The sequence below is a fragment of the Bartonella quintana genome, from assembly GCF_009936175.1.
In the GTDB taxonomy this organism is placed as follows: domain Bacteria; phylum Pseudomonadota; class Alphaproteobacteria; order Rhizobiales; family Rhizobiaceae; genus Bartonella; species Bartonella quintana.
In genome coordinates this window covers 403,700-519,042 of sequence record NZ_AP019773.1, presented here as the reverse complement: position 1 = coordinate 519,042, position 115,343 = coordinate 403,700, and the positions used below count along the sequence as shown (strand labels likewise).

Annotated in this window: 78 protein-coding genes, 1 tRNA gene, 2 other RNA genes and 9 pseudogenes (1 of these 90 cut by a window edge); 38 read left to right on the top strand and 52 right to left on the bottom strand. The window is 38.5% G+C overall.

What is annotated here, in order from left to right; genetic code table 11:
- From hflC to MF1_RS01995, 4 genes are all read right to left on the bottom strand, one after another.
- Positions 1-148, bottom strand: the 5' end (the start) of a protein-coding gene (gene hflC / locus MF1_RS02010; protein ID WP_161510351.1) for a protease modulator HflC. Its footprint begins 800 nt before the window's first position; only the first 148 of its 948 coding nucleotides appear in the window; it begins with the start codon at positions 146-148; its stop codon lies beyond the left edge, outside the window.
- 2 nt (positions 149-150) lie between these two features.
- Positions 151-1,296, bottom strand: coding sequence for an FtsH protease activity modulator HflK (hflK, locus tag MF1_RS02005; protein WP_042995411.1), 1,146 nt, complete (start codon positions 1,294-1,296; stop codon positions 151-153).
- Between the two features lie 109 nt (positions 1,297-1,405).
- Positions 1,406-1,927: a dihydrofolate reductase gene (locus tag MF1_RS02000; protein ID WP_161510350.1), complete on the bottom strand. Its 522-nt coding sequence runs from the start codon at positions 1,925-1,927 to the stop codon at positions 1,406-1,408.
- On the bottom strand, positions 1,924-2,718 hold the full coding sequence (locus MF1_RS01995; protein WP_014924260.1) for a thymidylate synthase: 795 nt from the start codon (positions 2,716-2,718) through the stop codon (positions 1,924-1,926). Before MF1_RS01995 ends, MF1_RS02000 begins: the two co-directional genes overlap by 4 nt.
- A gap of 209 nt (positions 2,719-2,927) precedes the next feature.
- Here MF1_RS01995 and MF1_RS01990 point away from each other — a divergent pair, with 209 nt between their 5' ends.
- Both MF1_RS01990 and MF1_RS01985 read left to right on the top strand, forming a co-directional pair.
- Positions 2,928-4,235 (top strand): MFS family transporter, encoded by a 1,308-nt coding sequence (locus tag MF1_RS01990; RefSeq protein WP_161510349.1) that lies wholly within the window; start codon positions 2,928-2,930, stop codon positions 4,233-4,235.
- A 1,225-nt stretch (positions 4,236-5,460) separates the two neighbouring features.
- Positions 5,461-6,723: pseudogene (locus MF1_RS01985) on the top strand (alpha-ketoglutarate permease).
- Positions 6,724-6,802: 79 nt separating this feature from the next.
- Here the strand turns inward: MF1_RS01985 and MF1_RS01980 are convergent.
- Positions 6,803-7,108 carry a DUF2853 family protein gene (locus MF1_RS01980; RefSeq protein ID WP_161510348.1) on the bottom strand — a complete coding sequence of 102 codons (306 nt, stop codon included), beginning with the start codon at positions 7,106-7,108 and terminating at the stop codon, positions 6,803-6,805.
- 95 nt (positions 7,109-7,203) lie between these two features.
- Here MF1_RS01980 and ssrA point away from each other — a divergent pair.
- From ssrA to MF1_RS01940, 8 genes and pseudogenes are all read left to right on the top strand, one after another.
- Positions 7,204-7,556, top strand: a transfer-messenger RNA (tmRNA) gene (gene ssrA, locus MF1_RS01975).
- A 168-nt stretch (positions 7,557-7,724) separates the two neighbouring features.
- Entirely contained in the window at positions 7,725-8,270 is a 546-nt protein-coding gene (locus MF1_RS01970; protein WP_161510753.1) for an SspB family protein, read from the top strand.
- Between the two features lie 12 nt (positions 8,271-8,282).
- Entirely contained in the window at positions 8,283-8,465 is a 183-nt protein-coding gene (locus MF1_RS01965) for a DUF4169 family protein (protein ID WP_151244747.1), read from the top strand.
- 10 nt (positions 8,466-8,475) lie between these two features.
- Positions 8,476-8,727 (top strand): annotated as a pseudogene (locus MF1_RS01960) (ribbon-helix-helix domain-containing protein).
- A 127-nt stretch (positions 8,728-8,854) separates the two neighbouring features.
- Positions 8,855-11,188 carry an ATP-dependent helicase gene (locus tag MF1_RS01955; RefSeq protein ID WP_161510347.1) on the top strand — a complete coding sequence of 778 codons (2,334 nt, stop codon included), beginning with the start codon at positions 8,855-8,857 and terminating at the stop codon, positions 11,186-11,188.
- A 763-nt stretch (positions 11,189-11,951) separates the two neighbouring features.
- Positions 11,952-12,533, top strand: a complete 582-nt coding sequence (locus MF1_RS01950) for an SCO family protein (RefSeq protein ID WP_161510346.1) — start codon at positions 11,952-11,954, stop codon at positions 12,531-12,533.
- A gap of 31 nt (positions 12,534-12,564) precedes the next feature.
- Positions 12,565-13,434: a 50S ribosomal protein L11 methyltransferase gene (locus MF1_RS01945; protein ID WP_014924266.1), complete on the top strand. Its 870-nt coding sequence runs from the start codon at positions 12,565-12,567 to the stop codon at positions 13,432-13,434.
- Positions 13,435-13,451: 17 nt separating this feature from the next.
- Positions 13,452-15,278, top strand: coding sequence for an aminopeptidase P family protein (locus MF1_RS01940; protein WP_014924267.1), 1,827 nt, complete (start codon positions 13,452-13,454; stop codon positions 15,276-15,278).
- A gap of 544 nt (positions 15,279-15,822) precedes the next feature.
- Here MF1_RS01940 and ligA read toward each other — a convergent pair.
- The 25 genes from ligA to ettA all read right to left on the bottom strand — a co-directional run bounded on the left by ligA (position 15,823) and on the right by ettA (position 47,735).
- Complete coding sequence (ligA, locus tag MF1_RS01935; RefSeq protein WP_161510345.1) at positions 15,823-17,982, bottom strand: NAD-dependent DNA ligase LigA; 2,160 nt, start codon at positions 17,980-17,982, stop codon at positions 15,823-15,825.
- A gap of 131 nt (positions 17,983-18,113) precedes the next feature.
- On the bottom strand, positions 18,114-19,775 hold the full coding sequence (gene recN, locus MF1_RS01930; RefSeq protein ID WP_161510344.1) for a DNA repair protein RecN: 1,662 nt from the start codon (positions 19,773-19,775) through the stop codon (positions 18,114-18,116).
- A 6-nt stretch (positions 19,776-19,781) separates the two neighbouring features.
- Complete coding sequence (locus tag MF1_RS01925; RefSeq protein WP_161510343.1) at positions 19,782-20,675, bottom strand: outer membrane protein assembly factor BamD; 894 nt, start codon at positions 20,673-20,675, stop codon at positions 19,782-19,784.
- Positions 20,676-20,845: 170 nt separating this feature from the next.
- Positions 20,846-21,718, bottom strand: coding sequence for a UDP-3-O-acyl-N-acetylglucosamine deacetylase (gene lpxC, locus MF1_RS01920; protein ID WP_161510342.1), 873 nt, complete (start codon positions 21,716-21,718; stop codon positions 20,846-20,848).
- Positions 21,719-21,934: 216 nt separating this feature from the next.
- Positions 21,935-23,704: a cell division protein FtsZ gene (gene ftsZ, locus MF1_RS01915; RefSeq protein WP_161510341.1), complete on the bottom strand. Its 1,770-nt coding sequence runs from the start codon at positions 23,702-23,704 to the stop codon at positions 21,935-21,937.
- A 71-nt stretch (positions 23,705-23,775) separates the two neighbouring features.
- Positions 23,776-25,077, bottom strand: coding sequence for a cell division protein FtsA (gene ftsA / locus MF1_RS01910; RefSeq protein WP_014924273.1), 1,302 nt, complete (start codon positions 25,075-25,077; stop codon positions 23,776-23,778).
- Positions 25,074-25,982, bottom strand: coding sequence for a cell division protein FtsQ/DivIB (locus MF1_RS01905; protein WP_161510340.1), 909 nt, complete (start codon positions 25,980-25,982; stop codon positions 25,074-25,076). Before MF1_RS01905 ends, ftsA begins: the two co-directional genes overlap by 4 nt.
- Positions 25,970-26,890 carry a D-alanine--D-alanine ligase gene (locus tag MF1_RS01900; RefSeq protein ID WP_161510339.1) on the bottom strand — a complete coding sequence of 307 codons (921 nt, stop codon included), beginning with the start codon at positions 26,888-26,890 and terminating at the stop codon, positions 25,970-25,972. The genes MF1_RS01905 and MF1_RS01900 overlap by 13 nt, the downstream gene beginning before the upstream one ends.
- 250 nt (positions 26,891-27,140) lie before the next feature.
- Complete coding sequence (murB, locus tag MF1_RS01895) at positions 27,141-28,109, bottom strand: UDP-N-acetylmuramate dehydrogenase (RefSeq protein ID WP_034449436.1); 969 nt, start codon at positions 28,107-28,109, stop codon at positions 27,141-27,143.
- Positions 28,087-29,514: a UDP-N-acetylmuramate--L-alanine ligase gene (gene murC / locus MF1_RS01890; RefSeq protein WP_161510338.1), complete on the bottom strand. Its 1,428-nt coding sequence runs from the start codon at positions 29,512-29,514 to the stop codon at positions 28,087-28,089. The genes murB and murC overlap by 23 nt, the downstream gene beginning before the upstream one ends.
- The gene (locus MF1_RS01885; protein ID WP_161510337.1) at positions 29,498-30,634 is read right to left on the bottom strand and encodes a UDP-N-acetylglucosamine--N-acetylmuramyl-(pentapeptide) pyrophosphoryl-undecaprenol N-acetylglucosamine transferase; all 1,137 of its coding nucleotides are present in this window, start codon (positions 30,632-30,634) and stop codon (positions 29,498-29,500) included. The genes murC and MF1_RS01885 overlap by 17 nt, the downstream gene beginning before the upstream one ends.
- Positions 30,624-31,781: an FtsW/RodA/SpoVE family cell cycle protein gene (locus MF1_RS01880; protein WP_042995591.1), complete on the bottom strand. Its 1,158-nt coding sequence runs from the start codon at positions 31,779-31,781 to the stop codon at positions 30,624-30,626. Before MF1_RS01880 ends, MF1_RS01885 begins: the two co-directional genes overlap by 11 nt.
- 130 nt (positions 31,782-31,911) lie before the next feature.
- Positions 31,912-33,312, bottom strand: a complete 1,401-nt coding sequence (gene murD / locus MF1_RS01875) for a UDP-N-acetylmuramoyl-L-alanine--D-glutamate ligase (protein WP_161510336.1) — start codon at positions 33,310-33,312, stop codon at positions 31,912-31,914.
- 4 nt (positions 33,313-33,316) lie between these two features.
- Entirely contained in the window at positions 33,317-34,387 is a 1,071-nt protein-coding gene (mraY, locus tag MF1_RS01870) for a phospho-N-acetylmuramoyl-pentapeptide-transferase (protein WP_011179606.1), read from the bottom strand.
- Between the two features lie 22 nt (positions 34,388-34,409).
- Positions 34,410-35,831, bottom strand: a complete 1,422-nt coding sequence (locus MF1_RS01865) for a UDP-N-acetylmuramoyl-tripeptide--D-alanyl-D-alanine ligase (protein WP_161510335.1) — start codon at positions 35,829-35,831, stop codon at positions 34,410-34,412.
- Positions 35,828-37,279: a UDP-N-acetylmuramoyl-L-alanyl-D-glutamate--2,6-diaminopimelate ligase gene (locus MF1_RS01860; RefSeq protein WP_161510334.1), complete on the bottom strand. Its 1,452-nt coding sequence runs from the start codon at positions 37,277-37,279 to the stop codon at positions 35,828-35,830. Before MF1_RS01860 ends, MF1_RS01865 begins: the two co-directional genes overlap by 4 nt.
- 23 nt (positions 37,280-37,302) lie before the next feature.
- Positions 37,303-39,045 (bottom strand): peptidoglycan D,D-transpeptidase FtsI family protein, encoded by a 1,743-nt coding sequence (locus tag MF1_RS01855; protein ID WP_161510752.1) that lies wholly within the window; start codon positions 39,043-39,045, stop codon positions 37,303-37,305.
- Positions 39,045-39,449: a cell division protein FtsL gene (gene ftsL / locus MF1_RS01850; protein WP_011179610.1), complete on the bottom strand. Its 405-nt coding sequence runs from the start codon at positions 39,447-39,449 to the stop codon at positions 39,045-39,047. Before ftsL ends, MF1_RS01855 begins: the two co-directional genes overlap by 1 nt.
- Positions 39,446-40,444, bottom strand: coding sequence for a 16S rRNA (cytosine(1402)-N(4))-methyltransferase RsmH (gene rsmH / locus MF1_RS01845; RefSeq protein ID WP_014924286.1), 999 nt, complete (start codon positions 40,442-40,444; stop codon positions 39,446-39,448). The genes ftsL and rsmH overlap by 4 nt, the downstream gene beginning before the upstream one ends.
- Before the next feature lie 293 nt (positions 40,445-40,737).
- Positions 40,738-41,129: RNase P RNA component class A (rnpB, locus tag MF1_RS01840), an RNA gene on the bottom strand.
- Between the two features lie 95 nt (positions 41,130-41,224).
- Entirely contained in the window at positions 41,225-41,734 is a 510-nt protein-coding gene (locus MF1_RS01835) for a lytic transglycosylase domain-containing protein (protein WP_161510333.1), read from the bottom strand.
- A gap of 933 nt (positions 41,735-42,667) precedes the next feature.
- Entirely contained in the window at positions 42,668-43,048 is a 381-nt protein-coding gene (locus tag MF1_RS01830) for a hypothetical protein (RefSeq protein WP_014924288.1), read from the bottom strand.
- 2,024 nt (positions 43,049-45,072) lie between these two features.
- Complete coding sequence (locus MF1_RS06770; RefSeq protein ID WP_244614193.1) at positions 45,073-45,219, bottom strand: hypothetical protein; 147 nt, start codon at positions 45,217-45,219, stop codon at positions 45,073-45,075.
- Positions 45,220-45,425: 206 nt separating this feature from the next.
- On the bottom strand, positions 45,426-45,644 hold the full coding sequence (locus MF1_RS06765) for a hypothetical protein (RefSeq protein WP_244614192.1): 219 nt from the start codon (positions 45,642-45,644) through the stop codon (positions 45,426-45,428).
- A gap of 441 nt (positions 45,645-46,085) precedes the next feature.
- Positions 46,086-47,735 (bottom strand): energy-dependent translational throttle protein EttA, encoded by a 1,650-nt coding sequence (ettA, locus tag MF1_RS01820; RefSeq protein WP_014924290.1) that lies wholly within the window; start codon positions 47,733-47,735, stop codon positions 46,086-46,088.
- Positions 47,736-47,897: 162 nt separating this feature from the next.
- On the opposite strand from ettA, the pseudogene MF1_RS01815 reads away from it, so the two are divergent.
- Positions 47,898-48,433 (top strand): annotated as a pseudogene (locus tag MF1_RS01815) (hypothetical protein).
- 47 nt (positions 48,434-48,480) lie between these two features.
- Positions 48,481-49,089 carry a bifunctional nicotinamidase/pyrazinamidase gene (pncA, locus tag MF1_RS01810; protein ID WP_011179616.1) on the top strand — a complete coding sequence of 203 codons (609 nt, stop codon included), beginning with the start codon at positions 48,481-48,483 and terminating at the stop codon, positions 49,087-49,089.
- 47 nt (positions 49,090-49,136) lie between these two features.
- Here pncA and MF1_RS01805 read toward each other — a convergent pair whose 3' ends face one another.
- On the bottom strand, positions 49,137-50,189 hold the full coding sequence (locus MF1_RS01805) for a DUF475 domain-containing protein (protein ID WP_014924293.1): 1,053 nt from the start codon (positions 50,187-50,189) through the stop codon (positions 49,137-49,139).
- Positions 50,190-50,535: 346 nt separating this feature from the next.
- Between MF1_RS01805 and MF1_RS01800 the strand changes: the two genes are divergently transcribed.
- The 3 genes from MF1_RS01800 (at position 50,536) to MF1_RS07190 (ending at position 52,347) form a co-directional block, all read left to right on the top strand.
- The gene (locus MF1_RS01800; protein ID WP_014924294.1) at positions 50,536-51,075 is read left to right on the top strand and encodes a helix-turn-helix domain-containing protein; all 540 of its coding nucleotides are present in this window, start codon (positions 50,536-50,538) and stop codon (positions 51,073-51,075) included.
- 421 nt (positions 51,076-51,496) lie between these two features.
- The gene (locus tag MF1_RS01795; RefSeq protein WP_011179619.1) at positions 51,497-51,676 is read left to right on the top strand and encodes a YegP family protein; all 180 of its coding nucleotides are present in this window, start codon (positions 51,497-51,499) and stop codon (positions 51,674-51,676) included.
- A 356-nt stretch (positions 51,677-52,032) separates the two neighbouring features.
- A complete protein-coding gene (locus MF1_RS07190) occupies positions 52,033-52,347 on the top strand; it encodes a transposase (protein ID WP_350339264.1) in 315 nt (104 codons plus the stop codon).
- Positions 52,348-54,533: 2,186 nt separating this feature from the next.
- On the opposite strand, the gene MF1_RS01790 is transcribed toward MF1_RS07190, so the two are convergent.
- Positions 54,534-54,848, bottom strand: coding sequence for a hypothetical protein (locus MF1_RS01790; protein ID WP_011179620.1), 315 nt, complete (start codon positions 54,846-54,848; stop codon positions 54,534-54,536).
- A 1,256-nt stretch (positions 54,849-56,104) separates the two neighbouring features.
- Here MF1_RS01790 and MF1_RS01785 point away from each other — a divergent pair.
- Positions 56,105-56,419 carry a helix-turn-helix domain-containing protein gene (locus MF1_RS01785; RefSeq protein ID WP_011179621.1) on the top strand — a complete coding sequence of 105 codons (315 nt, stop codon included), beginning with the start codon at positions 56,105-56,107 and terminating at the stop codon, positions 56,417-56,419.
- Here MF1_RS01785 and MF1_RS06760 read toward each other — a convergent pair.
- Together MF1_RS06760 and MF1_RS01775 are read right to left on the bottom strand one after the other, a co-directional pair.
- Positions 56,343-56,525 carry a hypothetical protein gene (locus MF1_RS06760; protein WP_082246546.1) on the bottom strand — a complete coding sequence of 61 codons (183 nt, stop codon included), beginning with the start codon at positions 56,523-56,525 and terminating at the stop codon, positions 56,343-56,345. The genes MF1_RS01785 and MF1_RS06760 overlap by 77 nt on opposite strands.
- A gap of 2,385 nt (positions 56,526-58,910) precedes the next feature.
- Positions 58,911-58,987, bottom strand: a tRNA-Ile gene (locus MF1_RS01775).
- Between the two features lie 185 nt (positions 58,988-59,172).
- On the opposite strand from MF1_RS01775, the gene MF1_RS01770 reads away from it, so the two are divergent.
- Positions 59,173-59,910 (top strand): SIMPL domain-containing protein, encoded by a 738-nt coding sequence (locus tag MF1_RS01770; protein ID WP_161510332.1) that lies wholly within the window; start codon positions 59,173-59,175, stop codon positions 59,908-59,910.
- A 46-nt stretch (positions 59,911-59,956) separates the two neighbouring features.
- On the opposite strand, the pseudogene MF1_RS01765 reads toward MF1_RS01770, so the two are convergent.
- From MF1_RS01765 to dnaG, 3 genes and pseudogenes are all read right to left on the bottom strand, one after another.
- Positions 59,957-60,418, bottom strand: a pseudogene (locus MF1_RS01765) (YcgN family cysteine cluster protein).
- 1,547 nt (positions 60,419-61,965) lie between these two features.
- Entirely contained in the window at positions 61,966-63,978 is a 2,013-nt protein-coding gene (gene rpoD / locus MF1_RS01760; RefSeq protein ID WP_161510331.1) for an RNA polymerase sigma factor RpoD, read from the bottom strand.
- Between the two features lie 352 nt (positions 63,979-64,330).
- Positions 64,331-66,259, bottom strand: coding sequence for a DNA primase (gene dnaG / locus MF1_RS01755; RefSeq protein ID WP_014924299.1), 1,929 nt, complete (start codon positions 66,257-66,259; stop codon positions 64,331-64,333).
- 135 nt (positions 66,260-66,394) lie between these two features.
- Here dnaG and MF1_RS01750 point away from each other — a divergent pair, with 135 nt between their 5' ends.
- The 5 genes and pseudogenes from MF1_RS01750 to carA all read left to right on the top strand — a co-directional run bounded on the left by MF1_RS01750 (position 66,395) and on the right by carA (position 74,364).
- Positions 66,395-67,612, top strand: a complete 1,218-nt coding sequence (locus MF1_RS01750) for a mechanosensitive ion channel family protein (protein WP_161510330.1) — start codon at positions 66,395-66,397, stop codon at positions 67,610-67,612.
- A 70-nt stretch (positions 67,613-67,682) separates the two neighbouring features.
- Positions 67,683-69,329 (top strand): annotated as a pseudogene (locus MF1_RS01745) (Na/Pi cotransporter family protein).
- A 645-nt stretch (positions 69,330-69,974) separates the two neighbouring features.
- Complete coding sequence (locus MF1_RS01740) at positions 69,975-70,226, top strand: GlsB/YeaQ/YmgE family stress response membrane protein (protein WP_161510329.1); 252 nt, start codon at positions 69,975-69,977, stop codon at positions 70,224-70,226.
- Positions 70,227-71,479: 1,253 nt separating this feature from the next.
- A complete protein-coding gene (gene ubiC, locus MF1_RS01735; RefSeq protein WP_042995424.1) occupies positions 71,480-71,998 on the top strand; it encodes a chorismate lyase in 519 nt (172 codons plus the stop codon).
- Positions 71,999-73,167: 1,169 nt separating this feature from the next.
- Positions 73,168-74,364, top strand: a complete 1,197-nt coding sequence (gene carA, locus MF1_RS01730) for a glutamine-hydrolyzing carbamoyl-phosphate synthase small subunit (RefSeq protein WP_161510328.1) — start codon at positions 73,168-73,170, stop codon at positions 74,362-74,364.
- A gap of 166 nt (positions 74,365-74,530) precedes the next feature.
- Here carA and MF1_RS01725 read toward each other — a convergent pair whose 3' ends face one another.
- On the bottom strand, positions 74,531-75,751 hold the full coding sequence (locus MF1_RS01725) for a tetracycline resistance MFS efflux pump (protein ID WP_014924305.1): 1,221 nt from the start codon (positions 75,749-75,751) through the stop codon (positions 74,531-74,533).
- Between the two features lie 1,359 nt (positions 75,752-77,110).
- Here MF1_RS01725 and carB point away from each other — a divergent pair.
- The 3 genes from carB to MF1_RS01710 all read left to right on the top strand — a co-directional run bounded on the left by carB (position 77,111) and on the right by MF1_RS01710 (position 82,598).
- Positions 77,111-80,596: a carbamoyl-phosphate synthase large subunit gene (gene carB, locus MF1_RS01720; protein ID WP_161510327.1), complete on the top strand. Its 3,486-nt coding sequence runs from the start codon at positions 77,111-77,113 to the stop codon at positions 80,594-80,596.
- Positions 80,597-80,849: 253 nt separating this feature from the next.
- Positions 80,850-81,059, top strand: coding sequence for a cold-shock protein (locus MF1_RS01715; protein WP_011179631.1), 210 nt, complete (start codon positions 80,850-80,852; stop codon positions 81,057-81,059).
- A 336-nt stretch (positions 81,060-81,395) separates the two neighbouring features.
- Complete coding sequence (locus tag MF1_RS01710) at positions 81,396-82,598, top strand: pyridoxal phosphate-dependent aminotransferase (RefSeq protein WP_011179632.1); 1,203 nt, start codon at positions 81,396-81,398, stop codon at positions 82,596-82,598.
- 814 nt (positions 82,599-83,412) lie between these two features.
- Here MF1_RS01710 and MF1_RS01705 read toward each other — a convergent pair.
- On the bottom strand, positions 83,413-84,318 hold the full coding sequence (locus tag MF1_RS01705) for a LysR family transcriptional regulator (RefSeq protein ID WP_161510326.1): 906 nt from the start codon (positions 84,316-84,318) through the stop codon (positions 83,413-83,415).
- Positions 84,319-84,374: 56 nt separating this feature from the next.
- Positions 84,375-85,328: a thioredoxin-disulfide reductase gene (trxB, locus tag MF1_RS01700; protein WP_014924308.1), complete on the bottom strand. Its 954-nt coding sequence runs from the start codon at positions 85,326-85,328 to the stop codon at positions 84,375-84,377.
- 310 nt (positions 85,329-85,638) lie between these two features.
- On the opposite strand from trxB, the gene MF1_RS01695 reads away from it, so the two are divergent.
- Positions 85,639-87,033, top strand: coding sequence for a TrkH family potassium uptake protein (locus tag MF1_RS01695; RefSeq protein ID WP_161510325.1), 1,395 nt, complete (start codon positions 85,639-85,641; stop codon positions 87,031-87,033).
- Between the two features lie 1,159 nt (positions 87,034-88,192).
- On the opposite strand, the gene MF1_RS01690 is transcribed toward MF1_RS01695, so the two are convergent.
- Both MF1_RS01690 and greA read right to left on the bottom strand, forming a co-directional pair.
- Positions 88,193-89,251: a glycosyltransferase family 4 protein gene (locus tag MF1_RS01690; RefSeq protein ID WP_014924310.1), complete on the bottom strand. Its 1,059-nt coding sequence runs from the start codon at positions 89,249-89,251 to the stop codon at positions 88,193-88,195.
- A 6-nt stretch (positions 89,252-89,257) separates the two neighbouring features.
- The gene (greA, locus tag MF1_RS01685; RefSeq protein WP_011179637.1) at positions 89,258-89,731 is read right to left on the bottom strand and encodes a transcription elongation factor GreA; all 474 of its coding nucleotides are present in this window, start codon (positions 89,729-89,731) and stop codon (positions 89,258-89,260) included.
- 284 nt (positions 89,732-90,015) lie between these two features.
- On the opposite strand from greA, the gene MF1_RS01680 reads away from it, so the two are divergent.
- From MF1_RS01680 to MF1_RS01670, 3 genes are all read left to right on the top strand, one after another.
- A complete protein-coding gene (locus MF1_RS01680) occupies positions 90,016-90,396 on the top strand; it encodes an SH3 domain-containing protein (protein ID WP_042995426.1) in 381 nt (126 codons plus the stop codon).
- A gap of 250 nt (positions 90,397-90,646) precedes the next feature.
- Positions 90,647-92,920, top strand: a complete 2,274-nt coding sequence (gene uvrB, locus MF1_RS01675; protein ID WP_014924311.1) for an excinuclease ABC subunit UvrB — start codon at positions 90,647-90,649, stop codon at positions 92,918-92,920.
- Positions 92,921-94,606: 1,686 nt separating this feature from the next.
- A complete protein-coding gene (locus tag MF1_RS01670) occupies positions 94,607-95,320 on the top strand; it encodes a BA14K family protein (protein ID WP_161510324.1) in 714 nt (237 codons plus the stop codon).
- A 74-nt stretch (positions 95,321-95,394) separates the two neighbouring features.
- Here MF1_RS01670 and MF1_RS01665 read toward each other — a convergent pair whose 3' ends face one another.
- Positions 95,395-96,048 carry an MBL fold metallo-hydrolase gene (locus MF1_RS01665; protein ID WP_161510323.1) on the bottom strand — a complete coding sequence of 218 codons (654 nt, stop codon included), beginning with the start codon at positions 96,046-96,048 and terminating at the stop codon, positions 95,395-95,397.
- Between the two features lie 152 nt (positions 96,049-96,200).
- Here MF1_RS01665 and MF1_RS01660 point away from each other — a divergent pair, with 152 nt between their 5' ends.
- Both MF1_RS01660 and MF1_RS01655 read left to right on the top strand, forming a co-directional pair.
- Complete coding sequence (locus tag MF1_RS01660; RefSeq protein WP_014923850.1) at positions 96,201-96,905, top strand: response regulator; 705 nt, start codon at positions 96,201-96,203, stop codon at positions 96,903-96,905.
- Positions 96,906-96,912: 7 nt separating this feature from the next.
- The gene (locus tag MF1_RS01655; protein ID WP_011179132.1) at positions 96,913-98,253 is read left to right on the top strand and encodes an ATP-binding protein; all 1,341 of its coding nucleotides are present in this window, start codon (positions 96,913-96,915) and stop codon (positions 98,251-98,253) included.
- 54 nt (positions 98,254-98,307) lie between these two features.
- Here the strand turns inward: MF1_RS01655 and MF1_RS01650 are convergent, their stop codons facing one another.
- From MF1_RS01650 to MF1_RS01640, 3 genes are all read right to left on the bottom strand, one after another.
- The gene (locus tag MF1_RS01650) at positions 98,308-98,808 is read right to left on the bottom strand and encodes a type III secretion system chaperone family protein (protein ID WP_011179131.1); all 501 of its coding nucleotides are present in this window, start codon (positions 98,806-98,808) and stop codon (positions 98,308-98,310) included.
- A gap of 18 nt (positions 98,809-98,826) precedes the next feature.
- A complete protein-coding gene (locus MF1_RS01645; RefSeq protein ID WP_244614191.1) occupies positions 98,827-98,994 on the bottom strand; it encodes a hypothetical protein in 168 nt (55 codons plus the stop codon).
- 199 nt (positions 98,995-99,193) lie between these two features.
- Positions 99,194-99,451 (bottom strand): accessory factor UbiK family protein, encoded by a 258-nt coding sequence (locus tag MF1_RS01640; RefSeq protein ID WP_014923847.1) that lies wholly within the window; start codon positions 99,449-99,451, stop codon positions 99,194-99,196.
- A gap of 262 nt (positions 99,452-99,713) precedes the next feature.
- On the opposite strand from MF1_RS01640, the gene lgt reads away from it, so the two are divergent.
- The 4 genes from lgt (at position 99,714) to MF1_RS01620 (ending at position 104,330) form a co-directional block, all read left to right on the top strand.
- The gene (gene lgt, locus MF1_RS01635) at positions 99,714-100,592 is read left to right on the top strand and encodes a prolipoprotein diacylglyceryl transferase (protein WP_161510322.1); all 879 of its coding nucleotides are present in this window, start codon (positions 99,714-99,716) and stop codon (positions 100,590-100,592) included.
- Positions 100,567-101,658 carry a class I SAM-dependent methyltransferase gene (locus MF1_RS01630; RefSeq protein WP_161510321.1) on the top strand — a complete coding sequence of 364 codons (1,092 nt, stop codon included), beginning with the start codon at positions 100,567-100,569 and terminating at the stop codon, positions 101,656-101,658. Before lgt ends, MF1_RS01630 begins: the two co-directional genes overlap by 26 nt.
- Positions 101,659-101,725: 67 nt before the next feature.
- Positions 101,726-102,517, top strand: a complete 792-nt coding sequence (pgeF, locus tag MF1_RS01625; protein ID WP_161510320.1) for a peptidoglycan editing factor PgeF — start codon at positions 101,726-101,728, stop codon at positions 102,515-102,517.
- Positions 102,518-103,397: 880 nt separating this feature from the next.
- Positions 103,398-104,330 carry a ribose-phosphate pyrophosphokinase gene (locus MF1_RS01620; protein WP_011179125.1) on the top strand — a complete coding sequence of 311 codons (933 nt, stop codon included), beginning with the start codon at positions 103,398-103,400 and terminating at the stop codon, positions 104,328-104,330.
- On the opposite strand, the pseudogene MF1_RS01615 reads toward MF1_RS01620, so the two are convergent.
- A pseudogene (locus tag MF1_RS01615) lies at positions 104,327-105,639 on the bottom strand (helicase HerA domain-containing protein). The gene MF1_RS01620 and the pseudogene MF1_RS01615 overlap by 4 nt on opposite strands.
- A 286-nt stretch (positions 105,640-105,925) precedes the next feature.
- On the opposite strand from MF1_RS01615, the gene MF1_RS01610 reads away from it, so the two are divergent.
- Both MF1_RS01610 and pth read left to right on the top strand, forming a co-directional pair.
- Positions 105,926-106,552: a 50S ribosomal protein L25/general stress protein Ctc gene (locus MF1_RS01610; RefSeq protein WP_014923841.1), complete on the top strand. Its 627-nt coding sequence runs from the start codon at positions 105,926-105,928 to the stop codon at positions 106,550-106,552.
- A gap of 81 nt (positions 106,553-106,633) precedes the next feature.
- Complete coding sequence (gene pth / locus MF1_RS01605) at positions 106,634-107,215, top strand: aminoacyl-tRNA hydrolase (protein ID WP_161510319.1); 582 nt, start codon at positions 106,634-106,636, stop codon at positions 107,213-107,215.
- 1,379 nt (positions 107,216-108,594) lie between these two features.
- On the opposite strand, the gene MF1_RS01600 is transcribed toward pth, so the two are convergent.
- Positions 108,595-109,338, bottom strand: a complete 744-nt coding sequence (locus MF1_RS01600; RefSeq protein WP_014923838.1) for a L,D-transpeptidase — start codon at positions 109,336-109,338, stop codon at positions 108,595-108,597.
- Between the two features lie 266 nt (positions 109,339-109,604).
- On the opposite strand from MF1_RS01600, the gene ychF reads away from it, so the two are divergent.
- Positions 109,605-110,708, top strand: a complete 1,104-nt coding sequence (gene ychF / locus MF1_RS01595; protein ID WP_014923837.1) for a redox-regulated ATPase YchF — start codon at positions 109,605-109,607, stop codon at positions 110,706-110,708.
- 669 nt (positions 110,709-111,377) lie between these two features.
- Here ychF and MF1_RS01590 read toward each other — a convergent pair.
- From MF1_RS01590 to petA, 4 genes and pseudogenes are all read right to left on the bottom strand, one after another.
- A complete protein-coding gene (locus MF1_RS01590) occupies positions 111,378-111,818 on the bottom strand; it encodes a PRC-barrel domain-containing protein (protein ID WP_161510318.1) in 441 nt (146 codons plus the stop codon).
- 82 nt (positions 111,819-111,900) lie between these two features.
- A pseudogene (locus MF1_RS01585) lies at positions 111,901-112,746 on the bottom strand (cytochrome c1).
- A gap of 22 nt (positions 112,747-112,768) precedes the next feature.
- Positions 112,769-113,870 (bottom strand): annotated as a pseudogene (locus MF1_RS06630) (cytochrome b).
- A 4-nt stretch (positions 113,871-113,874) separates the two neighbouring features.
- Positions 113,875-114,420 (bottom strand): annotated as a pseudogene (petA, locus tag MF1_RS01570) (ubiquinol-cytochrome c reductase iron-sulfur subunit).
- Positions 114,421-115,343: the final 923 nt, after the last annotated feature.

Here is a 115,343-nt window from a genome sequence, read left to right as displayed (position 1 = left end):
TCCCGGGATCAGATTCTACTTTAACAATTTGCCCAAAGCGTTTAATTGCTACTTGTTGACGAGGATAGACAATAAAAATAGATACCCAAAAAACCATCAAAACAAACACGATGGCACTAAACATAAACAAAAAACGAGACTGCTGCATAATTAGTGTCCTCCAGAAATGTGAGAATCCAATAGCGATGTAGACTGTGCGGATGTTTTTTTCGCTTTTTCCGATGAAGTACTACGCAACAATTCGTTCAGAGGTAAATAGGGCACCGCTGGAGAATTTTCTTGATTAAGAATCAATTTATTTGGAGAAGAAAGAATACGCCCTATCGTCTCCATATAAAGACGATAACGAGCAGCCTCTGGTGAAATTGCAGCCTCACGAGCTATCGCCCGAAAACGTTCAGCACGCCCTGTTGCCTCTTCAATCATTTGTGCCTTTTCACCTTTTGCGATTTCGCGTGTGCGTGAAGCTTCACCATTTGCTAAACCAATCTTATTAAAACGCACACGATTACCCTCTTCAATCATTCGCCCACGTTCCTGCTCTGCCTGCTGAACAGAATTAAACGCAGCAGCAACCTTGGTAGGAGGAGCAGCTTCACTGATCGACACACGGCTTATTTCAACACCAAGTTGATATTTATCCACAGTCAATTGGATAATCTTTCTGACATCATTAGCAACTTCTTCTTTTTTGTCACGTAAAACATCATCAACTGGCCTTGAACCAATAACTTCACGCATTGCACTCTCAGCAACCTGACGAACTGTCCCTTCTTGATCGTTCACATTGAATAAAAATTGGCCGGGATGTGAAATCCGATAGTAAACAGAAAAATTGATATTAACAATATTCTGATCACTCGAAAGCATCAAACCTTCACTTTGTTGCCTCTGACCAGACTGACCACCAATCGCGATCGTTTTTTCTGTTAAAGGCACTTTCATATAGGTCTCAATTGGCCAAAAGTGAAAATGCAAACCATCACCGATAATTCCTGTTTTAGGTACACCAAAACGCAACTCTACCGCTTGTTCATTTTGCTGAACAATATAAAAAGACTGGTACAGCCAAAAAAACACAGCAAGCAGAAGGAACAAAACAAAAAGCCCATTCCTGCCAAATTGTTTGAACTGATCCTGCCCTTTACGCAAAATATCATCAATATTGGGACTATTGTCACCGCCACTATTGCCACCAGAACCGAAAAGATTCTTAGCTGTTTTTTTTCTGTCACCACCAACTTTATTTTTATCACCGATCCACGGGCCACCACCATTTTGATTTGTCCAGGGCATCATCACCTCTTCAACTGACTACCATCACTCAAATACCAAATTATACACTTGATCTTATAGGGTGCTTCTTATCTCATTACAATGCAACTGACAGACTCTTTCCACTGAATTACAAATGATTATTATTTCGCTCATAAACAACAAAACGTGTCCTATGGCTGTCTTTATCCCCTTCTGGAATATATTGTGTTTGCACAATAGTCCACATCTCTCTATCAAAAACAGGAAAAAAGCTGTCACCTTCAATTGAAGCTAAGACTTCTGTCAGGAATATTTTATCAGCAATATTGAATCCTTGTTGAAAAATTTCACCACCACCAATAATAAAAACTGCATCTGCACCATTTTGAGAAGCCACTCTTTTTGCGATAAAACAAGCCTCAGACAAAGAGTGAGCAATAACAGCGCCTTCAGCCATAAATGCATAATTGCGCGTAATGACAATATTTGTACGCCCCGGTAAAGCACGTCCAAGAGAATCCCAAGTTTTTCTCCCCATAATGATAGGCTTACCGAAAGTCAAAGCCTTAAAACGTTGCAAATCTGTCGATAAATGCCAAGGCATTGCACCTTCACAACCGATAACGCCATTTTCTGCAACAGCTGCAATTAAACAAACTGGAAAAGTCATACTGCTACCGGTGCCTTTATATGTGGTTGCGCTTCATAATTAAGCAATTCAAAATCCTCGAATTTAAACGAAAAAAGATCTGTTACCGATGGATTTATAAGCATCGATGGCAAAGCATTTGGTGTACGAGATAATTGGTATCGAGCCTGTTCAAAATGATTAGAATAAAGATGGGCATCGCCGAGAGTATGAATGAAATCACCGGCTTTAAGGCCACTCACTTGCGCAATCATCATCGTTAACAACGCATAAGAAGCAATATTGAACGGAACACCTAAAAAAATATCCGCCGAACGCTGATAAAGCTGGCAAGACAACTTATCGTCGGCAACATAAAATTGAAAAAAGCAATGACAAGGTGGCAAAGCCATTTCTTCTATCAATGCAGGATTCCACGCAGAGACAATCAAGCGACGAGAATCAGGTACTTTTTTAATCATCGTTAAAAGACGACTGATTTGATCAATATAGCGTCCATCAGAAGCTGGCCAAGAACGCCATTGATAACCATAAATAGGACCAAGATTGCCTTTTTCATCAGCCCACTCATCCCAAATTGATACACCATGTTCTTTTAACCATGCGACATTTGTATCACCTCTAAGAAACCACAAAAGTTCATAAATGATCGAGCGTAAATGCAATTTCTTCGTTGTTAACAATGGAAATCCGATCTGTAAATCAAACCGCATCTGATAGCCAAAAACCGATCGCGTCCCAACACCGGTTCGGTCTGTACGATCAATGCCCTTATTTAAAACATGAGATAAAAGATCGAGGTAGGTTTTCATAAAAGCATTATGGCCGATTCTACTGATTATAGAAAATAAAAATTGCAAAAGATAAAATACAATGCAAATCTCTTCCCGAAAACATCTTGCACAAAAAATCGTTATGATACAATTAAATTTTGGTGACGCAAAAGACAAAATGCTTTAAATAGCCTCAAATGAAGTAAAAAATTTAAGGAAAATAGGCACATAATAAAAGGGATATTCTTATGGAGAAGGAAGCAGTTTTAGCACCATATGATACAAAGAAACGTGTTCTCTCTATCATATCTAGTGCATCAGGTAATCTGGTAGAATGGTATGATTTTTATGTTTACTCTTTTACATCCATCTATTTTGCATCACAGTTTTTTCCCTCCGATGGAGATGTTGTTACCGAACTTTTAAAGTCTTCCGTTGTCTTTTTTATTGGCTTTCTTATGCGCCCTATTGGCGGCTGGCTGTTTGGATTTATTGCCGATCGTTATGGACGTAAACGCTCTTTACTTATTTCTGTTTTTATGATGTGCGGTGGTTCGTTCCTCATTGCCCTTCTTCCCACCTATGAAACTATTGGAGCAACAGCAGCAGTTCTGCTCATTTTACTCCGTATGGTTCAAGGGCTCTCAGTCGGCGGTGAATATGGCACAACAGCAACTTATATGAGTGAAATTGCTCTCAAAAATCATCGTGCTTTCTTTAGCTCTTTCCAATATGCCACACTCATTGGTGGTCAACTTCTTGCCAGTCTGGTTATGTTTATTCTAGCACTTTACCTCACTGAAGATCAGTTAAAAGCATGGGGCTGGCGTATTCCTTTTGCGATTGGTGGACTAGGAGCAATTGTTGCAATTTACCTCCGTCGTTCGCTTCATGAAACAACCACAAAAGAAAGCCGTTCCCAACAACAAGCAGGGAGTCTTATAGGATTGCTGCGAAATCACAAAAAAGCCTTTTTTCTGGTTATTGGCTTTACAGCTGGAGGATCCCTCACATTTTACACATACACTACTTATATGCAAAAATATCTGATCACGACGTCCGGATTTGATAAACACACTGCAACAACGATAATGACTGCTGCACTCTTTGTTTTTATGTTACTTCAACCCCTATTTGGTTCTCTGGCCGATAGAATTGGACCAAAAGCTTCATTGCTTATTTGGAGTGTCTTATCCATCCTTTTTACAATTCCTGGTCTTAGACTAATTGGTAACACTTCTAATACCTGGAGTGCACTATTAATCGTTATTGGAATGCTCTGTATTATGAGTTTTTATACGTCCGTCTCTGGTATCGTAAAAGCAGAAATGTTTCCTGCTTCAATACGCGCAATGGGAGTTGGGCTCTCTTATGCTATCGCAAATGCATTATTTGGTGGTTCTGCTGAAACTGTAGCACTCGAATTTAAAAAAATCGGGTATGAATCTGTCTTCCATTTTTACATAGTTGGTATGATGGTCATTGCATTCATTGCAATTCTTCTTATGCCAAATGCTCGAAAAAAGGGATACCTGCAAGGGGATGATATTTATTAATTTTTTTATGTTAAACAAAAAAGCTCAGTATTCTGAGCTTTTTTGTGCATGTCATATAAAAATGAAATTGGGTGTTTACAACCTTTTATATCCCACCGTCGAGTATCATAAAGAAACAATATTCCCCCTCCAATATTCAGCTCTAAAAAGTAAATAACTTCAGATTATCACAAAGTGTCATTTGTTTTTTCCAATGAATTCAACACACTTAAGATCAAAAAATCAAACATCCATTCTTTTTTACCAAAATTGAAGAAAAACTGTTACCTTTCACAAAGAAGTTTTATCAAGAATCAGCTTTTGTTAAAAACTGCCTATTCCTTAAAAAAAATCCTACCTATCCCATTTTGAAAACCTTCCTTTTTTGCAAAATTGCAAACTCAAGAAAGAATAAAAGTAACAGCGCTTTCAGCTGTAAATGCACAATTGCCAATTATCATAACACCTAATATGTATTCAGAGTAACATGCACCCAAAAAACGCGAATTTTCGTTTTACAATAATGCATTCAACATAAATCACTACTTTAAAATATTGTAAACTTGTCTATAAATGTCATAGTCTATTGCACAAACGCGACCAATAAAGTCATTTTATACAACAACAGAAATTACATAAATTAGAAAGTGTCACATTTCTACACATGCTTTGTTGTGTAGCTAAATTAATTACAAAGCAACAAAGAACGGTTTTTTTTAATTTTAACCATATTCAAAAGAGTACTCTTTAATCAATAGAGCATCTCTCAAAAACTGTTCAAGAACATCATTGATAGCTCCAAACAAAATTCCCTCACTATTAAACCACTCATCTTCAATGGGACAAGCTCATTCTTTTAACCATATAAACTTTGTATCAATTTTAAGAAATCACAAAAGCATATAAATAATTGAGCACAAATACAGTTTCCTTATTGCTTAACAATGAAAATTAAACTGCGTCTGCTATCAGCAAGCCAATCCTATCTCAACGCCTTTTCGATTTGAGCGATCAATATCATTATTAAACATGCAATAAAAAGTAAAACACACCTTTTCCTATAAACATTAGGACCGCTTCGGCCCTACTACTACAAAAATAGAAACTGCAAAGCGCACAAAAATATAACTCAACTAAGTCGTTTCAAACAGCTTTCATAAAGAATTATTATTATACAATTGAATTTTGATAATACAAATCTTAAACAACCTTAGCACCACATGATACAAAGGGAACGTATTTTGCCATCATATCCAGTGCATCAGGAAATCTCGTAGAATAGTATGATTCTTATTTGACTCCTTTGTATTGATTTATTTCGCATCACAATTCTTTCCTTTCGATGGAGCTGTTGTTACAGAACTTTTAAAGTCTTCTATTGTCTTTTTTATTGGCTTTTTTATACGCCCCTATTGGAGCATAACTATTTGTTTTCATTGCTAATCTTTATGGACGCAAACACTCCATGCTCATTTCTATCTATATGATGTGTGATGACACTTTCCTCATTGCCGTACTTCATACCTATGAAACTATTGGAATAATAACAGAAATCTTTCTGCTTTTTTAGCCCAAATCTGGTGCAAAGACCTTCAACGAGCGGTGAAAATGGTACAGAAGAAACTGACATGAACGAAGTTGACCTTAAAAATCATCGTGGGCTCTTTGCTTCTTCCAATCTGCCAAACTTATTACGGACCAACTTCTGTTCAGTTTTATTATCTTTATTTAGCACTTTACCTCACTGAAAATCAGTTAAAAGCACGGGGTTAGCGTATTCCTTTTGCGATTGGTGAATTCAGAACAGTGGTTGTGATTTACATGCATCGTTCGTTCCATGAAACAATCACAAAAGAAAGCCGTTCTAAACAACAAATTGGGGAGACTTAAGGAACTTCCCACCAAACACACAAAAGCCTTCTTGGTAATTGCTTGTTCTGCATCGAGAGGATCTCTCACATTTTACACCTGTACCACTTACTTGTATGCAGAAATATCTGATCACAAACACCAGCTTTGATAAACATACCGCCCTAACGATAATAACCGCTGCACTCTTTGTTTTCATACTTCTCTAGCCCATAGCTGGTATCATAGCCGATAAAACTGGAACAAAAACTTTACTCATCATTTGGAATATACTCTCTGTTATCTTTACATTTCCTGGGCTTAGTATAATCGGCAACCCGTATAGTGCATGAGTTGCCTTATTGGTTATTCTTGCAATGCTTTGCTCTGTATTATGAACATGTATACATCGATCTCTGGTGTTGTAAAATCAGCAATGTTTCCTTCTTCAGTATGCACACTGGGAGTTAGTCTCACTCATGCCATTGGCAATGAATTATTTGGTGCTCCTGCTGAATACATAGCCCTTAAATTAAAAAAAATTGGACATGAACTTATCTTTTATTTTTACATAACAGACGTGATAATTATTGCACTCATTACACTGCTCTTTGTACCGGATATGAATAAGGAGGATATCCAAGACGATAAACCCCTTTAATTTCACTCCATGAAACGAAAAAGCCCAATTACTTGGGCTTTTTTATCATTATTGCATCAAAATTCAGTTTTAATAGCGTTTAAATCTTATGAAGTGTATTTAATTGTTTTGCTACCAAATAATAAAAAGTCATCCGACTTTTTCTGCGATCTCCAGACATCATCTCTGCAACTTTTGCAACAGCTTTTTTAGTACTGCTCTCATCAGCACCCAATACATCTTGAACCCATTTTTCAACACGTTCTAACTCTTTTGGATCCGATGTAGCAACGAGCGATGCATCCTGCTTTTTCATCACCAAAGCTAAACGATGGCTAAGCCGTTCTATTGCAGCTTCATCGGGATTTGGGTCATATAATTTAATATCTTCTAGATCATTTGTCATTCTGCGCCATCTCCTCTCCAAGAATTAGCGGCTGTACTTTAAAACCGCATCATATAGCTTCATAAATAATTAGAGAATTTAAAATATTAACAACCCCCCTTTTCCAAAGACTGTTCTTCATCTATATTTAAAGAGCTGGCTTACCAGCTATGGTAATAAATGGACAATGAAATAAACTCATTGGACCCGGGGGCGGTACCCGGCGCCTCCACCAAAATATAATTTTTGTTATATTTTGGTGGGGGCGAAATAGGATCGACAAGAGTGTAAAGATTGCTCTTTTACTCGGCATAGTACCACCGTTATCGGACTAAATGAGTAGTTGCAAATGACAACTATGCGGAAGCACGTCTCGCTGCTTAATGTAGTGTGAATGTTTCAAACTAAGCCTTAAATCGTCGCAGATTTAAGCGGGGTTCGAAGGCACCTGGCAACAGAAGCCTTCACTTTGTACGTATTATTAATTGATTTTTCAGACACTATTTGTCATAAATTTCGTGTTTTTCTCGATTAATGAAATGCATTGTAAATAAAATATTTCTAGCTTAAAGAAACATTGCATTGCACGATATCATTTATGCTCAGCTGCTGTATAAAATAAAAGGAATAAACTTTGATGGTCCAAGATCAAATCCGTTACGATATTCTCGTTCAGGATGCGCTACGTGGAGTTATCCGTAAGGTTTTATTAGAAGTTGCCAAAGCAGGACTTCCAGGAAATCACCATTTTTTTATTACTTTTTTGACAAATGCACCGGGAATAAAAATTTCTACCCGGCTTAAAAGCCGATATCCAGAACAGATGACAATCGTACTACAACATCAATTTAGAGATTTAAGTGTGTCGGAAATTGCTTTCGAAGTAACGCTTTCTTTTAAAGAAATCGCCGAAAAATTGGTAATTCCTTTTAATGCTATCCAGGTATTTTATGATCCTGTAGCAGCATTTGAAGCAGCATTTGACTTGCCTTCAAATCCCACTTCTGGAAAGGATGAGAATTTAGAAAATACTACGCCTGCATCTGTCATGCTATCAGACAAACAAAAAAAAGCAAATATATTCACAAAAGAACAAAATTCTAAAGCAAATAAAGAATCATCAAACAATGATTCCAAGCAAAGCGCCGATGTTGTTTCCTTAGATTCTTTTCGAAAAAAATAACTAAATTTTCTCATGACTACATTGATTAATCTTCGCCAATTTCGAAAACAAAAAAAGCTTGCAGACAAAGCCATTCATGCAGAGAGGAATCGTTATCGTTTTGGACGGACAAAAGCTGAAAAACTTTTTCAAAAAGAAGAATCTTCAAAAGCTCAAAAATTTCTTGATCAAAATCGTTTAAGATGCGACGAATAAGAATAGAAAAATGCATGAAAATAATTCTATCAATTAGTCAAAAAAGTGACTTCGCGAAAAATATCTGCTCGAATTGATGGACATGCAACAAGCGTATCTTTAGAACAACCATTTTTAGACATTCTAAAAGCCATAGCATACAAAAAAGGACAATCTTTAGCCTTTATTATCACTGATATTGCAAAAAGAACCGCAGCAAGTGAATCTTTCCTCTTCATTACGCGTTTATGCACTCCAGAGTATTCTCTCTCACCATCTTTAGTATTCGTTTTATCTTTTCTTTTTTGCGATCTCTGTCTCCTCATTCAACCGAAGGTGTTGTGGCTTCCTTGAGAAAAGTTTTTTTAGATCTAGCGCTCAAATCAAAAAAAGACTACACAAAAGGTACAATGAATAACTTTTTTGATCACATACCATTTTTCGAAGATGAATCCCCCCCCCATAAGCATGAAAATAACCCTGGGTTAACCGCCCATGCTGTAAGTACAAAAGAAAAAACACGATGTGACACTAATTATTTAGAAACACTTAACCCAGAACAACGACAAGCCGTCATAAATACAGAAGGGCCTCTTTTAGTTCTTGCGGGTGCTGGTACTGGAAAAACACGTGTTCTCACTACTCGCATTTCTCATATTTTACGCTCTGGGCTTGCTTCCCCTAAGCAAATACTCGCTGTAACCTTCACCAACAAAGCAGCGCTCGAAATGAAAATGCGTATTGGTGAACTTATTGGTGAAATTGTTGAAGGCATGCCTTGGCTTGGAACTTTTCATTCCACTGGTGCAAAGATTTTGCGCCGTCACGCAGAACTTGTTGACTTAAAAACCAATTTTACAATTCTTGATAACGATGATGTTATTCGTCTTTTAAAACAGCTTATTCAAGCTGAAGGATTAGATGATAAGCGTTGGCCAGCACGGTGTTTTGCAATGATGATTGATTCTTGGAAAAACCAAGGACTTTCTCCAGAACGTATTTCAGAAAGTGATGCCTATTCCTTCGGTAACGGCATGGGCCGTAAACTTTACTGCAGCTATCAAAATCGATTAAAAAGTCTCAATGCTTGTGATTTCGGCGACCTTTTGCTTCATTGTATCTCTATCTTTCAAAACAACCCAGATATTCTTCACGATTATCATTCCAAATTCCGCTATATTCTCGTAGATGAATATCAAGATACAAATACAGCGCAATATCTTTGGCTTCGCCTTTTGGCGCAACAACCCAAAGGACAACATGTGAACCTTTGCTGTGTTGGTGATGATGACCAATCTATTTATGGATGGCGTGGCGCGAAAGTCGATAACATATTACGTTTTGAGAAAGATTTCCCTCCTGCAAAAATTATTCGTCTAGAACGCAATTATCGCTCAACATCCCATATTCTTAAAACCGCTTCTCATCTGATTTCTCATAACCAAGGAAGGCTTGGAAAAGTACTTTTTTCTGATCAAATAAATATTGAAGAAGAAAAAGTAAAAATTCACGCAGCATGGGATTCGCAAAAAGAAGCGCGCGCCATCGGAGAAGAAATTGAACAAGCGCAACAAGCTGGTCATTCATTAAACCATATAGCTATATTGGTGCGTGCATCATTTCAGATGCGTGAATTTGAAGATTGGTTTGTAACACTTGGTCTCAATTACCGCGTCATTGGTGGACCACGTTTTTATGAACGAATGGAAATACGTGATGCCTTAGCTTATTTACGCGTTGTAGTCCAACCAGCTGATGATTTGGCTTTTGAACGCATTATCAACACACCTAAACGTGGCTTAGGAGATGCAACTTTACGCACCCTTTATGAGAGTGCACGGGCACGAGATATTCCTCTCTTTACTGCTGCTGCTGAAATAATTAAAACGGATGAGTTAAAACCCAAAGCACGTACTGCTTTGCGAAGCATTGTCGAAAATTTTCACCGCTGGCAAAATATGCTGCAATACACACCCCATAGAGAGCTTGCAGAAATAGTCCTAGATGATTCCGGCTACACAACTATGTGGCAAGAAGATCGCTCACCAGAAGCACCAACGCGACTAGAAAATCTCAAAGAAATGATCCGCTCTATGGAACAATTTGAAAGCCTTCATAGCTTTTTAGAACATGTTGCACTGATTATGGATGCTGAAAACAATGAAAATACCGATGCGGTTAACATCATGACTCTGCATTCAGCCAAAGGGCTTGAATTTGAAACAGTTTTTCTTCCTGGTTGGGAAGAAGGACTCTTTCCCCATCAACGCTCCTTGGATGAAAATGGCCGTTCAGGATTAGAAGAAGAACGACGACTAGCTTATGTAGGGCTGACAAGAGCAAAAAAATATCTGCATATATGGTTTGTATCCAATCGAAGAATTCATGGACTTTGGCAATCTACGCTTCCTTCTCGTTTTCTTGATGAATTACCAAAAGAACATATAGAAGTCGTAGAAATGGAAACATCTTATGGTGGTTATGGGAAATCGCATTTTAAACATCACACTCCCTTTTATAGTGATTATTCAACACCAGGATGGGAGCGTGCACAAAAAAACATTGAAGGAAAAATTGCCCAATCGGTCTTTCAGACACCCTCAGATTTTTCAATCAATGATCGTATTTTCCACATCAAATTCGGTTATGGCTATATCTCAGCAGTCGATGGTCATAAATTAACCATTGTGTTTGAAAAAGCTGGAGAAAAGCAAGTACTCGACAATTTTGTAAGCAAAGCTTAGCACAGAAATAATGAAACCAGCTTTTCAAACAAAAAATCATTTTTTATTTTCTTTTGAACACTATTTGCATTTACGAATATAAAAATCCCGATTAGCAGATTTTGTATATCAGACAACAAAATATAAATCTTATTCAATAGCCAATTCTACCAAGCCATATCCAGAATGTTTTCATTCATCTGAACAACGTATCTGTAAGCACTTTACAGAAACATCCACAACGATCGGTAAGGTGTAACATCTTTTCTGATAACAACATTGGCACCAATAATAGTGCTTTGTCAAACTGTCACCCCCGGCATCACTGTACTATGTCATACATCATACCCAACGATAACACGGCTTACCCAATACTTTTTGCGAAAGGAACTATCTAACGCTATATAGCGGAAATACCCATTAGGATGCCCTAGAACATTCCACTTACATGAAATGCAATAAAACGAAAACTGCCAATATCGCTATAAATAGCCCCCTATTTTATGCTCAAAATAAGAACACCCCCAAGATTAAATCACGCAACACCACCCGCTAAATGCCCACAGAGCTCCTCCATTTATAATTCTGCAACTGATACCATCATATTGAATGAGGCTCACGCACATAGAATCAAAGAGGCTTTTCAGTATTTGTTCATCTTTCATCAATTGTCTTTGTAATGAGAAAACAGATTGGTCAAGCAAACAAAATTAACCATGCAACAGAGATTGCAAAACTAACCCGCCAATGCTACAATTCCCCAATATTTTAAGAGAGTCAAACTATGAAGAATGTCATACGTATCTTAGGAATAACAATCATATTTCTTGCAAGCATTTTTATTTATGATGCATTTAAAAATAAACCCTTAGGTGATAATTTTACACTCATTGATTCTAATGGAAAAACTATCACAGAGGTTGATATTCGGAGCAAACCTTCAATAGTTTTCTTTGGTTTCACTATGTGCCCTGAGAGCTGCCCTACTACATTGACTAATCTTGATCGATGGCTTACAGAACTTGGCCCAAATGCGGATAAGTTAGGAGTATGGTTTGTTACTGTTGATCCTGAACGTGACACACCAGAAGTACTTCATGAATATCTTAGTAATTTTACAAATAAAATTATTGGGATCAGTGGAGATCCTGAAAAAGTTCATAAAATGGTAGATTCTTTCAACATCGTTGCTGAAAAAGTACCTGGAGCAGATGGAAGCTATACTTATAATCATACAGCAGCAATTTTTTTATTAAAAAAAGGTGGAAAGTTAGCTGGCGTTATTCCTTATAAAATTGAAGAAAACAACGATGAATTAAAAGATAATATCGCCATTGAACGGTTTAAAAAACTTATCTCAAATTAAATTCAAAAGTTGATTTAAAAGAAAGAGCAGCATGTCGCAGCAAATTCGTATATATTGGACTGCTTCCAAAAACGAAGCAGAACAGTTGTATGCTCTTATGGAAACAGCCTTTGATGAAGAAGGATATCCTCTCGCTCTTGCAGAGATAGATGAAAAAAATGCCATATATGAGCTTTCACTTTATGTAGACAAAAAAAGCCAAGCGAATGCTTTAAAACGTTTTGCAAGTATCATTTCTATAGATCCTGATAAAATTAACAGTGAAATTTTACCCGATATTGATTGGGTGCAGAAAAGTCTTGAAGAACTAAAGCCAGTATATGCTGGTCCTTTTTTTCTTTATGGAAACCATCACCGAAACGATATCCCACCTGATGTCTTGCCTATTGAAATTGAAGCAAATCAAGCTTTCGGTACAGGACATCATGGAACAACAGTTGGTTGTTTAGAGATGATTGCCAAAGTGATGCAAAATGAAAATCCACAAAATGCCCTGGATCTTGGTACTGGGAGCGGGATATTAGCCATTGGCATCGCAATGCTCAAACCTATTTCTGTACTTGCGTCCGATATTGACCCAATTGCTATTCGAATTGCCCAACACAATATCGAGCTCAATGGCGTAAAAAAATATATCACAGCTGTTACAGCAAAAAGTTTTAACCATGATGAAATTATATCACGCGCGCCCTTTGATCTCATTGTTGCCAATATTCTTGCCAATCCTCTCATTGAACTTATGCAAGAAATGGTACAGGCACTTCAAAAAGGTGGCTCACTCATCTTATCTGGAATTCTTGAAGAACAACATGCTCATGTTTTGGAGACTTATATAAAACAGGGACTAAAACATATTGAAACATATCACCGTCAGGGATGGGTTACTATACATCTGAAATAAAAGAAAAGGGCGTTGTTATGTATCAATCCTTTGAAGCTATAACAAATCCAGCTTATGCTGCAGAACGTATTTACTCTCTTCGTAAAGAACTTGATCGCCTTGGGCTAGATGGTTTTCTTGTACCACGTGCGGATGAACATCAAGGAGAATATGTCCCCCTCCATGCTCAACGTCTTAGCTGGCTCACTGGCTTTACTGGATCATCTGGTATCGCACTTATTTTAAAAAACAAAGCTATCATCTTCACAGATGGGCGTTATAAGCTCCAAGTTCGCCAACAAACTGATCCTCTTATTTTTGAGTATGAAGATCTCATGACGTATCCTCCTTCGCAATGGCTTGAAAAAAATGGGCAAAAACTTTCTATTGGTTTTGATCCATGGCTCCACACCATTGCCGCTACAACTGCATTGAGAAAAGCTTTAGAAATGAAAGCAAATGGCAAACTTGTAGCAATCCAAAAAAATCCCATTGATCTTATCTGGCATAATCAACCACAACCTCCGCAATCTGCCTTATCAATTCACCCTCTCAAATATGCAGGGTGCAATAGCGATGAAAAACTGATCTTAATCCGCCAAGATATCCAAAAAGCTAATGCAGATGCTTTTATTTTTACAGATCCCTCCTCTATTGCATGGATATTCAATATACGTGGTAATGATGTTTCCAACACACCTTTTGCTCTTTGTTTTGCTCTCATTCCACTCAAAGAAACACCAGTCTTATTCATTGACAGAAAAAAAATTGGTGAAGAACAGAAACGATATCTAGAACATTATGCAAAATTATATGAACCAGAACAACTGATTCTAACAATCAAAGATTATGTTCAAAAAGGAATGATTTTTGCCTTAGATCCACGGATCACATGCGAAAAATTACACATTGCTATTAAAGAAAAAAGGGGCTCTTTCATTACGCTTACTGACCCCGCTGCCCTACCACGTGCTGTTAAGAATAACATAGAATTAAGCGGCGCACGCAAAGCACATCTGCGTGATGGCGTAGCACTTATCCGTTTTTTTTCTTGGTTAGATAAACAAACACCAGGTACAACGAATGAAATTTCTGCTGCTCAAAAATTAGAAGAATTTCGCATAATGACAGCAAAAGAAATGGGAGAAAAACTTGAAGATCTGTCTTTTGATACAATCTCAGCAGCAGGTGCAAATGGTGCAATTGTCCATTATCGTGTAACGACCCAAACAAATAAACAACTGAATGCTGGTGAACTTTATCTCATTGATTCAGGTGGACAATATCGTGATGGTACAACAGATGTTACGCGCACAGTGGCAATTGGAGATGTTGGAACAGAGGAAAAACGCTGTTTTACTCTTGTTCTCAAAGGCATGATTGCTCTTTCAACCGCACGATTTCCACAAGGCACTCGCGGACAAGATATTGATGTCCTAGCACGTATTGCCTTGTGGAAAGCTGGTTTTGATTACGCCCATGGCACGGGTCATGGCGTTGGGTCTTACCTATCTGTTCATGAAGGACCACAAAATCTTTCGCGTAATGGCAGCCAAGAACTGATCCCAGGAATGATTCTTTCTAATGAACCTGGGTATTACCGCGAAGGAGCTTTTGGCATTCGTATTGAAAATTTAATGATTGTAAAGCCAGCACAAAAAATTAACGGTGGGGATATAGAAATGCTTTCGTTTGAAACACTCACCAATTGTCCTATTGATTGCCGGTTAATTCTCCCAGAGCTTTTGACACCACAAGAGCGACAATGGCTTAATGATTATCATGCTCACGTTTATCACATTAATGCATCTTACTTAAATGAAGACGACAAAAAATGGGCAAAAAAAGCGACAATGCCCCTTTAAATGAATCAGCTTACAATTTCTATAAAACATCGCTCTTTTCTTTTTCAAAAAGATGTAAACTTGCCATCAGAGAATATAGAAAATATTGCTTATACGAATAAAAGTGCACTTACAATATCCAGAAAATGGAACTCTCTAAAAAACTAAATAAGATCATAAATAACCAAAAGAAAGAAAAAAAATTATCAATATTTTTCTGTAACACAAAGGCAAAATATACCTCAAGTGAAAACGATGATCGTGAAGATTATAAAGGAAGATTCATTGAGCATCACCACACTTTACACTTATAACCTAACACCACAGCACCATAGTATATTTACCAGCTTTCAATGTTGCCACCTGCTCTTACATGAATATCCGTTCATCCATACGTCAGTCCTTCTTGTGATGTGCCCAAAAGTCGTTCTTATTTCTAAATAAGAGAATCTAGAATGAAAGAATATTACTGATCCGAGAATCCAGTTCAAAGAGAAACGATAAAAAATCTTTATAAATCAATGTCTTGTATATATGATCATACGCATATTCTTGAAAAGCCCTCCTAAATATAAGATCCCTCAATCAATTGCAACCAAGCCTCTTCATCGATAACCTCAACACCTAACCCTTGTGCTTTAGCCAATTTTGATCCCACTGCAGATCCTGCAACAAGAAGATCGGTTTTTTTAGAAAGAGAACCAGAAGTCTTTGCACCTAACCGTTCAGCTAGCGCTTTTGCTTCATCGCGTGACATACGCGCCAAAGTGCCTGTAAAAACGATAGTCTTTCCTGCTATTGGCGAAGAAGTTGTTATGACATTTTCTTCATCAAGAGGTGTTACTTCTCGAAGCAAAGCAGCCAAAACTTCTCGGTTATGCGCTTCTTGATAAAAATCAATAATTGCTTCACCTACCTGTGGTCCAATCCCTTCGATATTAATAAGTTCCAACCAAGCTTCATTGCCTTCTTCACCGACCTTATCATATGGCATGGTAGCTGCCATCGCTACAGTCTCAAACGCTGTATAATTCTGGTAAGCATGTGCAAGACGCCGTGCATTAACTTCCCCAATATGGCGAATTCCCAATGCAAATAAAAAACGGCTTAAAGGAACTTTTCGACGCATATTAATGGCATTATAAAGTTTACGAACTGAAACAGTACCAAAACCTTCCATATTTTCCAGACGTACCAGAGCTTTTTCTTGGCGACGTTGTAAAGTAAAAATATCAGCGGGTGTATGAATACAAAGCGCCTCATCTTGAATATGAAAAAAGAATTCCACTTGTTTTTTACCAAGTCCTTCAATATCAAAGGCATTGCGCGAAACAAAATGACGAATACGCTCAATCGCTTGTGCTGGACAAATAAGCCCACCAGTGCATCGACGCACAGATTCTCCCACTTCACGCACAGCATGACTCCCACAAGCAGGACACAGATGAGGAAAAACAAAAGCAGAGGCGCCCTTTGGACGCTTTTCAGCAATAATATCAACAATTTGAGGAATCACATCACCAGCGCGCTGAACAATTACTGTATCCCCTACGCGAATATCACGCCCTTCACGAATGGACTCACCTTTATGACCAATTCCCTTAATATAATCCTCATTATGCAAACTTGCATTGGTAACCACCACACCACCTATAGTAATAGGTGCAAGGCGTGCAACAGGCGTTAATGCTCCCGTGCGACCGACTTGAATATCAATGCCTTCCAAAAGCGCTATAGCTTTTTCTGCTGGAAATTTATGTGCAACTGCCCAACGTGGTGAACGAGAAACAAACCCCAAACGCATCTGTAGCTTCAAATCATTAACTTTATAAACAATTCCATCAATATCATAACTTAAGGAATGACGGCATTCTTCAATATCATGATAATATGAAATAATCTCTTCTAGTGTCTTAAAAGATTTTGTTAATGGATTGATAACAAAGCCATATTCTTTTAGCTTTTTCATCATCTCCATTTGGCTTGCTGCAAATGTTTCACTCACTTCACCACATGCATAAGCAAAAAAATGAAGCTTTCTGCTGGCAGTTATCCGTGGATCAAGCTGACGTAAAGAACCAGCTGCTGCATTTCTAGGATTAGCAAAAACGAATTTGCCCTTTTCTTGTTGGCTCATATTAAGGGCTTGGAAATTCTCCCGTCGCATATAAACTTCACCGCGAACCTCAATAATATCAGGAAATTCACCTCGCAAAACTTTTGGAATATCAGAAATTGTTCGTGCATTCGCAGTGACATTTTCACCTATATATCCATCACCACGCGTTGCAGCACATACAAGCCTTCCTTTTTCATAACGCAAAGACAAAGATAAACCATCGATCTTCGGCTCAGCTGCCATTTCCAATATTTGTGTTGCTGGAAGCCGTAGAAAACGACGAATACGTACAATAAATTCACAGATATCTTCAGAGCTAAATGCATTATCAAGTGAAAGCATTGCCTGGGCATGAACAGATTTTTCAAATTTTTCAGAAACCGGCGCTCCAATTTTATGTGAGGGAGAATCTGAACGAATAAGCCCGGGAAAGAGAGCTTCAATTTCTGCATTACGCCGGCGAAGAGCATCATACTCTGCATCAGAAATTTCAGGTTGGTCATCACGATTATAAAGTACATCATGACGTGCAATCTCTTTTGCCAACCACTCTAGCTCACTTTCTGCTTCAAGAGCAGTTAAGTTTTTAATTTCATCCTTGTTCATAAAAATCTATTTCAAATTATGGTCTATGGCCATAAGAATTTCAACTCTTTGTTATGAACAGAATCCAAATGAACACATGCTCGCCGCTGATATAATTGATTAAGCAATATTTTATCATTTATCAATTATGTCTACGCGAGAAGCTTTTGAGCAGCTGCACGCGCTTCTTCAGTAATCCGTTCTCCTGCTAACATGCGTGCAATCTCCTCTGCACGCTCATGCTCTTCCATTTTATGGATACCCGTAATAAAGCGCCCTTTGTCATCACTTTCAACCTTTGAAATAAGAAAATGACTATGCGCTTTAGATGCTACCTGCGGCGCATGCGTAATAGCAAAAACCTGAACATTTTCTGATAAATGCTGTAACCGTTGTCCAATCGCAGCAGCAACAGCTCCACCAACGCCTGTATCAATTTCATCAAAGATCAGCGTAGGAACGGAACCACGATCGGATAAGACAACTTTTAATGCCAATAAAAAACGAGACAGCTCACCCCCAGAAGCCACACTGAGCATTGGCCCCGCGCGGGTTCCAGGATTGGTCTGAACCCAATATTCAACACGGTCTATCCCTTCGGCACTCCGTCTTTCAGCATCACTTTGCATTTCAACGATAAATTTGGCCTTTTCCAACTTTAATGCTGGTAACTCAGCCATAACACTTTCAGACAAATGATTTGCTACTTCTCGACGTTTTATTGAGAGTGCTTTCGCTAATGTATCGTAATTTTTTTGTGCCTCCCTCTCCTCTTCTTCGAATCGTATCAATGTGCTCTGAGCTTCCTCAAAAGCAGTAAGTTCAGCATCCATTTTATCACGTAACTGTGTTAATTCATCCGCAGAAACGTGATATTTACGTGCAAAATCCCGAAGCGCAAAAAGGCGCTCTTCTATCTGTTCCAATTCACCAGGTTCAAAATCTAATGTCTGCATTGCAGTTTCAATACCTTCTTGTGCTGTTGCAAGGGCATGCAATGCATCATCAATGGATTTCACCACAGGCTCAATCATCGCTTGCGCTTCAGGAATTTTCCGCTCCAAACGCCTCACCAAATGAGAAAGAACTGGTATTGGGGATTTTGGACCACTTAAAAGATCATCAGCCTCCTTAATATCCATTGCTATTTTTTCTAATTTAAGCATATCTGCACGACGAAGGGAAAGAGCATCTTCTTCACCAACTTGAAAATCAAGCCTTTCAAGTTCTTCTACACACGCACGAAGATAATCAGTTTCACGCACAGAATTTTCTACTTTGAGACGTTGTTGTTGCAAACATTCTTCAAATTCACGCCATATCCGATAACACTGACGCAAATTTTCTGTTTCATCCTCAAGCCCACCAAAGGTGTCTAATAACTGGCGATGCGTAGCAACATCAACAAGCGCGCGATCATCATGCTGTCCATGAATTTCAACCAACATATGGCCAACATTACGCATCAACGCAACACTAGCCACCTGATCATTGATAAAGACACGGCTACGACCATCACTTGATTGCACACGCCGTAAGATAATATCGCCTTCATCATCAAAACCATTCTCACGAATAAGCTGGCGCGCAGGATGTGAAACAGGCACATCAAAAACAGCTGTCACTTGCCCTTGTGTTGCACCATGGCGCACAAGTGAAGCATCACCACGTCCACCAAGAGCCAGTGATAAAGCATCAAGCAAAATAGATTTTCCAGCGCCCGTTTCCCCAGTTAAAACCGATAAACCCGATGTAAAATGAATATCGAGCGTTTCGATCAAAACAATATTATGAATCGAAAGCTGTATCAGCATAGAGAATTAACGTACCTTATTCTTATCACCATTCAAAGCACGTGATATCCACGAAGATTTATGCTCCTGTGGAGATATACTATTTCTCTTTAGCAAATTGTAAGAAAATTTATACCACTCACTTTTGGGATAATTACGTCCTAAAATAGCTGCTGCGGTCTGCGCTTCCGTGGTTAAGCCAAGAGCAAGATTAACCTCCGTCAAGCGGAAAAGCGCTTCTTCAATTTGATTTGTATCGGAGTACTCTTCAACCACTTTACGAAATCTTCTACTTGCAGCAAGATAGCGCTGACCTTCCTCATAATAACGGCCAACCTGCATCTCTTTACCAGCTAACTGCTCCCGCCCAATACGTATTTTAGCTTTAGCATCCTTGACATACTCAGAATTCGGATAGCGCTCCACAAGAAGCTGCATAGCAGCAATAGCACGTTTGGTATCGCGTTGATCACGTGTAACATCAGGAATCCGACAGAAAGAAGAAAGACCAATAATGTAATAAGCATAAGCCGAATCATCTGACCCTGGATAAAGAGTAATGTAGCGCTGAGCCATGCTAATTGCTTCATCATATTTGGCGAGTTGGTAATTTGTAAAAGCACCCATCACTAAAGATTTACGTCCCCATTCAGTGTAAGCATATTGCTTTTCAATCGTAAGAAACTTTTTCGATGCCTCCCCAAGTCGCCCACTATCAAGATTAGCAAGTGCCTGATTATAGAGAACATCTGGTGGATCCATTTTTAAAACATATGCAGATGGATCAAGGGTATTTTTTTCTTTAAATAAGCATCCCCCTAACACACAGGTGCTCCCCAAAAGCACCACACCCAAGAGCTTACGTACAACGTCAGATTTCTTATATACTATATTTTCAATATATACGTGAGATTTTGTCATAGTTCTTCCGGACTCCAGAGAATGTTATCTTGTAACAAAAATTATTTCTTAAGAATTTTTATACCATATCGCTTTAAAAGCCACTAACCAATTTAGTAGCTTAGGTCAATCATCCCCTTAAAAATCGAACAGACTGCAAAAAAGCCTTTTCCATTTTTCTTTTACTCTCCTTACAAATGACTTTTTTCATAACACGATTCATCTGCCAAAACAGCTTTCACCAATTGCGAATTAATTCTATGCCCACTACAATACGAACGAAATAGTCCGATAAAAGGAGCTCCAAGCAAAGCAGTATCACCAATTGCATCAAGCATTTTGTGCCGAACACATTCATTCTTCCAATATGGACCCTCTGGATTCATGATTTTGTCATTAAGTCCGATAATAAGACAATTTTCCAAAGAAGCGCCTATCCCCTTTCCAGAAACCCATAATTTTTCCACGTCTTTGACAAAACCAAAAGTACGGGCACGTGACAAATCATCTCGAAAGCCTTGTGTGGTAAGGTCAAAATTTAAATGTTGTTTACCAATAGCAGAAGAAGGAAAAGAGATCGTTATATCAAAACAACGCCCTTCCAATGGTAAAAACTCTGCCACGCCACCGGTACCTTCAACCCGCAGGGGCTTTTTTATAATAAAATAGGAACGTAACGCATTTTGCTGTACAATGCCAACTTCTTCAAAACCTTGACAATACTGCCATGAAGAACCGTCCAAAATCGGGATCTCATGACTCGAGACTTCAATAACAAGATTATCCAAATTATAAGCGACGATTGCAGCCATCAAGTGCTCAATCGTTTCAATTCTTACATCTCCATATCCAAGCCCTGTTGATAATTCAGTTGCTCCAGTTTGTGATGCATGCGCTTGAAATATTTGCTCTGTTCCATCCATTCCAAAACGCTTAAAAACAATACCACATCCAACGTCGGCTGGACAAACCTTCACCACAGATAAACATCCACTGTGAACACCATAGCCCTTAAATGTCACTGCTTTTTTAAGAGTGGATTGATATTTCTGCGCTAGTTTCATCCTGTTACTTCATTGAGTAGTTTTTACATCTTTTTAAAATCTTTATAAAACCATAAAAACCATATCAATAGCAAATAGTAAACCCGCTTAGTAATAAGCGGGTTTATAAAAAACAGAGCATTTCATCCCCAAAGCATAGCATATTTTATCGTACAAAACTTTTATTGATCATATGAAAGAAGAAACGTATTGCCTTTCGTTCGAATTTTTTACCAATTAATTTACCTGACGACGCAAAAATGCTGGTATTTCCAACTGATCTTCTTCACTTATAAAAGTACGTTGATCTTGTGCTACATGGGGATGCAACTCACCAGAACGACGTGGAACATAAACAGAAGCATCTTGGGGAAATGCCTGAGAATTTTTATTATAAACATGCACGTTTTGCTGCTGAGAAGATCTCACAGCAGGCTCCAAGTGAGCTTGTGGCTCAGCTTCCTCACGATGTGTCAAGCTCTGTTTTAAACGCTGCCAAAGATTGCGAGGTCCTTGGTCAGCAGTAGATGACCTCTCACTTTGACCATGGGCAACAGAGGGAAAATCCTTTAACTCAGGCATACGCATCGGTGCTGAACGAGCCCGCATCTGTTGCATTTCCTTTTGCTGTACTTGATTTTCTTTCTGCTTAACCCCTATCATCTCATCAAGAATATGTGCTGTCGCCTCCATACTTACTGATGCGGCCATAGACTGCTGAGAACAACGGCTAAACTGCGGACGTGTCGCATTTGAAATCTGCCCATGGACGACATTTGATCCATAAGACACAGAATTTGCATTTCGTGCAGCAACTGTATCCACAGGCTGTGAAAAAATTTGACTTTTAGGGCGGAACTGTTCTCCAATTGATTTGCCCTTTTCTATTTCAAGTGCTTCTATTACTTCTACCATTGACTCAGAACGCAAGGGTGGTGATTGAAGATGAAAAGAAGTTTGAGGCATTCCAGGATCATTTTTACGAACTGAAGTCGCCTGTCTTTGAAGTTGAGGATGAGAAGGCTGAACCACATCATTAACCTCACGATCGATTCCTGTTGCAACCACAGAAACACGAATAACACCTTCAAGTGATTCATCATCAATAGCACCAAAGATAACATTGGCATCAGCATCAACTTCTTCGCGAATACGATTAGCTGCTTCATCGACTTCAAACAAAGTCATATCACGACCACCAGTAATGGAAATCAAAAGACCACGAGCACCACGCATAGAAGTATCATCCAACAACGGATTGGCAATAGCAGCTTCAGCAGCAGCCAAAGAACGCCCTTCACCAGATGCCTCACCAGTTCCCATCATCGCACGGCCCATTTCGTGCATAACAGAACGGACATCAGCAAAATCAAGGTTAATGAGCCCCTCTTTAATCATTAAGTCCGTAATGGAAGCAACACCAGAGTAAAGCACTTGGTCAGCCATAGCAAAAGCATCAGCAAATGTTGTTTTTTCATCTGCAATACGGAAAAGATTCTGATTGGGTATAACAATCAATGTATCAACAGATTTTTGTAATTCTTCAATACCAGCCTCTGCTGTTTTCATACGGCGAGCACCTTCAAATTGAAATGGCTTTGTCACAACACCAACAGTCAAAATACCTTTTTCACGAGCGGCGCGTGCAACAACAGGAGCTGCCCCTGTTCCGGTACCCCCGCCCATCCCAGCAGTAATGAAAACCATATGGGAATCTGCGAGATGGTCGATAATTTCATCAATACATTCATCAGCAGCCGCTTGTCCAACTTCTGGCAAAGCCCCAGCACCTAGACCTTCTGTCACTGCTGCGCCAAGCTGGATAACGCGTTCAGCCTTTGACATAGCCAAAGCCTGTGCATCCGTATTAGCAACAACAAAATCAACTCCTTGAAGACCAGCATTAATCATATTATTCACGGCATTCCCGCCACCACCGCCAACCCCGAAAACGGTAATGCGTGGCTTCAATTCCGCGATATCTGGCCGATGCAGATTAATCGTCATTTTCTTTTCCTTCTCATAAGACATCGCAAGCCAAAGCGATGAAAATTAACTTTACTTCAATAGACACTTACTTAAAAACTCTCACGCAACCACTGACCAACACACTGAAAATACCCACGTGTGCCCGTCGATAAATGATTCACTGCAGCCTGTACTGTTTTTTCTTCAAAACCCATCAATTGCGGATAAATTAACAATCCAACAGCAGATGTAAACGCCGCTCCCTTTGCAAGAGAAGGAAGCCTAGAAATGCCTAAAGGCCGCCCTATACGAACATTTCTTCCCAATATAGTACGGGCCATTTCTGGCAACCCTGTTAACTGGCTTGCTCCTCCGGTCAAAATAACACGCTTACCAATGATGTGACCAAAACCAGAACGATTCAAACAATCACGCACCATCTCCAATATTTCTTCAACACGTGCACGAATGATACGTCCTAGAACAGCACGTGGATATTGGATTTCACCAGGCTTGTTGCCAATCTCTGTCACATTAATCATATGCCGCTCATCAGCACTTGTCAGAAGTGCTGAACCGTAGACAACCTTTAAACGTTCTGCTTCGGTAATAGACATAGAGAATCCACGCGCAACATCGAGAGTCACATGATATCCCCCAACGGCAAGCGCATCGGCATGGACAAATTTTCCTTCAGAAAATACTGAAAATGTTGTTGTTCCACCACCAAAATCAATACAAGCTGCTCCTAAATGCGCCTCATCATTCATCAAAACAGCAAGACCACTTGCAAAGGGAGTTACAACCATTGCTTCAACGCTCAAATGCGCACGATTAATGCAAGCTTCTAAATTACGTAAAGACGCTGTTTCCGCTGTTACAACATGCACATCTACACCAAATAATTCCCCTGTCATGCCGATAGGATCAGAAATTCCTTTATCTCCATCTAATACATAAGAGACTGGAACTGAATGCAAGACATGGCGCTCAGCATCAAAAGCTTTGTGCGAAACATCTGCCAATGCCATACGCACATCACGCTTAGTTACTTCACGACCATTTAAACGTACCATGCCATTGATAAAGGCACTTCGTAATCGGCTTGAGGAAAAGTTCACAATCACCGAATCCACCACCAAACCAGCCATTTTTTCTGCAGCATCAACAGCCAACCTTATTGATTGCTCTGCTGCAAACATATCCATCACAACACCGGATTTGATACCGCGTGAACGCTGTACTCCAAAGCCTAGAATTTCCATAGAGTGAGTACGACCATGTAAATAGTGTATATGCTTCAAAGGACGCAAACAAGCAATAAGACATACAATTTTACTAGATCCTACATCAAGAACCGTTAAAAAACGGGTTTTGCGCCCCCCACCATGATGTGATCTGAACAACATCATAAATTTCCTGCCTTTCGCGTGTTTAAAACACGTTTTTCTGCCACCACAGCAGCACGATGACGTTCTAATGCTTCATCAGACAAAGAAACTGTAATACGATCAGAAAGACGTAAATCAACACGTAAAACATCACGAGAAAAAAGATCTTGCACTATACCTGACTCAATAAAAGAATTAAGCCTTTCAAAGACACCCTTTTCAGGCAACATAACGCGCATCCCATTATCTAAGATCAGATCCCAACGCCGATCACCTACACGAACATAAGCGCGCACATGATCAAATAACTGCGGATATTTAGAAAGGGCCTGAATAAAGTCTTTGGCAGCATTTTGTGCACCCTGACCAACCACGAGAGGCAAACCCTGAACTACCCCCCTTTGAAAGGGCACAATGACGCGGCCTGTACTGTCGACAATATCCATCATGCCATCATGCTGCCAAATTGCATACGGCTCACGCTCCACAACTGAAATACGCACAAGGTTGGGATAAATCTTCTGAACATTCGCCAATTGAATCCAAGCCTGCTGCTCCAAAAGAGACCGCGCTCTATCAACATCAAAAGTGAATATAGATGGGGCAGTATCAAGCCCTAAAATTCTCAAAATTTCCTGTTGCACCACGCGCTTATTGCCACTCATATCGATATCGGTAACCACAAAACCAATATCCGATACTGCAGTTTTCGCAATCATTCCCATACGACCATTTGATGAAAACCCGTAAAGCACCGTAATCAAGAAAAAAAATAAAACCGCAAAAGAACCGAAATGGCGAGGCACATAAACACTGGTAAATACAAACTCAAACATAAACCGGAGAAAGCGACGATAAAGACGTGGGAAAACCGGCACTGAAAGCACCTGAAGAACATTTGTTTTATCAACATTCAACGCATACACGACGCGTCCTCCACCATCCACTGAACAATATCGCCATAAGTACGACCACTCGCTTTTGCAATATCAGGAAAAAGAGACGTTGGTGTCATACCGGGTTGCGTATTAATTTCAAGCCAAACCAACTCTCCGGTTTCCTCATTAAAACGAAAATCAGAACGGCTAACACCTCGACAACCTATCGCCTGATGTGCTGCTAAAGACATTCTTTGCACATTTTGGTAAATATTTGGTGAAAGCTGTGCAGGACAAATGTGAAGAGAGCCACCAGATTTATATTTTGAGTCATAATTGTAGAATTGAAAATGCTTGTCAGGAAAAATTTCACAGACATCCAGCGCCTCATTTCCCAAAACAGCACAAGTAAATTCACGACCAGGAATATATTTTTCAACAATTATCTCATCTGCATAAACCCATTCAGCCCCCACAACATTCCGCGGTGGAGCAGATTCATTTTCTTTTACAATAACCACACCAAAACTTGACCCTTCACACAGAGGCTTAATCACATAAGGAGGTTCCATGGGATGCTCTCTCCCAACAGCAAAGCGGCTCATAATACAAGAAGGAGCAACAGAAACACCAACACTCGCCACAACAATTTTTGCGCGCCCTTTATCCATTGCCAGTGCTGATGCCATCACTCCAGAATGCGTATAGGGAATTTTCAAATATTCGAGAACACCCTGAATACAACCGTCTTCACCAAATGGCCCATGTAGTGCATTGAAAGCAACATCAGGTTGCAACCGCTCAAGAACCGAAGCAATATGACTATCCACATCCACGCGACTTACACGATACCCCCGTTCTTCAAGAATATCAGCACAAGCAGTCCCTGAAGACAAACTTACAGACCGCTCAGAGGAGCTCCCCCCCATCAGCACAGCTACATGCTCACCTTTCATAACAACTTATCCTACTTTGTATACTATATATAGACAACAGAGAAACCATTAATACCATATACAGGAAAGATTAAGATTTATCCTTGCGAATCAATAACCTAGCATTTTGCATAATGAATCAGACTCAGACGTCTGACGCAAGAGATTCTTTGTTAATTTATTGATTTTTAATGGATTTTTTTTATTATCTCTTTGAAATGACTCAATTTTTTATTGTAATTTTTTTATTGCACTGAACAAATCAATTAAACTAGCCAAAAGAAGGAACAATACGGCTTTGTTCAAATTGACCGATACGCTGTATTTCCCACTGTAATAGGTGAGCCGAATGAGCAAAAACACGAGCACGCACTGTTTCTCCCAATGCTTCAAGATCATAACCTGTTGCTTGCCCTGTATTAATCATAAAATTACAGTGCATTTCACTCATTTGAGCTCCACCAATCTGCAAACCACGGCATCCTGCCTCATCAATAACGCGCCACGCAGAGATATTTTCAGGATTTCGGAATGTTGACCCACCGGTCTTTTCACGAACAGGTTGTACTGTTTCCCGATGAAGAGCAACTTCATCCATAGCCGCACGAATATCGTCTCTATTTCCTGGCTCGCCTTCTAACAAAGCAGCAGTAAAAATGAAATCTTTAGGGATAGCACAATGACGATAAGAATAATGCATATCTGCCAAACTCAAGATATGATGCCGCCCTTTACGATCAAGGGCGTAGACCTCAACAACACGCGCAGCTGTTTCAATACCATTAGCCCCTGCATTCATTTTTAATGCTCCTCCAAGACCACCAGGAATACCATGATAAAAATGAAAACCTGTAATCTCGGCCTCCAAAGCTGCCGCTGCTAAATGTTTACCCGCCGTAGCAGCACCAACCAGAAAGCGCTTTGGAGAAACCTGCTGCACTTGCCCAAAACCTTTTGCTGAAAGACGAATAACAACTCCAGGAATCCCACCATCACGTACCAGAAGATTAGAACCAATTCCCACAATTGTTACAGAAATAAATTCAGGCAAAGTTTTAAGAAAGAGAGCTAAATCTGCCTCATCAGCAGGCTGATAAAAAAGCTCAGCCAAACCACCAGTGCGAAACCACGTTACCTTCCGCATATCAACATTAGGCGTAAGCTTGCCCTTTATATCGCCTAACGCCGGTTGCAATTGCGCCAACAGCGCTTCACCATCAATCAACTGAAAATTCATCATTGTTATCAAGTACCGCCAACTGGTGAGGCAAAGCAGCAGCCCATTGTGTGATATTGCCAGCACCGAGAAAAACAACATAATCATCAGACTTAGCAAATGTAGAAACAATTAAAACAACATCTTCCAAACAATGAATCAAGCGTACATCACGATGACCAGCCATTTTAATATGCTCTACCAATTCTCTAGCACCAAAACCAGCGATTGGTGCTTCACCAGCTCCATAAATCGGTGCAATCAACACTGTATCTGCATCATTAAAACAAGCAGCAAAATCATCAAACAAATGGTACAAACGTGAATAACGATGGGGTTGCACAATCGCAATCACGCGCCCTTTTGCACTCTCACGCGCTGCATATAAAACAGCCTTTATTTCAACAGGATGATGTCCATAATCATCAAATATTTCAATGCCACGCCAACTTCCTGTTTGCGTAAAACGCCGTTTTACTCCACCAAATTCTGCTAAGCCCTTTTTTATAGATTCATTTGAAATGCCAAGTTCATGAGCAATAGCAATCGCCGCAGTTGCGTTCGAAACATTGTGCTGACCAGACATTGGCAAAACCAAATTTTTCAATTCAGTCTCTTTACCTGTTTTCCGCGAACGAATGAAAACGTCAAAATGCGTTTTTTGACCATCCATAGAAAGATTAAGAAAACGAATATCAGCTTGTGGATTTGTGCCATAGGTGATCACCCAACGATCATCAATACGACTAGCCAAAGACTGAACCTCTGGGTGATCAAGGCACAAAACAGCAAAACCATAAAAAGGAACATTCTCTACAAATTGCCGAAAAGCCTCACGCACAGCACAAAAACTCCCATAATGGTCTAAATGCTCACGGTCGATATTGGTAACAACAGCAATATCCGCAGGCAACTTTAAAAAAGTACCATCACTTTCATCGGCCTCAACCACCATCCAATCGCCACTCCCCATACGAGCGTTCGTACCGTAAGCATTGATAATACCACCATTAATCACCATCGGATCAAAACGACCAGCATCAAGAAGCGCTGCTATCATTGATGTAGTTGTTGTTTTGCCATGTGTACCACCGACTGCAATTGCCCGACGAAAACGCATCAGCTCAGCAAGCATTTCAGCACGTCTCACAATCGGCAAATGCTTTTCTTTCGCAGCAATATATTCAGGATTTGTTTTTTTAATAGCAGTAGAAAGAACAACAACCTCTGCATCCCCTAAATTTTCAGCATGATGACCTATCTGAATGTTAATTCCTTTTCCCCGTAAACGTTCAACATTTGCACTATCAACGTGATCAGATCCTTGAACTTTATAGCCAAGATTATGCAAAACCTCCGCAATTCCACTCATGCCAATCCCGCCAACTCCAACAAAATGGATAAGGCCTATATTAAACGGCATTTTCATCAAAAAACTCCTCTCTTACATCTGACAGCGACCGCCCCGCAATCAACGCTTCAGCCATATCAGCAAGGCGACGAGTTGCATAAGGTTGCCCAACTTTTTTTGCAGCAAGCGCTTGTTTTTCCAATAAGTGCGGTGCACAACAAGCTTGTGTTAAGAGAGAAGCAAGTCTTTGCGCAGTTAAATCTTTTTCTGATACAATTTGAGCACCTCCCACACGAGCAAGCAGTGCTGCATTCGCTGCCTGATCATGATCCAAAGCATAGGGATATGGAATAAGCAAAGCAGGACGTCCAATCACAGCTATCTCACAAACGGATGAGGCACCAGCACGTGATAAAATAAAATGAGCGTGCGCCATACGTTCAGCCATATCATTAAAAAAAGGCGCGACCTCTGCTTGCACGCCCATACCGCGATAAGTTTTCATCAATTCTACAATCTCACCGCGAACTTGCTGAATAATCCGTAAACGTCGACGTATCTTATTATTGAGCAAAGCAATTGCTTCAGGAACAATTCGTGAAAAAAAAGAAGCCCCTTGGCTACCACCAAAAACCAAGAAATGAAATGGCTTCTCACCCAATGAAGGACGATACGGAATCTTTGCCGCTTTGAGCACAACATCACGCATAGGATTACCAATCAAAAGCGTTTTATGAGCATGAGGCCCAGTTTGTGATAACAAACCACCTGCTATCGCATGCACAAAAACTGCCAACACCCGATTAGCACGCCCCATAATGGCATTTTGCTCATGAATAAATGTTACGCACCGCATTAAAACCGCAACCAAAAGAGGAGGGAAGGTAGGATAACCACCAAATCCACCAACAAGAACAGGACGCAATTTATAAAAAAGCGCCAATGATTGGCCCATTCCCTTTAATAAAATCCAACATGTTTTTATAAGTGCAAAAGGATGGCGTCGTGTAAATGTTGCTGATGAAACTATATGCGTATGTTCTTCATCAACGCAGCTTACAAAACATTTAGCTCTTCTATCCGTTACCAAATGAACATCATATCCACGCTGCCTTAACTCAACAGCAACTGCCTCTGCAGGAAAAAGATGTCCACCTGTACCACCAGCCACCAACACAATAACTTTTTTATGAGCCATAAAGGGTATCCAAGACAACACAAGAGGGAAAAGCTGAAAGGCGTGCTTCTGGCCAGCGACGTGTTAAACTAAGCAAAATGCCCATTGAAAGTGCAATCGCCACCATAGATGAACCACCATAAGAAATAAAAGGCAATGTCATACCTTTTGGAGGGATTAAATGAAGATTAACCGCCATATTAATTGCTGCTTGGAAACCAATCATCATCGCGATACCAGTAATACCAAGCTGTATAAATGAATCACGGGTATTCAATGCTATATATAATGAGCGCATGACGATAAAGCCATAAAGCACCATAATCAATAAACAAAGAATAATACCATATTCTTCAGCAGCAACAGAAAACACAAAATCTGTATGGCTATCAGGAATGAGACGTTTCACCGTTCCCTCACCTGGTCCCTGTCCAAACCAACCACCGTTCAAAATAGCTTCACGCCCTACATCCACTTGAAAGGTGTCACCTTCACCTGTCAAAAAACCATTGATACGTTCGCGTACATGATGAAGGAAAAGATATGCTAAAAAAATTCCTACAATACCTAAAATGAGAAATAAGAAAATAAAGGTAAGGGATACACCAGCAACAAAAAACAAACCACCCCATGTTGCACTTATTAAAAATGTTTGACCAATATCAGGCTGTAGAACAAGAAGCACACAGCAAAAAGCATAAAGTGCAGTAGCTAACGTGTAACCGGAAATACTCCTACGCTGTATCTGTTCCGAAAAAAGCCAAGCTGACATAACCACAAAAGCTGGCTTCATAAACTCTGAAGCTTGTACAGAAAAACCAAACACACGAATCCACCGCCGCGCTCCTTTTAATTCTGAACCAAAGAATAAGGTTGCGACCATCAAAACAAACGTTGCAATTAACAAAAGAGCACATAAACGGCGAATATTACGCAGTGAGAAAAAAGAAAGAGTAACCATCGTAAAAAACGCTGGAATACTAAAAATGATATGCCAGCGCACAAAATAAAAATTATCCGCAATTCCGATTTTTTTTGCAATCATGGGACTGGCAGCAAAAGACAGCATAATGCCGATCCCCATTAAAATCAAACACGCTGCAAAGATAGAGCGATCAATCGTCCACCACCAATTAGAAACTGGGTCTCTATCTGCACGCGTAACCATCATATTCACCTTATCCTTTTCACAATTCTACCTAAAGTGATATGGTTCCCCATTTTTTAGAAAACATTCCAAAAACTGAAGTACATGAGAAAAGATTCTGAAGTATTAACAAAAAACATTTTTAAAAAATTTATGATTCTTTTAACTGCATAACAAAAGAAACAAACGCTTCCCCGCGCACTTCATAATTTTTAAATTGATCATAACTTGCACAAGCAGGTGAAAAGAGAACCACAGCCTCTTTCGCCTTGCAAAACATTGCGTCAACAGTGGCTTCATGCACCGCATTTTCCAAAGTTAAACTCATCGAAAAAGGAAAAGCAGATCCAATAACGCCAGCAAATTCTTGCGCTGCCTCCCCAATCAAATAAGCTTTGCGAATTTTATGAAAAAACCCTCTAAGAGCTTCAATCCCCCCTTCTTTCGCCTGCCCTCCAACAATCCAAAAAATATCATCAAAAGTAGAAAGGGCAGGCGCTGATGCCTCTGCATTGGTAGCCTTGCTATCATTGATAAACAAAACTGGTCCCATTTTACGCACCTGCTGCATACGATGTGCCAACCCTTTATAACTTGCTAAATACTTTTCTATATGCGGATCAGAAATTTTTAAAGCCTGTAATGTTGCTAACACCATAAGAGCGTTTTGGGCGTTATGGCTCCCGCGCAATGCAGTCATATCAGCGAGATCTGCAAGCATATGACGTTGCCCTTGGCAAACAGAAAAGAGCTTAGTCCGATCCGCATAAAAACCATTTTCAACAAAATGTCCCTTGGAAACTGCCCCAACTTGATGCCCTTCATCAAGCAATTGTTGATACAAAGCCTGACAAACTGCATTATCAACTGAAATAAAGGCATAAGAAGCCCCTGTAACTAAACGCCTTTTGGCTTGCACATAAGCAGCAAAACTTCCATGACGATCAATATGATCCGATGTCAAATTTAACAAAAGACCAATAGTTGGCTGAAGTGATGGTGTAAGTTCAATTTGAAACGATGAACATTCAATCACATAAATACGTTTTTTCACAAATGGCTTAAGCGTTAATATTGCAGTTCCAATATTTCCCCCCATCTGCACATCATAGCCCATTTGTTCCAACAAATGAGCAAGCAAAGCTGTCGTTGTTGATTTCCCATTTGTGCCCGTAATAGCGATAAACGGAACATCTTGATCACGAAAACCAGAGTGTTGTAAAAAATGGTTACGCGCACGAACAAATAATTCAATATCACCAATAATTTCTATATCTGCTTGACGTGCTTTATCAACAACCCAATGCGGTTGAGGATAAGTTAAAGGAACTCCAGGTGCAAGAATCAATGCAACAAACTCTGACCAGTTCTCATATTGAAGATCTCTCGTTGGAATATTTTCCCTCTTGGCCGTATGCACACCTGAAGGATTATCATCCCAGGCAACCACTTTTGCACCACCACTCATCAACGCTTGTGCAGCAGCTAATCCAGATTTTCCCAATCCAAAAAGAGCAACTTTTTGCCCCTTATAACACGTACAAGAAATCAAAATTTCACCGCAATTTAAGTGTTGAAAGGCCAACCAAAGCAAGGACTATCGAAATAATCCAAAAACGTATTACAACTTGACTTTCAGTCCAGCCTTTTTTCTCAAAATGATGGTGTATCGGTGCCATAAGGAACACACGCTTTTTTTTTAATTTGAAATAACCAACTTGAATAACAACCGAGAATCCCTCCAAAACAAAAAGCCCACCAATAAGAGCTAAAACAATTTCATGCTTGGTTGCTACAGCAACAATGCCTAAGAGCCCTCCAAGCGCCAACGATCCAGTATCCCCCATAAAAATAGCCGCTGGCGGCGCATTAAACCATAAAAAACCAAGCCCTGCACCAACAACAGCTCCCAGTAAAACAGCCAACTCACCCGTCCCCGATACATAATGTATTTGTAGATAATCAGCAAAATTTATATTACCAGAAAGGTAAGCAATCAAAGCAAAAGACAAAGCAGCAACCATCACAGGCACAATAGCCAACCCATCAAGACCATCGGTCAAATTAACTGCGTTCCCAGTCCCTACAATAACAAAAGCAGAAAAAGGAAGGAAAAACCAGCTCAAATTGATAAAATAATCTTTCACAAAGGGCAAAGCTAATCCGGACGAGCCAACTTGTAAGAGAACAAAAGCAGCAATAATCGCAATCAAAAATTCCAAACTTAACCGTGCCTTACCAGAAAATCCTTTCTCCGTTTGTTTCGTTACCTTAAGATAATCATCATAAAAACCAATCATCCCAAAAGAAAGCATAACGAATAACGATACCCAAAAGTAAATATTCGATAAATTACACCACAAAAACGCTGATACCACAATGCCGGTTAAAATCATCAAACCGCCCATAGTAGGTGTGCCAGCCTTTTTAAAATGTGTTTGAGGACCATCAGCGCGAATTGGTTGCCCTTTTCCCTGTCGCAATTTAAGAGAGGCAATAATGCTAGGCCCAAACAGAAATACAATGAGACCCGATGTAAGCATAGCCGCCACAGTACGAAAAGTAATATAACGAAAAACACTCACACCTGGAAACCAATCGCTAAGTGAAGAAAAAAACAACATCATAACATAAAAAAACCTATCAAAGTTATAGAGAAGCCACTTTATAGTGATCAAGCAGTGCAGTCACAATATCTGATGAATAAAGACTACGGGATGATTTAATCATAAGCAGATCCCCATTGGAAATTTCTGCAAAAATAAGCGGTAAAATTTTTTCAATATTTTCAGCATAATGAACCTTAACATAAGCGGACAAATCAATAGCTAAAAACTTCATTGCCTCACCAAATAAAAAAACTGGATTAGCACTAGAACGACATATTGGCTTTACTAAATCACGATGGAGTTTTTCACTATAAGCTCCTAATTCGAGCATATCACCCAAAAGAGCAATTCGCCTTCCCCCCACACCTACTGGTCCTGTCGCAAGCAGATCAAGAGCAGCACGCATAGACGCGGGATTAGCATTATAGCTTTCATCAATTAAATGAAATTCGCCTCCATTTGGTAAAAACAGTTGATAACGAACACCACGTCCCTTTTGAAGAGAAAAACGGCTCAAAGAAAGCGAAACACACGCAAAATCAATACCAATGACATCACAAGCCGCAATAACAGCTAAACTATTTTGTACAATATGTCGTCCGGGGGCACCAATTTTAATCACCTTCTCCTGCCCCCCAATATGAACAATCATAGAAGAAAAATCTGTTCGAAGACGTATGTTTCTCGCTTGATAATCAGACTTTTCAGCCTCACCAAAACTTAAGATTTTTTTCACACCACATTGTTTTGCTTTTCGGACTAAATAAGAAAAAAAACCATTATCCGCATTTAAAAGAGCCACTCCTTCTTCATCTAGTCCTTCAAAAATTTCAGCTTTTGCATCCGCTATTCCTTTAAGATTTTTGAAAAAACCCATATGTCCCGCAGCAATATGCGTAACTAAAACAACATGCGGACAAACCAACTTGACCAGAGAACGAATTTCATCTGCATGATTCATACCAATTTCAAAAATACCGTAATCACTCTCCACAGGCATCCGTGCCAGGGTGAGCGGCACCCCCCAGCAATTGTTTAAAGAAGCAAGATTCGCATGAACCTTTCCAACAGTTGCAAGCACTTGTTTCAAAGCTTCTTTTGTTGTCGTTTTTCCCACAGAACCTGTTATCGCTATAATTTTAGCTCTTGAACGCTTACGTGCAGCTTGCGCAAGTTTTTCTAAGGCTTGCAAAACATCAGGAACAACAATCAGTGGAGCGGATATTTTTTCCATGTCAGTCAAACGATTTTCTGCAACAATAAGAACGCCTGCACCTCGAGCATAAGCTTGCGCAGCAAAATCATGACCATCAAGATGATGCCCTTTAATACAGAAAAAAATATCGCCTTCTGTCAGAGTACGACTATCAATAGAAATCCCAGAAAAAGTTTCCGGCATACAGCCAATTACAAAGCCATCAATTGCTGCAATAAGCGCCTGTTTATCCCATAAAGCTGTCATCTCATCCGTTCCTGCAAAGAATCAATCGCTTTCAAACGATCTGAAAAAGGATATGTTTTTTTCCCTATAACTTGACCATTCTCATGACCTTTTCCCGCAATGATTAATGTATCTTCTGCTTTTAGAAGCCCAACTGCATAAGAAATAGCTTCACCACGATCTGCGATTTCTATTGCTCTTGGTGCTGCTTGTAAAATATCCTTGCGGATTTTTTCTGGCATTTCCGTGCGAGGATTATCATCCGTTACAATAACAATATCAGCCTTATTTTCTGCAATTTTCCCCATCAAAGGTCTTTTTCCTTGATCGCGATCACCTCCGCAACCAAAAACAAGGATTAAACGTCCTTGTGTAAAGGGGCGAACAGAAAGCAACACCTGCTCTAAAGCTTCTGGTTTATGCGCATAATCTATATAAACAGGAGCATTATTTTCTGTCTTTCCAACTAATTCTAACCGTCCAGGTGCTCCCTGCAAAACTTCAAGCGAATGAAAAACCTTCTTAGGAGAGATACCTGTTGCAATTGCTAGTCCTGCTGCCATAAGTGCATTGGTCACCTGAAAATTTCCCGCTAAAGGCAAATCAAATGTATAAATATTGTTTTCCACACGACATTCAACACACTGTTTCAAACGTTGATGTTCAATACGATTAATAGTGATAAATTTTCCTTTACGCCCAATTGTTAAAATCCGACGGCGCGCTTTCGTAACAATATCAATCACCTTTTGCGAATAAATATCATCTGCAAAAACCAAAGCAGGAGCATCTTGAGGCAAAAGTGTATCAAATAGCCTCATTTTAGCCTGCAAATAATCCTCTACGTCTTTGTGATAATCCATATGATCACGCCCTAGATTGGTAAAGGCAGCAGCAGTTAAACGTACCCCATCCAGTCGACTTTGATCAAGCCCATGCGAAGATGCCTCAAGGGCGGCATGTGTAACACCTTCATTGGACATTTCATAAAGGAGGCGTTGTAAAACGACTGGATCGGGTGTTGTGAAAGAACAAGAATCATTCCGGTGAGGAGAAACAATACCTACTGTTCCTATACTGGCAGCACATAATCCAACATGTGTCCAAATTTGTCGAAGAAAAGAGACAACTGATGTTTTACCACTTGTACCTGTCACAGCTACTACTATTTCAGGTTGAGAACCGTAAAAACGTGCAGCTGCTATCGCTAAACTATGGCGAACATCCAAAACATGCAGAACAGGAACAGAGAAATTCTCAAGAACAGCATTACAATCTGTAACGATTGCTTGTGCACCACGCTTTATAGCATCATTGATATAGTGTCTACCATCATCTTGATTGCCTTGAAGAGCTACAAAGACATAGCCCGGTAAGACTTGCCGAGAATCTGCGGTTATTCCTGTTATTTCCATTGAAAAAAGACGACTATTTTCAATACATTCTGTAAAAACTGTTCCAAACAACATGCCAACGCACCTTTATATTAATTTTACCGTTGTTTCACTAATCTTGAACTGTTCTTTGTGCTTAAAATAGAATCATATTCTTTCTTAAAGTCTGGTTTTATTCCAAGAAAACTAGCTGAGCGACGCACAATATTAGAAAGCATTGGCCCAGCATTCAATCCTGCTGTTGCGGCATATTTTCCATCTTCAGGTTTAGGTTCATCGATAATTGTTAAAACAACATAAGCAGGATCTTCAATAGGAAAAGCAGCAAGAAAACTATTGAAATTTTTTGTTTTAGAATATTTTCCATTTTCAACTTTTTCCGCTGTTCCTGTCTTACCACCAACACGATAACCTTCTACTTTTGCATTACGCCCAGAACCAATATCGCTATTTAACTTATAAAGATAACGCATATTTTGACTTGTTTTAGCTTGCAAGACTTTTTTTGCCTGTTTCAAAGCTTGCTCTTTTGTGCGTTTTAAAAATGTAGGTGCAATCAACCAACCACCATTCATTAAAGCAGCAGCACCTACTGCTGTTTGCAAGGGGGTTGTTGCCATACCATGCCCAAAAGAGATTGTCATCGAATGGATATCCTTCCAATGACGTGGCACAATAGGATGAGTAACCTCAGGTAATTCTGTAGTTAATCGATCAAGCAAACCAAGTTTTTTCAAAAAAGCGCGATGTTTTTCAATCCCAATTGCCAATGCTTCTTTAGCAGAACCAATATTCGAAGAATAAATAAAAACCTCCCATAACGTTAAAGGACGATTTTTGCCGTGAAAATCATGAATGATGTATCCACTACTTGCTTGTATTGGTTTTGAAGCGTCAATAAGACTGTTTAAATGAAACATATCTGAATCAAGTGCCATCGCAGTCGTAAAACTTTTCATGATAGATCCCATTTCAAAAGCTCCCGCAGTTATACGATTTAAGCGATCACTTTTCAAAGCATCAACAGGATTTCCAGGATCAAAATCTGGGACAGATACCATAGCAAGAACTTCATTAGTGTGGATATTTAAAATAACAGCCCCTGCAGCAATCGCTTTATAGCGCTTCATTGCCTTTATAAGTTCATCATGCACAATTGCCTGAATACGTACATCTATCGAAAGTTGAATTGGCTTTAATGCTTCCTCAGTTGCGAGACCAGCAGAACGCAACGCACTTAAACCAGCATCATCAATATATTTTTCCATACCCGCTATACCCTGATTATCAACATTCACCATGCCGAGAATATGCGAAGCCACAGAACCACCTGGATAAAACCGGCGAATTTCAGGACGAAAACCAATCCCTGGGATACCAAGAGCCATAATTTGGGCCTTTTGTGTTGGCGTTAACCCACGCTGAATCCAAGAAAAACCAGACTTTCTTTTTAGGCGTTTATAAGTTTCATGCCAATTAAGATCAGACAAAACTGTTGAGAGCAATTCAATTGTTTCATCTACATCAATAACACGTCGTGGTTCAGCAAAAAGCGAGTAAGTTTTAATATCTGTCGCTAATAAACGACCATTACGATCAATAATATCAGGCCGTGCAGTTAATTGAAGAACCCCTGGACCTTTTGCTTCTTCAATCTGCCCACCTTCAAGCCCATAAGAAATAAGGCAAGCCCCTATAACGCCATATAAAATAAGGAAACAGAGCAAAGAAAAAAGTAAGCGTGGACGAGCAGAATACGAACGACGAATGGAGAAATTACGAAAATCCAACTGGTTATTTAAGCGCTTTTTCTTCTGGGAAAAGAGAAAAAATGATTTCATCATCGCACGCCTTTTTGAACAATCTCATTCACCTGAGAAGCACGATTATTCGCTAAAATATCTTTCCCTTCCTTCAAGATATTTTGTTTAATCACTTCTCCAATTTGATCATGTACACGTACTGGAATGTCCTCAAACTCTACAACTTGGCGAGGCTGAATAATCTCTAAACCTAGTTCTTTTTGATAATGCTTCGCAAGTTTTTGCATGCGTGAAGGCTCTATCATCACAGCCCATTCAGCATAAAGCAAACTCACTGTATTTTTTTCTGCAGCAATTTGATGTTCAAGACGACGGACTTCGCTCATCCGTTTTTGGACATCATATTTGACCTTATAAGTAAGGCCTGCCATACAAATCATAATCATTACTAAAATCATATCAAATGTACGAAAAACTGTCATTTCTTGCTGCCTTCAAAACTGGCAATCCCTGCAAAATCAAATAATTTTATATCTTTAGCAAGACACTCCGCTTCAGTACGTATACCAATACGCAACCTAGCAGAACGTGAACGAGGATTTTGCTGGAGCTCTTCTTTACTTGCCGTTATTGCACCTTTAAACAAAGAAACAAATGTTGCTGGAGCCGCCTCTATTTCAGGAAGATAACGTGATCTCCTACACCTTCCTGAACGAGCAGAAAAAAATCTTTTGACCATACGATCTTCAAGAGAATGAAAACTCACAACACCCAAACGGCCTCCTGGTTTCAAAACGCTTTCAGCAGCGAATAAGCCACGTGCAAGTTCACCAATTTCATCGTTAACATAAATGCGAAGAGCCTGAAATACACGCGTTGCAGGATGAATGCGATCTCCCGGTTTACGTCCCACCAGTGCCTCAATGGCATGAGCAAGATCACCTGTACGCAAAAAAGGTTGAACACAGCGGCGCTTTTCAATCATCCGAGCAATTCGGCCCGCATAGCGTTCTTCCCCTAATATTTTAAAGATCCGAGCTAAATCATCCTTTTTTAAACGATTCACCACATCGCCAGCCGTAAAACCAGTCTGAGCCATTCGCATATCTAATGGACCATCTTTTTGAAAAGAAAATCCCCTTTCAGCTTCATCAAACTGCATTGAAGAAACACCAATATCCAAAATAACAGCATCCACCTTCTCTTCAACGACGCGATCCAACTGTGAAAACTCCATTTGCATCAAACGAAGTCGTGGAAAAAATTCATCAACAAGCGATTGTCCCTCACGAACAGCATGAGGATCACGATCAAGAGCAATAACCTGTGCACCCGCATTTAACAAAGCACGCGTATAACCACCAGCACCAAAGGTACCATCAATCACTTTTGCCCCAATCAATGGCATAAGCCCAGCTAAAACTGGCTGTAATAACACTGGAATATGGCGCTCAGCTCTGTTCCCTGGTTTTGTCAAAATAATCCGTCTTGATTTATGCTTTATTTATGCTTTTTCAAATCAATAGCTATCAATGGCAACTGATGCCAGGATAGGAAACTTCAACTTTCCTTTCTACCACAATGAAAGAAAATGACGCTAAAGTTAACCCAATGCATATTCTAATGCCTTATACTTAAAGAAATGTTATAATTTTAAAAAAATTCTTTAATTTGAGTGTCCCCTTCAAAAACATGCAGTCCATAGAAAAAAGCCTGTGTGCAACACTCAATGTACAATATCAATTATGTAAAATATCTGGTCAATCATGAAATATCAGTCGGCCTGTAAGCCGGGTTCTGTATGGTAAAGTTTACACTTTACATGGCAACCATTCATCTGGGACGGATGTTACCATCCGCCTCGTGCAACCTACCCGAATGACTCGCCCGGAAACCGGCTGCAAGTCTAAGCCTTGCGCGTCATTACTATTTGGTCTTGCTCCCGGTGGGGTTTACCTTGCCACATTCATTACTGAATGCGCGGTGGGCTCTTACTCCACCCTTTCACCCTTACCTATAAAAATAGGCGGTTTGCTTTCTGTGGCACTTTCCCTAGGGTCGCCCCCGCCGGGTGTTACCCGGCACCGTTTTTCCATGGAGCCCGGACTTTCCTCACCTGCCACTTTTAGGCATTGAACAAGCGCGGTTGCCCAGCCGACTGACACATCATTTATAAAACATTTTTCGTCAAGTGAAAAGAGTCCCCTTAAGATATTTTAAAACCTGATCAAAAAACACTTTGCTTTCAAGGTGTATTTTATTTCAATGAAGCCAGATAAGTTTTCACTTTTGAGCAATATTTTTCCGAAATGGAATTCATTTTTTTTGCAGCATGACCTGCATTATATTTAAGGATTGTGCCACACGTATCGCCAGAACTTAGTTTATATGCCCGCGCCAAATAACGCATACCATATTCAAGATTTGTTGCAGGATCATAAAGATCGTGCACAGAACCCTTAAAACCCAAACTTCGTGCAGTAGATGGTTTAATTTGCATCAAACCTATCTCGCCAGCAGCCCCTTTTGTACGTGCCTTATAATCACTTTCAACCCTTACAACAGCGTGTGCCAAATTAATAGGAACATTGTACTTATTCGCAATCTTTTGAATAAGAAACTCATAAGGACGAACAGGAATTTTAGAAGTAATAATCTCTGTGCCTTCACTTGATCTTGCAACATTTAACACGGTATGCGCCCAACTTATATTAAACACAAAAAATACAACAAATGCTGCGCTTAAAAAGATTTTCAAAAATTGCATTTTTTTCTCTTCATTATATATCAAATCCCAGCCGCAACGGCTGAGCGGACGCATTTTACATAAAAAGAAAACAAAAGAGCGGCTTGAAAATGGAAATATTAAGACAATTTAAAGGTAATTTTTCCCACTATAAGAAAATCTCTTAAACTTACGAATTATATATTTCTGTATTTCATAAGATATCAAAAAAATAAAGAAACTATAAAGAAGTTTTTAACGTCCTAAACAAATGATATACTCTATCACTTGTTTATAAATCTACCGCGCACCCAACTTTAGAAGACAAAAACAGTATTGAAAATATCGCTGGCATTTTCTACATACAATTATCAAAAACCTCATTGAGGTCAATTCCACAACCGTAAAAAGCATCAGAGACTGGAATAATTTCCCAGAACGCCCTCAATATTGCAGCAGACCTACTAGCAATAGAAACCTTTACCAACTCTCCCCAATGATTGGTTGATAAATACTCACTGCAAAAAAATCCATGCCAGACAAACCCATTTACCATAATTAACCATAAGAAACTTATGACTGTGTCTCAACACATTATTTTTTAATCGTATAGTATAGCTTAAATAATTACTTCTATCTGTTTTTAGAAAATTCTATAAAGGGACAGGCAAACAATCTCAATAACGTCTGAATAAAACTTTATATTGCTTCATCCCCATTTTAAATTGTCCGCATATCATGACTATGGTTCAATCCACCCTTGCACGTCCCTTCTCCATTTTCAAGAATTATACAACAAATAAATATCCTAAAATCTGCAGAAAAAAGGGCTTTCGTAGTTGTTCCATCTTTCCCCCTATCATACCAAATAAAAAAAGGGCGCCATACCCTTTCTGCATGCTTTCCAAAATTCCATGAAAAGCACAAAAAATACCCTTAGGAGAAACCGTAAACGCATAATTGCTTAAGAAATGACTAAAAGTAAGCATCACCAATGGAAGGATGAGAAATCGCTTTAAATATAGCCACAACAACAGCTCTACCCAATTTCTGTGCATCCTCATCGCTTTGCCCGCTCGCAAAAGCAGCAGCAATTGTATATTGGCGTATTTGCTCAATCACTTGCTTTTGTTGCTGAGGATTCAGCTTAGAGAGTTCCATTATAATATCTGGAAAAGATATTGCCAATCTCTCTAGGAGCATAGCCTCTGCCTCTGTTACATCAACCTGGTGAGAAGAAAAAAACCGACCAAATAAAAACTGATAAATGGCAACATTTCGAGAAGCAAAAAAACTGGCTGCGAAAACCAAAAAAACAAACACACAGAGAACAATACGACGCCCGCAAAAGACCATTATCTCTCCCTAACTAAGATATACAAAGCATATTCCCACAACGCATTTTTCATCAGACTTTTTGATAAAAAACAATTTTCAACCTATAAACTAATACTGAATTCTAAAAAGCCTGACTGAGGAAATCCGCAGCCAGGCCCGACAATCTAAGGGATCCACGCGGGGGGGGGGGAGGAGGTTCCCTGATTGCCCTCTCGCACTGACCATAATGTCGATGCGATATTCTTGCTATGAAATAAAATGTTCTAAACAACAAGAAATTCTTAATCATCTTTCACACAAAAAATAAAAAAAATTACAAACTTATCTAAAAATGGAAAAATTTAGGCAAAAAAACATTCAAAATGATCCAATTTGAGGCAAATTTATTTCAAGGAGCATCAATAAGAATCTATGATCATCGTCATTTTAATAATATTTTCTCTCCAAAATCCTTTGACTGTAAAAGTTCTAAATTGTCTGAACTTCTCCCTATGAAGTACAAAACATATAAAAGCAGATATCACTTGTTCAACAACTATCACCATAAAAATCAAAGTGTGAATCTTTTTAACACTTTAAGATTGTACAAAAAATTAGAACCTAGACGCTAATGGGGGAATAAATCATTCTACTCAAAACGATGAACTAGCGTAGTCTTGATATGATAAAAATAGAAATACCAAATCTTCTCTGTCTTCATAACAATTTTTGAGAATCATCATAAAAAAAAGATATTGTAAAATTGCCTCTGCAGTTACAATACCAATTGTAAATTTGAAAAAATTAATTTTCACGAAAAAGAAAATCAGAACTCTGAATGCATTTATTTCGAATCACCTATTATCACCATTCAAGGTGACTTGAAACTATTTTATAACCAACAATCAATTCCAATACATTATCATCACAAACAACGTCAGTACAAAAATTTTCTGGCTATCTCTTATTGCTTAAACTACCCTGCAGAATGGTAAAATGGCAAATTTCTGCATCTGAAAATAGCTAGACTATGTTATCTTTAGTGGAAATTATGCAGTACCTTCTTTTTTACTTTTCGCGTTCTTTCATTGAATCACACTCCACACGAAGCTCCCTATTGTGCTGTTCATTTAAGGTTGTATCTAAAGAGAGATCTCATCTGGCCCTAATCTCCTCTTCTGATGCCACCTTTAGGATATAACGCAAGATCCATTGGATCCCACTATCTTCACGCTTATAAAGGTATAAGCTTATACCATCATTATATTTCCCAACTCCCAAGATTGCACCTACTCTTGCATTAAGAAACAACACATTGTTTCTTTTCAAATGGTTTTTACCTATACGCTCATTCCTCTTGTGACGTACAAATAAATGATTCTTTTGGTTCTAAATCAAAGGGGTTGAAATGAGAAAAACTTCCTGCCTTCGGTGTTCTCACTCAAGTTGTAAAAAACAATTATCATTATAAATAAATGTCTTATTTAATTTAATACACGCTGGATCAACAGGCGTTAAACAGCTATCCTAGTAGTTTTTCTTCAAGAATACCTTTCGTTATACAGCCGACATGCCCTACCCCTACATATTGAAGCACCAGCATTCTCATGCACAAAAATACAATGCAAGTGCAAAAAAAGGTAATATTTCAAATACTTAAAAATCCTATCTTTACACTTTTATAAGGACAAAAAATAAAGCATGTTAGCAAACATAATTATGCAAACTTCTACTTTTTATCTTTTATATCGTCAACCAGTAAACGCGGACCACGAGCAAGCCAAAGTTTAACCATGAGCCCCCTCATTGTTTTCATTTTGTAGAGCAGGAAGACAAATCATTTGTTCTAGAATTAAGTCTTGCACTTTTGAGTTATTGTTCTATTTGTGAATCTAGAAATCCGAAAAGGTATATGAACGTGGTAGAAATGTGAAGACTCAACTTCATAGCGAACAAAATCCACAATCAACAAACACCCATGAGGACGCGAAATACCTGCAACCTCATGAAAAGTCACCTCGGGACTCTCAAGAAAATGTAAAACTCAATGAAGAATGACCAAATCAAAAGTTGTATTTCCAACAAATAAATGCAAAAACATCACTATCAAAGACAACTTCAGCTGCATGCGTATAAAGACCTGAAAACAATTTTAATACAGAGCCTGTATCAGTACCAATATCCAGCGTATTAAAGGTTTTTATTGCCAATGATTTCCCGTAAAGCGCTTTTCCACAGCATGATCATAGGAAAACCACAACGCATCCCACTGCGCCACATTTTGTAAAAAATGCTTCTTTCCTCTTTTTAGGCGCTGTTTTTACATCCATAAAACGTGCAAAAATCGTGTATTAGAATCAAATCACGCTCTAGAAAAACTGTAAAGAATAGCCACCAAATATCTTTACCAAAACAATCATGACAACGCAAAATAAATGCCTCCACCCTTCTGATAACACTCAATCAATTGTGCTTTAGTATAATAAAACGTAAATACCGTAATACATGCAGTTGCGACTGGCAAAAAATAAATGTAAAGTTTGATATGTTTAAATCTCCGTGGTACAAAAAGTGCAGGAATACGCAAACGACTTAATTCTGCCATCGCTTTTAGCAACATAATCATCGTATCCAAACTTGCACTTTTTTTATAAATAATCCTGTAAAAATTTATTTATAGGAATAGAAAGTCAAGCAGAAGACGCATACTTGCATCTATTTTGTTACTGCCTATTTTATGATATATGAACAAAGAATGGACAATTGCTAAAAAATAAACAGCACTCACTTCTCTATGCTATTGTGAGTGCCAGAGTATTTATATGGCAGCTCACTACAACTTTATAATGAACTTTACCACCCTTCATTGCAATTTGATTAGAAACAATTGCCCATATATCCACCAGCATAATGGCATAGAATTTAATTATACTTTAGCAAGGCATGATTGAAATTCCGTTCTCCTTTTTGCCTGCGATGCAATGAAAACGATAACTTTACAGCATAGTGTACACTACGTCTTCTGAAAAACGAAGAACAGGAATGTCATTTACATTTTTTCAATCAAATAAACAAGTTAGCGTGTCAGCGGCTTATAATGCACACGCTTAAGATTAAGAGAATCTGCACCGAAATGACGGCCCTTATTAGCTTCATATTCAGCAAAATTACCTTCAAACCATTCCACATGACCATTCCCTTTAAAGGCTAAAATATGGGTTGCTAACCGATCAAGAAACATACGATCATGCGATATGATAACCGCGCAACCAGCAAAATTTTCCAATGCATCTTCCAATGCACCTAGAGTTTCGGTATCAAGATCATTTGTCGGTTCATCAAGAAGAAGAACATTGCCTCCCTCTTTTAAAAGCTTAGCCAAATGCACGCGATTGCGCTGCCCTCCTGACAAATTTGCCACCTTCTGCTGTTGATCTGCACCTTTGAAATTAAATGCACTGCAATAAGCGCGACTATTCATCTCATATTCACCTAACTTAATGACATCATTACCGCCAGAAATTTCCTCCCAAACGGTTTTATCACCTGCCAACGAATCGCGACTCTGATCGACATAACTCATGTGAACTGTTTCCCCGATGCGGATTTGACCTGAATCTGGATGTTCCTGCCCTGTCAACATTTTAAACAAAGTAGATTTTCCCATACCATTGGCACCAATGACTCCAACAATTCCACCAACAGGAAGTTTGAAAGAGAGACCATCAATCAACACACGCTCTCCATATGACTTAGAGAGATTATCAACTTCAATGACAACCTGCCCCAATCTTTTGCCAATAGGAATAATGATTTGTGCCTCTCCAGGACGGCGCTCACGCGCAGCTTGAACCAACTCATCATACGCTTTAATCCGCGCTTTTGACTTTGCTTGTCGCCCTCTCGGACTAGAAGCTATCCATTCCCGTTCACGTGACAACGTACGTTGGCGAGCAGCCTCTTCACGCCCTTCCTGAGCTAAACGTTTGGCTTTAGCCCCCAAATAAGCAGAGTAGTTTCCCTCATAGGGTATACCTTTACCGCGATCTAATTCTAAAATCCAACCCGTTACATTGTCGAGAAAATAACGGTCATGTGTCACCAAAAGCACCGCGCCGAGATATTCCCGTAGATGCCTTTCAAGCCAAGCTGTGGCTTCAGTATCCAAATGGTTTGTTGGTTCATCCAAAAGCAATAAATCAGGTTTTGATAAAAGCAATTTACAAAGCGCAACACGCCGCTTTTCACCTCCTGAAAGTTTTGTCACATCCTCGTTAGCTGGTGGACAACCAAGGGCAGCCATAGCCATTTCCACTTGATTTTCTAAATCCCAAAGATTCTGACTGTCGATGATATCCTGAAGGCGCGCGCTCTCATCAGCCGTTTCTTCACTATAATTCATCATCAATTCATTATAACGCTCCAAAATTGCTTGCTTATCGGCCACACCTTCCATCACATTGCCACGCACATCTTTACTTGTATCAAGAAGAGGCTCCTGCGGCAGATAGCCACAACTTGCCCCCTCAGAAAGCCATGCTTCTCCGGTATATTCCTTGTCTAACCCAGCCATAATACGTAAAATGGTTGATTTACCTGCACCATTTGGTCCCAAAATGCCAATTTTTGCATCTGGATAAAAAGACAGATGAATATTTTCCAAAATTTTCTTATTGCCGTAAGTCTTGTTGAGCCCAGTCATGTGATAGATAAATTGACGTGCCATAAATTTCTCTTTATTATTGGTCAGTATAAGAGGTTGAGACTTTTAAAAATTGCTTTCACTTTTCTTAAATGTGCAACAAACAGTGCTTGCGTTGCATAAAAAGCTTTTTGCTTTATATTGATACATTTTTTCTAATCTCACAAGCCCTCGCTACGGTTCTAAATGCAAAAAAATGCCCCTTCCAAGAGCAAAAAGCAAATCTTTTTAGCTGTACCTGAAACATGTTATCAAACATCACCTCTCTTTTCTCTACCAGATATAACATTATGTTTTTATCGTATTAAGCCAACTTATCAATGTAATGTGGTATCACAGAGAAAACCCATTCTCTATGCACCCTCTTTTTTTGCTTTATGGGCTTTACATTTCGTGGCAAAAAATCCCTCCCTTTTTTCATCAATTTTATGTCATGGAAGACAATGGACTTCATCCCTTGCCCTGATGTGGCTCAAATTGCGTTTACAAAATGACCGTTACCTTATGGGATCCGACGTCCCCAGTCCAATGATCATGAAAGCTTTGCATCAACATGTAGCGATAAGTGACTACAGTGCACTTCCCATTGGTACGTGGTTGCAATTCGTAAAAAACTATAAAACGAATTGTAAAAACTTATCCCCTCCCCTTTTTTGGCTCGATAATATAAAAATAACACCAATATCCACCAAATTATCTCAAGACTTCAAAACAAAATATAGTCTTTGAAAAGGTACCACAAAAGTAAATCTCCTACAGGAATATGCTCATGGAAAAAAAAGCCTTAATCGTTATTGACGTCCAAAATGACTTCTTACCAGGTGGAGCACTTGCAGTACCACAAGGTGATACGATTTTACCTGTTGTTAATAATTTCATAGACTATTTTGATCATATCATTTTAACCCAAGACTGGCATCCCAAAAACCATTGCAGCTTTGCTTCTTCCTACCCTGAAAAAACGCCTTATGATACTGTCAAACTTGACTATGGTCCTCAAATACTCTGGCCTGATCATTGTATACAAGGAACACAAGGAGCAGAATTTCACACATCTCTCAAAGTTGAGAAAGCACAGCTTATCCTCAGAAAAGGCTATAATCAAAAAATTGATAGCTATTCTGCTTTTTTTGAAAATGATCAAAAAACACCAACAGGCTTACAAGTTTACCTTAAAGAACATGGTTTTACAAAACTCATTATGTGTGGCTTAGCAACGGATTTTTGTGTTGGATTTTCTGCACTTCATGCCATACAATGCGGCTTTAAAGTTAGCGTTTCATTAAATGCCTGTGCTGGTATTGATTTAAATGGATCGCTTAATACGATGCTTAAAACTATGAATGAAGCCGGTATAGAACTCTTAATAACCTCCTAAAAAACTTTCTTTCGTCGTGCTATTGCAACGCATAAAAAGCTTTCAACTTACTTAGACACAACATCTTTATTCAGGTGATGACACTTAAAGCGAAGAGAAGAACAAAATGCCATTCCAATAATACCGACCCCCACCAGTCCTGTTAAGACTTCAGGAACCGATACAAGAGTTTGCAGATACATAATCACTGCGAGGATTAAAATTGCATAAAAAGCACCATGCTCCAAATAACGATAATGCAACAATATCCCTGACTCAACCAACATAATTGTCATGGAACGAACGTAAAACGCACCTATACTAAGACCAATTGCGATAATAAAAAGGTTGTGTGAAAAGGCAAAAGCACCAACAACACCATCAAAAGAAAAACTAGCATCTAAAATTTCTAGATAAAGAAATGCGCCTACCCCCCCCTTAAAAACTGCACTTAAAGTCGTTTTTGGAGAATCCAACAGCGAACTGATGGCTTCGATACCTATAAATGTTAAAAGTCCATAAAGGGCAGCGAGTAAAAAAGCTATTTTATCTTCTGTTACGACCTGCCCTGAGAAGAATAATATCAAAGTCAAGATAATTGCAATATCAATCCCACTAACTGCCCCAAGTTTTTGAGCTGGTCTTTCTATAAAAGCGAGCCAATGCACTTCTTTTTCAGAATCAAAAAAGTATTTTAAACCAACCATCATGAGGAAAGTTCCTCCAAAAGCCGCAATCGCCACATGACTATCCATTAAGATTGTGGCATACTGATGTGGTTCCCATATAGCTAATTTTACTGCGGCAACTGGACTAATCCCAACAGCAACAGCAACCACCAGCAATGGAAAAACAATCCGCATCCCAAACACTGCTATTAAAATGCCCCATACCAGAAAACGACGACGCCATAGCGGGTCCATCTTTCCAAGAACACGTGCATTGATAATAGAATTATCAAAAGATAAAGAAATTTCCAAAACTCCTAAAACACAGCAGATGAAAAAATATTTAAGAAAACCAATAACACTTCCCGTTTCAAACCAACCAATAGCCCCTCCTAAAAAGACGCCAATAATTGTGAAAAAAAAAGCCCATCCAAAATAACCTAATAGGGCCATGATCTATTCCTCGAAATTTATTTCTTTAATTCATCTGCTGCGCAAATCGAAAAATTGCAGCTATTAATGCAAAAAGAGATAAAACACACATACGGCAAACTCATATGGAATTTTCCTCCCAAAAAACAAGATAAGAATCAGTAAGTACATCTTTCATTTGAAATGAATAGAAATCTTAAATAATATACAATACAATAAGTCAGAAGTCATTTTCTATTCACTAAAATTTAAAAATAGAGAAAAATAAAATCTATAAATATTGACATTACATCATGAGACATTAATACATAGTGTGCCTTTATCGGTCAAAACTTATACCATGATGATTTACTGAGGGAGATAATTCGTGGCACGTCCTGAAACTGAATCAAAGACTATATTTGGAAAACGTTTGCGTTATGTACGCCTTGCTTTAGGGGATCCATCACGTGAAGCATTAGCCAAAAGTTTTAGCATGACAAAAAACTCCATTGCTTTTTATGAGCGCGGAGAAAGAGAACCCAATCTTAGTGTGTTACAAACATATCACACGTTGTACGGTGTCAACATTAATTGGCTTTTAACTGGACAAGGGAAAATGTTTGATACCGAATATACTAAAGGTGACTTTGACTGGAACTATTTTATAAAAAAAATTGAGGGGCTTGAAGAGATTCTTGCCAATAGCGATCGTAATAGAAAAATAAACCAAGAAAAAATCAAAAGCTCTTATGAGAAGCTGCAGCAATATTTGTCGCGACAGGGTTCATCTAATATCTTCACCCTAAAAGCCGCAACCTCTCTGATCGATATGAAAGCAAAAATGGCTAATTCCTATGCCCTTAGTTTGTTCATTGATTTACTCATTCGAAGCAGATCGCAAAAAGAGGCTATTGCTAATCAATAAACGTCCATATCAAAAAGAGCGATGAAACAAACACAAACTTTATCAGCATAGAAAAATTAGTAACACTTCTTTCCTTGCTGATAAAGTTTGATGCGCCATGTGGAATTTGTTTTTTATAGTAAAATAATTGAATATACTTATCTATTAATAATAAAAATATTTTTTTACTATTATAAATTATGAATACAATGCCATTAAATTTAAATAAATATATTTTATAGTATAAAATATCTATTTATACCTTATTGACAACAAATATTTTCTTGTTACAAAATATAGTCCTCATAGAAATTATTGTTTGAGATCAAAAAATTTAAGGAAAATATATTGACTACTTACTGTAGAGACATATGTAAATTCTCATAGTCAGATGGGTTGAATATTTACCTGCAATTATCGGCTATTTTATGAGGTAGGAAGCATGTATTTTGAAGTGTTTCAAGGAGTTCACAAGCAATGGTACTGGCGTCTAATCTCAGGAGATGAACAAAAAATTGCTTTTTCTAGTAAGGGGTATCCAACGAAGCAAGATATCCTAATAAATATTGAGCAGATAAAAGAAATTACGCATAAAGCTCCTATTAGAGAGCTACAGCCTTAGCGTTCCTTACCATTAAGATAAAAATTTTTAATCTGTATATTTTGAACTTTGTATCACACTTTAATAATGAAGTGAAAAAGGCTGACTTTCTGGTAACGGAAAACATGAAGTGTTTTTTGTATGGTTTCTAATATACCACAAGCAACTGCTAAATAAAACTTTTGGCAGATGCTGTATCTGTCTCCGAACCGGCAAATCGAACTGCTATTGAATCGATCAATCAGCAGCAATGCTCTATCTAAACTTCAGCAATGTTCTATCTAAAGCAGTCTGAACAGCTAAAAAGTCTATAAAACTATACCACAAGGTTATACAAGAATCGATGCCTTTAAAGTTTCTGATAAAACATTTACAGCATGTATTGTAGCATTTCAGTTATAAGCAAAAAGATTGCAATAACCCCCAAAAAAGAAAAGTGTAGATATGCAAAGCTGCATAAACAGATAAATAATATCAAAGAAGATTTCTTGCATAAACTTACAACACAATTGGTTCAGCGCTCTAAGCCAGTTTATCTTGAAAATCTTCATCGCAAAGGGATGTTGAAAAATCGGCATTTATCGCGTGTTTTTAAAAATCAAAGTTTTTTGAACTTCAACGGTAATGAGAATATAACGCTGCACTCTATGGTTGGCAGTTTATTATTCCTGATCATTATATGCCAGCAGTAAAAATCTTTCATCAATATGGATGTAAAGCTGAACCATTGCACTTCATTTCCGTGGGGGGATATGTTATCATAGGCTTGCACGCATTATGAATATAATAAAATGCTGTGCTCACTTTAAAACAATCAGCGGTGAATTCCGCCATCTCAACCTGAAAAAAATAAGGCTCTGGCTAAACTCTTATTAAGTTTGGTGAAGCAAATCTTAAAGAAGAGAGAAATAAAAGGATAAAATTTACATAATTTTAAATGAACGGTAAATAAATGAGATCAAGAAACCACTTTCTCCTAAAAGTATAGTCCAGCTCACTGAGTTGACATGCCTGATCTCCTTCGCTTTAATTTAATATAAAATCGCCAGCATCTGCTTCATTGTCATTTTGGCGTCTATGTTCTTTAACAATATATTATTATCTTAATGATCTTCCTCTTTTAATGCATTTCTCCTCCCCTTTCATGTCCTTTTATTCATACCAACAAGGATACCTTCTGAGGCATCTGATAATGTGTACACTAAGCCGTTAAGCTCGCTAATAAGCTGCCATAAACATGAACAGTATTTGTACCAACGTGACAATGCCTCGCATCAAAACAGACTGCATCTATTCAATCTGCTGTCATCATCATCTCTGTAAATTACTATTAAAAAAGCACATAATACATCATACCATCTTCAAAGCAGCATGTTTGAATATATTGACCATTCTATTTTATTATAAAACCATCCGCACTACAAATCGCTCAATCCATTTTCCTAGATCAAATAGTGAATCATATGAGTCATCTGCCATCTCATTGAAAATATTTTATGTTCTTTAACCGTCATTTTTTTCAAAAACAGGAGTGGAGCAAGACATGTGAAATATGCCAACAATATTTGGTATCATCAAAAACAAGCTTAAGCTCTTCGAGCGTAAAGCAGTTCCATTGAAAGTGGCACTTTGTTTGAAGAAACAAAATCTAAGCAAAGCTAAAAAAAATCCAAGAAGAAGGTCTAAAAAATTTAGAAAAACAATGAGACAACCTCAAAAATCAGAATGAAACATGAGAAAAACAGACTAAAGAAGCAGTAAAACACATTCCTATCTTTGCAAAAAACAAGAATGGAATTTAGAACAAAAACTGGAAGTTATTATCTAAATATAAATGCAGCCATATCCACTGCTCAATTTAACCTTCCAACAATTGAGATATTATGATCCATCAAAACCCTACCTCAAAAGCAATTCAAATATACAGCACTAAAATCCTCTCCAAGATAACCCGTTTGACTTTTACCAAGCAAAGCGTCTTAAGGAAAATGAAGAAAAAACGAGCAATCATCATCAACAAGACAAAAAAACAACGCTTTAACTTTATCCTCTGTGCAATAAAACCCCAAAAAGATCGTTTGTTTGGTTTTGATGAAGTGTTAGAGTTGTACCTCTACATTTGAACCTTAAAGCCATATAATTTAGTACTCCACACTTGACCACACAACACAACTCACCAAAGCCTCCAATGAAGAAAGTATTACAGTTTACATTCCTGTTCTTTCTCTTATCCCTGTAAACTGTCTTCATAGAAAGTTTCCTCCTATTCTCTCATACCTCATCGCCTTCTCACGTTCCTTAACAAATTCGTCATGAAGTTTTTTAAATTCAATATTATTTTTTCTTTCTCATCTTTCAAATCTGGTGTCTTCCCATGAAAGTAATAAACCTAATAGAGTGCACATAAATTACAATTTATGAATATGATTGTTCTCCCCGATAGCCATTGTCTTCCGCATTTATCTTTCTCTCCCTATTTCTTTGTCCAGTCATCATGACCGGTTTGTTTCCTTCACGTTATAAAGAACAAGTGTCATTCTTTTAGCGACTGCCATGCCTATTTATATCGGTTCATTGAAACTCTTTTATTACCAGACCCCTCGTTCTCCAAATCAACAATCAACCTATCGCCCCAAAACCTTTTTGAGCACCATATGCATCACCACAAATATTGGCATTGTCATAAACTTTTACATCGTTGCCAAGAACTACCTTTCGATAAGATTGAACATATCAAAAACCATAGCCTCACCCCTAACCCAGCAGTCGCCTTTATGAATAAGGTTTACCTCTCCGTTATCCAACCTTCTAAACCACCTTATCTTAAACATTTCCAAAGTCTTTTAATGCACAAATCCGATGCAAAATATAGACAGAATTACTTTTTCACTTCATCTTCAGATTTAATTGCGTCCTGATTTTGCTTCATGACTTCCTCGTACTGCTTAATTTGTTTTTTCAGCTTTTCAATTGTTTGATCGCGTCTTTTAATCACCACACTTTGTTCTCTAATAGCCCTATTTCGTTCTTCAGTCATCTTCATAGAATCTCTTAAGAACTCATGCTTTATCTTTCTTGCTTCTTCTTGAAAAGCTTTAACCTGATCGCGATAATACAAAGCAAACCGAAACATGACCCCGCTGAAAAGCAAAACAACAAGCACTGTTCCCAATAAAATTTCGTTTACACTCATTTTGATCTCCTTTAATTACTCTTAAATCAGTTATTTTGACCAATTTGCTTTGTTTCGCCCTTCACCAAAAAAGAATGCAACAAGCTGCATATGCCAAGTGTGATAAATTACTCTTGGGATCCTTATTCTTTCCATAAAAATACGCTAATAAATTACGTAAAGTAGCTCCAATCTATATCCTCCACGTCAATTATTATTTCACTGTATTTCTTTACACCAAATGCAAGAATATAACTGATTTCAAAAAACGCTCACAATGGAAGTGCCTCAACATGCACTTTACCCGCATCATTCTTTCTTGCATCTTTTGCACCATGGAGAATGCAATGACATATGTAAATCTCTTTGTCATTGCGAAAATCTTTATAATTACAAACCTCGGCATCACAGTAAATTTTGCTTTTTCACAAATCCTTAGATGATCGCAAACTAAAGCTTTATCATAAAATTAGAATCTTCGAAAACCTTAGCATAGTCCTAAACTTGAGCGTTGCTGTAAATACGAACCTTACCGTGAATTTCCATAATAATCATTGCCAAAAGCATAGTTATAAACCTCTGCATCGTCATAAACATGTGCACTACTTTGAATCTCTATACGCTCACTTGTGGGTTACCATAAGCACGAATGATGCCGACAATATATCCATCTTCGGTAAGGTAACTACCCCTTGTATATCACATTCTACTCAACAATCACCTTTATGATTATGATCATTTTCATGCTTTATAAAATCATCAAAATCACTTTTTTCGAAGCTTTCAAAATTTCTCAACACACGCATGCGATATACCATTTGATGATGAGCGAATTTATTACAACAAAAGGAAAGCCAACATTCTTCACCTGTGAATTTGTGTTTTTTCGACAGCCATGCTCCTCCTTTTTTAAAGGCTGTAAAACTTCGCTCTGCCCGCACACAACTTTAACGCACGAACTTTTACAAATACCAGTATTGGAGTATATCTTGATTTATAGTGCTACTGCATATACTATTAAGTGCTTTTGAAACGCACGAATGCGTATCTCCATTTCTGGTTATACGTATCCACCCTGTTACAATCGTAGAACTAAGCAACCATTTTTATTGATTCGAATCTGAAAGTGTATAGGGGCATTTTGTTACTAGTTAAAAACAACTCTGTATACTTATAAGCGAAGAACTACGCATGGATATTTTCACGCTTCTTTATCATGTATTCCGAGTTTGTAACACAATAGTAACGCTATAGCGTCAATATGTAAAGGTCTAAAAATGACAAAGACTGAAAAAGATTGGTTCCAACGTTTAATTGACTTGATAAGAAGTGATGGACGAACGATGATTGAAATAAGCAAAGCTGCAGGCTGTGGACAAAACTACGTACAACAAATGATAAAAGGAGGGAAGAGACCCTCTGTGGATAAACTTATGGCTATTCTTAATACACTCGGAAATGCTAGCGCCATCTATGTAATAACGGGTTTTAACATCTCCGATGAAGATTTAAAACTCATAGCTTTGATTTCGTCTGGAGATAAAAAGAAGATTGAAGCTTTAAATGTTCTGTTGACTGCAGAGAATTTGTAAAGTTTTCTAATCTTTCCAATATCTTCCTTTTCTGAATTGTAGACAACGCCTCCCATTTCACAATAATATCCGGTAAAACTGCTTCAAAGTTTTCTTCATTCTTCATAATTATACTCCGTATAGTTAAACTAATAACGTTGAAGCGTTTTAGATATCCCATACCTTAGAAAAAATTAATTGCAATAGGCAGTCTGGAATCAGTTGTGTAAACAAACTTGTTTTTATAAAATTAGATGGAATTCTATTGGTTATGTACCATGGTGAGACAAAAAACATCACACGGTCCAGACCTTTTTATGAATGAGGAAGCTGATGACAAAGATAAGGATCTCTTCACAAAAGAGTTGAGTTTACCCACACACGCCAAAGAAGCACTTATTACCTTATCAGGATACAATCAAAAAAGATCTTATAGATTGCCTTTCTATGACAACTCAAACCGCAAATGAAACAGAAAAAATCGTTCTTCCAGCAAAAATCACAACCAAAAGTATCAACATACTTTCTGAAGGGCTTCAAAGATAAAGCATACATTAAAAAAGTTTCATAATGGAACAAAGATACAAATTCACTGATAAAATAATCAATATTTGTGATGGTGATCACATTGTATCCGTGCACTGAAAACCTTCGCAAAAGTCAAGAAAGGTGTTTTAGAAAACTCAATAACAAAAGAGAAAAAGCTTAATTCATGAAGACTGTTGAATTTTCGACATTGCGAAAATTTTAAACAATGTACGTATCCATAACGATGCTCAGCTCTAGAGTAACATAACTGCTTATGGGAATGCCAATGGTGATAATAATATGTGTATCTTTGACAACGCATCGATCTACAACGAAATGACTATATTGAAGCAATACACAAGGTTATAGCAATAACACCATGTCAACTGGAAAAAAGACAGATCTTAAAGAAATACAAATTCACCGATAAGATATACAGCCAAGAAACCGGCCCTTAACAACAAAAATAACCATTTTCAAAACACATGCATGCTTCACATCAGAAATAACACACGCGCAAAAGAATTACATACAGGACTCATCACCCACTGATCATAATGTCATTAGCTATTGCACATGTTTTAAAAGAAGTTCAAAACAAAGTTGCAAATAATAGAAATCACCTCCCCTGTTGAATTTTCTCATCTATCTTAAAACGGAATTCGAAGAGCAAGTTCAGCAAGCTATCCAGACAAATTATTAGATGTGTTAAAGAATAAATATTATGAATCTTTGCTCTCTTAAGTTGTAAGTTATCATTCCAAACCAACATCGCCCTTATCTTTTAAAACACGTTACCCAGATAAAATTTATGGCATGTGCACATGCATGATCACGGCGTAGAGTACGTGAAACCTACGGAACATAAGAGTTATTGACAACGACAGAGATACGCGTACGGAATTACAAGGACTTATACCTCTAAACCAAAAAACCTATTGAAGGTTCATTTGCATAGCTATTCAAACGGCATTTTAACGACATCAATTGGTATAACTGACAAAGCCAAAGAGAACGGATTCTATTCAACATTTTCCAACGCTATAAAAAACTTTCCTTACAGAGCAATAAAACGCATATATAGGCAGGCGTTGAACGATGCAAAACGCCAATAACTGCCCAAAATTTTTTGAAAGCACTCAATGACCTTTTAGGAGAGAACCCAACCTTAATTCGCTCAAAACAAGAAAGGATTGCAGACTTGGACAGAAAGAGAGAAATAGTATAAAAAATGGTATCATGAAACGCCTGAATATGTCTGGATTGACATTCTTCTCTCTACGAACTTGCATTGTGGTAATGTGATTCGTACTGGCTAGAAACATTAAGATAATCATTTATTTAAAGACACAGAAAAGTAAATTCTAAACGAATCTCTATCTCCTCATTTGAACTAAACTAGCCGCAAACACTTAAAACTGATTCTCGTGGAGATAAAACATTCATTTGTGACAAAAGCGGCAAAACAGGCACTAAAAAAGCTTTAGATTCATATTTTACAAAGGCTTACTTCTAATTCAAATGCAACGGTAGCACAATTCGAGGCACTTTTGGGCTGGATAGACCAATACTATGCTATCCTTTTATACAATAAAGACTGATCGCAAAAAAACTTCCTCTCGAATCGATAAAAAAGCCCCAAAAAAGAGTCCGGAACAATGATTCTCAAAACGGAATGGATGTTAATTTGAGAGAGATTGTAGACTAAGTGGAAAAGATAGAACAAAAGAGGAATATGTGATAATCTATTGTTTTGTATAAATTTTCTATCATTAAATGCGTTCTTTGCTCAGTACAGTTTTGACAGAAAAAATTAAAAAAGAGTGCAAAATTACAAAAATCAAATTGCTAGCCAAAAGGCGAGAAAACTTGCAAAGGAATTTAAAAAATAAATTTATAAGAAATTTGGTGAGAATCTATAAAGGAATGAGCACTCACAAAGTCTGCTAACTTTTTAAAATAAGTTCTTAATTTTACTGGAGATTGGTGGGCCCGGAGGGACTCGAACCCCCAACCAAGCGGTTATGAGCCGCTGGCTCTAACCAATTGAGCTACAGGCCCCACAAGTCGTTTCTCTTTAAACTAAATTCGCTTCTCTCTAAACTAAAATTTCCTAAGATACAAGGGCTTGCTTAAATTAGAATGCAGCTTTTTCTTTTTTATCAGTTTTTTTCCTAATACCCCATTTCTTTACAAGAACTCCAGAAAATGAGAAAGTAGTAAATCAACAAATAAAAGGAATAGACATGAAAAAAATAATTTCCCAACCGTTGAAAAGTTATTCGATTAAAATGGCTATGATAACCCTCACACTGCTAGCTGCTTCGCTTCCCACACACGCTGAAGAAAGCAAAATAAAAAACGCAACTATTACGGTTACCGCAACTGGTGAGAGTCAAGCAACACCGGATATGGCAATTATCAATCTCGCCATTGTTACGCACGACAAAACTGCCCAAAAAGCATTAGCGGCCAATAATAAATCGATGAACGATATTGTAAACGCTTTTAAAAACAATGGCATTCAAGCAAACGATCTGCAAACATCAGGCCTATCCATTTATCAATCTAGCCCAGAGAAACATCGTGAAAAAAAGAACACAGAAACTCTCTATCAGGTTTCAAATTCCTTAACAGTACGCATTCGTGATCTTTCTAATGCCGGTAAAATATTTGATCAAGCGATGGCGCTCGGCGTTAATTCAGTTAATGGTATTACCTTTACCAATGCAAATACAAAGCCCTTTTATCAAGAAGCGCGTAAAAAAGCCGTTACTGCAGCGATTGAAAAAGCAGAAACTATAGCACAAGCAGCCAATTTAAAATTAGGAAAAATCATTACAATCAATGAAAACGATGACAACTCTTATTCAAGGCCACATTTAATGAGCAGAGCAGCACATGCAAGCTATGCAGATACAACTTTTTCAAGTGGTGAGTTGAATTATAACGTTAGTGTCACCGTGGTATTTGCTATCGACTAAACCACCACATCATACCATTAATCGTTGTGTTAAATGATCTATCTCATCACCGGTCTTCACAGAGAATACCGGTGATATGTTCGAGATAATCTGCTTCAGAACGTAACTCGTCTTTGTAAATCTCTCTCTGTCCACGTGCAGAAAATTATGTTTGATGTGCCGTCTAAGAGTTTCCTGACACCAGTGGATGCCACCAATAAAGATCTTTTCCCTCATCAATCAGTCGATAATCACAGCTTTCCGGAAACCAACGATCCATTTTAACCGTTGCAATATCCAACGATAGACAGTCTGAAGTTATTAATTTACGATGAACATAGCCAGACACTGGCCAGTCTCCGCATCTAAAAGATAACAAGCAACACTGACCGCATAGATACCACCCGTGTCATCGTCTTTCACTTTGTATAGATAACAACGCCCGTAGCTACCACAAAAACTTTCTCACTCAAAAATAGCAATGTATTATAATTTTTTTTCCTTTCCAAAAGGAAGCCTTTTTATCCATAAAATCGGCCAGAGCTCTTTCAAAAAAGAAAATTTACGAAAAAGTGAAATCAATAATTTAACCTCTATTAATTTTATACATTTTTATCTATTAAAAAATATCCCATTCAGTAGATTGCCTCAAAACAATTTTCTTAAAGTCCAGGTTAATCAGAATAGAATACGTCTTAAGCAAACATCTGTTGTTAACTAACATAAGCTAGCACACACAATGATAAACATTGAGCATCCTAGGTTCTGTATTTTAAGTTAAAATTTGAGAGACAAGATAGGAAGATGGAATATTCCATTTATAGAATAGACGCGTTACAGAAAGAAGCATGATACTAAGCTGTAAGAATCAGCAAAGAATTTATCATTTATTAGGATAATTTTTTGAATTAGCGTGATGACTAAAACCTTATCCGTCGTTTTTTAAGAAGTTCTTGTTGTTTTTAAAACATGGATTTCCATAGGCGAGAGCTTCCCCTTATCTGCAGCAAGTAGTGCATCATTCATACATCGATGGCAAATGATACAACATCGATAAACATTATCAATCATGATATCAGAAAAAGCTGGCTTTTGGTTTTTTGAAAAGCTTGCTAAGGACAGATGATAGTGATTTGTGAGGATGTGATCCACTTTATCCGGAATCATCCTTGTACTGGAAGCTATAGATTGTGCTGCAAACTATGGAGAAGATAAGCATGAGAGGAAAATATTGAAACAAAGCAAGCCAAGATTTGACCCTGAAAAGATATGGTGAATGTGAATCATCTGTGGTGGATACCTTGAGTTAAACTTTGTGTTTTCTTCTCACTCCAGAAATCTGAAATGTACTTCTCCAAGCATCTGAGCTTCTTGACAAGTTATTTCTGATAAAGGTTCTATTCAGAGGCATATGAAGAGAACGAATGAGGAAGCAAAATAGTATCCTGGTCCTTTTTCCCGCTCAAAAAGAAAAACACTGTATAACGATGATGAACAATCTTTCAAAGAACGTCTACCTTATAGAAGGCTTCTTTAATAAATTTAAACACTTGAAACGCATCTCCTAGCGGTTTTATAAAAAGCTTCTTCTTTTATAGAATTCATGGTTTATGCTTTAACCATTCTCTGGCTTAAAGAATTAGATACACAGAATCTAACAAAACAATAATCCAGTTCAAATGAAATTTTTCATACATTCACATACAAACATAAGCCGTTTTTTATGAAAGCCTCCACATAAAAAATCTTTGCTTTCTCATCGAAAAATTAAGGCGCTTTGATTTTTGATTAAGCATTCTTACTCTATCATTTCTGTTCATAAACTTACCGGTAAATGCAATAATGCTTTAAATTGTGCATTTCTTTTGGAAACAACCATACTAATTCGAAGCTTCTTTATAAACTGCACCACACGAGCATCAAAAATAAGAGGAGCTTTCGACAGTGCACATTCTGCACAAATTATTCAATAACAAGCCTGTTAATCCTTGGCAAAAAGGCATCTCAAGAACCAAACGACATGCCTTTCATCCTTATTCACCCATAAAATGCATCTTTAAAAATGCGCGGTTATATTTAAGAATCGAGAAAACTACGCAATTTCCGTGAACGGCTAGGATGCTTTAATTTACGGAGCGCCTTTGCTTCAATCTGGCGAATGCGCTCACGCGTTACTGAAAATTGTTGACCAACTTCTTCTAACGTGTGATCAGTATTCATCCCTATACCAAAACGCATTCGCAAAACACGTTCTTCACGTGGTGTTAAGGAAGCAAGCACACGAGTCGTTGTATCACGCAGATTAGCTTGAATAGCCGCATCAATCGGCAATAATGCATTCCTATCCTCAATAAAATCACCCAAATGAGAATCATCTTCATCACCAACGGGCGTTTCAAGTGAAATTGGTTCCTTGGCAATTTTAAGCACTTTTCGCACTTTTTCTAGCGGCATAGAAAGTTTACTAGACAATTCTTCTGGTGTGGGTTCACGCCCAATTTCATGTAAAATCTGGCGCGATGTGCGAACAATCTTGTTAATTGTTTCAATCATATGAACAGGGATACGAATAGTGCGTGCCTGATCAGCAATTGAGCGCGTAATTGCCTGACGAATCCACCATGTTGCATAAGTTGAAAACTTATATCCTCGCCGATATTCAAACTTATCCACTGCCTTCATCAAACCGATATTGCCTTCTTGGATAAGATCAAGAAATTGCAAACCACGATTGGTATATTTTTTTGCAATTGAGATTACAAGACGCAAATTAGCTTCCACCATTTCTTTTTTAGCAATTGTTGATTCGCGCTCACCTTTCTGTACCTGCGTCACAATCCGACGGAATTCGCCAATCGAAATAGCAGTTTCTTGTGCAAGATTTTGTATTTCACTGCGCAAACTTTGAATTTCTTTCACTTCACGCATTGAAAATTCTTTCCAACCGCGCCCTGACAAAGTTGCAATATAATTAATCCAATCTACATCCAATTCACGACCTTGGTATTCTTTTAAAAACTCTTCATGACCAACACCATAATTATTGGCAATCCGCTTCAGCTTACCCTCATTATGAATTAATCTTTTATTGATGTCATAAAGCTGCTCAACCAAGGCTTCAATACGATTTTGGTTCAAAGAAAGAGATTTTACCGCTTGAATTAATTCGTTCTTCAATTGAATATATTTCTTCTTCTGAGAAGGCGAAAGTGTTCCCTCTTTACGCTCTGCCAAACTGCTTTCCACATGCTGATCTTGTAATTTTCGCAATTTTATATAGGCTTCAGCAATGAAATCCAATGTTTCCATGACCTGAGGACAGAGTTCATTTTCCATTGCAGCAAGCGACAAATTAACGTCATCATCCTCTTCTTCATCATCCTCAACACCTATATCTCGTGTAATATTCTCCTCCATGTCACGCGTGCCAGAAAAGGACTTTTCTTCTTTTATCTTGCCGATTTCACTTCGTTCAATAACAGGGGCCTGCTTAGCTTCTGGACCCGCATAAGTCATTTCAAGATCAATAATTTCACGAAGAAGAATACGCTGCTCTTTTAATTCTTCACGCCAAATAATGAGAGCCTGAAAAGTCAAAGGGCTCTCACAAAGGCCGGCAATCATTGTTTCACGCCCAGCTTCAATACGCTTAGCAATAGCAATTTCGCCTTCCCGCGAAAGGAGCTCAACAGCCCCCATCTCACGCAAATACATGCGCACTGGATCATCGGTACGATCTGTCACCTCACGCTTAGTTGTCGTTGCAATCGCATTGCGAGCAACCTCTACTAAATCGCCCCCTTCTACCGTAACCTCTTCTTCATAATGTTCAGACTCACCTTCATCCTCATCGTCCACGACATTAATGCCCATCTCTGAGAACATTGCCAAGGTATCCTCAATTTGTTCAGATGTGACTTCATCAGGGGGAAGAACTGCATTCAATTCATCCATCGTCACGTAACCATTTTTTTTGGCGAGTTTAACCATTTTTTTGATGGCATCATCAGAAAAATCGAGAAGAGGACTATCTACACTCGCTTGGCCCTTTACTTCTGTGTTGTCTTTCTGTTTAACCTTTGTTGCCATACCGTTAACTCCACTTGATCACTCTGCGGCTTCCGCATGACCAATTTTTTGCGTTCCCACTTAGCGTATTAATAATTTCTCATATACTTCCTCTTAGAAGAGATCTCTATGAGAAAAGATACTTTTACACGCTCTTCATTCACACAAAAACGCGGGAAAACCACAGAAGATTCCCCGACACCTCTCAGCCTTTCTGAGATCATCCCTGTATCCTATAGTAAGAACCAATTTCCCGCTATTCCTAAAATTCAATCGTCATTCTTTATAAAAATAAAAATGTCGCTCTACATAAAAGTTCTTCATATTAGGCTTTAGGTGACTGATTCGCTCCAAAAAAGCGAATCATTTTATCTTAATCTTGCCTATTCCCGTCTATTTCTTCACCAAACCCACTTCCAAATCCTTCAATTAAAGCCTCTGTTGCTTGCGTCTGCTCCAGCTCGATTTTTATTTCACGAAGCAGATTAAAAATCTCATTATTAGGATTTTCCACGAGTTGCTCTTCAATATCTTGTAATCTCTTATGTAGGTGGTATTCTTGAAGATGCAAGTAGATGGCTTGTTTTAATACAGCACGAGCATCTTCTATAGGGGCCCCGGCAAAGACAGTACGCATACCAACATTTTGCACAAGATTTTTCATACGCTCTAAAAGAGTTTTTTGCCCCCTTTCTTCTAAAAACGCAATCATTGTCTCTTTATTATGAAGTTGCTGGCTCCCAAGAACTTCTAACATAGATTGATGAAGACTTATTAATTGCGTATTTTCTAACTCCAACGCAGCGAGAACTTCAAAATTTTCATACCATAGCTCAGGATAGTACGCCAAAATTAGCAAAATAACTGCCTCACGTAGAGGAACAGAATGCGATGAATCGCGTATGATGTTGGAATTTGCCAACATCGAAAAAGATTGATCTTTAAAAATCCTATTTTTGGGGTTCTGATCATATTGCCCTGCGTCTTTTTTCTTCAAAAAAAATGGACGAAAAAAATCAAAAAGTCGTTTCTTTATATCTTGAAAATAATAACGGCGTATATCTGCATCGTTAATCGTAAAAATTTGCTGTTTCAGTTGTTTTTCTAGTGCTGCTCTTGCTTCTGGAGTTTCAAAATCTTTTCCATAGGTGGCACGCCACCACAAAAGCTCAATTAACGAAATTGATTTTTGCAAAAAAGAAGCAAAAAGCTGTGCACCACCAGCGCAAATAATTTCGTCTGGATCTTTACCTTGTGGCAATAAAACAAAGCGCACAGACACTCCCACCTTTAAAAGAGGTAACACACGCTCAGCAACACGAAAAGCAGCTTTTAAACCAGCTTCATCTCCATCAAAACAAAAAATTGGATCACTCCCGATCTGCCATAAAAGCGCAATTTGTGCTTCCGTTAATGCTGTCCCCAAAGGTGCTACCACCCTTTCAAAACCAGCTTTAGTCAATGTGATCACATCCATATAGCCTTCAACAACCAGAAGTGAGCGGTTTTTTTTATCACCAACCAAGCGGCTATTTTTGCGAGCAGCTGCTGCATTGTAAAGCATATTTCCTTTATGAAACAAAACTGTTTCAGAGCTATTGAGGTATTTTGCCTGTGTATCTTTCTCTAACGCACGCCCTCCAAAAGCCACGACACGCCCACGTAAGTCTTCAATAGGAAACATAATACGATTTCTAAATCGGTCATAGGAAGTCGTACCATCCTCATTCACTTTGAGAAGTCCACAATCTTCCATTTGTTTTATTGAAATACCCCGCGCACTCAAAGCTTCTTTCAAAGCTGTACGTCTTATCGGAGCAAAACCAATTCGAAAACGCTCTGCAAGTTTTGGTGTTACACCACGCTCATCAAGATAACGACGCGCCTGAGCACCTCCTTTATCATGTAAGCTATATTGAAAAAAATCCATAGCTATTTTCATAACATCATAAAGGTCAGCCTTTTCCATTTGGCGTTTATGACTTTGTGGATCAGAGACAGGTAATTTCATCCCCGCAAAATCAGCCAAACGCTCTACACTTTCTGAAAAACGCAATCCATCAAGCTCACAAAGAAAAGTAAAAATATCACCACTCACACCACAACCAAAACAGTAATAACGGCCTTTATGATCATCACAATGAAAACTGGGTGTTTTCTCACCATGAAATGGGCAACAACACCAAAAATCTCCCCGAGAAGGTTTACTTTTTTGAGGATCAAATACCACCCTTTGGCCAATAACCGTTGAAATTGGTAATCTGGTGCGGATCTCATCAAGGAAATCAGAAGGAAAACGCATTATCTCTCACAGAGTTTTCAAATTCTTTTTTGCATGTTTAACGACTTTGGAGCATAATTCCAATACTTCATCTTAAGCGGTTGAAAGATTTTAAGAACTCAACCGTATATAATTTAGAAACGGAGAGTAAAAAAAGTGATCAAATTTCTTGTTCAATATCCGCTGCTGGAATCTATTGCCTGGCTCATTGCTCTTATTATTGTTGCACTTTTAATCAATTTTTTAGCACGAAATTTACTCATTCATGGAGCAAAACGACTTTCTTCGTTTCTTCCCCCAAATACAACAATCGATATTGAACACGCCATTCAGTACATAGCTAATATTATTGCAGCTTTTACTCTCTCAACCGGTGTTAACTTTATCTCAACATTGCCTAATGCACTGAGCACTATTATCCGTAATGTTTCTAATGCCTTCATTATTTTTTTTGTTGTCCTGACAATTTCTTCTCTTCTCAATGTCATTAATACCCTTTACGAACAAAGGTCAACAGCGCGGTTGAAGCCAATAAAAGGTTATATTCAAATCGCTAAAATTACGCTTTTTACTGTCGCTGCAATTCTCATGGTAGCCGCATTAATTGACCGCTCACCTCTTATTGTCTTTTCCGGTCTTGGTGCAATGGCAGCTGTCCTTATGTTAATTTTTCAAGACACACTGCTTTCCCTTATTGCAGGCATCCAAATTTCATCCACCGATATGGTACGTGTCGGCGATTGGATTGAAATCCCCAATCTCGGTGCAGATGGCAATGTCACTGAAATTGCACTTCATACTGTAAAAGTTCAAAATTTTGATAAAACAATCACCACAGTGCCTATCCGTAAACTGGTGACCGATCCTTTTAAGAATTGGCGTGGAATGGAAGAAGCAGGTGGACGACGTATCAAACGCTCTCTCTTCATTGACCAATCAAGTATCCGTTTTCACACGAAAGAAGAACAAGAATATCTTTCCCGATTTAATTTGTTAGAAAATTATTTCACACAAAAAATACCAGAAATCAATGAATGGAATGCTCAATTAGATAAAAATCACGATATATTAGCCAATAACCGCCGTTTAACCAACATTGGAACTTTCCGTGCTTATGTTTTTGCTTATCTAAAAAATCACCTAAACATCGAACAAAACATGACCATGATGGCGCGACAATTACCTCCTACACCAAATGGTTTACCCTTGGAAATCTATTGCTTTACTAACACAACCGTTTGGCTAGAATATGAACAAATTCAAAGTGATATTTTTGATCACCTTTACTCCATTCTTCCTAGTTTTGGTCTAAAGATTTTTCAAAATCCAAGTGGCTCTGATTTTAGTCATGTATTAGAAGCAAAAGCGAAGTAAAACGATAAACCTCAATTCGTCAATTTGCTTAGATCAACTATATTCATAACAACAGAGAAGAAAAAGTATCATGAATAGTTCATTTGTACTCCTTCATCTTGCAGACGCTATTTCTTTAACTTCTTTGGGCCACCCGTATGGTGCGTACGGGAGGGAGTTGAACGCGCCCTATGGTGACGAGCTGAAATACAAAATGCGCCATGTTATTTCCAAACCATTTTTTGTTGTAAGCTTTGAACTTTTTACAGCAATGATTTTACAAAGCTCTACACCAATAACAATGCTTGTTGGTTCTTTTGTGGAATCTGGTTTTGTCTCTGGGCTAGTAGGACCTATAGCTGTGTGTGGAGGAGAATTAGGATCGGCATTGGTTGTCAAAATTCTCTTCTACGATCTTACTACTATCCTTGTGCTACTGTGTTTTTTAATCAGCACTTGTATTTTCATGGCAACTGAAAAACGTGATTAGCATCAAATCGGATGTATTATTATCAGTATCAGCATTTTTATTTTGTCTTTACAAATGATAAGCACAGCCACAAAGGCTTTACGTGATAGCGCAAGTTCACCTAGCATTATTAGCTATTTTTCAACCGATCCTGTTTCCATTTTTTATTGGCAGAAACACTAACCTACCTCTTGCATTCATCGGTTGCAGGAATCATTTTGCTGGTTAATTTTGCTAACTATAATCTCATCCATGCTGAACTATGTGTTATCATGGTCCTCGGGGTCAATTTTGGTTCCTCTCTTATCGCACCACTTTTAACACGCAATGCCGCCCCTAATACCCGCCTCGTTCCATTGGAGAATTTGCTCATGCGCGGAGCTGGTTCAATCCTTGTCCTTCTCTTATTTCTCTCCTTTCAACCACCAATCATATGGTTTGGCAATGACGCTTTTACTCAAGTTATTAACGCTCATAGCATTTTTAATGTTTTCATTCTCCTTACTGGAATACCACTCTTGAAATGGATTTCAAAACTGATTACTGAAATTGTCCATTTAAGTACAAAAAAAATGCAAACCGATAAAACTCTTAATTTATCCAATCAAACAGCTCTTGATGATATCGTTCTTGACCGCCCCACTCTGGCACTCTCTAATGTCATGCGTGAAGTCATCCATATTTGTGATCTTTTGGATATCATGCTAGAAAAAATTATGGAACTTTATGACAGAAACCTGATCCCGACATTATCCGTGAACTTAACCAGCCGAACACCATATTGGACAAAAAGCATATCGCAATCAAACTTTATCTTGCACGATTAGCTGCACAAAAATTATCTAATGAAGAAGCACTTCAAATACGAGAACTTTTAGGCACTTGTATAAAATTAGATCAAGCAGGAGACATCATTATTCATAATATGCTTATGCTGGTTAAAAAGAAACAATAAAGGCTTACAATTCAGCAGTGAAGGATGGAATGACCTCCTTCGTTTTCACGCTATTGTTCTAGCCAATGCGCATATCGCATTTAATGTTCTTGTCTCGCGAACACACACTGCGCAGTTATTGGCACAAAAAAAGATCAGCTCCGAAATTTAGAAAAAGAAATGAGTCTAAAATATTTTAAACGCTTGCGTGAAGTTGACCTCAAAAACGTAGAGTCATCTATCTTTCACTTGGCACTGTCCGCGATCTAAAACAGATTAATTTCCTTTTAACCTCAATGGTCTACCAAATTTTAGAAGCAAAGAGGTTACTCTAAAGTTCCCGCCTGCGTAATCCTGCTGAACGACAAACAGCCAAATTTTGACTTTGAGAATACTTGAACGAGAAAATTAACAGCTGTTATTTAGAGGAAATGAACTGTATCATGAAAAATGCAGCCATGAATCAGATTACAACTCTTATATCAATGTTTTTACAGATTCGACCTACACAACATTTTGCAAAGAGTTAAATAGAGATATTTTTAAACATCATTGATATCATTTTTGCGAACTTCTTTTCGAACTTTTTGAGTATCAATGTTGCTTATTGCTTTTATCATGTCATCTTAGTTTTTTCAAAGTTTGTTATAATAATTGGCAAAAAATCTATTGATAAATATACTTTATTATACTCTCAAAGTACTTTCACAGACATTTCCTCTTTTTACGAAGAATTATTGCTCCACTAAGCGCTTTTTGGTATTAAGAGAGATTATATATGCTTTTGATTTTTGCAGTGAGTACTTCACGCAGAAGATATTTATATGAATTGAAAATCAGCAAAGTAAAAAAAATAAAGATTGTAACAGCATTTCCAGTAGCGATATCCCCCCTCGAGCAAGAAAAGAAATAAGCCTTGACCTTGACAAAGCCTACCCTAGTTAGACTTAACAGTTTAGATATAGGTAGAGGAGAATGTAATGGAAGACGCAAATATCGGTTGGATTGCAGCTATTATCATCGGTGGACTTGCGGGTTGGGCTGCGCAATATCTTATGAAAAGCCAGACAGGGGTATTCCTAAACATTATCTTAGGAATTATTGGAGCCATATTAGCCAGCTTTCTTTTTGGACTTTTAGGGGTGAATTTTGCTGGTTGGCTTGGCTATCTTATTTCAGGTTTTATTGGAGCCTGCATTCTTATATGGGTAGGACGAAAAATTCGATCATAGAGCATTTGTTCATTTTTTAAGGCACCTCTTGGTGCTGAATGCAAGTGTTAAAAATTTCCGCCATAGCTTTAAAAATTTTTGCGAAAGAAGAAGGGTGGTGATATGCTTATGCAGTCTTTTTGTATCACCATCATCGTATTGTTAAACAAGTAGCATATAAAAGCTTTTAGCAACACATCACCTCATATGCCAATATTAGCCATGCTATGGCGTATTGTAACCGCAGAAATATTTAGGGCTGTTTTATTGCCGTACCGTTTTTTCTTTTTTATATTTATAATTCATGCTCCAATATCACTGCTTCAAAGAGATGCTCTATTGCCATATTGATGATGATCAATATTCTCATAAAAATAGACTATGCTTATCACAGATTATTAAATTGGGCTCATCTAACCTAGAGCAATGACCCAGTCAATGAGTACTCTTAGTAAAACCCTATCGCGAATGTCAAAACTTCTGTCGTGCAATGCTTAACCAACATATATCTCACTAACGAAACCATTTTACCGGAACATTCAAATAGCCTTTTTAAATCTGTGGATGAAAACAGGATTGTCCTAGGTTCTGTGCCTTAATAAAATTTGAGAAAAAATGGAATGATGATAACATTCTATTTGTAAAGAACAAAGGTATTTTACCAGGGAGAAGTATGATACCAAGAGTCAAGAATTAGCAAAGGATTACTGGTTATTGAAAATTATTTTCTGAGACGCGCATGAAGATTGAAAATCTTACCTGTCACTTTTTTAAGACATTCATTTTATTTTAATAAGAGACTCTGGCGAGAATTTCTCCTTACCTTCAAACAAAGGAGAACAGCATCCATCAATATTGTGAATTCTGGTGTCAGAAAGGGATTTCAGGTTTTGGAAGCGCTTGTTAAGGACTATAGGTTATGATGGTGAAGCTGTGAGGATCGATGTTAGTTTTGTTTGTGCTCATTCTTGTGCTGGAAGCTATAGATTGTGCTGCAGACTATAAAAAAGATCATTATGAGAGAAAAACGTTGAAAAAACCAATATTGGACCCTGAAAAGTCGTGGTAAGGTGGATGCAAATTATGCTGTGGTAGATACCTGTGGCTAAGCTTTATGTTTTCTTCTTAACGACAGACTGGAACGCACTTATCCAAGCAGCTTAGCTTCTTGAATTAGAATCTTGCTGCTTCTGCATTTCTAAATTACAATAAGAATGTTTATTTATATCGTTTAACATACAGCACATGAAATGCGGTTTTAGGTAGAAAGTGAAATGATATCTGATCTTAGGAGTTCTATCTTGCCACCTTTGAAATGGCTATCCGATCAAGATCCTCCAGTACCAGCTGGCGTTAGCGATTGGCTAATGGAGTTGGGATCCATGACACGTCGATTTGAAAATCACTGCACTTGCATACGTATTGAACCACAACGTGAATGTTTCATTACACGTGATAACCTGAAAGAAGAAGCTGCGCATTTGCCCAATAGCACATGTTACTGGCTCCGCGAAGTCATACTGATGGGAGACAACCAACCTTGGCTTCTTGGGCGCACAGTGATACCGCAAGAAACCCTATTTGAACATAATGAAGCACTGATAAACTTAGGGACTGTACCACTGGGACGGTATTTATTTAGCAGTGACAACCTAACTCGCGATTACATTTATATTGGCCGACAAGGTGCGCTTTGGGCACGCCGCTCCCGTTTGCGACTAGCAGGCAAACCATTGTTATTAACCGAACTGTTTTTAGCAGCTTCACCGCTGTACACAACAAATTCCATATAAATATCTTGAAGAGCAACACAATATTAAACAGCGGGCAAATGTCTTGTTTACTTTCTCGCAGAAAGAGCTCCTCATTTATTTCAAAGCATTCTCCTGCAGTGAATTTTTCAGATGAATTTGCTTATCAACATTTAATGATTCCACATTATCTGTACGCTTGTGAAGTTGCTCATACTAAAAATACTTTAGATACCCTTTTAAGGTTTACTAGAATGTTGCACCAAGATTATTGTCAAGCTTAGAAAAATTTATTTGTCCCGCGAAGCATTCCTTGAGCCACACCATAACCTAAGTGAATCACCTAATCCCTCACAGCTTTTGTTTACGCCAAAGTTTTACAAAGAACTTGTTTAACTTTTCACCGCATCAAGCTAATAGGAAAGAAATTTACCTATGATCGCCATTTTCCTTTGTTCTTTCCCCGCCAATTACAAGGAGCAAGATTCTTCTATAAAAACGCGCTAACTCTTCACTCTATCGCATGACTTTAGCTCAATAGACTGTATATCTGATAATAATCCATTTCTAATTTTCCTTGACTAAAATGAAAAATATCACTCTCCCTAACCGCAGCGCCAATTAAAGGCACCATCAATGAAACAAAGCATAGCAAGATGCATTTTTCCTCTCCCTTCAAAGCAGTTTTAAGTGCTCTATCAATCCGATCATGCAATATAAGCTTGCCCGATTCTATTCAAGCAGATTATCTACGGCGCTTTTGTCCACAAAGTTAATTTTCTAAAAATTTATTAATTTAGCATATATTCTCCCAGCAGCTTAGATTCTTTGCACCTCACTCTCTAAACAAAGGACAATTGAAACATAAAATGGAAGTTCCATAAAAGAAGAAGCTTTTTATTAAACCGTCAGAAGAGACATTCTAAAATGTTTGATTTTATTGAAGAAACATTTGATAAGAGAAGGGGACTTTAAAAGAGTTTCTCACCAATCCTGATACCTTTTACAATGCATGATAAAAAATAATTAACATCGAGGTCTTAGAAAATCCAAAAACAGGACTTTACCTCTTCATGGAATATACCTATACTTCTGAACCTAAGCAAAACATTGCGATAATAATACACATACACACACCATACATTATGGTAGTGTTTTTTGTGTAACGTTGGTCATTATACCTTTCAGATAAAAAATTGTAGGCAGACATTATGACACAAACTATTCCATCTCCCAACCCTTGGAGTATAAGCAGGCCTACAGCCCTCTTAATATTAGCCGATGGAACAGTTATTGAGGGCAAAGGAGCAGGTGCTACAGGTGTTGCTGAAGGTGAAATATGTTTTAACACAGCCATGACAGGCTATGAAGAAATCCTCACGGATCCGTCATATAAAAAACAAATCATTAACTTTACTTTCCCTCATATTGGCAATGTAGGGACCAATAGTGAAGATATTGAGGATCTCGTACCCCTCAATTATCATGGAGCAGTCGGTGCTATTTTCAAAGCAGACATTACCTATCCCTCCAACTATCGGGCAAATGAAAATCTTAATCAATGGCTCAAAACGCGTAAAATCATTGCGCTTTGTGGCGTTGATACACGGGCATTAACTGTTCTTATTCGTGAAAAAGGTTCACTAAATGGCATCATCATCCATGATCCAAATGGAAATTTTGATATTCACGCTCTGAAAAAACATGCACAAAAATGGACTGGCCTTATCAATCTTGATCTTGCAAAAGAAGTGACATCAAAGCAATTTGTGGAATGGAATGAAAAACCATGGATATGGAATAAAGGCTATACTACGAATGATGCATGCAATTTTCACATTGTTGCGATTGACTATGGCATTAAGCGCAATATTCTGCGCCTTATGGCTGCACACGGTGCACGCATAACTATTGTGCCAGCAAACACAAACGTAGAAAAAATTCTGGCAATGAATCCTGATGGTGTTTTTCTTTCCAATGGACCAGGTGATCCAACCGCCACAGCTAATTATGCTGTTCCAACCATTCAAGCCCTCATTGACAGTAATATACCGCTTTTTGGCATATGTCTCGGGCACCAACTTCTAGCTCTTGCTGTTGGAGCAAAAACCATAAAAATGCACCAAGGACACCATGGTGCCAACCACCCTGTTAAAGACTTTATCACCGGAAAAGTTGAAATTGCATCAATGAATCATGGTTTTGCTGTGGAAACAACATCTTTGCCGGAGCATGTTGAAGAAACACATATTTCCCTCTTTGATAACTCAAATTGCGGTCTTCGCATCATCGGAAAACCAGTTTTTTCTGTTCAACATCACCCCGAAGCTTCTCCCGGACCACAGGACAGTCACTATCTATTTCAACGTTTTTTCAATCTTATTATGGATTATAAAAGAACAGCTTAATCGAAATACTTTATTTTGGACTTTCGCTTCCCAAAACTGTATCTTTTTTTGTGCAAAAATACATTGCTTTTAGTAACAGAAATAGCTACCTCCCCTATAAAATTATAAGCTTTATTTATCTTTAAATTGTTTTACAAAATATTTTTTCAGCAAAAACTTTAAGAGATTAGCGTACCCGTAAAGCAAAAACTATTACTGTGACCACAAGCACACAAAAGCTGCCCACAAAAGGAGCGCCAGGAAAATAAAACACCGCATCTTGATACGTAAATCGCTCGAAGAGAAGCATATAAAAAATGGGGCCCAATATTGAGCTCAATGAAACAACGGACGCCATTGCCCCTTGCAATTCTCCTTGTGCATTCGCTGGCACCTGTGCTGAAGCAATAGCGCGCAGAGGTGCGTGAACAATATATTCAAACATTGTACACACAAAAACCACATAAACCATCCACCCCTGCGTCGCAAATGTATAGCCAAGCATAGCCACCAATGCAAACAGGAGTCCCACCATGACAATACACCAATTGCTCCATCGCTTAGAAAAATAAGGCAAAATAAAAGCTACCACAATAATCTGACCTATTCCGAAAACACTATAAGACAATCCAATAGAGAACGGACTCCAATCATAGCGTTCTTTAGCAATAAATGCCCAAAGACTTGGCCATATATATTCTGCAAGCCAATAAAAAAACAAGACCAACAACACCCATAGAACTGTTGGATATTGCCTCAGTTGCAAAAGAGCACCTAAAGGATTTGCACGCTTAATATCAAGATAGCGCCTATTCCACATAGGAAGAGTTTCTGGAAGCATAGCCCACGCAAAAATAAAATTAATGAGTGAAAACCCTGTTGCAAAATAAAATGGAACACGTGAGCCAAATTGACCTAAAAAACCCCCGATAAAGGAACCTAAAATAAATCCCAATCCGGATGCAATTCCTAACAAACCAAAATTGCGCGTACGGGTCTTATCATCAGATATATCGGCAATATAAGCCATACGAGTTGCAAAACTAGCGCCACTTATTCCTGACAAAAGGCACCCGATAAACAACATAGCATAGCTCCACGCTATAGCACATATGAAATTATCAAGAGCAAAACTGATAATACAGATAAGCAAAATAGGACGGCGACCATAACGGTCAGAAAAATTGCCAATAACAGGAGCAAATAAAAACTGCATCACAGAATAAGCCACCAGTAATCTTCCTCTGTCCGCAAAAGACGCACTCACACCCTTTCCCGTTAACTGAGAAAAATATTCAGGCAAAATAGGACTAATGATTGCGACACCAATAACATCCAATAACAAAGTAATGAAAACTAATATGAGCCCTCGCTGAACAAATTTCGGATTGAGCTCATGATTTTTCATAGTATACACACTGCTTTCCGTATACACACTCATTCCCCTACTCTCTTCTGAATTCCCCGGATTTTTGGGAGCTATTCCATACCATACATAAATTATTTTAATACAAAACGATAACAAAGTGGAAATTTTAGAAAGGATCAGGCAAAGGACCACAAAATCCTATTTTATCAGACGTATCACTACATCGAAACCATTTTTCACGTTGTGCAAATAATACCTATGGATTTTACTGCTAATTCATTGACTTGTCTTAAAATACAACCTTTGCTTGGTCCCAATTGCATCTCCTAGCACCCCTATAGAAGATATAAAAAAATCATTCAGCACTACCATCTTTAGTTTACGAAAATAGAACCAACACCATCATTCCACTTATCCACCCTTCATTTTCATTACTGCTCTGGCATTTAAACGGTTTATTAATTGCATGTTTTATTCCTTCTAAAACTGCTTAATACACGCACCAATCGCTCCATTGACCTATTATAGAATGGCTTTTACTCGTTCATAATAAGAGTGTTTGAAACAACAAAATACTACAATATAAAAAAATTTTATTCAATATGTACAATAATGATTTATGGTTAAAAACCAATTTGTTGTTCGAATAAATTATGAAGAAATATGAAGTCCTTCTGGAACTTTTACAAAGCAGCATGATCCATTTTATTAACAACACTTAGCACTTCTTATAAAATTTACCACTTTCAAAAAGTCTGGTTAAACTTTAGGTATAATGCAGGAATGACGGAGAGTTTTGCGAACATAAAGTCTTAAGAGAGTTCCTCCAGCTATTACTCAAACACACTCCATAACCAAAGAACGCTTCATTAAAATTCATAACCAATGAAACAAACCTGCAGTAAAAGCTGTAAACGCAGAGCATAAAACAAACACAAGGTGAAAATATACACCACCACATAGGCTCTTAATGCTACGTATCATGTGTGCAGAAATACGGTCAACATTGTTACAATAAACTGATCGTACCCATCCTTGACTTCTGATTTTGAATTATTCAATTGCTCTTGTAAAGAACACACCATTTCGCAGCACCATCATTAAAAAAAGTATGAAGAGTTAGTAAGCTAAAAACTTAAAACGACAAACATCACAACAACAGGCTCATCCTCTTTACCATCACACATAAAAAGCCTATTCCTGTTCGAAAAATTTTCATTTATCGTAAATAACTACTTGTTCTCCTAACCACGTTGATCTTCTTCTATGAAAAAAAACATGGAAAAGGCATTTTAGTGCTTACTTTCTTTCTCTATTAATCTATAAAATTGTTTTAGCATCAAATGAAATACTTTGCCTACTGCACTTGCACGTGGATGTTTATCATAGGAAAAAGCTATGCCAAAACGTACAGATATAAGATCTATTCTTATCATTGGAGCAGGACCTATTGTTATTGGCCAGGCATGTGAATTCGACTATTCTGGCACACAAGCCTGTAAGGCGTTAAAAGAAGAAGGCTACCGAATTATTCTGGTTAATTCCAATCCTGCCACCATTATGACAGACCCAGATCTAGCTGATGCAACTTATATTGAACCCATCACTCCTGAAATTGTTGCCCAAATTATTGCCCATGAACGCCCCGACGCCCTCTTACCAACTATGGGAGGACAAACAGCACTCAATACCGCTTTATCATTAAAACGTATGGGAATTTTAGACCGCTATCATGTTGAAATGATAGGTGCAAATGCCGATGCTATTGATAAAGCTGAAGATCGTGCCTTGTTTCGTCAGGCGATGGCAAAAATCGGTTTGGAAACACCGCGTTCTATGTTAGCCAATGCAACTGAACTTAAAGAAGAAAATCGCCAACTCCACGCAAAAAAACGCCATGAACTTCAGGCTACACTTTCTGGTGATGCACTTGACCAAGCACTGGAAAAGCTTGAGCGTGATTGGCGTCACACAGAAGCCAACCGTAAACAACATTATATAGCGCATGCTACTGCGAAAGCTGTTCAAGCTCTTGATATTGTTGGTCTTCCAGCCATTATCCGTCCTTCATTCACGCTTGGTGGGACAGGCGGTGGAATTGCTTACAACCGTTCTGAATTTTATGAAATCATAGAACGCGGGCTTGAAGCTTCACCAACAACAGAAGTTTTAATTGAAGAAAGTGTTTTGGGATGGAAAGAATATGAAATGGAAGTTGTCCGCGACAAGAATGACAACTGTATCATTGTTTGTTCTATTGAAAATATTGACCCTATGGGTGTCCATACCGGTGATTCCATCACCATAGCACCTGCCCTCACCTTAACTGACAAAGAATATCAATGTATGCGTAACGCCTCTATAGCCGTACTGCGTGAAATTGGCGTTGAAACTGGAGGATCCAATGTACAATTTGCTATCAATCCTGAAAATGGCCGCCTCATTGTTATTGAAATGAACCCGCGTGTTTCCCGCTCTTCAGCGCTTGCCTCAAAAGCAACCGGTTTTCCAATTGCAAAGGTAGCTGCTAAACTCGCAGTTGGCTACACACTTGATGAATTAAAAAATGATATTACGGGTGGTACAACACCAGCATCATTTGAACCCTCTATTGACTATATTGTTACCAAGATTCCTCGTTTTGCCTTCGAAAAATTTCCTGGTTCATCCCCTGTATTAACGACTGCTATGAAATCTGTGGGCGAAGTCATGGCAATTGGTCGTACTTTTCAAGAATCGCTGCAAAAAGCGCTCCGTGGACTTGAAACAGGTCTTACCGGTCTTGACGAAATTGTCATTCCTGAACATGCTGAAGGGGATGAGAAGAATTCTATGCGCTCTGCTATTGCAAAACCAAGCCCTGATCGTCTGCGCTACATAGCCCAAGCAATACGCATAGGCTTGCCTTTAAATGAAATCCATCAAATCAGCAAAATTGATCCATGGTTTTTAGAACAAATAGCCTCTATCATTGCAATGGAACAGCGAATCCGCACTCATGGGTTACCCCAAGACGCAGGCAATCTGCGCATGCTAAAAGCTATGGGCTTTTCGAATACCCGATTAGCCAACCTTACTGGACAAGAACCAGATGATATTGCTGCTTTGTATAAATCGCTTAATGTCAAACCTGTTTTTAAACGTATTGATACCTGTGCAGCTGAATTTTCTTCGCCTACAGCGTACATGTATTCAACGTATGAAGTCCCCTTTGCAAGCGTGGAACACTCGGAAGCACAAGTTTCTAAACGCAAAAAAATTGCCATTTTAGGCGGGGGGCCAAATCGTATCGGACAAGGCATTGAATTTGACTACTGTTGCTGCCACGCTGCTTTTGCACTGCGTGATGCAGGGTTTGAAGCCATCATGATTAACTGCAATCCTGAAACAGTCTCAACCGACTACGATACCTCTGACCGTCTTTATTTTGAATCTTTAACAGCAGAAGATGTTATTGCCATTTTAGAAACAGAACAGCAAAAAGGTGAATTGGTCGGAGTCATCGTCCAATTTGGCGGACAAACACCTCTGAAATTGGCAAAAACACTAGAAAAACATAATATCCCCATCTTAGGCACTTCACCTGACGCCATCGATTTAGCAGAAGACAGAGATCGCTTTCAAAAATTGTTGTTCAAGCTTAATTTAACACAACCTAAAAACGGTATCGCCCATTCGGTTGAACAAACGCACCTCATCGCCCATGAACTGGGCTTCCCATTGGTTGTACGCCCTTCTTATGTTTTAGGAGGACGTGCTATGCAAATTATCCGCGATGAACGTAGTTTGCAGAATTATTTGCTTGAGAATATACCTGAATTGGTACCAGAAGATATCAAAGCCCGTTACCCAAACGACAAAATGAGCCAGCTCAACACATTGCTTGATAAAAATCCACTTTTATTCGATACCTACCTGACAGAAGCAATTGAAGTTGATGTTGACTGCTTGTGTGATGGAAAAGAAACGTTAGTCGTAGGCATTATGGAACATATTGAAGAAGCGGGAATTCACTCCGGTGATTCAGCATGTTCTTTACCAGTACGTACACTTTCACATAAATTGATAATAGAGTTAGAACGTCAAACCAAAGCGTTAGCACAAGCACTTCATGTTCGTGGTTTAATGAATGTGCAATATGCTGTTAAAGATGATACAATCTATGTCTTAGAAGTTAACCCTCGTGCTTCGCGTACTGTTCCATTTGTCGCAAAAGCGATTGGCCGCCCTATTGCCAAAATGGCCACCCGTATTATGACAGGAGAGACTCTCCACAATGCAATTCAAACTTATGGTGGATTACCCTCTTCACAGCACAAACAACGTATCGCTGTCAAAGAAGCTGTTTTTCCTTTTGCCCGGTTTCCAGGTGTTGATACGCTTCTTGGTCCAGAAATGCGCTCAACCGGGGAGGTCATGGGACTTGATTATGAATTTGCTCTTGCTTTTGCAAAAGCCCAACTTGGAGCTGGGGTTGAGCTTCCAAAAGAGGGAACTTTGTTCGTGTCTGTGAGAGATGAAGATAAAAAACATGTCTTAAATCCCGTAAAACGTTTAGCTAAGCTTGGCTTTTCTGTTTTAGCCACAAGTGGAACACAAAAATTTCTTTCCGAACATAACGTTAAGGCACAAAAAATTAACAAAGTGCTGGAGGGTCATCCCCATATTGAAGATGCCATTCGTAATCGACAAATTCAATTGATTTTTAATACAACCAGCACTGCCAGTGCTATCTCAGACTCCAAATCATTACGACATGCAGCGCTCATGCAAAAAGTTCCCTATTATACAACAATGGCTGGAGCTAAATCTGTAGTAGAAGCTATCGAAGCACTCAAAAAAAAGTGCCTTAAAGTGCGCTCACTCCAAAGCTATTTCACTTAAAGCTTTTGTTGTGCTGCAAAATGCATGCTTTTTATACGCTCTCTCAATCTTTTCTTTGTGTAAAATATCGATTAAGACTTGTTTTTTATCCCAAAGCCCTTTACATGAGTTTCATCGAACTTTCGGTTAGTGACTTTTTTCCTGTGCGACCTGCACTTTTGATGAAACTTCTCCCACCTAATTTCGATCCAGAATCGTATTGAAGATTTTTAGCTTCAGTATACAATAATTTATATATTCTAAGGAGTTTCTTATGTCTACAGGAACAGTTAAGTGGTTTAATGCAACAAAAGGTTTTGGATTCATTCAGCCTAGTGATGGAAGTGTGGATGTATTTGTACACATTTCTGCTGTTGAGCGTTCTGGCTTAAGCACTCTTAATGAAGGGCAAAAAATTTCTTATGACGTTCTTCACGATCGTCGTTCCGGAAAACCTGCTGCTGGTAACCTTATAGCCCTTTAATCTTTAAATTCTGCAATATTCTATTTAAAAACCTTCGTCTTTACAGACGAAGGTTTTTTGTATTCAAAAAGCATAACTTACCTTTATAAAACAAAGCTCTGCCTCTCTTTTTCACACAATTATTCAGATGCTCCTGCCCCCTTCCCACAAAACTCGCATAATCAATGAGAACCACTCTCTTGAGCCTCAAAAAAAGCAGCGGTACAGAATTTTCTATTTTAAACAAAATTTCCTAAGGGGTTTCCCACAAATTTTTTTATTGCATACCACGTAATCTCTTATAGAATAACGTTAAAATCAACTATCATTTGCTTATATCATGTAAGGATTGAAATTATGGCTTTTATAGCTGACAAGCTTTCCCGTATCAAACCTTCTGCAACAATTGCTGTTTCCCAAAAAGCGCGTAATCTAAAAGCATTAGGCCGTAATGTCATTACTTTAGGTGCTGGAGAACCAGATTTCGATACACCAAACAATATAAAAAATGCTGCCATTGAAGCTATTCGACGTGGAGAAACAAAATACACGCCTGTATCTGGTATTCCAGAATTGCGCCAAGCAATTTCTGCGAAATTTAAAAGAGAAAATAATCTCACTTATCAACCAGAGCAAATTATTGTTGGCACTGGTGGTAAACAAATCCTCTTTAATGCATTGATGGCAACTTTGAATAAAGACGATGAAGTCATCATTCCATCCCCTTATTGGGTCAGTTATCCAGAAATGGTTACTCTAAACGGGGGTATACCTATCTTTGTAGAAACTAAAGCCGAATTCTCTTACAAACTTCAACCACAAGAGCTAGAAGCTGCTATTACCCACAAAACTAAGTGGTTCATTTTTAACTCTCCTTCAAATCCATCCGGCGCCGCTTATACGCATAATGAATTAAAAAAGCTCACGGATGTTTTAGTAAAATATCCTCATGTTTATATCCTCACTGATGATATATATGAACATCTAATATATGGAGGTTTTACCTTTGTCACCCCGGCGCAAGTGGAACCAAATCTTTACAACCGTACACTCACAATGAACGGTGTTTCTAAAGCCTACGCCATGACAGGTTGGCGAATCGGTTATGCGGGTGGCCCACCAGAATTAATTAAAGCCATAGATACCATTCAAGGTCAGCAAACATCCGGTACAAGTTCTATTTCACAATGGGCAGCAGTCGAAGCACTCAATGGTCCGCAAGATTTTATTGCGCAAAATAAAAGTATTTTCCAAGCACGCCGTGATCTCGTCGTTTCCATTCTAAACCAGGCTCCTGGTATTAACTGTCCAACACCGGAAGGTGCCTTCTATGTTTATCCTTCTTGTGCAGAACTCATTGGAAAGAAAACACCGGAAGGTAACGTAATCAATGATGATGAAGACTTTGTGACAGCGCTGCTAGAAGCAGAATCTGTCGCTGTAGTCCATGGATCTGCTTTTGGACTTGGACCAGCTTTTCGTATTTCTTATGCAACATCAGAAAAGTTGCTTGAAGAAGCTTGCTTACGTATCCAGCGCTTTTGCAATAACTTGCTTTAAAATTCTGAGTATCGTTTCTTGCTTCTTGCTATCGCTCTGTTGCCAAATGTCAGCACATCTGAAAGATTTTCAGGCATTGGATTACGGCATAAATACATGGGTTCGGTAGAAAATTTGTGCCAGCGAAACGATATGGGAACATATGGCTACGGACAGAATCAAAAAATTAGGTATTCTATTTAAATGGGTAAGATACAAGCCATTTTAGAGATGACACTCACAGATAGCCGATCTCTGCCTTCTTTCTCATATTGAAACATGCACCATTGTCTGTTTTAACTCTATGATTTTAAAATAACTCTTTTTCGAATTTTACAGTCACATTAAATTATAGTGCACCGAAAACGCTGTTACGTACCCGTAAAGCTTATACTTCCCGATTAAATTTGTGATTGATAGAAAAAATCTGGCATTTACAAATACTATGTCCTCCAGCCAAACTTTTTCTATTTCACAAAAGCCATTGTAATCTCAATATTTTCCAAAGCTCTTCATTGAGTCTTGATATGCATAAAAATTGTTGAACACCCATAAACCTTTTGAAATTTGTTCCTTATCATCCTCAAAGATATCTCTATTTTTAGATACCTTTTCAAAAAATAAAAAAAAACCGGACACGTACATCCGGCAAGTTTGGAAAACCTTCAGAGATAAAATCAATCTGACAGATCTTCGTAAGGGAACACTCAAGAAAATGCAATGGGAGGCAACATAATCAAGAGATAGTACTCTATGTCATTTTATAAGAAAAAGCACAATAAAGACTTACGCGTATCTGCTATGCATTAAACACATAGCTTAAAATACTACATTATTAAAAAGACCACTGACGTGCTTTTGAAAAAATATAATCTCGAAAAGCTTTTAGCTTTGCCAAATTCTTTAAAGCATAAGGATAACAAAAAAAAGTATCAAAGGAAGGGATATCAACCATATCAGGAAAAAGACGCACAAGGTGCTCATCATTATCTACGATATAATCAGGAAGCACAGCAATACCAAGATCACACATAAGCGCATTCTTGATCGAAATAATATTATTGATTCGCAGTACTGAAGGGCGCAAAGATCCATCACCTTTACCAGCCTTTTCCAACCAATTTAAACCAGACAAATAAGGTGGAACAGGTTCACCGAATGAAATAATCCGGTGTTCATCGAGCTCAGATAATTTTTCTGGTTTGCCATAATTTGCAATATATTTTTTTGAAGCATAAACATGCATGTGAATTGTAAATAATTTTTTTTGTATAAGATCAGGCTGTTGAGGCTTTTGTAAACGAACAGCACAGTCTGCATGACGCATCGTCAGATCAAGTTCCTTATCATCAAACAGGAGTTGAATCCGTATATCCGGATAAAGACTCAGGAATTCAGGCATGTGTTCCACAAGCCACCCTGACCCCATTCCGCAGGTCGATGTAACACGCAAATTCCCTGCTGGTTTTTCACAGCTTTCACTTAATTGCGAATGCGCGCTTTCAAGCTTCATCAAAACATCATGCGTTGTACGATAAAGAATCTCACCCTGCTCTGTAAGGATCAAACCACGTGCATGACGCTGAAACAGAAACACACCAACCTCCTGCTCTAAAGCTGAAACCTGTCGCGAAATTGCTGATTGGGATAAATGAAGCCTTTGAGCGGCATGCGTAAAAGAACCCGCTTCTGCCGCAGCATGAAAAACCCTTAACTTATCCCAATCCAATGATAACGCCACAATTAATTTTACCTCTTATTTCTTTCACTTTTCCGATGCGTATCTATTTTAAACATCTATATCTGCAGATCCAAAAACCGTTCTGCTTCCAGCGCTGCCATACATCCCCTCCCTGCTGCTGTTATAGCCTGGCGGAATATGTTGTCCACAACATCCCCCGCAGCAAAAACACCAGCAATGCTTGTTGCTGTTGAATCCGGCGCTGTCCACAAGTAGCCGCCTGGTTTTTGTTTTAGTTGTCCTTCAAACAAAGAGACGGCAGGATCATGTCCGATAGCAATAAATATTCCATCCGTATCTACCTTAATTTTTTGACCGGTTTTAATATTTTTGAGACGTACACCTGTCACAACAGCTCCCATTGAAGCATGAGCTGGCAAACCAACAATTTCTTCTACCACATGATCCCAAATAACGCGTACATTATCGCAAGCAAACAACCTATCTTGCAAAATTTTTTCCGCCCGAAAATGATTCCGCCGATGAACTATGCTTACCGTCTTCGCCAAATGCGATAAATAAAGAGCTTCTTCAACGGCTGTATTTCCCCCTCCCACAACAATAACGTCCTTATCACGATAAAAGAAGCCATCACATGTAGCGCAAGCAGAAACACCGCCCCCCATAAATGTCTGCTCGCTCTCCAAACCAAGCCAGCGAACCTGCGCCCCCGTTGCAATAATGAGCGCATCACAACAATATTGAGTTCCTGAATCTCCATATAAGATAAAAGGGCGCTTCAATAAATCAGCCTTTATAATACTATCATAAACAACTTTTGTGCCCATATTTTCAGCTTGTTTTGCCATCTGTTCCATCAACCATGGTCCTTGAATTGGATCAGCAAACCCTGGATAGTTTTCAACGTCAGTTGTAATTGTCAACTGTCCGCCCTGCTGTAATCCAGTAACCAAAACCGGTTCGAGCATTCCTCTCGCCGCATAGATTGCCGCTGTATAACCAGCTGGACCTGAACCAACAATAAGCAGGCGAATATGCGGTTGTACCATAAAATCCCTTTCATTTTTTGTTACTTAAGCACTCTATAAATTATAGCGAAATGTTGCCTTAAAAAAAACATTTTTCAACAGCCTAAATTATAGTGTATACACACTTCTTCTTGAGTTTGGTGAAAACGTTTGATTGCCAATTTATTAAGGTATGTTTAACATAAAAATTAATCTTTATCCTATAAAGAGAGAAACATAAATTCTCATAAACACAAAACCGTAATAAAAATAGATACAGAGATAGGGAACAACCATTTTTCAATTTATTATCAATGTTTGTGCACGTTTTGCATTAATCATGGGAGGAGCAATGCTTTTGCCAATTTTGGCCGATTTACACGACAGCAACCGTAATTGGATAACCTTTGTCTGCTCTTGCGCCATGACCACTATATTAGCAACGCTGATTCTTCTTGCAACCAAAGGTGCTACCTGTCGTTTTTCGGCACGGCTTGGCTTTATGCTCACTGTTTGCCTTTGGTTAACAGGAAGCGTCGTCGGCGCCTTACCTCTTTATCTTTCCCATCTCCCAATTTCTCTAGCAGGAGCAATCTTTGAATCCGTCTCTGGGATTACAACCACAGGCTCTACAGTGATCACAGGTCTTGATAATTTATCTCGAAGTATTTTATTATGGCGTTCTATCATATGCTGGATTGGGGGCATTGGCTTTATTGGTTTAGCCTTATTGCTTTTGCCTTCGCTGCGTGTTGGTGGAGTGCGGCTTTTTCATATGGAATCCTCAGATAAATCTGAAAAAATATTGCCCCGCATCAACCAGATTGCCAATGGAATTATCATAGCTTATGTTGGGCTAACACTTGCCTGTATGCTCTCTTATTTTGCTTCTGGCATGAGCTTATTTGACGCTATCAATCATGCAATGAGTACAATAGCAACAGCTGGTTTTTCGACCCATGACGCCTCTTTTGGTTATTTTTCTGATAAACCAGCTATTTTGATTATTTCAACAATCTTCATGTTGCTCTCTGCTTTACCCTTCGTGCTTTATGTTAAACTAGTGCTTCCGGGCCACTCCAAACGCTTTATTGACCCACAAGTGATCGTTTTTCTCAATATTGTTTTTCTCTTTAGCTTTGCTTTAGCAGCATGGTTGCGTTTTCATGATCATCGCGCTTTCCACTGGATTTTTCTTGATGTCATTTTTCACCTTTCATCTATCATTAGCACCACTGGCTATAGCGCTGAAGATTATCAACTTTGGGGGCCTTTTGCGCTTGGGATTTTTTTCATTGTTTCTTTTACGGGTGGATGTGCTGGCTCTACCTCTGGCGGCATGAAAATTAATCGCTTAATCATCCTTTGGCGTATTACACAAACAAATATAGCGCAACTTCTCTCTCCTAATGTCGTGGTAAAGGCTCACTATGATCACTCAAATATATCGAGCGATGTTGCTAAAGCAATTTTGTTTTTTGTATGTCTTTATATGTTCTGTCTTATTATCGGCACGGCACTTTTGCTTATAACTGGTCTTGACTTTACTTCTGCCTTTACCGGCGTCTTAACCGCTCTTTCAAATATTGGCCCAGGTTTTGGAGACATTATTGGTCCTACTGGCAATTTCTCTACAATTAATGATAATGCCTTATGGATTTTGAGTTTTCTGATGCTCGCTGGACGTCTTGAAATTATAACCATCTTCGTACTTTTTATCCCCGCTTTCTGGCGTGAACAATTTTAATGAATGGCGTTTGATTTTTGTAATGATAAGAAATTTATAAGATAAATAAAAAAATGAACAACACACGTTGTAAAAGTTAACCTTTATTCAATTGATTAAAGAATTTTTAAAAAGCTTCAAACGATCGGTTACCTGAGCAATACAAAATCCGAACCCTGCACCATCTTTATCTTTCTGGGACGCATCAGTCATTTGAAATAGATGTGATTCACCACGATCTCTCAAGTATCACTCAAGAGCTTTCAAATCAGTCAAAATCTTATAACACTTTTATTCAGTCTTTCTTGCCAAAAATGGAACTGATGATAAAACATGTTATATATATCGTACGAATAGTCTTTGTCATTAAAAAACATAGCGGTTTTCTTGTAAAATGTCTTTTCTATTAAGCACCACCTCTTTATACTTATTGAAGGAAAATTGGGCACCATCGTTATATTTACCAGCTCCCAATGTGCCCCATCTGCTCTTATTAAGACGGTTTACAAGAGGCATATTGCCTCTTTTCTCAAGGCTTTTTATCCACACATCAATCTCTCTTATGATGTGCAAGAAAACGGTTTTTTCGATTCATTATAAGATGAGGTCGAAATGAAAAAATTTTATATTGTATTCGGAACTTTAATTCAATATGCAAAATGATGAATTATCTTTACTAATCAATATATTATCATTACAGTGCACCTGATATGAATTTTTATTATTGAAAAATTCACGACTACTTTCACCATTAGTGCAATACGAAAAGCTTAACAATCCGTTTTCATAGAAAGAGCACCAGACTCTATTTTCAAAGAAGGAAAGTGTCTTATTGCTTTGCCCATATACACTTGGTGCAACACTACCAAAGTTCATCTAAAATCCTTGAACTTTGAATGCATTAATTATAGTACTCTTTTCTGCTCCCCAAAGATTTTTGGAGTAAAAATAACTAATCCCATACCTGCGGCATTTATCACAATCCCCTCCATCATTCTAAGATGTATGAACTTCCGTTTTTTTATCAAAAATTTTAAGAATTTAGCGTTTTATCACATCAAAGACATGTAATTTTGTAAAATAACATTTGTATTTACTTAGCATTTACTTGAACTATTTATTTATAAAAAGCTTTAAAATAGTGCATTCTATCTACTTTTCAGAAGGGTTTTGGAGCATATTAAAGTGTTTTTTCCGCAAACATTGTCTCGTAAATACTCCCAATTTCTGCTGCTTCTTTTTCCAAAGGAAAGTGGGTACGAACATGCGCTAAAGCTTTTTCTCCTGCTACCAATGTTTTTTCTAAATCAGCAAAATAAGGCTCAATCGCTTCCGTTAAAGCTACTCCATCTCCGGCTTGAACGACTGTTCCTGTTCCCTCTACCACCAATTCTTTAAAAATTCCCACATCACTTGTCACAACAGCTGTCTGTGACGCCATTGCCTCCAAGGGTGTTAAACCAAAACCTTCCAGACGAGAAGGTGTCACATAAAGCGACAGACGACGATACCACAAAGGTGTATTGAGCACTTCACCAAGAAAAATAATGCGATTATCCAATCCAGCTTCAGCAATCTTCTGGCGTAATTTTTTTTCAAAATTATAATGTTGCTCTGTTGTCCGACCAGCGATAAGCGCTGTCCATTCAGGATAGCGTGGCAATAATGCTATCATTGCATTCACAAACAAATCAGTGCCCTTTAAATAGCGCACACGTCCGAAACACCCTACCGCATACTTTCCTGGGAAACCAGACGAAGAAAAGCAATCATCAAGAGTTTTCGGTGGTGAAAAACGCCTAACATCCACCCCATGCATGACAACCTGATGAGGCACCTCTAGATAGGTTCCCGTACATACACTAGTAGCAATAACCTTATCCATACGACGAATCAACCATTTGGTAAACGGTTTATGATGGCGTTGAGAGGCCGATGTAAAGAGGAGTTTAAGCTTCATTCGTAAAATATCGCGCAAAAAAACGCCACAAAGCATCTCAATATTGCGCCGTGCATGCCAAATACGAAATGGCTTACCCACCGGACTCTTCCAAAGTTCAAAAAGATCCTTAAAAGCAAGAGCTGGTAAATTTTTCGGTAACCCAAACCCCAAAGTGGATATATGTATACCCTGCTTTCGCTGTAATGGAATAAGCTGAATAACGGTCGAGGTTACGCCCGATAAGCGCTTTTTAAAGTGAGGAGCAATAACCTCCGTCTCTTTTAAAGACATACGCATAATAGTTTAGATATACTGAACTTTAATAATCTCATAATTATGCGCACCACCCGGTGCATTCACTTCAATCACATCCCCCTCTTGCTTGCCAATAAGTGCACGTGCAATAGGTGAAGAAATAGAGATTTTACCTGTTTTTACATCAGCTTCCTGATCACCAACGATCTGATACACTTTTTTCTCTTCAGTATCCTCATCCAAAAGCTTGATAGTGGCTCCAAATTTAATTTTGTCACCTGAAAGACGCGAAACATTAATAACTTCCGCCCGCGCAATATAGTCTTCAAGCTCATTTATACGCCCTTCATTATAACTTTGCGCCTCTTTAGCAGCGTGATATTCGGCGTTTTCTGAAAGATCACCGTGCGCACGTGCCTCAGAAATTGCTTCAATAATCCGTGGACGCTCCTCTTGTTGTCGCCAACGCAATTCTTTTTTAAGACTTTCAAAACCAGCTGTAGTCATCGGAACTTTTTCCATAATCCGTCCCTTTCTGTTACACGGAAGGTTTAATAAAAACAGAAAACGGCTCCCAAAATTACTTTTGGAATCCGAAAATTATAATTGTTTTATTATATAGTACAGCATCCCTATTTTCCATACAAAAATAATAAAGGGATACGAAGCATTCACCGATTATATTTAGAAAACTGTCATATTTTTAGGCTTAAAATATACAATTACGCTCCTAATCATCAAAAGCCGAAAGCAGAAACAGTTGTACTTTTTTCTGTTTTAGCATAACCTAACAGAGGAGATCTTGTATGAAAAGAGAAGGAAGGGAAATCTCTATAGAAATTCTCTACAGAAAAATGAAAAAATTAGTAATTTTTTTTATGTTTGTCTCTTTCTTTCTTACCACAACAGTATCCGGAGCGGCGGATGCCTTTGTCACAAGAAATCTTAATTTTAGAACGGGACCAAACACTCAGTGTGCACTTCTTGGTTTAATTCCCGCAGGGGAGTTGATAATTATTCAAAGCTGTAAAGGGAACTGGTGCCAAATCAGATATAATGCCCAAACAGGTTGGGTATCATCTCGTTACCTCTCATTTAAAGATGGAAATGATCTTTATCACACATATACAGTGCGTTCGATAACAAATCACAGTACTTACTGTCATTCTCCACAACAACTGTGGTGAATATTATGGATAAAATAGTCTGTTGAACATCATCATAGTGCAAACAAAATGTTGGATACGAACAACTACAAATGTCATCATACCCAAAAACACTCAAGAAAACTCCTCAAAGAGTGAACAAAATGCCCTATGAAATATCCAGTACACCGGAACAAAACCACTAAGTAACATTTTACCATTATCGCGATTAAGTTGTAAACTTAGTATTTCCTTCAAAAACACAAGCACTTTTTTATCAAAGGATGCAGCAATGAAAAATGGTGTCACAGCAACAGTGGAAGCACTTTCTGCACTGATTGCCTCAGACAATCCATTTTTTAAGAATGGCGCATTATGGGCACCCCATCGCCCTGTCCGTCCTAAAAAATCTGAAGGTGGCATTCCATTGCAACTTGAAACATCCTTTGAAGCTGCGGGAGATCAACCTCAAGCAATTAAAACTTTGGTTGAGGGAATTGAAAAGGATGAACGTACGCAAGTGCTTTTGGGTGTTACAGGTTCGGGAAAAACCTATACAATGGCCAAAATTATTGAAAAAACACAACGCCCTGCTCTAATTTTAGCACCAAATAAAACGCTAGCAGCCCAGCTTTACGGAGAGTTTAAAAGCTTTTTTCCCCATAATGCTGTCGAATATTTTGTCTCTTATTACGATTATTATCAGCCGGAAGCCTATGTTGCACGCTCTGACACTTATATTGAAAAAGAATCCTCCATAAATGAACAAATAGACCGTATGCGCCATGCTGCAACACGCGCTGTACTTGAACGTGATGACGTTATTATCGTCGCATCTGTGTCCTGTATCTACGGAATTGGTTCGGTAGAAACTTATACTGCCATGACCTTCCAAATAAAAAAAGGAGATCGGCTCAATCAACGGCAATTACTGGCTGATTTAGTTGCTCAACATTATCATCGACAAGATATCAATTTCATTCGTGGTTCCTTTCGTGTGCGAGGAGATACAATCGAAATTTTCCCTGCCCACCTTGAAGATCGTGCTTGGCGTATTTCATTGTTTGGTGATGAAGTGGAAACGATTACTGAATTTGATCCTCTAACAGGACAAAAAACAAGTGACCTTCAATTTATTAAAATTTATGCCAATTCACACTACGTAACACCGCGACCGACATTAAATCAGGCAATAAAATCAATCAAAATGGAACTTGTTCAACGCCTTGATGAATTAAACGCAGCTGGGCGTCTTTTAGAAGCACAACGTTTAGAACAGCGTACAATTTTTGATTTAGAAATGTTAGAAACGACCGGCTCATGCCCCGGTATCGAAAATTATTCACGTTATTTAACGGGACGAAAACCCGGTGAACCACCACCAACCTTGTTCGAATATATTCCAAACAACGCTCTTGTTTTTATCGATGAAAGCCATGTAACCATTCCCCAAATTTGTGGTATGTACCGCGGTGATTTTCGACGAAAAGCGACCTTAGCAGAATATGGATTTCGCCTCCCCTCCTGTATGGACAATCGTCCCTTACGCTTTGAAGAATGGGATCTCATGCGCCCGCAAACTATTGCTGTTTCTGCAACGCCTGGACGCTGGGAAATAGAACAATCCCATGGTATTTTTGTTGAACAAATTATTCGCCCAACAGGACTCATTGACCCACCAACAGAAGTTCGTCCAGCCAGCACTCAAGTCGATGATGTTGTGAACGAAATTCGTAATACAATTCAAAAAGGCTACCGTACATTGGTGACTGTCCTAACCAAGCGTATGGCTGAAGATTTGACAGAATATCTCCACGAACAAGGTATTCGCGTACATTATATGCATTCTGACATTGATACATTAGAACGTATTGAAATTCTTCGCGATCTACGGCTTGGTGCTTTTGATGTCCTTATCGGTATCAACTTACTGCGAGAAGGCTTAGATATTCCAGAATGCGGTTTTGTTGCCATTCTAGATGCAGATAAAGAAGGCTTTTTGCGCTCCGAAACTTCGCTCATACAAACGATTGGACGCGCTGCCCGCAACGTAGATGGCCGAGTTATACTTTATGCAGATACAATCACGGGCTCCATAGAACGAGCCTTGCAAGAGACACAAAGACGTCGACAAAAACAGATAGCCTACAATGAAGAGCACCATATTACACCAACCAGCATCAAAAAAAATATCAGCGATATTCTCAATTCAGGAAGCAAAAATGATCGTCCTCATACCAATATCTCTGATTTTGTTACACAAAACAGCAGAGCTGGCAATAACTTAGCAAAGCATATTCAATATCTTAAAAAATCAATGCATGAAGCAGCAGCTGATCTTAACTTTGAAGAAGCAGCGCGGCTTCGTGATGAAATCAAACAGCTACAAAAAATAGAACTCGCAACCACGGAAGATCCTTTAACACATCATAGCGAACAATCCATCCATAAGCCCATGATAGAATCAAGTCTTTTTGCCAAAGCAGATCTCAATCACATGGCACCAAGCAGGGACACCGGCATTTTGGAATATCAAAAGACAAAGAAAAACTCCTCTAACAAATGATCTAAAAATCTCAAGCCGTTCAAAATAAATCTTAGCCCCTTTAAAATCCTGATAAGATGCCCCCAAAACAGCGCTATCCGATAAAATGGATTCTCTCTAAACATCAATGATGCTCCAATTGAACTAAAAAACAACGTAAGAAAAAAATTCTACAAGAAAATGCTCCCAATATTTTCTTTTTAAACAATCTTGTCACCTTCAAACATGTTACCAAACAGCTGAAAACTATAAAAACTCTCCAAAAATATTTCTAAACTCTTAGTTCTGTACAAATAACTCTCTAATTCAGAGCGCGATTAAAGCATAACTAAGAATCCCATAAAAAAGCAGCCTTTTATCCCATTTAAGGAGATACGTTTGAAATATTCGCATTTATTAAAAGTAACTTCCATAAAGTGGCGTTCTCTGGAAAAATGTTCAACATCGTCATGTACTGTCCTCTTGTTTAAGCAGAAAGGAAAATGACAGAAAAACAGTCTTGCTTCCTCACTCCTTCTCTTTGCTACCTTTGAACATAACCATTCTCAAAATAACTGATGTATTTTCACCACTATCAATAAGCTAAGCTGCTTGAGCAGCGTCATGTCTGCTCTCTGTCGTCAAGAAAAAATGTAAAGCTTGACGCACAGCATCCATCACAATATGACCTTTCGTTATCAAATCTTGGCTCACTTTTGCCAACACTGCCCTTTCATGCTGATGTTCTCTATAGTCCTGCTCAACAATCTATAACTTCCAGCACACAGATGTATCTGAGAAAAGGTGATATCCTTCTCACAGCTTCACCATCATAACCTATAGTTCTTGAAAAGCATTACCAAAACCAGTTGTGAGGATTCCTTTCTGACACCAGATTTCATAACTCTTAGCGATGAAGGCTCCACCTTTATCTTGAGGGGTAAAGCAAATTCTTGCCTTTGAAACTCCGTTTTAAAATAAAATGAACATCTTCAATAAAACGATGGGTAAAATTTCCAGCCCTCATACAATCTGAAAGACTTAGCCTCCATAAACGGTCAATCCTTTGCCAATCCTTGATTAGCTACTGAGGCCATACTTCTTCCCCGTAACACTGCTGTTCTTAACAAATGGGACGTGACCATCACTCTACCTGCTTCTCTCGTTTAAATTAAATGCATATAGAACCTAAAGCAGAAACAACAAATAACGAGAAGGTTTCCATATATCAAATATATCAAAAACTCCCTGCATACAGTGATACAATGTATAGCCTCATTTTTATGAGCCGTCCTTTCCAAAGCAATCAAAAAAGCAACACTCTATAGCTCAAACAAGTTAAATAGGATCTTATCATAATACCATAAACCTATGATGACAGATGCAATATCTGTTGTTCGTGCCTGTTATGCAGGTTCAAAGTCTTATGAGAGCATGTGATGCACGAAAATAGTATTTCATGTAGAATTTAACTGCCATGGTAAAGATCAGAAACTATAAAGACACACTTTTAAATTAATCTGAATAGAGTATATTTTTTTAATTAGATTTTTCCCGATTTTGTTCTGTAATTTTGTAATTGATTTTTGTTCTATAAGTTTGTAATTAATGCTTAGCTAACTGATGTTTTTACTCGTTGTGCCAAAATAAAGTCCAAAATCGTTCAGGCTTTATTCAGTTTGGTAGGGATAAGATGTGAACAATATGAACTTACAGAAGAGTATCACTATGAAAAAATTTACTAAGTTAACGGTATTATCAGCAATGTCAGCTGTAACCGTTTTTATGCCATTAGGCACAACGCTTGCGGATACAAAATGGAGTTATGGTGAAGATATTACAAAGACAATGAATAATATGAAAAAGGAAATGGGAAGTATGAGGAAAGAAATGAAGATGAATTTCCCTTCTCACCGTTTTAACATTCATTCTTCTAATGATTATAGCTCCCGTTCTGTTCTTGAAAAGCATCAACCTTATTATACTTCTTATAATCAACACCGTCATCATGTTGAGCATCAAAGGAGAGAACATAATAATTATCATGTTGAACACAAAACACATCGTTATGTCGAACGCAAAAAGATAACACACCGTCATATATATGAACATCATGTGACTAATAATAACAACTCAGGAGATGCTTTAGCTGCAGGTATTCTCGGCCTTGCCGCAGGTGCAGTTCTCGGCAATGTTCTAAAGAAACCAGAACAGCCACAGATTGTTTATCAAGGAGTTCCGCAAGTTGTTTATCAACAGGTCCCACAAAGTCAAATAATTTATGAAGTTCAATCCACGGCAAGATATAAGCCACTCCAACAACCATGGGCAGATGATTGGCTTCAATATTGCAAGAAAAAATACCGTTCCTTCAACCCTAAAACAGGTACTTTTCGCGGCTATGATGGTTTGGAGCACATTTGTTATGCGCCATTAAGTTAATTTCTGTTACGTTCTGGTGAATCCTTGTAAAGAAGTCTTAAATGGCAGAAAAAAGTGTTCCGATGTCTGTTTTTTCATTCATCCATTAAACCTTGAAGGAAAGGATTCCATTGGCGCTCATAGCCTAGTTGGCTTTCTGGACCATGGCCACAGATGAAACGAACGTCATCACCTAAAGGCAAAATTTTTTCTCGAAGAGATTTCATTAATTCTTTATGAGAACAGAATGGAAAATCTGTACGTCCAATAGAACCACGAAAAAGCACATCCCCTAATAAGGCGAATCGTTCTTTTTCATTAAAATAAATGACATGGCCAGGCGAATGTCCTGGCGTGTGAAGAACATGAAACACATGTCCAACAAAATGAACGTTATCGCCGTCTTCTAACCATTGGTCAGGAATACAAGTGCGTGCGTCAGTAATGCCGTAGTTTTTTGCGCTTTCGCTGACAGAAGCCATGACAGGTTTATCATCGCGATGTGAACCAATAATTTTAACATTAAGTGCCTCTTTAGCTTGCATTGCTGCGCCCACATGATCAAAATGACCGTGTGTTATCCAAATAGCTTCAACAATAATACCAGTCTTCCGGATCACTTCTTGAATTCGAAACCAATCACCACCAGGATCAACTAAAACACCCACTTTTTGTTCATTATCAAAAAGCAGAGTACAATTTTGCTGAAAAGGTGTAACCGGAATAATATGTGTCCTCAAGCTAGTCATGATATTTTTCTCAAAAGTAAAATTCTTTTCACGCTTATAAGTAACACTTTTTTCATTCCCTTTATAGAATAAAATAGCCTGCTCGACAGCTTTATGCAACTTATGTAAACTTGAATTTTTTAGAAACTAAATTTTTTTCAAGGTTCTGAAGAATGACCGATCACATTCAAGTTTTAAGTGACAATGCACCACACCTTCTTGTGATTGATGACGACACCCGTATTCGCAATCTTTTATTTCAATTTCTCCTTAAAAATGGATTTCGTGTTTCAGTCTCTGCCAATGCCGATGAAGCAAGACGTCAACTTGCAAACTTAGATTTTGATCTTCTTATAATTGATGTTATGATGCCCGGCGAAAACGGCATCGATCTTACCCATTCACTTCGTCAAAAAAAAGATGTTCCAATTCTTATGCTTACAGCTTTATCGGAGATAGACAGCCGTATCAATGGATTAGAAGCAGGTGCAGATGATTACCTCGCTAAACCGTTTGATCCGCGTGAACTTTTACTTCGTATTAATGCCATTTTACGACGTGGTTTTCCACTCAACCAACCAAAAATCGAGCAAATAGTTTTTGGACCTTATATATTTTCAATTTCACGGCGCGAGCTCAAAAAAGGAGGAGAAGTTATTAAATTAACCGATAAAGAACAAAAAATGATGGTTATCTTTGCCGAAAATGCAGGGGATATAATTCCACGCCATAAATTTGCAACGGATGATAGCGATATAGGTGAACGTGCCATTGATGTACAAATCAACCGTCTCCGTCGTAAAATCGAAAAAAATCCAGCAACCCCTATATGGCTCCAAACCGTGCGAGGAATAGGTTATAAACTCTCAGTTGAATAAGCGCATAATGATCGAACCCTCAAAAAAATTTGTCCGATGGTTAACCAAGAAGATGCCTAAACGGCTTTATGCCCGTTCTTTGATCATTATTATTGCTCCTATGGTACTCCTGCAAACAGTAATTGCTTACGTCTTTATGGAACGCCATTGGCAAATGGTAACCGAGCGTCTTTCAACCGCTGTTGTTCATGATATTTCGGCCATCATTGATATCATTGAAACATATCCACAACAAGATAACTATGAAGATATCAAGCGTATTGCACAACAACGCATGGGATTAAACATTTCTCTTCTACCACCTGCTCCCCTTCCCCCTCCAGGACCAAAACCATTTTTTGCAATTCTTGATTATTTTTTAAGTGAAGAAATCACTCGCCAAATTAACCGCCCTTTCTGGATTGATACAGTGGGAGATTCTGATCTTGTCGAAATCCGCATCCACCTTGGTCACAACATCTTGCGCGTCTTTGCACCACGCAGCCAAGCCTATGCTTCCAATACCGGTATTTTTTTAAGTTGGATGGTAGGAACAGCTCTTGTTTTATTACTTATAGCGATTTACTTCTTACGCAACCAAATCAAACCGATTCAACAATTGGCTGAAGCAGCAGAAAGTTTTGGGCGCGGTCGTCCTTTACCAGAAGGATTTCAACCACAAGGAGCTGATGAAGTCCGTCGTGCTGGCATTGCTTTTTTACGCATGCGTGAACGTATTGAACGTCAAATCGAACAACGCACCATGATGCTTTCGGGCGTAAGCCATGATTTAAGAACCATTCTCACACGTTTTAAACTTCAGTTAGCCTTAGCAAATACTGACTTTGATACTAATCTGCTTGAGCAAGATGTAAGTGACATGCAAAATATGTTAGAAGACTACCTTGCTTTTGCCCGCGGAGAAGGCAGTGAAAGTGTTAAAACGTTTGATTTAAAGGCTCTTATGCAAAAATTCTCCGCCGATGCTCATCTCCACAAACGTCAATTTTCCTATATCATTGAAGGCCCTACAGAGATACAAGTACGCCCACATGCCTTCACCCGCCTCGTCAACAATCTTGTATCAAACGCATTTTGTTACGGTAATACCGTCAAACTAACAGCCACATCTCAGCAAGAATCTTTTATATTGACAATCGACGATGATGGACCTGGAATTCATAAAACTATGCGTACAGAAGTCTTTAAGCCGTTCTTTAGACTCGATAAAGCACGAAATCAAGACGCAAGTGGAACAGGGCTTGGACTTTCTATTGCCCAAGATATAGCACGTAGCCATGGTGGCAACATTCAATTAGATAAGAGCCCTCTAGGGGGCTTGCGCGCTATTATTGATATCCCCCTATAAGCAATATTCCAAAAATCGTCTATAAGGAAAAAAACGCTAAACAAACTTAACGATTTAAGCATTCCCTACAGTTTCGAACAAAGTATATTGCAGTGCCTTGTAGGCGCTTTCCCCAGACCAAGCAACCATCTGAAATGCAACATAATGGCTTTCACAGACTTTAAGTGCATGTATCAACAACGTTTCAACCTGAACATGAGATGGATGCACCCCCCCTGCCAGAAGAAGTCCCTGCCGATAAATAACCGAATTATTCCCTTGCCAGTAATCAAAATGGCCCAGCAATAGCTTTTCATTAATTGCCAATAATAAGCGATGCATTTCCGCTGTTCGAGCATTTTCAATAGAAAGATCAAATGCACAAGCTAAATGAAGAGCCTCTTGCTCTTCCATCCATGAAAAAGCAAGACGATAATTTGCCCGTTTTCCTTCCACACAAACACTAATTTCATCTTCTGCATCCCGCTCAAACGACCAATCGTATTTACAGGCAATCTGTTCGATAAAATCAACAGGATGCTCTTCTCTTTCTGTGGCGCAAAATGCAAACCTCATCATTAACCCTCAATAATATTAAACGTTGTCAACAGAACATAAACCACCTAAACTGTAACAACATTTTGCTACAACCAAAGCCTTTACACCAAACAAATACACATTAAAAACATCGACAGCACACAGTACCCGGAATCCAATAATGCTTCCTGCGGCAATATGCTTGATAATAATAAAACGAATCATCAAGCCTTTTCAGTGTATTGATACAATCTCACGGCGCTAGCCCCTTGATTCAAAAAAAGTGCTTTTTTATAAAAACCACTCTGAAAACAAACGGACAATCTGCTCTAACAGACTCAAGATTAAGCATTTTTCAGTTTCATACATCATATTGAAAAATTGGGGATATTTTTTCTAAGAGTCTTATTTTATGGAAACCATTTTATTTTTTTGGTGTCTGTATTTTTTCCAAATCATCAAGGCGTTTTTTCAAGTCACTATTGTTAGCAGATGCTTTCAGCACCATCTCCTTAAAGGTTTCAAATTCTTCGCGTGAAACAAGATCAAGTTTGTTGGCTATCTTTTCAGCCTGCAAGCGAAAAGCTGCTCCCGCTTCACGTTGTATACCCTGCACAACCTCAACTGCATCTGTTGCTAATTTTGCCAATTCATCAAGAATACGGTTTGATCCATTACGCATAACGTTTTTCCTTAAATTTTAATTACTGACGCACGCACTATAGCGTATTTTCATAACATTTAGATACTGTATTTGTTCCTTTTATCCTATCAATTTTATCTTCCCATGCAGATTTCACTTGAGTCTTTTTACACTCCTTTTACCATTATGAATTTTACCATTATAAACCATTGGAAAGCTATCGCTTTCCCGACTTGACCATTGTATGTTCATCTGTCATTCCTAACCATCATATAACCTCATAGATGTAAAGTACTTGCTCATGAACGACCTTTCTTGTCCAGCCATTGCTTTTCCATTTTTTCTCGATCCCGTAATTATCCGTTTAGGCCCTATAGCTCTCCATTGGTACGGGCTTGGTTATGTTGTAGGCATTCTTTTTGCTTGGTGGTATGCGCAAAAATTATTAAAAAAACACTCCCTATGGAACACAAATCATCCTCCTATGGATAAGGAAAAGATAGGAGATTTTGTTGTCTGGTCCGCAATCAGTGTCGTTGTTGGTGGCCGCTTAGGACAAGTGCTTGTATGGGATCTTGCTTATTACTTTAACCGTCCAAGTGCCATTATCGCGGTATGGGATGGAGGTATGTCCTTCCATGGTGGATTCATTGGCATTATCATTGCGATGATCTGGTTTGCCCGTAAAAACAACATAAACATACGAGCAATGTTTGATACCGTTGCTGCTGGTGCCCCTATTGGTATCGGCATTGTAAGAATATGCAACTTCATTAACCAAGAATTATGGGGCAATATTACCACACTCCCTTGGGCCATCTGCTTTCCCTTAGATCCTTACTATCTACCGCGCCATCCAAGCCAACTTTACGAAGCGTTCATGGAAGGATTTCTACTTTTCATCATCTTATTCATTATTATTTTTGCTTTCAAAGCATTAAAACGCCCTGGCACCGTAGCAGGGACATTTATGATAGGCTATGCAATAGCACGGAGCATTTCTGAAGTTTACCGTGCTCCTCAAGAAGATCCAGAATGGTTTTCTACTCTTTTTCATTCTACTGGATTTACCTATGGCATGGCTTTATCTCTTCCCATGCTTTTTTTTGGTATTTATCTTCTTCTCCAGGCTTTCAAACACAAATCTACAGAAAATGGACACCCTAAAAGAAAAAATTGAAGAAATTATTGCACTGAATGGGCCAATCCCTGTTAGTCAATATATAACGTTGGCACTCACAGATCCCCAATTTGGCTATTATCAAACACAAACACCTTTTGGCCGCGCTGGTGATTTCATCACAGCACCTGAAATAAGCCAATTGTTTGGAGAGATGATTGGTATTTGGGCCCTCGCAAACTGGAAGGTCCAGGGTTGTCCTCACCCTTTTATTCTCGCTGAAATAGGTCCAGGACGCGGAACTCTTATGGATGATATTTTGCGTACCATTCAAAAATTATCTCCAAAAGCATTTGATGCTGCTAAAATTTTTCTTATTGAAATAAGTAAAAAACTCGCAGTACAACAGCAAGAACGTCTTTCATCTTATCAAAAACAAATCCATAGCATTGAAAATTTTTCTCAAATCCCCTTGAGTCCCCTTTTCTTAATTGCCAATGAGTTCTTCGATACACTCCCCATCAACCAATATATCAAAATCAACGGGGAATGGAAAGAACGCCGCATTACGGTGAATCAAGATGGAAACTTCATGTTTATTGCTACCCCACATACACTTCCTTCTTATTATCTACAGTTCAGCCTTTCCGAGGTACCTGACGGAACAATTTTTGAACATGCACCCTCACGGTATCAATTTATGCAACAAATCAGCGACCGCTTAGTACAAATGAAAGGTTCTGCTTTGCTCATTGATTATGGTTCTTCTGATCTTGCATTTGGCGATACATTACAAGCACTCTCAAAACATAGATTTCGTGATATTTTTGAAGCTCCCGGTGAACATGATTTAACATCCCATGTCGATTTTTCTTTTTTAAAAACGATAGCCCTTGAACAAGGCTGTTTTGCTGAAATTCTGGAACAAGGAGATTTTCTTTTTACAATGGGTCTACTAGAACGGGCAAGACAGCTTGGAGTCAACAAAAGTGCTGCATTACAAGACAAAATCTGCCAAGATGTCAAACGGCTTGCTGGTCCAGATCAAATGGGAAAATTGTTTAAAGTCCTGCATGTGAATGATAAGAATATACCACTCTCACGCATTTTTAACGACCAACAATAATGCTCATTGACAAACCCTAGCATCTCACACACCATTCTCACTTTAAATGACCACGTAAGGAACTTTTATGAAATCTGTCCCTGAACCCATTCTTGCGAAAGATCTTTTTGCTTTACAGACTCTTGGGATAAAACATGGATTTTTTACACGTCAAGGCGGTGTTTCAAAAGGCCTTTATCACAGCCTCAATGTTGGACAAAGCTCAAACGATCAGCCTGAGCATATCGCACAAAATCGCATTTTAATCGCTAATTATTTTGGTATTAAGGTGCAAAATTTAGTTACTGTCAATCAAATACACTCGTGTAAAGTTGTTGTCGTTGATCAAGCTTTTATTGATGAACCTCTGAAAGCTGATGCTCTTGTTACGACCGCAAAAGATTTAGCAATTGGCATTCTTACAGCAGATTGTGGGCCAATTTTGTTTGCTGATCCACAAGCAGGTGTCATCGCTGCTGCACATGCTGGTTGGCGAGGCAGCTTAAATGGAATCGTGGAAAAAACAATTTCTGTTATGGAAGAACAAGGTGCCAAACGACGATCAATAACAGCGGTTCTCGGACCTTGTATTGGTCCTTGTCATTATGAAGTAACAGACGAATTTTACAATCAATTTATTGATTACCATAGCAAATTTCGAAAATATTTTTTAAAAACAGCTAAAGTAAAACACTTTAGCTTTAACCTATGGACATTCATTATGGACAAACTCCAAGAAGCGGGCGTCAATGCTTCTTCTCTGGGACTGTGCACTTACCAAAATGAACAGCATTTTTTCTCCTACCGCCGTGCAATACATCGCAATGAACCCGATTACGGACGACAAATTTCTGCTCTTATGCTAAAAAATAAAAAATGAATCTCTTTTTTCCTCAATATCAAAACTGCGAAGCAAAGTTTTTATCCGCATAAAAAAATAAACCTGCTTGCGTTCTGTTTTTTTCATAAAAGCTCTAGTGGTTCACAAAACATGAGGGCTGTAACTCTTATTATTTTCAAGACTTGATTGTAAGAGTGCTAACAAGACAATTATTTTAACATGCCTCTCTTATTCGCCTCAAACGTAAGATATCACTAATATGGAAGCTGTTCTCCTATAAAGCAATTGCAAAAACGCCAATCAATATTATATTGGATTTACAGCATTCTTAAAATAAAATATCTTCACTGCATCTACGTCTTAGCATCAAATATACTTTCCACAGACCTAACACTAACACCCATAGAGCATCATCATTTTAGTGAAAACTTGAAGAAGAACATACCACGTATCAAGATATTCAAAAGCGTATTCTAAAATACATGTTCACTCCACAAGATACATGTAAAGATAAAAAATATTTTTAACTACGAAACAAAAAAGATCCGTCCCCTTTTAAACAGTACTGTTTTCAAATAAATACAATAACAGCTCCATTCAAATTGCATACTATCACAAAATAAACTTCTCAATTAATCTTATCATTCAATGACAAAAAGAAAATAAAGAAGCCTGAGCTTTCTATAACAGATGAACCGTGTACAAATAAAATAAGCTCATACCCTATGTTCTTTTCCTCACGAGCCAAAATTTTTCCTCTAACAGTAACAAAAGTTTTGGAAAAAAAGAAAACAAAACACAGCCCCCTTTAACAAGGATAGATAAAATTGTAATGCTTTTGTGATTGTTTCCTTGCAATCTGGTAAGAAAAAGTTAAAAACCATACCATACTCTATTATGATTATTTAGAGGTTCCACCATGAAGCTTTTCTGCGGCAATTCTAATCCACGTCTTGCTGAAGATGTTGCAACTTATTTAAATACTCCCTTAGGTAAAGCAACAGTAAAGCGCTTTGCTGATCAAGAAATTTTTGTAGAATTACATGAAAATGTACGCGGACAAGACGTGTTTGTTTTGCAATCTACATCCTATCCTGCAAACGATCATTTGATGGAATTGCTCATCATGATTGATGCCCTTCATCGTTCTTCGGCGCGTCGTATCACAGCTGTTATACCCTATTTTGGTTATGCCCGGCAAGACCGCAAGCCTGGACCACGTACCCCCATCTCCGCAAAACTTGTTGCAAACTTGATTACTGAAGCAGGAGCCCATCGCGTTTTAACATTAGACCTTCATGCAGGGCAGATCCAAGGTTTTTTTGATATTCCCACGGATAATCTCTATGCTGTTCCGGTTATTTCTCGCGATGTCAAGGTGCATTATTCTCTTGAAAATGTTATTGTTATTTCACCTGATGTTGGTGGTGTAGTACGTGCACGTTCCTTAGCCAAGCGCTTGAATAGTTTGCTAGCTATTGTTGATAAACGTCGTGAACGCCCTGGTGAATCAGAAGTTATGAATATCATTGGAGATGTCTCAGGAAAAGATTGTCTTTTGCTGGATGATATTGTTGATTCAGGCGGAACCCTATGCAATGCAGCAAGCGCTCTCCTTAAACACGGTGCGAATAGCGTCACAGCTTACATCACACACGGTGTTCTTTCTGGAAATGCTATTGAACGTATTACCAATTCAGAAATGAAAGAATTGGTTGTTACTGATTCAATTATGCCAACGGCAGCAGTTGAGAATGCACATAATATCCGCGTTTTACCAATTGCCGACCTTATTGGAGAAGCAATTGCAAGAACAGCAGCAGAGCAATCTGTCTCAAGCTTATTCGGTTAAGTTGCCCCTTTGAAATCTCCCGGTGCTGTTTCTACACCAAGATCAGTAAAAGCTATAATGCGTTGACCGTTTAAATACGTATGAATAACAACAAGTCTACGCTCTTCGAAGTAGGTTAAAAATCGGCGCAATAGCCAACTTAAGCCGAAATTGAGAGAGACTAAAAGAAACTCCTGACATACCGTTTATACAGTAACGAACCAAGAAATCTTTATAAAGAACCGCCATCGAACGATGAGGCAGCTTCAGGGTCATCGATAATTTCCCGAATAACCCGTTCTGCTGAATATCACGATCAACATTAGAGAGTTCAGGAAATAAACCTGGTTCTTCCTCTAACAATTCCTGTTTTTTCTGAACAGCCTTTTCCCACATCTCATGAATTGATTTTTCTCTCATAGGCTTTCGTAATTGTTTAAAAGGAATTAAAAGTTCCTTCAACGAAGCGGCAAAACAAGTTCTTTTACATCAGCCCACTCAGTTGGCAGCGGCATTAATTTAGGCCTAGAAGAGCACACCAATGTTTCGACAAGGCCAATGATGATCGATAAGGGATGTCTTGATAAAGCAGGTCCTAAAGTAATAAAATGATCACGCTCAAAGTCTCTAAACATTTCGGCTTAGCAACGCTCCATTCCCAAAAAATCCGCAGCGTGCAGCATATCAATATGTAAGAAAGTCCAGCTTATTAAAAAATTCGAAGTTTCAGCAGCTACGTTTTTTGCAAGCTTCGCCAAACACTATGTAGCAATGACACCAGGAAGACCACGTTTACACCCTCGACACATAAGATTGGTCATAGCACCGAGCGAAATTTTACGGGCTTCATCAGAAACTTCCCCCGCTGCAGCTGGAGCAAATAATTGTGCTTCATCGACAACAACAAGCATGAGATACCAATAATCGCGTTCCACATCAAATAATGCACCAAGAAAGGCCATCCACAGTACACATTTGTTGTTCAGTGTCTAAATCTTCAAGATTAAACACCACCGAAACCCAATGTTGGCGAATCCTTTGAGCAATACGCGTCAGTTCTTGTTCGCTTCGTTGCGCCTCAACAATAACATGGGCCAATTTATCTGCCAAAGTCACAAAGTCACCTTCTGGATCAATCACACAACAATGTTGGATCCCATAAAGAACTTTGTTCAAGAAGACAGCGAAGAAGATGCGATTTTCCTGAACCGGAATTGCCTTGCACAAGAAGACGTATCGCCAATAATTCTTCAAGATCAATGAATGCTGGTATTGACTTACGCAAAGCATGACGTTCTGCCATCTTACCCAAGGCGATCTCAACCTTCATAACATCTCCAAATTTTATTTTGAATATGTCGGTTCGTATTAGTTTATTCTCCATCTGTTATCATGCTTGTAACATTTCCTTTTTCTTAACGGTAGAAATCATCGATTTTTCCCCACAACTCTTGCATCTGCAAATGATTTGAATTATAGGATAAATTTCTGCGTAGACACCCTTGGAGGCAACGCAGGATGAAGCAATCGCTGCTTATCAGCGTATATCTTCATATTCATACAAAAACTGTTGTTGGTTTTTGATGGATCTCCAATCATGTAAAAGGACTTAAATTATGAGTAAAAGCTACACTCTTAAGGCCGAACTACGCGAGCGGGTTGGTAAGGGGTCCTCCCGTGAACTTCGCCGCAACGGTTTCATTCCAGCTGTCATTTATGGCGATAAACAGCCTCCTTTGGCCATCGCAGTTTCCTATAAAGAAATCTTCTATAAAATTTACGCCGGTGGTTTTCGTACCACTGTTGCCACTATTGCAGTTGGCCAACAGAAAATTATGGTTCTGCCAAAAGATTACCAATTGGATCCCGTTCGTGACTTTCCCATCCATGTAGATTTCTTGCGTGTTTCAGCGCAATCAGTTGTGGAAGTGAGTATTCCAGTACATTTCTTTAATGAAGATACAGCTCCTGGACTTAAAAAGGGAGGTGTTTTAAATATTGTTCGCCACGAAATTGAATGTATTGCTCCAGCAAATGCTATCCCTGAAGCCATTGAGATTGATCTCTCCAACTACTCTATTGGTGATTCTATCCATATTTCAGCAGTAAAATTGCCAAAGGATGTTACTCCAGTGATTCAAGATCGAGACTTTACTATTGCAACTATTGCAGCCCCTGCTGGCATGAATGTGAGTGATGATAGTTCAGAACAAGAGAATGATAAAGATAACGCAAAAACTTAATAAATTTCAGCAGGTGGGAATTTTTCCCGCCTCAACTTATGAGATATTTATTTAACCCCTCTCATTTCACTGAAGGTCTGCATGTGGCTCATTGCTGGTCTTGGCAATCCTGGTTTACAGTATCAAAATAACCGCCATAATATTGGTTTCATGGTTATTGATGCCATTTATCAGTCCTTCTCCTTTTCTCCATGGTCGAAAAAATTTCAAGCAGAAATCTCCAATGGTCTCATAGATGGTGAAAAAACTTTTCTTATAAAACCTCAAACTTTCATGAACCTCTCTGGCCAAGCCATCGGTGAAGTTTTACGATTTTATAAATTAGACTTGAAAAATTTTATTGTCATTTGCGATGAGTTGGACTTACCTCCCGGGAAAGTGCGTGTAAAAACCGCTGGCGGAAATAATGGACACAATGGTATAAAATCCATTGATGCTCATTGTGGCATTGACTACTGTCGCGTACGCTTAGGGATCGGACATCCTGGTTCCAAAGAACTTGTTCACCAGCATGTTCTCGGAAACTTTACGAAATCTGATCAAGAGTGGTTATCTCCTCTCTTAGACGCAATTGCAAAAAACATTGCTCTCCTTATAAAAGGTGATAGATGTCTCTTTATGGACACAATCTCACAAGCAACGAAAAAGAAAAACCTGCAATAAACAAGCTTATTTCTATCGGTTTTATAGCTTAAGTTAAGATTATGAAATCAGAATGGATTGGTGGTAATATCCCATTTGTAAAGCGTTCCATTTATAAAAAAGGCGTATTACTAGCAGAAGTCTTCCATCAATACAGTGCAGCAATCAGCAAAAGATTTACCGTTTACGGATGGTAAGTCTGTTAGGATAGGCGTGAGTACTGAAAACCCTACCCGTTTTTTGTTGAAAGCATTCATTTTATTTTAAAAGCCAGAAGTCAAGGATGAGAGTTTCCCCTTTCGTCAGGTAAATGAGGTACATCCATGCATCCATGCATCCATGTATCCATGTATCCATGTATCCATGGTAAGTGGCATAGTATCCATCGATCAATGTTATAGTCCTGGTTGGTGCTAGAAAAACCGTTGGCATCCAGTTTGGGAAGCGCTTATCAACTTCGTACAAGATCTTGTTTATAAAGATAATCATGAGATACTTAAGATACTCTCGTTTCAAACCTGTTTATGTTGGATCAAACAAAACTATTCGCTTCCACGTCACAAGCCGGATTGGCTGTGTGGATAAAAATATTGAAGAAAAGAGTAAAAATGCCTCTTAGGAACCGTCTCAATGCAAGAGCTGTCTGCACCATTGGGGGTTGTTGGCAAAAATAATGATGGTGCCAGACTGGCTTCTTCCTAAGCGTACGAACTATGATGGTAATCTGTGAGGAGTGATATTACCTTTCTTTGTCCTCACTTCTTCCTGTGTGGGAAACTATAGATTGTATTGTGGGCTATTATAGAAAGAGAAAGGGCAGCATGAGAGGGAAATGTTGCAAAAAGCAGGGCCAAGATTTGACCCTGAAGTGCTTTGTTTGCTGTGGTCAATAACCTTGAGCTAAGCTTTGTGTTTTCTTCTTAAGAACAGGGGACTGGAATGCAGTTATCCAAGCAGCTTGTTTGTTGATGGAGAGGAAAATACACCAGTTGTTAGGGAGATGATAGAAGTTATGTTCAGATGCATGAACAGAAGGGATGAGGAAACAAAATGCATCCTTGTTCTTTCTTCTCATCCAAACCAAACTGCAAAATAGCACAACACAACGATGGTGAACATTTTTATAAAGAATGCTACTTTGTTGAAGCATCCTTTAATAAACGTGACCGCTTCACACCTATCGCCTCTTTGATAAAAACTTCTCCTTTTATGGGATTGCTCATCTCTGATGCAATCGTCCTATGCTCCTAAAAAGTGAGGGGCATAGAAGAGAGTTCACAAAACAAATCAGTACTGTTTTATGCAATATTTGCGCATATACTCTTTATTTTGCAACAGAGCTCATTGAGCAGCAAACCAAAACAACCCAATGAAACTCACCAAACGAGTGCTCCTTGGAATTAAAAAAATTCACTTGGATTGATCGTTGACTGTAGTGGATCGTAAACATTTGATTGTTGACCTAAAACACTACCGCTATTCTCACCGTTTTGCAACACGACTACACGCGCCCCATTGGGAACACGATCATAAAGATCAATGATATCTTGATTAAGCAAACGAATACACCCGCTTGAAATAGCACGGCCAATTGACCATGACTCATTTGAACCATGAATGCGGAAGAGCGTATCCTTCCCATTTCTGAAAAGATAAAGTGCTCGTGCCCCTAATGGATTATCGGGGCCTGGTGGCATTCCTTTCCCCAGATGACCATAACGTTCTGGTTCTCGAGCCATCATTGCCGCAGTAGGAGCCCAACTTGGCCACCGACGCTTGCGCTGTACAGTTCCCTCACCTTCAAACGCTAACCCTTCCTTACCAACACCAATGCCATAACGCAAAGCTTTTCCATTCTCACCAATAAGGTAAAGAAAACATTCCTGCGTATCTATAACCAGTGTTCCAGGTGAATAAGATGTATAATAAATCACTTGCTGACGCCAAAATTTTGGATCAACTGTCGAAAGATCTACAGCAGGTAATAAATAAGGCTCATTTGTTACAGGCCCATATAAGGCCTGTATTTCTGCCGGAATGTATTGAACCTGTTGGGAAGAAAAAAATGACATATCTGACTGACGAGTAGCACAGCCAACCAAAGCCAGAGGTACTGTAATTAAAAAAGCACGACGAGATAACACTCTTATATTTTCTCCGATTAATTTTTCATACAGACCTGCATACTATAAAAAACTTAGCGCACTGTTAACGTTAATTTGGGATTCTTTTATGATGAAGAGTAAGATTTTTTAAAATGGGGTAAAAAAGACAAATGGCTTTTCAGCGTAAGCTTTTTTTCTTCCTTACAGCAACAGGAGACTATGACTCTTCTCAAAATATGCTATAGAAGTGCCAAAGAAACTTTAAACTTTATCCTTGATAACAATCAACAGAGAAGAAAGCACTCATGGGTTTTAAATGCGGTATCGTTGGACTCCCTAATGTCGGTAAATCAACCCTTTTTAATGCATTAACAAAAACAGCCACAGCACAAGCTGCCAATTATCCTTTTTGTACAATCGAGCCAAACACTGGAGAAGTCGCTGTTCCAGATTCGCGAATGGAAAAAATTGCATCGATCGCTGGTTCAAAAGAAATCATTCCCACACGCATCAGTTTTATTGATATTGCCGGACTCGTACGTGGCGCTTCAAAAGGTGAAGGTTTAGGCAATAAATTTTTAGCCAATATCCGTGAAGTTGATGCCATCATCCACGTTTTGCGCTGTTTTCAAGATAATGATATTACCCACGTAGAAGGACGCATTGATCCCGTCTCTGATGCCACAACTGTTGAAACGGAACTCATGCTTGCTGATCTTGAAAGTCTTGAGCGACGAATCGTACAAATCCGCAAACGTGCAACCGGAAAAGATAAAGAAGCTCTGATAATTCTTCCTATTATGGAAGCAGCATTAAACTTACTGCAGAAAGGAAGTCCTGTCCGGTCATTACTCAAAGAGATCTCTTCCGATGAGCGCCGCATCCTTGATAGTTTGAATCTTTTAACCTCCAAACCCGTACTTTATGTTTGCAATGTGAGCGAAAATGATGCCGCTCATGGAAATAGCTTTACCCAAACTGTTGAGAAAATGGCAACAACGCAAAACGCTCAAAGCATTATCATTTCTGCCTCCATTGAAGCTGAGATCACTCAACTTAATGACGCAGAAGCCATAGAATATCTTAGTGCTCTAGAGCTCGTCGAATCAAGTCTCAATTGCCTCATTCGTGCTGGTTACCATTTGCTTGACCTCATTACCTATTTCACCTGTGGACCTAAAGAAACGCGAGCATGGACAATCCCCCGTGGGACTAAAGCACCTCAGGCAGCTGGTATTATCCATTCAGATTTTGAACGCGGCTTCATTCGTGCCCAAACCATCAGCTACGAGGATTATATTGCTCTAGGGGGAGAAAACGGTGCAAAAGAAGCGGGCAAAGCCCGCGATGAAGGCAAAGAATACATTGTGCAAGATGGCGATATCATATTGTTTAAATATAATACCTAATCACTCTAAACGCCTCTATACCTCTAAAAATGCGTAACTACATCTGGGTTGAGTTCTTTTTACATCCTTAAAGTGTAGTACAACGTTGTCTATAATAAATTGGAAAGACGTAACAATAAGCATTATCTATTATTATCTAACGTTGAAGAAAAATAAACTCCAAACAGATTTTTTCTTTCCATTTTTTCTAAACAAACTGCAATATTTGAAATTAGATCAATTGAAAATTGCAAGATTCATTTATGGTGAAAGTGACAAGATACGAACCAAAAAGAAAGTTTTAGAGACATATTTTATGAGGTGTAAAACCCAAGAAAATATCAAAAAATTAATACACGGATTAAGAAAATGGACAATTACAACATGACTGCAAAATCTAGGAGCAAAAATATTACAACCCAAAACACTTTTAGCTAAACAGGTGACTCTATACCATCTCCTATCCAAAGAGCACTAATCGTAGAAAATACGCTAGAGAACGATAACCTTAAGATTCCATCTTATTTGATTAATATATTGATTTTACTAAAGATAATCGAATTTTGAGAAACTAAAGTAGCCTATTTTATAGAATTTTTTAAAGTTTTTCAAAAGATTTTCTGAAACAAAAACAGCGCCATCATAGATATGATAGCGGCTGTTATATTCACAAACGAAAGAAAGGAAAAATTAGTGTATCCAACGTCCTTCATATTTAAATGTTGGAGCTTCCTTCAAAGAATCCTTTGTCGCATTCGTAATAAGCTTCCACTTGCCATAATCATTTGTCATCTGAATCGTTTCTGGAGAAACGACTACATAACTCTCCCCTATACCAAGAAAACCACCAACAGCGATAACAAACCCCATGATACTCTTTTCACGCAAAATAATATCTTTCACTTCGCCAATATTCTCGTTTTCTATGTTGTATACACTTGCACCAATAAGGCTTGATGCAACGAAATCAGTTGCCAAAGGTGTCACATAACGCGCAGATATATCTGAACCCACCTGTACCACCCCCATCGAAGCAATCATCTCAAGTTCAGGAGGCGCCACAGAAGACTGAGCATAAGCACTAGAAGCCATCAAAACTGTCATAAGAGTAGTAAATACAATTTTTTTCATTTTAATATCTCCATTTTACTTTACAAAACCTCAATGCATCGTAACTGGATTTGTTCCCTATATTCTTTTAAGACCAGTAATCCTAGCCTTTTTTCTCCTTCTCAAATTCCTCTTCTAAACTCCTCCAAATCCAAACTTTTAAAATATAAACAAGCCAAACAAAAATGATTAAAAATAAAATAACATGAAAACCAATTTTTTTACGAATTTTCATGTGGAGATCAGCTACCCACATCAAAAAAGCAGAAACATCACGCGCATAATGTTCAACCGTTTCTGGAGTTCCATCCTCATACGAAATAAGACCATCACTTAAAGGAGATGCCATAGCTAAAGCATTACCTGCAATAAAGTAGGGATTTTACCAATAACCATCCGCAATCTTGGTATTTTCTGGCGCTTTCTGATATCTTGTTAAAAGAGCTGTAATATAATTATAATTTGGTCCAGCAGTATTATAATGATTCAGTATATTAGAAATAAAAGCAGGAAACGGCAAAAACACGATACACGCATGTGCCATCAATGATAAATCTGGAGGATAAGCACTATTATGAATAAATCTTGCTTCTTCTTCGTTAGCAAAGGGTGAAGGAAAAGTGTCTGTTGCAACCCCAGCACATTTAAAAAATTTTCCTTCTCTATTAGGAGCATCGCTCACTTCGTATTACCTAACAAAAGCCTTAATCTGTTCCTGATCATAGCCAAGAGCCTTTAAATCATGAAAAGCCACATATTTTAGCCCATGGCAACCAGAACAGACTTTTTTTATAAACCTTCAACCCACACTGCAATTTGCAATTGCATCTTATCTAAAGCCCGAATGGCCCTGAAAAACTCCATTCCTGTTTTTTAGGAGCACGCAAGGGGAAAGAAAAAACTCCTTTTCTTTATCAAAAATATTACGAGCAACACTCGGAAAAAAAATCTATAATAATATAATAATCAATCTATTGTTTTTTCGGTTTCATATCTTCAATAATTGGAGCAGGAAAAGAACGACTCCTTTCAAAAAGAGGTACGATCGGCAAAACAATTAAAAAGAATATAAAATAATAAGTTGAAGGCAATTGTGTCCATAAAAGAATCGTATGACTGATTTTTCTTGACCCCAAGCCAACCAAGAAAAACAACATCAATAATCAACGCCCAAAAGAAAATTTTATAAACAGGTCGGTATCTTGCAGAGCATATTTTAAAGCGGTCTAACCATGGAACAAAAATTAAAATGAAAACCGAACCCGCTAATATAATAACGCCCGCAAAAGTTGATGAAAGAATACCGATACCAAAAGTTATAGCGTGAAGCATAGCATAAAAGGGCAAAAAATACCACTTCGGACTAGAGGCGCCTTGAAAGAATCAACAACACTATAATTTTCAGCCTGCCCCATATATATAATCAGGCATATAAAACAAAAAACAAGCAAAAAAGATCAAAAAAACAGCAAAAGAAATGACAAAAATAATGGAAAATATAAAAACGGTTAAGTACCGGTTGCCCCACGCTATCACCACCAAGAAGTGCCTCATGCAACTGCGTCCCCACCCAAAGAATAGCTTTTAAAAGATCAGCAACCACTGAAGCAGCTGAAGCAGACATCATCCCCAAAATCAACCCATAACCAAAAAATGCTATTGCCATCATGATGATATAGATGAAAATTCCTATGACCCAAACCATTTCTCGCATATTTTTATAAGAACCATAATAAAGCCCGCGTGCCAAATGAATAGAGACAGCGCTAAAAAAGAATGAAGAACCTACAGAATGCCATGGACGAAAAAGCCAACCAAACTGGCCCCACCGAAATCGTTCACCAGTTGCAAAAGCCAAATGAACATCTGCTACTAATGGATAGCCAATACAATGCCAGTTAAAAGCTGCAATAAAAACATAACAGTCAAAATACCGCCAAATGTATAAAAATAATTAAGATTACGCGGAACAGGAAAAACGACAAACGCATTGTAAAAAAACGGAGAAGCGGTAAACGCTTATCACCAACGAGCAACAGCATTTTTAGGAAAATAGGGAGGAAATCTTGTCATCACTTTATCTTATTTTCAGCAAAGTATTAGAAAGAAATCGATAAGGTGGAATGGCTAAATTATAGTTGGCTGGCCCTGAGCGCACTTTTCCTACTGTATCGTAAACAGATCCACGACACGAAAACAGCCATGCCCCAATCTACCAGATTGCTCAAATGTTAGACAGCCTATATGCGTACAAAGATTAATAAGAATGAGCCAATTCTCACATCCCTTGCTTGCTGAACGTGCAAAATCCCTCGCTTCTTCTGCACTCTCCAGATTAGGGTTGCGCGCTTGACGATCTTTCAGAATACGCAATTCAGTAGTGCGAGCTTCAGCAATCTCTTTTGCAGTCCGATTGCAAATAACAACAGGCTGCCCACGCCACTTTACCGTCACCGATATGCCTTCTTCAATGCCAGAAAGGTCAACCTCAACAAAAGAATCTACCAGAACAGTCTCATCTGGCCATAGCTGATGTATAAAAGGCCACGCAACTGCACCAATTCCAAAAGCCCCTGTAACCTGTTACCAAAAACAGGAAATCCAGCCTTGTATGCTTACTCAGACCTATAAAGAGCCTATTCCTAAAGTATCTTTTCTACCATACTCTCCCTCACTGTACAATCAATCCCCCATTCTTCCATTTTCTCATCCGTGAATATCCTAGATTTTATGCACCTCACTCTCTAATTCAGAGCGCGATTAAAGCATAACTAAGAATCCCATAAAAAAGCAGCCTTTTATCCCATTTAAGGAGATACGTTTGAAATATTCGCATTTATTAAAAGTAACTTCCATAAAGTGGCGTTCTCTGGAAAAATGTTCAACATCGTCATGCACTGTCCTCTTGTTTAAGCAGAAAGGAAAATGACAGAAAAACAGTCTTGCTTCCTCACTCCTTCTCTTTGCTACCTTTGAACATAACCATTCTCAAAATAACTGATGTATTTTCACCACTATCAATAAGCTAAGCTGCTTGAGCAGCGTCATGTCTGCTCTCTGTCGTCAAGAAAAAATGTAAAGCTTGACGCACAGCATCCATCACAATATGACCTTTCGTTATCAAATCTTGGCTCACTTTTGCCAACACTGCCCTTTCATGCTGATGTTCTCTATAGTCCTGCTCAACAATCTATAACTTCCAGCACACAGATGTATCTGAGAAAAGGTGATATCCTTCTCACAGCTTCACCATCATAACCTATAGTTCTTGAAAAGCATTACCAAAACCAGTTGTGAGGATTCCTTTCTGACACCAGATTTCATAACTCTTAGCGATGAAGGCTCCACCTTTATCTTGAGGGGTAAAGCAAATTCTTGCCTTTGAAACTCCGTTTTAAAATAAAATGAACATCTTCAATAAAACGATGGGTAAAATTTTCAGCCCTCATACAATCTGAAAGACTTAGCCTCCATAAACGGTCAATCCTTTGCCAATCCTTGATTAGCTATTGAGGTCATACTTCTTCCCCGTAACACTGCTGTTCT

Excerpts from the sequence above, each read along its gene's own strand:
- MF1_RS01660 (WP_014923850.1), top strand. The coding sequence starts at position 96,201 with ATGACCGATCACATTCAAGTTTTAAGTGACAATGCACCACACCTTCTT.
- MF1_RS01695 (WP_161510325.1), top strand. The coding sequence starts at position 85,639 with ATGCTTTTGCCAATTTTGGCCGATTTACACGACAGCAACCGTAATTGG.
- MF1_RS01620 (WP_011179125.1), top strand. The coding sequence starts at position 103,398 with ATGAAGCTTTTCTGCGGCAATTCTAATCCACGTCTTGCTGAAGATGTT.
- MF1_RS01980 (WP_161510348.1), bottom strand. The coding sequence starts at position 7,108 with ATGACAAATGATCTAGAAGATATTAAATTATATGACCCAAATCCCGAT.
- MF1_RS01835 (WP_161510333.1), bottom strand. The coding sequence starts at position 41,734 with ATGCAATTTTTGAAAATCTTTTTAAGCGCAGCATTTGTTGTATTTTTT.
- MF1_RS01640 (WP_014923847.1), bottom strand. The coding sequence starts at position 99,451 with ATGCGTAATGGATCAAACCGTATTCTTGATGAATTGGCAAAATTAGCA.
- MF1_RS01865 (WP_161510335.1), bottom strand. The coding sequence starts at position 35,831 with ATGACAGCTTTATGGGATAAACAGGCGCTTATTGCAGCAATTGATGGC.
- MF1_RS01610 (WP_014923841.1), top strand. The coding sequence starts at position 105,926 with ATGAGTAAAAGCTACACTCTTAAGGCCGAACTACGCGAGCGGGTTGGT.
- greA (WP_011179637.1), bottom strand. The coding sequence starts at position 89,731 with ATGGAAAAAGTTCCGATGACTACAGCTGGTTTTGAAAGTCTTAAAAAA.
- murB (WP_034449436.1), bottom strand. The coding sequence starts at position 28,109 with ATGATGAATTTTCAGTTGATTGATGGTGAAGCGCTGTTGGCGCAATTG.
- lgt (WP_161510322.1), top strand. The coding sequence starts at position 99,714 with ATGAACGACCTTTCTTGTCCAGCCATTGCTTTTCCATTTTTTCTCGAT.
- trxB (WP_014924308.1), bottom strand. The coding sequence starts at position 85,328 with ATGGTACAACCGCATATTCGCCTGCTTATTGTTGGTTCAGGTCCAGCT.
- MF1_RS01680 (WP_042995426.1), top strand. The coding sequence starts at position 90,016 with ATGAAAAGAGAAGGAAGGGAAATCTCTATAGAAATTCTCTACAGAAAA.
- ftsL (WP_011179610.1), bottom strand. The coding sequence starts at position 39,449 with ATGACAGTTTTTCGTACATTTGATATGATTTTAGTAATGATTATGATT.
- MF1_RS02000 (WP_161510350.1), bottom strand. The coding sequence starts at position 1,927 with ATGACTTTTCCAGTTTGTTTAATTGCAGCTGTTGCAGAAAATGGCGTT.
- MF1_RS01880 (WP_042995591.1), bottom strand. The coding sequence starts at position 31,781 with ATGGTTACGCGTGCAGATAGAGACCCAGTTTCTAATTGGTGGTGGACG.
- ftsA (WP_014924273.1), bottom strand. The coding sequence starts at position 25,077 with ATGATGTTGTTCAGATCACATCATGGTGGGGGGCGCAAAACCCGTTTT.
- pth (WP_161510319.1), top strand. The coding sequence starts at position 106,634 with ATGTGGCTCATTGCTGGTCTTGGCAATCCTGGTTTACAGTATCAAAAT.
- MF1_RS01690 (WP_014924310.1), bottom strand. The coding sequence starts at position 89,251 with ATGCGTATGTCTTTAAAAGAGACGGAGGTTATTGCTCCTCACTTTAAA.
- MF1_RS01940 (WP_014924267.1), top strand. The coding sequence starts at position 13,452 with ATGTATCAATCCTTTGAAGCTATAACAAATCCAGCTTATGCTGCAGAA.
- carA (WP_161510328.1), top strand. The coding sequence starts at position 73,168 with ATGACACAAACTATTCCATCTCCCAACCCTTGGAGTATAAGCAGGCCT.
- MF1_RS01725 (WP_014924305.1), bottom strand. The coding sequence starts at position 75,751 with ATGAAAAATCATGAGCTCAATCCGAAATTTGTTCAGCGAGGGCTCATA.
- ligA (WP_161510345.1), bottom strand. The coding sequence starts at position 17,982 with ATGAACAAGGATGAAATTAAAAACTTAACTGCTCTTGAAGCAGAAAGT.
- ettA (WP_014924290.1), bottom strand. The coding sequence starts at position 47,735 with ATGGCACGTCAATTTATCTATCACATGACTGGGCTCAACAAGACTTAC.
- mraY (WP_011179606.1), bottom strand. The coding sequence starts at position 34,387 with ATGATGTTGTTTTTTTCTTCACTTAGCGATTGGTTTCCAGGTGTGAGT.
- hflK (WP_042995411.1), bottom strand. The coding sequence starts at position 1,296 with ATGCCCTGGACAAATCAAAATGGTGGTGGCCCGTGGATCGGTGATAAA.
- MF1_RS01650 (WP_011179131.1), bottom strand. The coding sequence starts at position 98,808 with ATGAGGTTTGCATTTTGCGCCACAGAAAGAGAAGAGCATCCTGTTGAT.
- ubiC (WP_042995424.1), top strand. The coding sequence starts at position 71,480 with ATGATATCTGATCTTAGGAGTTCTATCTTGCCACCTTTGAAATGGCTA.
- MF1_RS06760 (WP_082246546.1), bottom strand. The coding sequence starts at position 56,525 with ATGAAGAATGAAGAAAACTTTGAAGCAGTTTTACCGGATATTATTGTG.
- MF1_RS01770 (WP_161510332.1), top strand. The coding sequence starts at position 59,173 with ATGAAAAAAATAATTTCCCAACCGTTGAAAAGTTATTCGATTAAAATG.
- dnaG (WP_014924299.1), bottom strand. The coding sequence starts at position 66,259 with ATGCGTTTTCCTTCTGATTTCCTTGATGAGATCCGCACCAGATTACCA.
- MF1_RS01710 (WP_011179632.1), top strand. The coding sequence starts at position 81,396 with ATGGCTTTTATAGCTGACAAGCTTTCCCGTATCAAACCTTCTGCAACA.
- MF1_RS01990 (WP_161510349.1), top strand. The coding sequence starts at position 2,928 with ATGGAGAAGGAAGCAGTTTTAGCACCATATGATACAAAGAAACGTGTT.
- MF1_RS01655 (WP_011179132.1), top strand. The coding sequence starts at position 96,913 with ATGATCGAACCCTCAAAAAAATTTGTCCGATGGTTAACCAAGAAGATG.
- MF1_RS01715 (WP_011179631.1), top strand. The coding sequence starts at position 80,850 with ATGTCTACAGGAACAGTTAAGTGGTTTAATGCAACAAAAGGTTTTGGA.
- pncA (WP_011179616.1), top strand. The coding sequence starts at position 48,481 with ATGGAAAAAAAAGCCTTAATCGTTATTGACGTCCAAAATGACTTCTTA.
- ftsZ (WP_161510341.1), bottom strand. The coding sequence starts at position 23,704 with ATGACGATTAATCTGCATCGGCCAGATATCGCGGAATTGAAGCCACGC.
- MF1_RS01830 (WP_014924288.1), bottom strand. The coding sequence starts at position 43,048 with ATGGTCTTTTGCGGGCGTCGTATTGTTCTCTGTGTGTTTGTTTTTTTG.
- MF1_RS01925 (WP_161510343.1), bottom strand. The coding sequence starts at position 20,675 with ATGACAAAATCTCACGTATATATTGAAAATATAGTATATAAGAAATCT.
- uvrB (WP_014924311.1), top strand. The coding sequence starts at position 90,647 with ATGAAAAATGGTGTCACAGCAACAGTGGAAGCACTTTCTGCACTGATT.
- MF1_RS01855 (WP_161510752.1), bottom strand. The coding sequence starts at position 39,045 with ATGAAATCATTTTTTCTCTTTTCCCAGAAGAAAAAGCGCTTAAATAAC.
- MF1_RS01860 (WP_161510334.1), bottom strand. The coding sequence starts at position 37,279 with ATGTTGTTTGGAACAGTTTTTACAGAATGTATTGAAAATAGTCGTCTT.
- pgeF (WP_161510320.1), top strand. The coding sequence starts at position 101,726 with ATGAAATCTGTCCCTGAACCCATTCTTGCGAAAGATCTTTTTGCTTTA.
- MF1_RS01590 (WP_161510318.1), bottom strand. The coding sequence starts at position 111,818 with ATGAAAAAAATTGTATTTACTACTCTTATGACAGTTTTGATGGCTTCT.
- MF1_RS01955 (WP_161510347.1), top strand. The coding sequence starts at position 8,855 with ATGAATAACTTTTTTGATCACATACCATTTTTCGAAGATGAATCCCCC.
- MF1_RS01995 (WP_014924260.1), bottom strand. The coding sequence starts at position 2,718 with ATGAAAACCTACCTCGATCTTTTATCTCATGTTTTAAATAAGGGCATT.
- MF1_RS01970 (WP_161510753.1), top strand. The coding sequence starts at position 7,725 with ATGGTCCAAGATCAAATCCGTTACGATATTCTCGTTCAGGATGCGCTA.
- MF1_RS01950 (WP_161510346.1), top strand. The coding sequence starts at position 11,952 with ATGAAGAATGTCATACGTATCTTAGGAATAACAATCATATTTCTTGCA.
- rpoD (WP_161510331.1), bottom strand. The coding sequence starts at position 63,978 with ATGGCAACAAAGGTTAAACAGAAAGACAACACAGAAGTAAAGGGCCAA.
- MF1_RS01740 (WP_161510329.1), top strand. The coding sequence starts at position 69,975 with ATGGAAGACGCAAATATCGGTTGGATTGCAGCTATTATCATCGGTGGA.
- MF1_RS01965 (WP_151244747.1), top strand. The coding sequence starts at position 8,283 with ATGACTACATTGATTAATCTTCGCCAATTTCGAAAACAAAAAAAGCTT.
- MF1_RS01795 (WP_011179619.1), top strand. The coding sequence starts at position 51,497 with ATGTATTTTGAAGTGTTTCAAGGAGTTCACAAGCAATGGTACTGGCGT.
- MF1_RS01645 (WP_244614191.1), bottom strand. The coding sequence starts at position 98,994 with ATGATTCGTTTTATTATTATCAAGCATATTGCCGCAGGAAGCATTATT.
- MF1_RS01945 (WP_014924266.1), top strand. The coding sequence starts at position 12,565 with ATGTCGCAGCAAATTCGTATATATTGGACTGCTTCCAAAAACGAAGCA.
- MF1_RS01665 (WP_161510323.1), bottom strand. The coding sequence starts at position 96,048 with ATGACTAGCTTGAGGACACATATTATTCCGGTTACACCTTTTCAGCAA.
- MF1_RS01790 (WP_011179620.1), bottom strand. The coding sequence starts at position 54,848 with ATGAGTGTAAACGAAATTTTATTGGGAACAGTGCTTGTTGTTTTGCTT.
- MF1_RS07190 (WP_350339264.1), top strand. The coding sequence starts at position 52,033 with ATGTATTGTAGCATTTCAGTTATAAGCAAAAAGATTGCAATAACCCCC.
- ychF (WP_014923837.1), top strand. The coding sequence starts at position 109,605 with ATGGGTTTTAAATGCGGTATCGTTGGACTCCCTAATGTCGGTAAATCA.
- MF1_RS01900 (WP_161510339.1), bottom strand. The coding sequence starts at position 26,890 with ATGAAAGGTGAGCATGTAGCTGTGCTGATGGGGGGGAGCTCCTCTGAG.
- MF1_RS01670 (WP_161510324.1), top strand. The coding sequence starts at position 94,607 with ATGAAAAAATTTACTAAGTTAACGGTATTATCAGCAATGTCAGCTGTA.
- MF1_RS01805 (WP_014924293.1), bottom strand. The coding sequence starts at position 50,189 with ATGGCCCTATTAGGTTATTTTGGATGGGCTTTTTTTTTCACAATTATT.
- carB (WP_161510327.1), top strand. The coding sequence starts at position 77,111 with ATGCCAAAACGTACAGATATAAGATCTATTCTTATCATTGGAGCAGGA.
- MF1_RS01885 (WP_161510337.1), bottom strand. The coding sequence starts at position 30,634 with ATGGCTCATAAAAAAGTTATTGTGTTGGTGGCTGGTGGTACAGGTGGA.
- murC (WP_161510338.1), bottom strand. The coding sequence starts at position 29,514 with ATGAAAATGCCGTTTAATATAGGCCTTATCCATTTTGTTGGAGTTGGC.
- MF1_RS01630 (WP_161510321.1), top strand. The coding sequence starts at position 100,567 with ATGGACACCCTAAAAGAAAAAATTGAAGAAATTATTGCACTGAATGGG.
- MF1_RS01785 (WP_011179621.1), top strand. The coding sequence starts at position 56,105 with ATGACAAAGACTGAAAAAGATTGGTTCCAACGTTTAATTGACTTGATA.
- lpxC (WP_161510342.1), bottom strand. The coding sequence starts at position 21,718 with ATGAAACTAGCGCAGAAATATCAATCCACTCTTAAAAAAGCAGTGACA.
- recN (WP_161510344.1), bottom strand. The coding sequence starts at position 19,775 with ATGCTGATACAGCTTTCGATTCATAATATTGTTTTGATCGAAACGCTC.